Raw genomic sequence first — 108,919 nt, forward strand, 5'->3', positions numbered from 1 at the left:
ATTGAGGATGCGGCGGAGCACGTACATCTTCTTGAGCACCTGCGGATCGGTGATGAGCTCCTCCTTGCGGGTGCCGGAGCGCGAGATGTCGATCGCCGGGAAGGTGCGCTTGTCCGAGACCTTGCGGTCGAGGATCAGCTCCGAGTTACCGGTGCCCTTGAACTCTTCGAAGATGACTTCGTCCATGCGGCTGCCGGTATCGACCAGTGCGGTCGCGATGATGGTCAGCGAGCCGCCCTCCTCGATGTTGCGGGCGGCACCGAAGAAGCGCTTCGGGCGCTGCAGCGCGTTGGCGTCGACACCGCCGGTCAGCACCTTGCCGGATGACGGCACCACGGTGTTGTAGGCGCGGCCGAGGCGGGTGATCGAATCGAGCAGGATCACGACGTCGCGGCCATGCTCGACCAGGCGCTTGGCCTTCTCGATCACCATCTCGGCGACCTGGACGTGACGCACCGCCGGCTCGTCGAAGGTCGAGGACACGACCTCGCCTTTCACCGAGCGCTGCATGTCCGTGACTTCTTCCGGACGCTCGTCGATCAAGAGCACGATCAGGTAGCATTCGGGATGATTGTGCGTGATCGAGTGCGCGATGTTCTGCATCAGCACGGTCTTACCCGTACGCGGCGGCGCAACGATCAGCGCACGCTGGCCCTTGCCGATCGGAGCCACGATGTCGATCACGCGTGCAGACAGGTCCTTCCGCGTCGGATCGTCGATCTCCATGCGGAAACGCTGGTTCGGAAACAGCGGCGTGAGGTTGTCGAAATTGACCTTGTGCTTGGCCTTTTCCGGGTCCTCGAAATTGAGTGTGTTGACCTTCAGCAGCGCAAAGTAGCGCTCGCCCTCTTTCGGGCTGCGGATGTGGCCTTCGATGGTGTCACCGGTGCGCAGGCCGAAACGGCGGATCTGCGAGGGCGAAACGTAGATATCGTCCGGGCCCGGCAGATAATTGGCATCGGGCGAGCGGAGGAAGCCGAAACCATCGGAGAGCACCTCGACGACGCCTTCGCCGACGATGTCGGTCTCGGCCAGCGACAGCTGCTTGAGGATGGCGAACAGCAGCTCCTGCTTGCGCATGGTGCTGGCATTCTCGACCCCGTTCTCTTCCGCGAACGAGACGAGCTCGGCCGGGGTCTTCGACTTGAGGTCCTGGAGTTTAATTTCCCGCATTGGGGTGGTCCTGTAGGGTAACCTTGGAGGGGTGCGAGGAGGCTCTGAAATGCGGACGTGAGAAGATAAGGTCCGCAGGTCTGGCAAGGAGAGTGCCGGTGAGGCTTCAAACCTGATGCGGTGTCCGGCCTCTGGAAAGCTCAGACACAACCACATCCGCCTGCGTTGGGTGGGATATCGATACTATAGAAAATCGCTTCCTTCTCCGCAAGCCGAAGCGCTGAGCGATTCCGCGCGTGGCCTGCCTAGAACGGCTTCACGATCACCATGATGACGATGAGAATCATCAAAACGGTCGGCACCTCATTGATAATCCGATAGAATTTCTGACTTCGCGGACGCCGGTCGGCGGCGAAATCCTTGAGCCAGCGCGAAAAAAAGCCGTGGACCGCGGACAGCACCAGGACCAATGCCAGTTTTACGTGCAGCCAGCCGAACGTGAACCAGTGGCCGGACCAGGCGAGAAACAGCCCGGCGAGCCAGGTGACGATCATGGCGGGGTTAATGATCGCCTTAAACAGCCGCCGCTCCATGACCTTGAACGTCTCCGACTGCTTCGAGCCGATCTCGGCCTCGCAATGATAGACGAACAGCCGCGGCAGATAGAGCATGCCGGCCATCCAGGACATGACGGCGATCACATGCAGCGCCTTGATCCAGAGATAGACGTCTTCGAACATTTTCGAGGGTCCGGATTGATGCCCAGCGAAAGGAGCTGGGGATAGTAAGAACCCGTTAAGGTCTTGCCCTGCACACATATCCGTCCGTAGCGCCTTCCTCAAATCTAGAATCTTAGATTCTTAAAGGTTTGAGTCTGAGTGACCGTGGATTGGACTCACGAAAATCCGTCCGCGACTTCACGCGCGCTTGTTCACATCCATCAACATATCCTGAGCTGGTTCGGCCGGTTCCGATAAGTCGTCCGGACTCAAAGACTTGCTTGCGCCTGTCGGCAGCTTATCAAGGGGGTTATATCCGCAATCCCGCTTCCCGCTTGGAGAGGCGGCGGACTTGTTCTGACGGGCAGCGGTGTGAAGAAAATTGGCACTTGTCCCATCGCTGGTGTCGCACATCCCTTTCCGAGCGGTTAAGCTCCACAGAAATCCACAAACCGCCCCGCCCTCATCCAAAGAGTTTTTGTGCCGACCTCGAACAATTATTTCCATCTACACCTGGTGTCCGACTCCACCGGCGAGACGCTGATCACCGTCGCGCGCGCGGTCGCCGCGCAATATGCGAACGTGACGCCGGTCGAGCATGTCTATCCGCTGGTGCGGAGCCAGAAGCAGCTCGACCGCGTGCTCGACGAGATCGAGGAAGCGCCGGGGATCGTGCTGTTCACGCTGCTCGAGAAGGATCTGGTCGCCAGGCTCGAGGACAAGTGCAAGCAGATCAATGTTCCGAGCCTGTCGATCATCGGGCCGGTGATGCAGTTGTTCGAAGCCTATCTCGGCGCTGCGACCACGGGTCGCGTCGGCGCCCAGCACGTGCTCAATGCGGAATATTTCAAGCGCATCGACGCACTGAACTACACGATGATCCATGACGACGGTCAGCATGTCGAAGGTCTCGACGACGCCGACGTGGTTCTGGTCGGCGTGTCCCGCACCTCGAAGACGCCGACATCGATCTATCTCGCCAATCGCGGCATCCGCACCGCCAACGTGCCGCTGGTGCCCGGCATTCCCGTGCCGGCGCAGCTCGAGACGCTGACGCGTCCGCTGGTGGTGAGCCTGCATGCGACGCCGGAACGGCTGATCCAGATTCGCCAGAACCGCCTGCTCTCCATGGGCGCCGAATCCGGCAGCGACACCTATACCGACAAGCAGTCGGTCACCGAGGAGGTCGCGTTCGCGCGCAAGCTCAGCGCCAAGCACGATTGGCCGCTGCTCGACGTCACGCGGCGATCGATCGAGGAAACCGCCGCGGCGATCATGAAGCTCTACAGCGATCGCCAGCGCAACCGGCCCTCGGAATAGTTGTCGCGATGGCACTGTGGCGCGGCACATCTTCGTTGATCCTGGCCTCGCAAAGCAGCGCGCGCAAAATGCTGCTGGCCAATGCGGGGCTCGCATTCGAGGCCGTCACGGCCGACATCGACGAGCGCGGCATCCAGGCGAGCTCCAATCTCGGCGATCCGCGCGAGATCGCTCTGATGCTGGCCCGCGAAAAGGCCAAGGCGGTCTCCACTGGTCGTCCCGGGAATTATGTGATCGGCGCCGACCAGACGCTGGCGCTCGGCAGCCGTCTCTTCAACAAGCCGACCGGCCGCGCACAGGCGCTGGCGCAACTGCGCGATCTCGCCGGCAACAGCCACGAGCTGAATTCCGCCTTAGCCGTGGCGCGGGACGGCAAGATCGTTTTCGAGGATGTCTCGGTGGCGCGCATGACCATGCGGCCAATGACTGAGGCGGAGCTTTCGGCTTATCTCGACGCCGCCGGCGATGCCGTGACCAGAAGCGTCGGGGCCTATCAGCTCGAGGGTCTCGGCATTCATCTGTTCGAGCGCATCGAGGGCGACCATTTCACCATTCTCGGCCTGCCGCTGCTGCCGCTGCTTGCGTTCCTGCGGAATGAACAGCTAATTGCGGTGTAGATGCGAGAGAAGGCTGGGCGCTGATGCGGATCCTGGGACTGACCGGCTCGATCGGGATGGGCAAATCCACCACCGCAAGGCTGTTCGCGGAGGCTGGCGTGCCCGTCTATGACGCCGACGCCGCCGTGCATCAGCTCTACGAGGGTGAAGCCGCGCCGGCGATCGAGGCCGCCTTCCCCGGCACCACCGTGAACGGCAAGGTCAACCGGTCAAAGCTGTCGGCGCGCGTGGTGCACGATCCCGCGGCGATCAAGCAGCTCGAACAGATCGTCCATCCGATGCTCGGTGCTTCCCGGCAGAAATTCTTTGCCGACGCCGAGGCCGCCAACGCGCCGGTCGTGGTGCTGGACATCCCGCTGCTGTTCGAGACCGGCGGCGAGAAGCGGGTCGATGCGGTCGTTGTCGTCTCGACCTCGCCGGAACTGCAGCGCGAACGGGTGCTGGCGCGCGGCACGATGGACGAGGCCAAGGTCGACGCCATCATCGCCAAGCAGACGCCGGATGCCGAGAAGCGCAAGCGGGCCGATTTCGTGGTGGATACCTCACACGGACTCGAGCCGGTGCGCGCCCAAATCAAGCACATCCTGGCCGAGGTCGTTAAGATGCCGCAGCGGCGAGCCTGATTCGCCGACTTTCACGGCTTCTTGCACGGCATCCCGAAATATGCGCGAAATCGTTCTCGACACCGAAACCACCGGCCTCGATCCGCTCCGCGGTGATCGCCTGGTCGAAATCGGCTGCGTCGAGATATTCAACCGCATGCCGACCGGACAGACGTATCACGTCTATATCAATCCTGAGCGGGACATGCCGGCGGAAGCCTTCGCCGTGCACGGGTTGTCGGCCGAATTCCTGTCGACCAAGCCGCTGTTCCACGAGGTCGTCGATGCGTTTCTGGAGTTCATCGGCGATGCGCCGCTTGTGATCCACAACGCCTCGTTCGACATCAGCTTCATCAATGCCGAGCTCGACAGGATCAAGCGCGCGGCGATCCCGCGCGAGCGGCTGGTCGATACGTTGCTGCTGGCGCGCCGCAAGCATCCGGGCGTGTCGAACCGTCTCGACGATCTCTGCTCGCGCTATTCGATCGACAATTCACACCGCACCAAGCACGGTGCGCTGCTCGACGCAGAACTGCTTGCGGAAGTCTATGTCGATCTGGTCGGGGCACGGCAGTCGCAGCTGCTGCTGGCGTCGGATGCCGAAGAAATTCGCGTCAGCACCGCCGGCGATGTGCCGCGGCGGCAGCGCCTGGTGCCGCTCGCGCCGCGGGTTTCGGATGCCGAGCGGGAGGCCCACCGGGCCTTCATCGCAACGATGGGCGAAAAGGCGATCTGGAACGAATATCTCGCCGCTCCAGTCGCCCCTCCGGCTGGTTAACCCTTCGCTTAGGCCTGGCCGGTCTGGCCACCCTGGGCGGCCATCTGCCGCTCCATGTTCTGGCGATAGAGACCGACGAAATCCACCGGGTCCAGCATCAGGGGCGGGAACCCGCCGTCGCGCACGGCGGTTGCGATGATCTCACGGGCGAACGGGAACAGGAGCCGCGGGCATTCGATCATGACCAGCGGATGCAGGTTTTCCTTCGGCACGTTGACGATCCGGAACACGCCGGCATAGGCGAGCTCGAACGAGAACATCACCTTGCCCGCGGTCTCGGCCTTGCCTTCGACCGTCAGCGTCACCTCGAACTCCTGCTCGCTGAGGTTATTGGCGCCGACATTGATCTGGATGTTGATCTGGGGTGGCTGGCCCTGCTGCTGGAGCGAGCTCGGCGCGTTCGGATTTTCGAATGACAGGTCCTTGGTATATTGCGCCAGAACGTTGAGCTGGGGAGCCTGAGCCGCCTCGGGAGGGGTGCCGTTACCGTTGGTCATAGAAGTGTCTCCTTAACCCGATTGGGGCTGAATTTCGCGGCGGTTGGCTAACATAGGGCCGCCTCGTTCCACAAGGACGAACGGTCCCGGATGGAGAATCCAGACCGTGCCCGGAACTATGGCGTCCAGGGCGGGCTTTCGGCGAAGTCGCGCCTTAAACGATTGAAGATACGCGATTTCCGCCCAGGATCGGGTTTCCCCTTAAGCATAAAACGCGCTACACTCGCCGCTGTGCCAAAAGGCGCCATTGGCCGGGCAAGATTTCGTGCCTACATCCCACGGACCAGACGCAGGGACCTAAAATGGTGATGTAGACTTGCCGTTCCCGTATGGAACGGTCTACTGGCCGGATTGATTTTCTCCGGCGACGATCCGAAGCGAAGACCCAGAGCAAAGACCAGAAAGCGAATACGACGTGGATATCTACACCATCATCTTCCTGGCGCTGGCGGTCTTCATCTTTCTGAGGCTGCGCAGCGTGCTGGGACAGCGCACGGGCAACGAACGGCCGCCGTTCGATCACACCGCCGCCCGCAATGCGCTGGGGGGTGCCCAGGACAAGAACGTCGTGACCATGCCGGGCAAGGTGATCGACCAGGCTCCGCTGGCGCCGACGGCCGAGCCGGTCGTGCCCAGCGACCGGTGGAAGGGCCTGACTGAACCTGGCACCGCACTCGCCCGGGGTCTCGATGCCATCGCCGAAAAGGACCCCACCTTCGATCCGCGCCACTTCATCTCGGGCGCCCGCGGTGCCTATGAGATGATCGTGCTGGCCTTTGCCAATGGTGATCGCCGCGCGCTGCGCGACCTCTTGTCGTCGGAGGTCTATGAAAGCTTCGACGCCGCGATCAAGGAGCGCGAGAAGAACGAGCAGAAGACCGAGACGCGCTTCGTCTCGATCGACAAGGCTGAGCTCGTTGGTGCCGAGTTGCGCGACCGCACCGCGCAGCTCACCGTGCGCTTCGTGTCGCAGATGATCTCGGCAACCCGCGACAAGGCCGGCAACATCGTCGACGGCAGCGCCGACACGGTTGCCGACATCACCGATATCTGGACTTTCGCCCGCGACACCACCTCTCGCGATCCAAACTGGAAGCTGGTTGGCACCGGAAGCGCGAATTAAACTCTTCCTCAAGAACAGCGCGACGGCGTTCTGCGCGGGTGTCGTCGTGCTGTCGACGTTTTCGCTCGGCGCCGAGGCGGCGCGGCGCCACTATCGCAGCCACCATCACCATCCCCCGCAATTGGCAGCCGCTCCGCCGCGGGCCTTGCCCTATCCGCAGCTGCCGCTGCCGTTCGAGATCTCAGGCGCGCAATATCTGCCGCTGGCCTGGGCCGACGTGAAAGGCTGGGGCGACGACGATCATCTCGCCGCCTACAAGACGTTTCGCGCCAGCTGCAAGTCGATCAATGCCCAGAACGGCGCGCCCGAGCCGAAAGCGCTGGGGGCTTCGCTTGGCGAGCCTTGTCGCGTCGCCAAATCGCTCGAGCTCAGCGACGACGCCAAAGCAAAAACCTTCTTCGAGGATAATTTTGCGCCGTTGCGCATCTCCCGCTTGGGGGAGCCCGATGGTTTCGTCACCGGCTATTACGAGCCGGTGCTGGAGGGATCGCGGACGCAGACCGACGTCTTCAATGTCCCGGTCTATCGGCGGCCTTCGAACCTGTTCGTGCGCGGCTACAAGCAGGATTCCGTCAGCCTGCCCAACAAGGGCCCCGTCTACCGCAAGATCGGCCGCCGCAAGCTGGTGCCCTATTACGACCGCGGCGAGATCGAGGATGGCAAGATCGCCGGGCGCGGACTCGAGATCGCCTGGCTGAAGGATCCGACCGATCTGTTGTTCGCGCAGATCCAGGGCTCGGCGCGGATCAAGTTCGAGGACGGCACGACGCTCCGGCTCAATTACGACGCCTATAACGGCTATCCCTACACGGCGGTGGGACGCATCCTGATCGAGCGCGGCATCATTCCGAAAGAGGAGATGTCGATGCAGAAGATCAGGGAGTGGATGGCGCAGAATCCTGATGGCGCCAAGGAGCTGCGCCGCCAGAACCGCGCCTACATCTTCTTCCGCGAGGTCAACCTCTCCGACAAGGACGAGGCGGTGGGCGCGCAAGGCATTCCGCTGACCGCGGGACGCTCGATCGCGGTCGACAAGTCGCTGCATGTCTACGGCACGCCGTTCTTCATCGAGGGCGAGCTGCCGATCGACTCGGAACGCTCGAAGACGCCGTTTCACCGCCTGATGATCGCGCAGGACACCGGCTCGGCCATCATCGGACCTGCCCGCGCGGATCTCTATTTCGGTGCCGGGCAGGAGGCCGGCCGCGTCTCGGGACGGCTGCGTCATCCCATGCACTTTGTCATGCTGGTGCCGAAGAGCCTCGATCCCTCCCTACGCGCCGCAAGACTGCCGGTACCGGATCCGCGTCCCTCGGAGAAGATCGCAAAACTGTTTCCGCAAACTAATCCGGCCAAGACGGGCACGCCTGCTGCCGCCGTTGCGCAAGGCAGGAACGAAACGGTTGCCGTCGCCGGCCCTGTCCCGCTACCGGTGCCGCGCCCCGCGATCGAGCCTGTCCCCGAGCCGCGGCGGCCCGTGAAGAATCGTTCCCATCGGCAGCAATGAAGCGATCGTCCCGTCCGCCCGTGCTGGAGTCCCGTCCCTCGCCGCGCCGCCGTGCCCTGAGCGAGGAAGAGCGCGCGCTGTGGGATACGGTCGCAAAGCAGGTCAAGCCGCTCAGAAAGCATCGCCTGGCCAAGGCGCATGCTGCGCCGCCCGCCGGGTCTTCGCCCGTGGCCCAGCCGATCCGGCCTTCATCACCGGCAAGGCCGGTTGCCGCTCCACCCGCGCCGCGCGCCGCGAAACCGCAGGTCCCGCCCTTGGCGCCGCTCGGCAAGCGCGAGCGCACCAAACTGTCGCGCGGGCGCAGCGAGATCGAGGCGCGTCTCGACCTGCACGGCATGACCCAGACGCGCGCCCATCACGCGCTGACCGGCTTCCTGCACCGCGCCCATCACGACGGCCTGACCTTCGTGCTGGTCATCACCGGCAAGGGCCGCAGCGGCGGCGAAAGCGGCGTGCTCCGCCGCCAGGTGCCGGAATGGCTGAGCCTGCCGGAATTCCGCGCCTTCGTCGTCGGCTTCGAGACCGCCCATATCGGCCATGGCGGCGAGGGCGCGCTGTATGTGCGGATCAGGCGGGCGAGAGGTTAGCGGCTCTACACCTCTCCCGCTTGCGGGAGAGGTCGGCGCGAAGCGACGGGTGAGGGTTCTCTCCTCTCGGGGGTCTCTCCCGCGGACACACCCTCTCCCGCAAGCGGAAGGGAGCGCACCGCCTAAAACGGCCGGACGATTCCGACGCGCGGGATCAGGGTGATGACCAGGCCGAAGATGTTGGTGTTCCGGTCCTCCGCCGGAATCAGCGGAGCTTCCTGCTTTGCCGGCAGCATCTTCACCGCATGCAGGATCAGGACCATGCAGACCGCCCAGTTCGAGATCCAGCGCGAATAGTCGAACACCATCGCGAACATCACGAGATAGGCGAGGCTGATGCCCGTTAGTGCCGCGACCACGAGCCGCCTGTGCAGATCGCTGGCGAGCGCGCCGATCAGGCTGGCGAAGAAGCGCCACAGCGGCGTGTGCAGCCAGATCAGCAGCGCGAACACGGGCACGCCGAGAATGTTGTGCGGCAGCCGGCCCCAGGTGTCCGCAATCTCCTTCGCCAGCGGCTGGTACCAGATGTAGGCGAACTGCAAGAGGTCGGTGCGGGAGGGATCGGCCATCCGGGTCTTCAGGAATTCGATGAACTCCGCTTCCGGGATCGGCATCGTTCCCAAAAATTGCGCGGCGAAGAACAGCGCGGAGACGAGGGCGAGGGCGATCCCGCCGAATGCGACATTGCCGCGATCGCAGCCGCAAGCGAGGTAGTGCCTGATCACCACGATGGTGACGATGGTCGGGACGTACATCAAGAGATGAATGTGGTGGATCAGCACCAGCACGATCGAGAACAGGGCCGCCGTTGCGACGAACAGCAGCGAGCCGGCCGGCATCAGCAGCAGGACGATCGCGAGCGCGCAGCCATAGATGTCGAAATGGCCGAGCGTGTGCATGAAGTTCTTCAGGAAGAACGGCGAGCCCGCGGTGAAGACGAACAGCGGCAGCGTCTTCGCGGTGAAGCCGAACGTCCTCCGAAACAGTTGTGCATAGAGCCCTGAGGTCACCAGCCACGTCACCCCGCCGAGCGCGAACACCAGCCAGACCGGCACCCTGTCGGTGAACAGCGCGACGATCGCCCCGATCAGCGCGCGCTTGATGAAGCCGAAATGATAGTCGACGAGGAGATGGATGTAGGGAACGTAAGGCGGCAGCTGGATCTTGTGGACGAACACGCCGGCGATGATTGCGGCGTTGATCGCGAGCAGCAGGCGCCAGGGGTTTTGCAGGATGACGGTCACGCCGCATCAATAGCGTGACCGTCCAAAATTACAAAATGAACCGGCTGAGATCCGCGTTCTTGGCGAGGTCGCCGACGTGCTTCTGCACGTAATCGGCATCGACCCTGATGGTCTCGCCGTTGCGGTCGGGGGCGGTGAAGGAGATCTCGTCCAGCACCCGCTCCATCACGGTCTGCAGCCGCCGCGCGCCGATGTTCTCGACGGTGGAGTTCACGGCCACCGCGACGTCCGCGAGCGCATCGATGGCGCTGTCGGTGATGTCGAGCGTCACGCCCTCGGTCTGCAGCAGCGCGACATATTGCTTGATCAGGGAGGCCTCGGGCTCGGTCAGGATGCGCCGCATGTCGTCGCGGGTCAGCGCCTGCAGCTCGACGCGGATCGGCAGGCGGCCCTGCAATTCCGGCAGCAGGTCGGACGGCTTGGCGACATGGAAGGCGCCGGAAGCAATGAACAGGATGTGGTCGGTCTTGACCGCGCCATGCTTGGTCGAGACCGTGGTGCCCTCGATCAGCGGCAGGAGATCGCGCTGCACGCCCTCGCGCGAGACGTCGCCGCCGACGCGGCCGTCGCGGGCGCAGATCTTGTCGATCTCGTCGAGGAACACGATGCCGTTGTTCTCGACCGCGCTGATCGCCTCCAGTGTGAGCTGCTCGGCGTCCAGCAGCTTGTCGGATTCCTCGTTGACCAGGATCTCGTGCGAGCCTTCCACCGTCAGCCGCCGCGTCTTGCTGCGGCCGCCGAGCTTGCCGAAGATGTCGCCGATCGAGATCGCGCCCATCTGCGCGCCCGGCATGCCCGGGATCTCGAACATCGGCATGCCGCCGCCGGACGATTGCGTCTCGATCTCGATTTCCTTGTCGTTGAGCTCGCCTGCCCGCAGCTTCTTGCGGAAGGATTCCCGCGTCGCCGAGCTGGAATTGGCGCCGACCAGCGCATCGAGCACGCGCTCCTCGGCGGCGAGCTGGGCCCGCGCCTGCACGTCCTTGCGCTTCTTCTCGCGGACCTGGGCGATCGCGACCTCGACGAGATCGCGCACGATCTGCTCGACGTCGCGGCCGACATAGCCGACCTCGGTGAACTTCGTGGCTTCCACCTTGAGGAACGGCGCATTCGCGAGCTTGGCCAAGCGGCGCGCGATTTCCGTCTTGCCGACGCCGGTGGGGCCGATCATCAGAATGTTCTTCGGCAGCACCTCCTCGCGCAAGGAGCCTTCGAGCTGCTGCCGCCGCCACCGGTTGCGCAGCGCGATCGAGACGGCGCGCTTGGCGTCGCCCTGGCCGACGATGAAACGGTCGAGTTCGGAAACGATTTCGCGGGGGGAGAAGTCTGTCATGGCACCTTAGCTAGGGTCAGATGCGGGCCGGGACAAGCCGCTTTTTTCGGCCGTCAGATGATCGGCGGGCCCGATTGCCATTGTTTCACGGCCTCGATCGGATGGATCAGCATCAGGATATTGAGCGTCAGATTGTCGCGAATGTGGAGCGCCAGCATGATCTCGAAGGCAAGGCCGAGCAGGATGGTCGCAGATACCGGCAGCACGCGCGCGGCGAGGAACCCGAGCATCATGGCCAGATTGTCGGACACCGAATTGACGATGCTGTCGCCGTAATAGTCCAGCGAGATCGTGCCGGCGCGGTAGCGCTCGATGATCAAGGGCGAGTTCTCGACGATCTCCCAGGCGCCCTCGATCAGCATGGCGATGATCAGCCGGGCCGGCCAGGACAAAGTCAGTGACGGCAGACGCGCGAACAGCAGCCAGGTCAGCCCGTAGAACAGGAAGCCGTGCAGCACGTGCGAGAAACTGTACCAGTCGGCGATGTGCTGGGAATTCTCCGAGCTGTTCACGACGCCATGCCAGAGCTTGACGTAGCCGCAGGTGCAGATCGGCACCCGCCCCATCGCGAACAAGATCGAGGCCTGCAGCGCCAGCAGCAGCAGCGCGAGGCCGGCCCAGGCGAGCGGCGGAAATGCGACCTTGCTCTCCTGCGCGTGCGCCAGCGTCATGACTCGCGCACCATCAGCAGCGCCGGCCCGTCCGGCGTCTCGACCATGCGGTTGCGAACGAAGCCGGCCTTCTCGTATGCGCGTATCGCGCGCGCGTTGCGCGGAGAGGGATCGGTCACCATCCGCGGCAGACCCTGCCGAAAACCTTCATCGACAAATTGTCGGACGAACGCCGAGCCATGGCCGCGCGCGATCATGTCGCCCTCGCCGATGAACTGGTCGATGCCACGCGTCCCCTCCGGTTGCGGCCCGAAGCCCGTGTTCCAGGCGGTCAGGCGATAGCACTGAAGATAGCCGAAGGGCTTGTCGCCGGCCAAGACGATGAATTGGTCCATCGCCGGCTCATCGAGATCGCCGCTCACCAGCACGAACTGCTCGTCCGGATCGCCCCACCATTCCCGCACATCGGCTTCGCCCAGCCAGCGCCGGATCAGCGGCAGGTCGGCTGCGGTCATCGGGCGGAAGGTGTAGGGGGCGGAAGGTGTAGGTGGGCGCCATAGCCTAAGGCGTGACGAGTTGGAGTCGAATTGACCTTGGCCGACAGCAGCGCTCTCTCCGTTCCCTCCCCCTTGTGGGGGAAGGGAACGCACCACCGTCGATGCGCCAGTTGAGGCTATTCCCATCAAGCCCTAGCCGCTCGCCAGGCTCTCGATGGTCAGATTGCGGTTGGTGTAGACGCAGATGTCGGCGGCGATGTCGAGGGAGCGGCGGACGATGGTCTCGGCATCCTTGTCGGTGTCGAGCAGGGCCCGGGCCGCGGCCAGGGCGTAGTTGCCGCCGGAGCCGATCGCCATCACGCCGGCCTCGGGCTCGAGCACGTCGCCGGTGCCTGTCAGAACCAGGGAGACGTCCTTGTCGGCCACGATCATCATGGCCTCCAGCCGCCTGAGGTAACGGTCGGTGCGCCAGTCCTTGGCAAGCTCCACCGCCGCCCGGGTCAGCTGCCCCGGATATTGCTCGAGCTTGCTCTCCAGCCGCTCGAACAGCGTGAAGGCGTCGGCGGTGGCGCCGGCGAAGCCGCCGATCACGTCGCCCTTGCCGAGCTTGCGGACCTTCTTGGCGTTGGACTTGATCACGGTCTGGCCGATCGAGACCTGGCCGTCGCCGCCGACCACCACCTTGCCGCCCTTGCGGACCGTCAAAATCGTGGTGCCGTGCCAGCCCGGCGAGCTGTTCTGGGAGTCCTGCATGAATACCTCACTGTCCGGCTTGATTTAAGCGGTCGGAGACGGGGGCACAACGGGCCGTTCCGGGCCGAATTTTCGCTCACCATAGGCAGAAGTAGAGGCCCGCCCGGCCGTTCCCGCAGTAGCGAAGGTGTCATTTGGCTGTTAATAGACTGGCGTTTTCGGCCCCCGAGCATGATCCGGAAAAATGGGCACCGGATTCCGGGGAGGATCATGCTCAATAGAAGCGAAAGCCAGCTTTCAATGCGCACCGCGACGATCAAGCGCAAGACCAAGGAAACCGACATCGAGGTGTCCGTGAACCTCGATGGCACCGGCGTGGCCAATATCGCGACCGGCATCGGCTTTTTCGACCATATGCTCGATCTCCTCGCCCGCCATTCCCGCATCGACCTCACGGTGAAGGCGGCGGGCGACCTGCACATTGATTATCACCATACCACCGAAGACACCGGCATCGCGCTCGGCCAGGCGGTCAAGCAGGCGCTCGGCAACATGGCGGGCATCACCCGCTATGCCGGCGTTCACATGCCCATGGACGAGACGCTGTCGCGCGTGGTCATCGACATCTCGGGCCGACCGTTCCTGGTGTTCAAGGCCGACTTCCCCCGCGACAAGATCGGCGAGTTCGACACCGAACTGGTGCGCGAGTGGTTCCAGGCCTTCGCCATCAACGCCGGCGTGACTCTCCACGTCGAGACCCTATATGGCGATAACAGCCACCATATCGCCGAGTCCTGCTTCAAGGGTCTGGCGCGGGCGCTGCGCACCGCCGTTGCGATCGATCCGAAGGCTGTGGGCGAAATCCCGTCCACCAAGGGCTCGCTCGGCGGCTGACATCTCCGTTTTGCGGCGAACGCCGCCGGCGGCATCACTGAACATAGAGAGCGGGGCATCACCATGCCTGTCTACACAGTACATGCTCCCTTCCCTGGCGGAGCCGATCTGCGCGCGACCGACAAGTTCGTCTTCGTGCGCGACGGCTTCCATTTCTGGGCGATGATCTTCGGCCCGTTCTGGCTGCTGTGGAATCGGCTGTGGCTGGCGCTGATCGGCTGGGTGATCTTCATCGCGGCCTTCCATGCCGGGCTCTCCAGCCTGGGTCTCGGCCGCAGCTCGATCTTCTTCGCCGATATCGTCCTCGCGCTGCTGATGGGCCTCGAGGCCTCCAGCCTGCGGCGCTGGACGCTGTCCCGCGGCAAGTGGCGGCAGCTCGACATCGTCATCGCCGACGACCATGACACCGCCGAGCGTCGCTTCTTCGAGCGCTGGAGCCAGAAGCAGCACGGCATCGTCAACGATCAATGGGCCGTCGACCGCGGCGGCCCGCCGCCGACCCGCAACACGCCGGGCCAGCAGTTTTCGAACCCGCCGCCGATTCCGGCCGGCGGCATCATTGGATTGTTTCCAGAACCGGGAGGGTCAAGATGAGCGTCGCCATCATCGATTACGGTTCCGGGAATCTGCATTCCGCCGCCAAGGCTTTCGAGCGCGCGGCGCGCAGCCTCGAAAATCCGCAAAAGGTTTTCGTCACCAGCGATCCCGATCAGGCCTACGAGGCTGACCGTCTGGTGCTGCCCGGCGTCGGCGCCTTCGCCGACTGCCGCCGCGGGCTCGATGCCGTCAACGGCATGGTCGAGGCGATCACCGAGGCGGTGCGCGTCAAGGCGCGGCCGTTCTTCGGCATCTGCGTCGGCATGCAGCTGATGGCGAGCCGCGGCAAGGAGCACGTCATCACCGAAGGCCTGAACTGGATCGGGGGCGACGTCGAGAAGATCACGCCGCGCGACGAAAGCCTGAAGATCCCGCACATGGGCTGGAACACGCTCGAGGTGCTGAGGGACCATCCGGTGCTGAACAAGCTGCCGCTCGGCCCCGAGGGCCAGCACGCCTATTTCGTGCACTCCTATCACCTCAATCCCGCCAGCGAGGCGGACGTCCTCGCGCGCGCCGATTACGGCGGGCCTGTCACCGCGATCGTCGCGAAGGACACCGCAATCGGCACGCAGTTTCACCCCGAGAAGAGCCAGCGCTTTGGTTTGGCCCTGATCTCGAACTTCTTGCGATGGAAACCGTGATGGATTCGACGGCTTTCACCTCTTCATTGCGAGCGCAGCGAAGCAATCCAGCGTCTTTCCGCGGCGGCAGTCTGGATTGCTTCGCTGCGCTCGCAATGACGGAGTGCTCAGCTGACAAGTCCGTCCCCATGACGGGGACGACAGCAGGTACGACATGATTCTCTTTCCGGCAATCGACCTCAAGAACGGCCAGTGCGTGCGCCTCGAGCAAGGCGACATGGCGCGCGCGACCGTTTTCAACCTCAATCCCGCCGCCCAGGCGCAGAGCTTTGCCGAGCAGGGCTTTGAGTATCTCCACGTCGTCGATCTCGACGGCGCCTTTGCCGGCAAGCCGGTGAATGCCGAGGCCGTCGAGGCGATGCTGAAGACGATCGGGATCCCGGTGCAGCTCGGCGGCGGCATTCGCGATCTGAAGACCGTCGAAGCCTGGCTCGACAAGGGCATCACCCGCGTCATCATCGGCACCGCCGCGGTGCGCGATCCTGAACTGGTGAAGTCGGCGGCCAGGAAATTCCCCGGCCGCGTCGCCGTGGGCCTCGATGCCCGCGACGGCAAGGTCGCGGTCGAAGGCTGGGCCGAGACTTCGCAGGTGACTGTGCTGGAGATCGCAAAACGCTTCGAAGATGCCGGCGTTGCCGCCATCATCTTCACCGACATCGCGCGCGACGGCCTGCTCAAGGGCCTGAACCTGGAGGCGACCATCGCGCTCGCCGATGCCATCTCGATCCCCGTGATCGCCTCCGGCGGTCTTGCCTCGATCGAGGACGTCGAGGCGATGCTGACGCCGCGGGCGAAGAAGCTCGCCGGCGCGATCGCCGGCCGTGCGCTCTACGACGGCCGGCTCGATCCCGCCGCCGCCCTCACCCTGATCCGCAACGCGCGCGCTGGGAGCTGACACATGTTCAAGGTGCGCGTGATCCCCTGCCTCGACGTCAAGGACGGCCGCGTCGTCAAGGGCGTCAACTTCGTCGATCTGCGCGATGCCGGCGATCCCGTCGAAGCCGCGATCGCCTATGACGCCGCCGGCGCCGACGAGCTCACCTTCCTCGACATCACCGCGACCCATGAAAACCGCGGCATCATGCTCGACGTGGTCCGACGCACGGCGGAGGCCTGCTTCATGCCTGTGACCGTCGGCGGCGGCGTGCGCGAGGTCAACGACATCAAGACGCTGCTGCGCGCCGGCGCGGACAAGGTCTCGATCAACAGCGCCGCGGTGTCGCGGCGCGAATTCGTCAAGGAAGCTGCCGAAAAATTCGGCGAGCAATGCGTGGTGGTGGCGATCGACGCCAAGCGCGTCAAGCGCCCGGGCGGCGACCGCTGGGAAATATTCACCCATGGCGGCCGCAACTCCACCGGCATCGACGCGATCGAATATGCCCAGGAGGTGGTCTCGCTCGGCGCCGGTGAAATCCTGCTCACCTCGATGGACCGCGACGGCACCCGGCAAGGCTTCGACATTCCGCTGACCCGGGCGATTGCCGACAGCGTTCCCGTTCCCGTGATCGCCTCGGGCGGCGTCGGCAATCTCGACCATCTGGTCGACGGTATCCGCGACGGGCACGCCACGGCCGTGCTGGCCGCCTCGATCTTCCACTTCGGGGAGTTCACCATCCGCGAAGCCAAGGAGCACATGGCGAGGCGCGGGCTGCCGATGCGCCTCGATGCCTGACGACTCCCGTTCGTAAAAATGCTACACAAGCCGGCGGGGAATGGCCCCGTGGGCCGGGTGTGCTGCCAAGTGTGTCTCTGAGTAGTCCGATGTCGCGTTTCACGATCCACGATCTGGCCGAGACCATCGACGCCCGCGCCGCGTCCGGCGGCGAGGCCTCCTATACCCGCAAGCTCCTGGACAAGGGCGCCGAGCATTGCGCCAAGAAGTTCGGCGAGGAAGCAGTCGAAACCGTAATCGCAGCAGTCGAAAACGATCGCGCGCATCTGATCGCCGAGAGTGCCGATCTGCTCTATCATTTCCTTGTGCTTTTGAAGGCCCGCGGCATAAAGCTGGAAGAGGTCGAAGCCGCGCTGGACAAGCGGACGAACATGTCAGGGTTGGAAGAGAAGGCGTCGCGCAAGAGCGGCAACTAGCCGAGGTGGAGAGGTCGCTTCATGGATATCCGCGCACCGGAGCAACTGTATAATCCGTACCGCGTTTATACGCGCGAGCAGTGGGCGCGCCTGCGCGACGATACGCCGATGACGCTGGAGCCGGGCGAATTCGACCGGCTGCGCTCGCTGCACGATCGCCTCGACCTGCAGGAGGTCGAGGACATTTATCTGCCGCTGTCGCGCCTCTTGTCGATCTACGTCGATGCGACGCAGCGGCTGTATTACGCGGAGCGCCAGTTCCTCAACATCCGCGACCGCAAGGTGCCCTACATCATCGGCGTTGCCGGCTCGGTCGCGGTCGGAAAGTCCACCACGGCCCGCGTGCTCCAGGCGCTGCTGGCGCGCTGGTCGCCGCGTCCGAAGGTCGACCTGATCACGACCGACGGTTTCCTGTATCCCAATGCCGTGCTCGACCGGCAGGGCATCATGCAGAAGAAGGGTTTCCCCGAAAGCTACGACCTGCCGCTGCTGCTCGGTTTTCTCTCCGACATCAAGTCCGGGCGCCGCGATGTCCGCGCGCCGGTCTATTCGCATCTGACCTACGACATCGTGCCTGGCCAGTGGGCCGAGGTCGACCAGCCCGACATCCTGATCGTCGAAGGCGTCAACGTGCTGCAGACCGGCAAGCTGCCGCGCGACGGCAAGGCGGTGCCCGTCGTCTCCGACTTCTTCGACTTCTCGGTCTATATCGACGCCGACGAGGCCGCGCTGCGGCGCTGGTACATCAAGCGCTTCCTGGCGCTGCGCGACACCGCGTTCACCAATCCAAAGTCCTACTTCAACCGCTATGCGCTGCTCTCGGACGAAGAGGCGACCGCGACCGCGACCGCCATCTGGGAGCGCACGAACCTCGCCAATCTCGAGGACAACATCCTGCCCACCCGCCCCCGCGCGACGCTGATCCTGAAGAAGGGTCCGGATCACGTGGTGGAGAGCGTAGCGCTGCGGAGGTTGTGAGCCGCAGTTCGGAGGGTCGGTAGCCCGGCGATTGCGCGAAGCGCCATCGCTCGGCGCAACCCATCTCTTCCGTGTCCGCAGAGATACCCAGTGGTGGGTTACGCCTTCGGCTAACCCCACCCTATGATATCTCTGCTTGAGTACGCCTCTTCCGACATCGTCACTGCGAGCGCAGCGAAGCAATCCAGACTGTCTCCGCGGAGAGACTCTGGATTGCTTCGCTGCGCTCGCAATGACGGGGAGAGAGCGGGGACTACATCGCCAGATGCCGTGACGCGGCCAGCCCCGCCAGTGCCTCGTCGAGTTTGTCCCGATCCAGCGGCTTGATCAAAAATCCGTTCATGCCGGCCTCGAAGCAGGCATAGCGATCCTCGACCAGCGTATTCGCGGTCAGCGCCAGGATCGGCGTATGCCGACCGTCGGTCGAGGCCTCGTGGCTGCGGATGCGTTTGGTCGCCTCGATGCCGTCGAGCTGAGGCATCTGGATGTCCATCAAGACGAGATCGTAGGGCGTTCCGGCCGAGCTTGCCGCCAGCCAGGATTCCAGCGCGGCCTCGCCATGGACGGCGATGACGACGCGGTGGCCGAGCTTCGTCAGCAGCGAGCGCATCAGCAGCGCGTTGATCTCATTGTCTTCGGCGACGAGGATCGACAGGCCTTGCGCCGGCGCTGCGCCGGGAGCTTCAGCCGGCGGTTCCGGCGCGAGGTCGGGCGAGGGGATCTCAGTCGTCAGCGTGAGGCGTGCGGCGAGCGAGGCGGCGCGAAGCGGCTTCACCAGGAAGCCGGTGAAGGCCAGCGAGAATTTCTCGTGCCGCGAGCTCGACGTCAGCAGCACCAGCCGTTGCAGCGCATGCGCGCGGGCGGTTTCGCCCAGCCGGTCGGCGACGGCAGGACCGATGGCGCGATCGATCAAGACCGCGTGCCAGGAGCGTTCCGGCAGCAGCGCCTCCGCGACACTGGCGTCCGTCACCAGGCAGGTCTGAGCGCCCCAGCGCTCCAGGCGCCGCGCGATCAGCGAGGCCTCGATGCCCTCGGCGATCAGGAGGATCGACTTGCCGGCGAGATCAGGGCTCGGGAACGTCGTCTGCCCTGTGGCTCCCTGCGACGGCGCGAGCGGCACTGCGACCTCGAAGGTCGCGCCCTTGCCCGGCTCGCTGGTCAGCGTGATGTGGCCACCCATGCGCTTGACGATGCGCTCGCTGATGGCGAGGCCTAGCCCGGTGCCGCCATAGGTGCGGGCGACGCGCTCGTCGGCCTGCTCGAATTCTCGGAAGATGCGCTGCTGCGCCTCGGGCGCGATGCCGATGCCGGTGTCGCGGACCAGGAAACAAATCTCGTTCGGCCAGGTGCCGGGCTCGACCATCAGCGCAACGCCGCCGTTCGCTGTGAACTTGATGGCGTTGCCGGCGAGGTTGAGCAGCACCTGGCGCAGCCGTGCGGCATCGCCGACGACTTCCAGCGGCAGGCGCTCGTCGACATAGGCGGCAATCTCGAGCTGCTTGGCCTGCGCACGCGGCGCCAGCAGCTCGGTGATCTCCTCGATCAGAGTGGAGAGCGCGAACGGACGCTGCTCGAGGTCGAGCTTGCCGGCCTCGATCTTGGAATAGTCGAGCAGCTCCTCGATCAGCGCCATCAGCGCTTCGCCGGAAGTCTTCACCGCTCTGGCATAAGTCGCCTGTTCCGGCGTCAGATGGGTGTCGAGCAGGAGCCCGCCCATGCCGATGATGCCGTTAAGGGGGGTGCGGATCTCGTGCGAGGCCATGGCCAGGAAGCGCGACTTGGCGCGGTTGGCAGCATCGGCCTGGTCGCGCGCCTCCGATAGCGCACGCTCGGTCTCGGTGCGATCGGTGACGTCGCGTCCGACGCTCTGCAGTTCGGCCGCCTGGCCGGCGTCGAGCCGCACATAGCCTTCGCGCCAGGCGATCCAGCGCGCGCCGTGCGGTGTGGCGATCTTCTGGTCGTGGATGCGCGTGCCGTTGCTTTCGCGGGCGCTGTCGCCCTGTTCCAGCACGTCGAAATCGAAGCGCGTGCCGACCAGCGCGCCGCGTGCCTGTCCAGCGAGCGCGCAATAGGCGTCGTTGGCGAAGGTGATGCGGCCCTGATGGTCGCGCAGCACGATCAGATCGCCCTGCTGCTCGAACAGGCTGCGGGCGCGCTCCTCGGCTTCCTTCAGCTCCCAATTACGGTCGATCAGCGCCTCGTTATGGACGGCGAGGGTACGCAGTCGCTTGCTGACGAAGCGCAAGCGCATGCTCAGCGTGGCAAGGCCGAGGCAGGCGAGGGCGAACAGGAAGCTTGCACCGATCGCAAAGGCGTTGGGATCGTAGCCGGAATTCTCGGAGCGACTGCCGGAGACGAAGCCATAGGCGCCGCCGAACGTGGCCGAGAAGATCATGAAGGAGCGAATCGCGAATGCGATTCGGGGATGCTGCCGCCTGAAGCGGCGCATGCGCACCTTGATCCGGAACGTCCGACTCATCGCCACCCCGACTCTTGTCCGAAACCCCACCGCCGCTGCCTGCGACGATGGCGCGCCGACCTTGCGAACAGCTTGAGGTCTTGCGGTCGCCTCCAAACAGGGTTGACGAGGTGTTAACGGCTCAGAGCGAGGCGGCCTGGAACGGGAACGGGCGATGACCGGCATGCGCACCGACGATCAGCGCTGCGGCCTCGCGCTGCGAGAACGTCCTGGAGCGTACATAGATGCGGTAATCGGCGGGGCCTTCAGTCGAGAGATAGATGACCGGGCCGCCATCGACCGGCTGCGCCGCGATGGTGACGAGGCGATTTGCCGGATTGGGCTGGCAGGAGTCGGTCTCGGAACCGAGGCCGTCGTCCACGACTGCAAAGTCCGCGGCGTCCGCGTCGTCGGTGATCTGGACCCTGACCGTGGCGCGCGCCGGATCGTCGGTGAAAGCGACGTGGACGCCGGCGGTCCAGAACAGTGATGTCAGCTCGACGGAGGTTTCCCCGAAGGCGATGCAGGGATGCGAGACCGATCCGATCTCGCCGCGGGAAAACACGGCAGCCGCCAACAGGGGAACAACCGAGGCCAGGATCTTGAAACGCAACATGACACTCTACTCGCCAGGCCCTTTGGAAAACGCGTCGGGCCTTATGGTTTTCAGAGCGTAAAGGAAACTCGTTACCGCCGGGTTGACGCGCGGAATGATCAGGCGAGCTGGCGTACATCCTCCGCGAGTGCGCGGTAGGACAGCGCCTCGGCGAGATGCAGCCGGCCGATCTTGTCGGCGTGATCGAGGTCGGCCAGCGTGCGCGCCACCCGCAGCACGCGGTGATAGCCGCGCGCCGACAGCCGCATGGTCTCGGCGGCGTCACGGAGCAGTTTTTGACCCTGCGCATCGGGCTTTGCGATCTCCTCCAGCACGGAGGCGGGCGCTTCGGCGTTGGTGCGGATGTTGGGCAGGCCCGCTTCAGTGTAGCGCGCGAGCTGGATGTCGCGCGCCGCGGCCACGCGCGCTGCGACCTCGGCCGAACCCTCCGCCGGCGGCGGCAGGATCAGGTCGGCGGCGGTCACGGCCGGCACCTCGATGCGCAGATCGATGCGGTCCATCAGGGGACCCGAGATGCGGGCCTGGTAGTCCGACGTGCAGCGATCGATGCGGCCGCGCTTGCAGGCGTAACCGGGCTCGAAGGCGTTGCCGCAGCGGCAGGGATTCATCGCCGCCACCAGCATGAAGCGCGCAGGGTAGGTGACGCGGTGATTGGCGCGGGAAACCGAGACCTCGCCGTTCTCCAGCGGCTGGCGCAGCGAATCCAGCACGCGCGGATCGAACTCCGGCAATTCGTCGAGGAACAGCACGCCCTGATGCGCGAGCGAGATCTCGCCGGGCTTTGCGCGCATGCCGCCGCCAGTGAGCGCAGCCATGCTGGCGGAGTGATGCGGCGAACGGAACGGCCGCCGCGATGTCAGCGCGCCGCCCTCGATCTCGCCGGCGACGGAGGCGATCATCGAGACTTCCAGAAGTTCACCCGGCGACAGCGGCGGCAGGATCGAGGGCAGACGCGCCGCCAGCATCGACTTGCCGGCGCCGGGCGCGCCGATCATCAGGAGGTGATGTCCGCCGGCGGCGGCGATCTCCAGCGCGCGCTTGGCGCTTTCCTGGCCCTTGATGTCGCGCAGGTCGAGCTTTGAGGTGGCGGCCTCGTGCACTTTCGGCGAGGGCCGCGACAGCACCTGCGTGCCCTTGAAATGGTTGGCGATCTGGATCAGCGATTGTGCGGCGATGATCTGGATGTCGGGGCTCGCCCACGCCGCCTCCGAGCCGCAGGCGGCCGGGCAGATCAAGCCCTCCTCGCGCTGATTGGCGCCGATTGCGGCGGGGAGCGCGCCGGCGACGGCTGCGATCGAGCCGTCGAGCCCGAGTTCGCCGAGCACGGTGAAGCCGGCCAGAGCATCCGGCGGGATCGCGCCGATCGCCGCCATCAGCCCGAGCGCGATCGGCAGGTCGTAGTGGCTGCCTTCCTTCGGGACGTCGGCGGGCGCCAGATTGACGATGATCCGCCGCGCCGGCAGCGCGAGCCCTGAGGCGATCAGCGCCGAGCGCACCCGCTCGCGCGCCTCCGACACCGCCTTGTCCGGCAGGCCGACGATGGAGAAGGCCGGCAGGCCCGGCGCGACTTGCACCTGCACGTCGACCGCGCGGGCCTCGATTCCCTCAAAGGCGACGGTAGAAACCCGTTGAACCATGCCGAACCAGCCTGCCCCTCTTGCACAATCAAAGGTAGCAGAGCAGGGCGCTCTCCGCAAGAACAATACAGGAACATTGCCCCGGCGGGGAAAGCCCTAACAAGCCGTGAACGCGATCCCGACACTACGCTTCGAATGCGAGCTTCTGCCCTCAGCACATCCCAACGAATGTCCGCTACTCCTAAGGCTGCGGGATGGGCCGTGGTCTAACGGGTGAACAGTTCAATGCTTGCAAATCGCCGGAGAAGCGAACGTCGGGTGTGCAGCCGGCTCGCCAAGATTCATTTTGGGGCGGGCTCACTGCCCAGGGACTGCACGATCACGGATATCTCGGACGGGGGTGTGAAGGTCGTGGCGGAATTTCTGGAAGTGCCGCCGCAATTCACCATCATCTTCGCGCCGGACTATTCCCGCCAATGCCGCCTGCGCTGGCGCATCGGCTGCGAATTCGGTGCCGAATTCGTCGACTAGAGCATGATCCGGAAAAGTCTGAGGCGGTTTTCCGGGAAGATCATGCTCGAACAATAGGGCAGGCGCGCGTCCTTAACGGGACTTTAGCGTTAATCGGTAAGCATCTCTGATCAGTTGCCGAGTGATCAGAGTATGCCCAAGCGTTCGTCCCTCGCCTTCCGCCCGGCGAGATTGCTGCTTCCCGCCCTCGTCGCGCTTGTCCTCGGCGGCTGTCAGACGACGAGCCTCGAGGACGTCACCGGCGCGCTCGGCGGCAAGACGGAGACAACGGCCGGCAAGGCCGACACCAGGACGGACATGGACGCGCTGCGCGAGCGCTATCGCGCCAAGCCCAGCGATCCCGCCATTGCGATCGAATACGGCAAGGCGCTGCGCGGCAGCGGCCAGCGCGCCCAGGCGGTCGCGGTGCTCGAGCAGGCCGTGCTCGCCCATCCCAGCAACAAGGCGCTGCTCGCCGGCTACGGCCGCGCGCTCGCCGACAACGGCAATTTCCAGCAGGCTTTCGATGTTCTGGGCCGCGCGCATTCGCCCGAGGATCCCGACTGGCGGATCCTGTCGGCGCAGGGCGCGGCGCTCGATCAGCTCGGCCGCAACGAGGAAGCGCAGCAATATTACGCGAGCGCCTTGAAGATCGTGCCTGACGAGCCGCAGGTTCTGTCCAATCTCGGCCTGTCCTACATGCTGCAGAACAATCTGCCGAAGGCCGAACAGGTGCTCGGCCGCGCCTATCAGCGCAATCAGAACGATGTGCGGATCCGTGCCAATCTCGCGCTGGTGCTGGGATTGCAAGGCCGCGAGGCCGAGGCTGAAATCCTCGTGAAGGCAGATTTGCCGCCGGACCAGGCCGCGGCCAAGGTCGCGGCGCTGCGGCAGCTGTTGGCGAAGAAGCTGCAGCAGCGGGCCGAGAAGTAGCCCGCCTCTCTTGAGACCTTATGGGATGAACCTCGCCTCGCGCCTCGACGGAGGTGCGCCCCCCTTGTGGGGGAGGGCTAGGGAGAGGGGTAGCCCAGGAAAAGGTGCCGGTTGTTGACGATGCATCGGGTGCGAGTGCGCGACGGAAGAGTCCCCGTGTGGCACCCCCCTCCCTGTCCCTTCCCAAAAGGGGGAGGGAACGGAGAGAACATCGTTGTGGCGCCTACGACGCCTTGCGATGCGGGGTGGATCCGCGACCCGAGCGGCCCTTCAGCTTCTTCAGGAGCGGGCCGAGCAGCGAACGCTTCGGCTTCTTCACCTCGCCACGTCCGGCGAGGCGGTTGGCCATGGTCTGGAACAGCTCGGTGGTGCGGTGGTTCTTGGAGACCTCCGCAATCATCTGGCCATTATTGGCCGCGGTCGAGAACAGCTTCGAATCGAACGGGATCACCGCGATCGGCTGGCTCTCCATGGTCTTGGCGAAGGCCTTGACCTCGATCTCGGCACGCTTGTGCATGCCGACCTGGTTGATGCAGTACAGCGGCGGCCGATCGTTCGGCCGCGCCGCCTTCAGCACGCTCAGCATGTTCTTGGTGTTGCGCAGGTTGGCGAGATCGGGTTCGGCCACGATCACGATATCGTCGGCGTTGACCAGCGCGCGCTTGGTCCAGGCGGACCATTGATGGGGAACGTCGAGCACGATGCAGGGCGTGGTCATGCGCAGCGTGTCGAACACCGCGTCAAACGCTTCGGCGCCGAAATCATAGACGCGGTCGAGGGTGGCGGGCGCAGCGAGCAGGCTGAGGTGATCGGTGCATTTCGCGAGCAGGCGCTCCATCAGCGCGGTGTCGGGCCGGTCCTGCGACAGCACCGCATTGGCGATGCCCTGCGTCGGGTCCTGGTTGTAATCAAGACCCGCGGTGCCGAAGGCAAGGTCGAGATCGATAACGACGGAATCGAGCGAAAGGTCGCGGGCGATGGTCCAGGCCACGTTGTGCGCCACGGTGGACGCGCCGACGCCGCCCTTGGCGCCGACCACCGCGATGACGCGGCCGGTGATGATGGCTTCGGAGGCCGAGAACAGGCTGCAGATCGAGCGGACCACGTCGAGCGTCTCGACCGGGCCGACCACATAGTCGTTGACCCCGCGCCGCACCAGCTCGCGATAGGGCGCGGTATCGCCGGGATTGCCGATCACGACCACGCGGGTGCCGGGATCGCAGACGCCGGCGAGATCGTCGAGGCCTTCGAGGATGTCGCGCGTGCCGTCGGATTCGATCACGATCACGTTCGGCGTCGGCATCGATTCATAGGCTTCGATTGCCGCGGCTAAGCCGCCTTCCCTGGCGGTGAGATGCGCCTTGGCGAGCCTTCGATCCTCGCCCGCGGCGGTCACCGCCTTGAGCGTCTGCTCGGTCTCGCAAAAAGCCTGCACGGAGATGCGAGGAACCGGTGCAATGTGTTCCTCGGGGTGCCGCGGACCGTCCGCTTCGTCGTCGTCGTTGAAGCCTGTCATTTGCCTGTGTCGCTGAGTTTGGCCTTCTCGGCGTCGGGATTGATGGTGGCGATCGGGGTGCCCTTGCGATAGCGGTCGAAGGCAATGTCGCGCCGCGCGGTGTAAGCCGGTGTTTCCGAACGCGGCTGCTCGAGGTCGGCGGGATTGTCGATCATCGCCGCGAGGTTGCGCTGGCTGGCGCAGCCCAGATTGAAGTACGGGTGGTTCTCGTTGTAGCCGGGGTCGAGAATGGACGGCCCGATGTCCTCCGGCCATAGCCCGCAGGGGCCGGCGACCGCGGCGATCCTGGAATAACTGAGACGGATGGTGGGCAGCAGGCCCGGATCCTCGGGCCGATAGGGACGCTTGACGATGGCGCGCGACGGCACGCCGCCGGTTGCCAGCACGGCACGGATTTCCTGATAGCTCGCCGCGGCCGCGCGCGAATTCGCGGTGTCCACCGGCACGTCGACGACGACGGAGCCGGTGCCCTCGCGCACCCAGTCCCGGGCGATGCCCGCGACGTCGGAGTGCTGCGCGTCCGAGAGGCCGCCGCGCGCCTTGCCGACGAAGATCACGATCGATTTCTTGCCTTCCTGCACCGCGATCGGGTGGCGCTGGCGATAGTCGGTCGGCACCGTCTCGGTGACGATCTCGCCTGTGGTGTTGCAGGCGCCGAGCATGACGGAGAGCCCCGTCAGCACCAGCGCGATGCTTACGCCGCGACGTCGATCCTCTGTCGTGTTCGTCATCGCTTGATCCCCTCTTGCCCCGCTCCCCAAGCCGTCCGGTCGTCTCAGTCGATGATGAAGCCGAAATCGCCGGGCGTGCCGTCCACCGGGTCGACGCGCCGCGCGATGCCATAGAGGCGGTTCATGCGGCCGAGCAGAGCCGTCTGCGCGTCCGAGGCCGGCGCGAAGCCGTCGTCCGGCCGCGACAATTCCTTCTGAGCGACCGCGCGCACCACATAGGGCGTCACGATCACCATCAGCTCGGTTTCGTTGTTGACGAAGTCCTGGCTGCGGAACAGTGCGCCGATGATCGGCACCTGGTCGACGCCGGGCAGGCCGTTGATGGCCTGCTTGGTCTGCTGCTGGATCAGGCCGGCCATCGCCATCGAGCCGCCCGAGGGAATTTCCAGCGTCGTCTCGGCGCGGCGGGTCTGGATCGACGGGATGGTGATCGAGCTGGTCTGGCCCGCGGACACCGCCTGCGTCACGGAGATGGCGTTCTGATTCGACAGCTCCGAGACCTCGGTCATCACGCGCAGGCTGATGCGTCCCTCGCTGAGCACGACCGGCGTGAAGTTCAGGGAGATGCCGAACTTCTTGTAGGTGATCTGGGTGGTACAGACATGGGTGACCGGATCGCAGGAATAGCCCGCAGGGATCGGGAATTCGCCGCCGGCAATGAAAGTGGCGGACTCGCCGGAGATCGCCGTCAGGCTGGGCTCAGCCAGGGTCCGCATCACGCCGGCGCTTTCCATCGCGCGCATCGTGGCGTTGACCGTGGCCACGCCTTTTGCGAGCCCGGTGACACCGAGCCCGTTGCTGCTGACGAGCGGGCCACCGGAGACCGAGAACGGGTTGGAGTTGTTGAAATTCACCACCGCGGTGCCGGCATTCAGGCTGGCGCTGAGATCGACGCCGAGCTGCTTGACGATGTCGCGGCGCACTTCGCCGACGACGACCTTGAGCATCACCTGATCGCGGCCGCGCACGACGATATTGTTGACGACCTTGTCCGAGCCGCCGACGAGCTTGGCGGCGACGTCGCCGGCCTGCTGGGCCTCGACCGGGCTCGACACCGAGCCGGTCAGCATCACGCTGTCGCCGACGCCTTCGATCTGCACGCCTGGCAGCGACTGGCGCAGCGCCGAACGCATGCCGTTGAGATCGCGTTTCACTGCGATGTCGTAGGCGGCGACCTGCTGGCCGTCGGCGGTGAAGAAAACGACGTTGGTCTGGCCGACCTGGCCGCCGATGATGTAAGCGCGCTGGGCCGAGCGGATCACCGCATTGGCGATCTTGGGATCGGCCACCAGCACGTCCTTGACCTCGCGCGGCAGGTCGATGACGACGGATTTGCCGACGCCAAGCGAGAGAAAACGCGTCTTCGCCGGCGCGATCGAGCCGACCGTCGAGACGCCGAGATCCGGCATCTGCATCGGTGCCTGGTCGCCGACCGGTGCATCTGCAGCAGCGCTGACCATCTCGGGGGCTGCGAGCAGCCCCAGCATCAGCATCGCCCCCGTCCAGAACGTGCTTGCGCGATTCCCCCGAATGCGCAGGCCCGTCCGATCATCCCCAAAGTTCATTCTATCCCCATCACTTCTGTGACGTCAGTTGCCGCACCTGCACCCCGTAACGGATCACGTTCACCCCGCCGGAACGCTTGGCCGCCTGATCCTCGACCGTGAGTTCGGTTGCGTTGACATCGACGATGCTGCGCAGCGCGAGCTGGAGCGTGCCGCCCTGGCGCGCGGCCGACAGCGTCGCGACCTGATCGGGCTTGAGCTCGAGCGTGACGGTCTTGCCGATGACGGCGGTCTGGCCATCTTTTTCCTTCGGCGCCTGGTCGATCGCGAGCACACGGATGTTGGACAGGATGACCTCAGACACGATGAGGTCGTTGCCGGCGCTCGCGCCGCTGGGGTCGGGATTCTTCAGGCGGCGCGTCAGCACGACATCGACGCGGTCGTTCGGCAGGATGAAGCCGCCGGCGGCGGTCTCGGCGGAAATCTCGGTGGAGACCGCCCGCATGCCCGAGGGCAGGATCGCGGCCATGAAGCCGGAGCCTTCGGCCCTCACCAGCTTCTGCTCGCGGATCGGCTCGCCCTGCATCAGCGGGACGCGTGCGATCGCGCCGGCGATCTGCATCTGGGCGTCGGGCCTGGCGTCGCGGCGGATGAAGGCGCTGCTCGCGGTCGCCGCCGGCCAGGTCTGCCATTGCAGGTCGTCGGGCTTTACGGCCTGACCGAGCTGGATGTCGTTCTTCGCGATCAGAACCTCGACCGTCGGCAGCTTCTCGGCGACGGGAGCGACGGGTGCGGGTGCATTCTGATACCCGCTCGCCAGATACGCAGCGACGCCGCCGGCGCCGAGCGCGATGACGAGAACGACAATGCGTGCGGTGTTCATACGCTTTTACTCTTACGCGGGTCACTCGAACCGCACCTGGCGGGTTCCCCTGCTTCGATGAGTAGGGAGTAAAAGTATAAGGGTTGTTGCGAGGCCGAATGCGCCGGCCGGTCACGATGCTGGTTTTCGGCAGATGGTGAACGTGGCGTTATTCAGTCGGCCAGCGGCCCCGTAGAATCACGCATCCCGGCGCGCCCGTTCCCGGGATGCGCGAGGCGTCATGGTGAACGGGCGGTTAGTGGCTCGCTTGAGCCGAATGCACACGGTCGTGAGATGGAAGCATTTGCGCCACATCATCAGTGTCGTCGCGGCGAAGGTCGGCCTTCGCCCCGACGACGATGAGGAGAATGGCGCGCCCCTACTTCTTCCGCTTCTGCTCGATCACGTCCCAGATCTTCGCCGCCACGTCGGGGCCGCCGAGCCGTGAGATGGCGCGGATACCGGTCGGCGAGGTCACGTTGATCTCGGTGAGGTTGCCGTTGATGACGTCGATGCCGACGAACAGGAGTCCGCGCTCGCGCAGCGCGGGTCCGACGGTGGCGCAGATCTCGCGCTCGCGCGCCGTGAGCTCGGTCTCCTGCGCGGCGCCCCCGCGCACCATGTTGGAGCGGAGGTCGTCGGCGGCCGGCAAGCGGTTCACCGCGCCGGCGAACTCGCCGTTGACGAGGATGATGCGCTTGTCGCCGTGCTTCACCTCGGGAATGAACTGCTGGATCACCCAGGGCTCCTTGAACGTCACCGAGAACATGTCGAACAGCGAGCCGAAATTCATGTCCTGCGGCATCACGCGGAAAACCGCCGCGCCGCCGTGCCCGTGCAGCGGCTTCATCACCACGGCGCCGTGCCTGTCGCGGAACGCGTTGATTTCGTCGAGGTCGCGCGAGATCAGCGTCGGCGGCATCAGCTGCGGAAAGTTCATCACGAACAGTTTTTCGGGCGCGTTGCGAACCGAGGCCGGGTCGTTGACCACCAGCGTCTTCGGATGGATGCGCTCCAGGAAGTGCGTCGAGGTGATGTAGGCGAGGTCGAACGGCGGATCCTGGCGCAGCAGCACCACGTCGAAGCCGCTCAGCGCCTCGCGCTTGGGCTCACCGAGGGTGAAATGGTCGCCGGGCTCGTCGCGCACGGTCAGGAGCTGCACCGGCGCGACGAGCTCTTCGCCGACCATCGAAAGCTTGTCGGGCGTGTAATAGGACAGGCCATGGCCGCGCTTCTGCGCCTCCAGGAGCAGCGCGAAGGTGGAATCGCCCTTGATGTTGATGCGGGCGATTGGGTCCATCTGGACGGCGACGTTCAGTTTCATGGTCTGCCTTTCAGGTCGAGGCGTCGAATGCCGCCAACACATGGCGCGGAAGTGAGCGCGGTGCAATCAGCATGGCGTCGAATCGCAATTCGAATTCGGCATGCTCGGGATGCGCCACGAGCCAGCCTTGGGCGGCGTCGATGATGCGTTGCTGCTGCCGCCGCGTCACGGCATAGGCTGCATCGTCCAGGCTGGCGCGCGCCTTGACCTCGACGAAGGCGATGAGGTTGCGGCGACGCGCGACGAGGTCGATCTCGCCGTGCGGCGTGCGGTAGCGTTTTGCCAGGATGCGGTAGCCCTTGGCCATGAGATAGGCGGCGGCGCGGCTTTCCGCGGAGATGCCGGTGCGGAACGCGGCGACGCGCTCGGGCGAGACGACCTTCGGTTCCGCAGGCATCTCACTCTTCGCCATCGCCGCCTCGCAGATCCTTTGCGAGCTCGAGCGCGCGGGCATAGACTTCGCGGCGCGGCCGGCCCGAGAGCGCGACTGCGTGCGCAACGGCGTCCTTGACGCTGTGCGCGGCGAGCTGCTCGCGCAGCAGATCATCGAGCGCATCGGACGTCAGCAGCTCGGCGCCGGCCGCGGGTGGAGCGATGACCAGCACGAATTCGCCGCGCGTCTCCAGCGTATCGGCCTCGCGCGCAAGCGCGTGCAGCGTCGCGCGCGAAATCTCCTCGTGCAGTTTTGTCAGCTCACGGCAGATCGCCGCCTCGCGCGTCCCCATGATCTCGGCGAGCTCGGCGAGCGTGTCCTGGACGCGGTTGCCGGATTCGAACATCACCAGCGTCGCATCGATGCGCGCGAGCTCGGTGAGGCGGCTGCGCCGCGCGGCGGATTTCGCCGGCAAGAAACCCTCGAAGAAGAAGCGGTCGGTCGGCAGGGCCGCGACCGACAGCGCGGCCAGCACCGAGGACGGGCCGGGCAGCGCATACACGGCATGACCGGCGGCGCAGACCTCGCGCACCAGCTTGAAGCCGGGATCGGAGATCAGCGGCGTGCCGGCATCCGATACCAGCGCGACCGAACCGCCCTGCGCCAGCGCCTCCAGGATCTTCGGCCGCGCGGCTTCGGCGTTGTGCTCGTGATATTGCCTGAGCGTTGCCGCGATGTCGTAGCGCTCGGTCAGGCGGCGGGTGATGCGGGTGTCCTCGCAGGCGATGACGTCGACGCCGGCGAGCGTCTGCAGCGCGCGCAAGGTGATATCGCCGAGATTGCCGATGGGGGTCGCGACCAGATGGAGGCCCGCCGCGGCCTTTGGGGCCGGGAGCCGATGGGCATCGATGGAGAAGCCGCGCGGGGGGGCGTCTGGGCGTTCAGGCGTATTTATCGGGGCCGGCTTTGCGCGCATAATGGAGCCAACTTAGGCACGATCCGAAGGGCTGGGAACTGCTCTTCGAAAAGATCGTGCCGAGGTGAGGGGCGATAAACGGACGGGAATGTGATTGACCCAAGGTCACGTTGCGAGGGAGTGAGGGCCCTCGTGCCATATTCGCGACGGAAACGCCGCCTTGATGCTACGCGACGAACGGCGAAGAGCTGGCCAGGACGGGAAGACGGCCGCGTTAAGCGGTCATTATCCTTTTGTTTTGGTTAACTATTTACCGACACTATGCCTGAATCCGCGGCTTGTGTCGCGGCAAGGAATGTTGTGAACCGGCTGGCGAGAGCCGGCCGGAAGAGAAGCTGTCATGCTGGGCCCGCGTCATCCAAAATCTCCCGTTCCGGACCCCCTGTCATTGGGTGCGACCCGGCGGAGCGCGCTCGGCCTGTTGCTGGGCGCGCCGCTGTTGTCGGCGTGCGCCGGCGTGCAGCAGAGCCTCAGCCAGTTCTCCAACCCGTTCTCCAGCTCCTCCGCGCCGCCGGCCCAGCCGGCAGGTCCGCCCCAGCAGGGGACGACCGCGGGCAGCGGTGGGGTCAAGGTCGCGGTGATCCTGCCGCTCTCGGCCGCGGGCAATGCCGGCCTTGCCGCGCAGTCCATGCGCAACGCCGCCGAGATGGCGCTGGCCGAGTTCCAGAACCCGAACATCCAGCTCCTGATCAAGGACGACGCTGGCAGCCCGCAGGGCGCGCAAGCCGGCGCGCAGCAGGCGGTGGAGGAAGGCGCCGAGATCATCCTGGGGCCGCTGTTCGCGCAATCTGTGCCGGCGGTGGCGCAGGTCGCGCGCACGCGCAACATCCCGGTGATCGCCTTCTCGACCGACTCCAGCATCGCCGGCCGCGGCGTCTACCTGCTCTCGTTCCTGCCGGAGTCCGACGTCAACCGCATCGTCGAATATTCGGCGAGCATCGGAAAGCGCTCCTTTGCCGTGCTGCTGCCCGATAACGCCTATGGCAATGTCGTCGAGGCCGCGGTGAAGGCGGCGGTGCCGCGGCGCGGCGGCCGCATCGTCGCGTTCGAGAAATACGGCGCCGATCGCGCCACGCCCGCGCGTGGCGTGGCGCAGCAGCTCGGCAGCGCCGATGCGTTGTTCATTGCGGACGACGGCGATGCCGTGGTTTCGGTAGCCGATGCGATGACCGCGGCGGGGGCGAACTTGCGCAACATCCAGCTGCTCGGCACCGGCCTGTGGGACAATCCGCGCGTCTATGCGAACTCGGCGCTGCAGGGCGGCCTCTATGCCGCGCCCGATCCGGCCGGTTTTCGCGCGTTCTCGGGCCGCTACCGCACGAAGTACGGCGCCGAGCCGATCCGCACCGCGACGCTCGCCTATGACGCGGTCGCACTCGTTGCCGCGCTGGCGCGCACGCAAGGTGGCCAGCGCTTCTCCTCCGATGTCCTCACCAATCCTTCCGGCTTCGCCGGCATCGACGGCCTGTTCCGCTTCCGCCCCGACGGCACCAACGAGCGCGGCCTTGCCGTGATGAAGGTGACGTCCGGCGGCGGCGTTGCGGTGGCGGGCTCGCCGAAGAGTTTTGGGGCGTAGTTCTCACCGCGGATGCCGCTGCGCTCCCTCGCCCCGCTTGCGGGGAGATGCGAAGATCTCGCTACGCTGCGAGATCCGCGACCACGGCATCCAGCACCGGGAATCCGCTGTTCGTCACGCGCAGCCGTCCCGTCGCATCGACCGTGATCGCGCCTTCCTCGCGCAGCAACGCGATGCGCCTGGGGTCGAGCGGTCGGCCTGACAGCGCCTTGTAGCGCTCGGGGTCGATGCCTTCGGCGAGGCGCAATCCCATCAGCAAGAATTCGTCGGCGCGCTCCTCGCTGTTGAGGAGATCGTCGGTGACGACGCCGTCGCCGTTGGTCTCGACCCGCAGCAGCCAGGCCTCGGGGCGCTTCTCCGTGGCGGTGGCATGGCGCACGCCGTCGATGTCGAGACGGCCGTGTGCGCCGGGACCGATGCCGGCATATTCCTCGCCGCGCCAGTAGACCAGATTGTGCCGGCACTCGGCGCCGCGCCGCGCGTGGTTGGAGATCTCGTAGGCGGGTAGCCCAAGCTTGTCGCAGGTCTCCTGCGTGACGTCGTAGAGCGCGCGTGCGACCGCTTCGTCCGGCGTCTTCAATTTGCCGGCCTGGTGCAGGCCGAAGAACGGCGTGCCTTCCTCGATCGTCAATTGATAGAGCGACAGATGCTCGGCCGCTTCATCGATGGCGTGCCTGAGCTCGTCGGCCCACATCTCCGGCGTCTGGTCGGGGCGGGCGTAGATCAGGTCGAACGAATAGCGGTCGAACGAGCGGCGCGCGATGGCGACGGCATCGAGCGCCTCGCGCGCGCTGTGCATGCGGCCGAGCGCCTTGAGCGAGGCATCGTCGAGTGCCTGCACGCCGAGCGAGACGCGGTTGACGCCGGCTGAACGATAGCCGGCAAAGCGCGTGGCTTCGACGCTGGTCGGGTTCGCTTCCAGCGTCACCTCGACGTCGCCGGCGACGGTCCAGTGCTTGCCGATCGCATCGAGCACCGCGCCGACTGTTGAAGGCTGCATCAGCGAGGGCGTGCCGCCGCCCAGAAAGATCGAGGTCACTTCACGTCCGGGCGCGCGCTCGGCCGTGGTTGCGATCTCGCGCGCGAAGGCCGACGCAAACCGCGCTTCGTCGATCGCGGCGTGGCGGACATGGCTGTTGAAGTCGCAATAGGGGCACTTCGACAGGCAGAACGGCCAGTGCACGTAGACGCCGAAGGCTTCCGATTCCTGTCTTGACGCGTTTTCCCGGCGCGAACCGGCATCCACTTCGCTCGACAACGCTCTAGCGCGGCTCAAGGCAGATCTCCGCCAGTTTCACGAAGGCGCGGGCGCGATGCGACAGGCCGAGGCCGAGCGGCGGCAGGCCGTGCTTCTCGATGCTTTCCATCTCGCCGAAGGTGCGGCTGTGGCCATCGGGCAGGAACATCGGATCGTAGCCGAAGCCGGCAGTGCCGCGCGGCGGCCACACCAGCGTGCCGTCGACCCGGGCCTCGACCTCCTCGAGATGATCGTCCGGCCACGCCACGCAGAGCGCGGAGACGAAATGCGCCGTTCGGCGGTCGGGCGTGGTCGCGCCGCGTTCCTGCAACAGCCGCTCGATCTGGGCCATCGCCGCGTTGAAATCCTTGGTCGGGCCGGCCCAGCGCGCGCTGTAGATGCCGGGCGCGCCGTCGAGCGCGTCGACGACGATACCGGAATCATCGGCGAACGCGGGAAGCTTCGTCGCCTTCGCCGCCGCGATCGCCTTGATCGCGGCGTTACTGCCGAAGTCGTTGCCGGTTTCCGCGGGCTCGTCCAGGCCGAGCTCACCGGCCGACACCGCCTCGATCCCGTACGGCGCAAGCAACTCCTCCATCTCGGCGAGCTTGCCGGGATTGTGGGTGGCGATGACGAGCTTTCCGGTGATTCGGCGGTGCATGGGCCTATTGACTACGCGACAGCCAGTTTCTGCAAGTCCACGAGACGCGCGACGCCCTTGCGCGCCAGCGCCATCAACGCCAGGAACTCGGTTTCCGTGAACGGCTCGCGTTCCGCGGTGCCCTGCACCTCGATGATGCGGCCGTCGCCGGTCATGACGAAATTGGCGTCGGTCTCGGCCTCGGAATCCTCGGCATAATCGAGGTCGAGCACCGGCGTGCCGTTGTAGATGCCGCAGGAGATCGCGGCGACGTTGTCGCGCAGCACGTTGGCCTTGATCATGTTGCGCGCCTTCATCCAGTTGATGCAATCGGCGAGTGCGACCCAGGCGCCGGTGATCGAGGCCGTGCGGGTGCCGCCGTCGGCCTGGAGCACGTCGCAATCGACCGTGATCTGGCGCTCGCCGAGCGCTTCGAGATCGACGATGGTGCGAAGCGAGCGGCCGATCAGGCGCTGGATCTCGACGGTGCGGCCGCTCTGCTTGCCGGCCGAGGCCTCGCGGCGGGTGCGCTCGGAGGTCGCGCGCGGCAGCATGCCGTATTCGGCGGTGACCCAGCCGCGGCCCTGGCCCTTCAGCCACGGCGGCAGGCGGTCTTCCAGCGTGGCGGTGACCAGCACATGGGTGTCGCCGAATTTCACCAGGCACGAGCCTTCCGCATATTTGACCACGCCGCGCTCCAGCGTCACGGGGCGCAATTCGTCGGGCGCACGGCGGCTTGGCCGCATGGGAAATCCTCCAAAACTTTCGGAAAAGGGCTGTTCGCGGTGCTTGTAGGTGGGGTCAGGGTGAGCGGCAAGGGGGAAGATCAGCGCTTAATCGCCCCCGGTTTTCCACCCCGCAAACGCCACGCTTGTCAGAACCGTCCCGGATGGACAAATTATGAGCATCTGAGAGGAGTTAACCGTCTGTGGCCCATCACGATCCGATCCATCTGATCGCGCCGCGCGCAGGCCTCGCCCAGCTCAACGAGCGTTCCCGCGACATCTTTCGTCAAATTGTCGAAAGCTATCTCGCAACCGGCGAGCCGGTCGGCTCGCGCAACATTTCCCGCCTGATCGCCACGCCGCTGTCGCCGGCCTCGGTCCGTAACGTCATGGCGGACCTGGAACAGCTCGGCCTGATCTATGCCCCGCACACCTCGGCGGGCCGGCTGCCGACGGAACTCGGGCTGCGCTTCTTCGTCGACGCCCTGATGCAGGTCGGCGATCTCACCGAGGCCGAACGGCAGTCGATCCAGAGCCAGCTTGCCACGGTCGGCCAGGCCCAGTCGGTCGAGGCGGCACTGGACCAGGCGCTGACGCGGCTGTCGGGCCTGACCCGTGCGGCAGCGGTGGTGCTGACCCCGAAATCCAATGCGCGGCTCAAGCACATCGAATTCGTCCGGCTGGAACCGGAAAAGGCGCTGGTGATCCTGGTCGGCGAGGACGGCCAGGTCGAAAACCGCGTGCTGACGCTGCCGCCCGGAGTTCCATCGTCCGCGATCACCGAAGCCGGCAATTTCCTCAATGCGCGGATTCGCGGGCGGACCCTGGCCGAGGCGCGGCTCGAGCTCGAAACCGCGCTCGGGCAAGCCCGCGCCGAGCTCGATCAATTGACGCAGAAAGTGATCTCGGCCGGCATCGCCAGCTGGTCCGGCGGCGAGAACGAGGACCGCCAGCTGATCGTCCGCGGCCACGCCAATCTGCTGGAAGATCTGCACGCGCTGGAGGATCTGGAGCGCGTGCGCCTGCTGTTCGACGATCTCGAGACCAAGCGCGGCGTCATCGACCTCTTGGGCCGGGCCGAGACCGCGGAGGGCGTGCGCATCTTCATCGGTTCCGAGAACAAGCTGTTTTCCTTGTCCGGCTCCTCCACGATCATCTCGCCCTATCGGGATGCCGCCGGCCACATCGTCGGTGTTTTGGGCGTGATCGGGCCGACGCGGCTGAATTACGCCCGCGTGATCCCGACCGTCGACTACGCCGCCCGCATCGTCAGCCGCCTCCTGGGGGGCTGACCGGCGTTTGCGCCGATCACGGGCGCTTGATTTTCGGACGCTTAGGCACGATATCCGGGCCAACAATCCCTGGAAACGAGTTCGAGATCAGAGCCGATGACCGAGCAAGACCGGCAACCCGAAGACACGACTGCAGCGACCGGCGAGCCCGTGGTGTCAAAACCCTACATCATGCCCGACGATCCCGAGCCCGGCTCGGTGGAGACATTGCAGAAGGAAGCAGCCGAGGCGCGCGATCGCATGCTGCGGACGCTGGCCGAGATGGAGAATTTGCGCAAGCGCACCACGAAGGAGGTCGCTGACGCCCGTCTTTATGGCATCACCGGCTTTGCCCGCGACGTGCTCGACATCGCCGACAATCTCCAGCGCGCGCTCGATGCCGTTCCGGCCGAAGCGCGTGCTGCGGCCGATCCCGGGCTGACCTCGCTGATCGAGGGCGTCGAGCTCACCGAGCGCTCGCTGCTCAACGCGCTGGAAAAGCACGGCGTGAAGAAGTTCGATCCCTTGGGCCAGAAATTCGACCCGAACTTCCAGCAGGCGATGTTCGAAGTGCCCGATGCGTCGGTGCCGTCGGGCACCGTCGTGCAGGTCGTGCAGGCCGGCTACACCATCGGCGAGCGCGTGCTGCGCCCGGCGCTGGTCGGTGTCGCCAAGGGCGGCGCGAAGCCTGCGCCCGCGGCGAACAACAACGAGTCGAGCGGCGCGACGAACTGAGTCTTAGAACCCTCCCTCGTGGTGAGGAGCCGCGCCCTTGCGCGGCGCCTCGAACCATGAAGGGCAAGATGTTACGGCGGGGCCCTTCATCCTTCGAGGCGCGCGCGAAGGAGCGCGCTCCTCAGCGCCGCCTACGCACTCACCGCGATATCCGCGGACTGAATCCGCTTCACGCCGGCCTTGGCCATGTCGGCCCAGGCCTTTGCCAGCGAGCCCTGGGTGTCGATGCCGCGGCAGGCGTCTTCCACCACATAGACCTCGAAGCCCGCCTTGCGTGCGTCCAGCGCGGTCCAGGCGACGCAGAAATCCGTCGCAAGGCCAGCGACGAACACGCGCTTGATCTTGCGGCCCTTCAGGTAGCCGGCGAGGCCCGTCGAGGTCTTGCCGTCGGCTTCGAGGAACGCTGAATAGCTGTCGACGTCCTTGTGAAACCCCTTGCGGATGATGAGCTCGGCATGCGGGATCGACAGGTCCTTCGACAGCGCGGCGCCATCGGTGCCCTGCACGCAATGATCCGGCCACAGCACCTGCTTGCCGTAGGGCAGGTCGATGGTCTCGAACGGCTTCTTGCCGGAATGCACCGACGCAAACGACACGTGGCCGGGCGTGTGCCAGTCCTGCGTCATCACCACGTTCGCAAACGCTTTGGCCATCTTGTTGATGACGGGCACCACCTGTTCGCCTTCCTTCACCGCAAGGCTGCCGCCGGGCAGGAAACAGTTTTGCACGTCGATCACGAGCAGCGCGGACGCATCGTCCGGCTTGATCGATGCCGCTGCAAACGGCGCGGTTGGCGCGAGGGTCGCCAGCGCCGTCGTTCCAAGCATTGCCAAGATTTGTCGCCGATCCAGCATCATTCGTCTCCCGCCGGGATGATCCAACCGGGGAAGTATACGAACAGAAGCCCGAAAATGCAGCCGGGTTTGGTGAGGCTTGGGCTACCCCTTCGGCTGGATCCCGTCGCGCACGGCGCGGAAGCGGGTGAAGGCGGCTTGCCACTGGTCGCGCGGGGCGCTGGCGATGATGCGCAGCGAGGCGCCGCCGCTCGAGAAGCGGATCCACTGCACCACGGTCACCGGCGTCTTGTCCTTGCCGCTGACGCCGTCAATCCGGGTCTCGAAGCCCTGCTGGCCGTTGATGCGGATCGGCTCCGACATGGTGACGCGGGATTCGCGCACGCCGGGGATCTGGAGCGCGGCCTCCTGGGCGAAGCGGGCGCGATCGTCGGCGGCTTGCGGGGTCGCGCCGATCAGGCCGAGGATCATGAACGGCTTCGACTCATAGCCTGCGCTCTCGTTGCCGTCGGCGAGGATGATGCTGGAGCCCGGCGCCAGCGTGCGGATGTCCTTGAAGTCGGCGAGATCGGTGATCTTGAACGGTATCAAGGCGATCTGCTCCTCGGTCGAGACCTGCTTGCGGGTGGTGGCGCTCGCGAACATCTGCCGAACCGCCTCGTCGGTGTAGATCTTGGTCGCATTCTCCGGGATCTGCACCGCGACATAGCCGGAGAAGCCGGCGCCCGGCACGATCATCGAATAGCGTTTCACCGGGGTCTCCCCGGCCTTGCCGCTCTCGGTGGTGAAATAGGCAAGGCCTGCGGGCGTCTCGATCTTGTCCTGCTTGACGCCGCCAGCGCCGGCCGGATTGGAATTGAAGGCGCTCACGACCTCGCCATAGGCCGCCGGCGGCAGCTCGGTGATCAGCACCTTGACGCTGCCGTCCTCGCTCTCGAAGCCCGGAAAGGTTTTTGCCGTGCCGAGGCCGACCAGCGGCACCATGCCGAGGCGCAGGCCCGGCGGGAAAACGGCGTCGGCAGCCATGGCCGGAAGCGCGGAGGCAACGAGGAGGGTGAGCGCGGCGAGGGGGCGGATCAGCTTCATTGGGCACTCTGATTGGTTCACATTGAGGCCGTTCGATGGTCGGCGCCGGGCGCTTTGTCGCGCGAAGCAGCCCTTGGCGCGGCGGTCGGCCGGCCGACTTTTAGCGGGTTTGGCCTTGCCGTAACAGGGTGTGGCGGGTTGCCGGGGCGGGGTGGCGATCCGCCGGACCTGTTAATATCTCCTCACCCGCAAGGGCGGTCGAGCCCGGATATGATGTCCTAAAACCCAATGTTTTCACGGCCGAAACGTTGCTCCGGTCCTTGCGGGCCCCTGCCCCCCTCCTATATGAGCCTCAATCATCGCAATATCGCGGATGTTTGATCTTAGGGGGTTTCGGTTCGGGTGCCTTCTGGGCCCAGCCAACCTGCCGCAAAAAGAAGGATATCAGGACCATGGGAAAGGTCATTGGGATCGACCTCGGCACCACGAACTCGTGCGTCGCCGTGATGGACGGCAAAAACGCCAAAGTCATCGAGAATTCCGAAGGCATGCGCACGACGCCTTCGATCGTCGCCGTGACGGACGACGGTGAGCGCCTCGTCGGCCAGCCTGCCAAGCGCCAGGCCGTTACCAATCCAGAGCGTACGTTCTTCGCAGTGAAGCGCCTCATCGGCCGCCGCTACGACGACCCGATGGTCGAGAAGGACAAGAAGCTCGTTCCTTACAAGATCGTGAAGGCTTCCAACGGCGACGCCTGGGTCGAGGCCGACGGCCAGACCTACTCGCCCTCGCAGGTCTCCGCTTTCATCCTGCAGAAGATGAAGGAGACCGCGGAAGCCCATCTCGGCCAGAAGGTCGAGCAGGCCGTCATCACCGTTCCCGCCTACTTCAACGACGCCCAGCGCCAGGCGACCAAGGACGCCGGCAAGATCGCGGGCCTTGAAGTGCTGCGCATCATCAACGAGCCGACCGCGGCCGCGCTCGCCTATGGCCTCGACAAGACCAAGGCCGGCACGATCGCCGTGTACGACCTCGGCGGTGGCACCTTCGATATCTCCATTCTCGAGATCGGCGACGGCGTGTTCGAGGTGAAGTCGACCAACGGCGACACCTTCCTCGGCGGCGAAGATTTCGACATGCGTCTGGTCGGCTATCTCGCCGACGAGTTCCAGAAGGAGCAGGGCATCAACCTGCGCAACGACAAGCTCGCGCTTCAGCGTCTGAAGGAAGCCGCTGAAAAGGCCAAGATCGAGCTGTCGTCGACGACGCAGACCGAGATCAACCTGCCCTTCATCACCGCGGACCAGACCGGCCCGAAGCATCTGACGATGAAGCTGACCCGCGCCAAGTTCGAGGCGCTGGTCGACGACCTCGTGCAGAAGACCATCGAACCCTGCCGCAAGGCGCTGAAGGACGCCGGCGTCACCGCCGGTGAGATCGGCGAGGTGGTTCTGGTCGGCGGCATGACCCGCATGCCGAAGGTCCAGGAAGTCGTGAAGCAACTGTTCGGCAAGGAGCCGCACAAGGGCGTCAACCCGGACGAAGTCGTGGCGATCGGCGCTGCGATCCAGGCCGGCGTGCTCCAGGGCGACGTCAAGGACGTGCTGCTGCTGGACGTGACCCCGCTGTCGCTGGGCATCGAGACGCTGGGCGGCGTGTTCACCCGCATCATCGACCGCAACACCACGATCCCGACCAAGAAGAGCCAGGTGTTCTCGACGGCTGAAGACAATCAGAATGCCGTCACCATCCGCGTCTTCCAGGGTGAGCGTGAAATGGCGGCCGACAACAAGATGCTCGGCCAGTTCGACCTGATGGGCATTCCGCCGGCTCCGCGCGGCATGCCGCAGATCGAGGTGACCTTCGACATTGACGCCAACGGCATCGTCAACGTCTCGGCCAAGGACAAGGCCACCGGCAAGGAGCAGCAGATCCGCATCCAGGCCTCGGGCGGCCTGTCGGAAGCCGACATCGAGAAGATGGTCAAGGACGCCGAGGCCAATGCCGAGGCGGACAAGAAGCGCCGCGAGGCCGTCACCGCCAAGAACGAGGCGGATGGTCTGGTGCATTCGACCGAGAAGGCATTGGCCGAGCACGGTTCGAAGGTTGCCGAGAGCGAGCGCCGCGCCATCGAGGATGCGGTCAGCGACCTCAAGGAAGCGCTGAAGGGCGACGACGCTGAGGCGATCAAGGCCAAGACCCAGACGCTGGCTCAGGCTTCGATGAAGCTCGGCGAGGCCATGTACAAGCAGCAGGCCGAGGCCGACGCCAAGAAGGACGCGGCCAAGGACGACGTCGTCGACGCGGAGTTCACCGAAGTCGACGACGACAAGAACAACAAGAAGTCCGCCTGAACCCCGAGAGGGTGACGATGCGGACGACTTGGACCCCACACGCGCTAACGGCCTCCTCCCTCACGGGGGAGGCCGTCGTGTCGGGCTCGTCGGGTGATGCGCCCGCTACGATCAATCAATTCCCAGCCGTTATTCTCAACGCTGCCAAGCAACCCTCTGCCGCGAGGTCGAAGGGTGCCTATATCGCTGCGTGGCAACGTTGCTTCGCCCCAACTTGAATCGCGATTGGATAGACCGAGCCCAGCATGTCCACGTCCACCAAGCGCTGCTATTACGAGACCCTCGAAGTCGACCGCGACGCCGACGAATCCAAGCTGAAATCGTCGTTCCGCAAGCTGGCGATGAAGTTTCACCCCGACCGCAACCCCGGGGACGACACCAGCGAGATCAAGTTCAAGGAAATCAACGAGGCCTACGAGGTCCTGAAGGACAAGGACAAGCGCGCGGCCTATGACCGCTTCGGCCATGCCGCCTTCGAGCAGGGCGGTCCCGGCGGCGGCGCCGGTTTCGGCGCCGGCTTCGCCTCCTCCTTCTCCGACATTTTCGAGGACCTGTTCGGCATGGCCGGACAGCGCGGCCGCGGCGGCCGCGAGCGCGGCGCCGATCTGCGCTACAACATGGAGATCACGCTCGAGGAAGCCTTCAGCGGCAAGACCGCGCAGATCGAGATCCCGGTCTCGGTCACCTGCGAGTCCTGCTCGGGCATCGGCGCCAAGGCCGGCACCAAGCCGAAGACCTGCTCGACCTGCGGCGGCGCCGGCCGCGTGCGGCAGTCGCAGGGCTTCTTCACGCTCGAGCGCACCTGCCCGGGCTGCCAGGGCCGCGGCCAGATGATCGAGGACGCCTGCCCGTCCTGCGCGGGACAGGGCCGCGTCACCCGCGAGCGCACGCTCTCGGTCAACATTCCCGCCGGCGTCGAGGACGGCACGCGGATCAGGCTCGCCGGCGAAGGCGAGGCCGGGGTTCGCGGTGGTCCGCCCGGCGACCTCTACATCTTCCTGTCGCTGGCCCAGCACCAGTTCTTCCAGCGCGACGGCGCCGACCTGCATTGCCGCGTGCCGATCTCGATGGTGACGGCCGCGCTTGGCGGTGAATTCGAGGTGCCGACCATCGACAAGGCCAAGGCGAAGGTGAAGGTGCCGGCCGGGACCCAGTCCAACCGTCGATTCCGCATTGCGTCAAAAGGCATGCCGGTGCTGCGCTCGCGCCAGACCGGCGACATGTACGTTCAGGTCGTGGTCGAGACTCCGCAGAACCTCACCAAGAAGCAGCAGGAGTTGCTGGCCGAGTTCGAAAAGCTCTCCTCTGGCAACACCCAGCCGGAATCCGAGGGTTTCTTCGCCAAGGTCAAGGACTTCTTCGGTAATCGGGCGAGTTGACCCGGCTTGACCGTACCGCCTGCGGCCTATACCTGTTTATGACCATTTTCTGACACGCCGCGGTCCCGCGGTCCCGTCCGGTCCAGACATGCCATTGCCATCGTCCGCGCGAGCGTTGAAGAAGCCCCGTCTCGACGACGAGGTGCGCTTTCTGAGATCGTGGATCGAAAAGCCCCTCCACATGGGCGCGGTGATGCCGTCGGGCAAGCTCCTGGCCCGGACCATGGCGCATTACGTCGACATCAATTCGGATGCTCCCGTGGTCGAGCTCGGACCCGGTACCGGCGCCATCACCTCGGCGCTGATCGAGCGCGGCGTCGAGCAGAAGCGTCTCGTCCTCGTCGAATACAATCCCGGCTTTTGCGCGCTGCTGCGCGACCGCTACCCGCAAGCCAAGGTCGTGCAGGGCGACGCCTACCGCCTCCGCGACACGCTCTGGAACGTGCTGAGCGCGCCCGCCAGCGCGGTTGTTTCGGGCCTGCCGCTCGTCACAAAACCGATGCTGACGCGGCTGCGGCTCATTCGCGATGCCTTCACGGCGCTCGCGCCCGGCGCGCCCTTCGTTCAGTTCACCTACGCGGTGGTGCCGCCGATCCCGAAATCGTTGCCGGGCGTGTCCACGGAGGCCTCGGAACGGATCTGGATGAACCTTCCGCCGGCACGCGTCTGGGTGTATCGCAAGGACTAATCTGTCGCTGCGAACGCGGCGCGCCCCTTTCCCGCTTGCGGGGGCAGGGTCGGGGTGGGGGTCTCTCCGCGGTCGAGATCGTCCCCCGTTGGGAGAAAGCCCCCTCCCGCCGCGCTTCGCGCGTCGACCTCCACCGCAAGCGGGAGAGGTGGATCGGAGTTTGCCGCCCGGATGTCCGCACCGAAAATCCTGGTCATTCCCGGCTCGCTGCGCACGGGCTCGCACAATGCGAAGCTGGCGGCGGTCATTGCGTATGAGTTCGTGCGGGCCGGCGTCGACGTCACCCGCATCTCGCTCGCCGATTTTCCGCTGCCGATCTATGACGGCGATCTCCAGGCCAAGTCCGGCGTGCCCAAGAACGCGATCAATCTGAAGCGCATGATCGGCGCGCATCACGGCGTGCTGATCGTCTCGCCCGAATACAATGCCTCGGTGCCGCCGCTGCTCAAGAACGCGATCGACTGGGTCAGCCGCGTCCACGATCTGCACGAGGTGCGCGGCGCGGTGTTCCGCAATCGCACCTTTGCGCTCGCCGGCGCTTCGCAGAGCCGGCTGGGCGCCGCCCGCGCGCTCCAGGCCTTGCGCCTGATCCTGACCTCCTGCCACGCCAATGTGATTGCCAGCCAGCTCGCGCTCGCCTTTGCCGACCAGGCCTATGACGATATGGACAGGCTGAAGAACGAGCGCGATATCACCGCGTTGAAGGAGCTGGTCGCGCAGTTGATCGACGTTTCCCAACGCATGATGTGAGGTGACATGACGCCCGCCGAGATCGCCCCGAAAGACCGCCTGATCGTTGCGCTCGATCTGCCGAGCGTTGATGCCGCGGAGGCGATGATCGCGAAGCTCGGCGACAGCGTCACCTTCTACAAGATCGGCTATCAGCTCGCCTATGCCGGCGGCCTGCCGCTGATCGGCAAGCTCGCCGACAGGGGCAAGAAGGTGTTTGCCGATCTCAAGATGCACGACATCGGCAACACCGTGACGCGCGGTGTCGAAAGCGTCGCCAAGCTGGGCGCGACCTTCGTCACCGTGCACGCCTATCCGCAGACCCTGAAGGGCGCCGTCGAAGGCCGCGGCAATGCCAGCCTGAAGATTCTCGCCGTCACGGTGCTGACGTCCTACAACGACGATGATCTGCACGCCGCCGGCTATCGGCTCAGCGTCTCCGAACTGGTCGAGGCGCGCGCGCAGCAGGCGCAGGTGCTCGGCGTCGATGGCCTCGTGTCCTCGCCGGAGGAAGTCGGAGCCTTGCGCAAGATCGTCGGTCATCAGATGAGCCTCGTCACCCCCGGCATTCGCCCGGCGGGTTCGGCCAGCGGCGACCAGAAGCGCATCATGACGCCCGGCCGCGCGATCACCGCGGGCGCCGATTATCTCGTCGTCGGGCGACCAGTGGTGGAAGCTGCTGATCCAAAGGCCGTCGCTGACGCCATCCACGCCGAGATCGCGCAGGCGCTCGGAGCATGATCCCGACCCGAACGGCCGCGCCAGCGCAAAGTGTGAAGCGGTTGTCCGATCAGACCATGCTCAAATAGAGACCACCAACAACGAGGGAGAGGATCAATGGCAAAAGGCTACTGGATCGGGCGCGTCGACGTGAACAATGAGGAGGGCTACAAGCCCTACGCCGTCGCCAACGGCCCGATCTTCAAGAAGTGGGGCGGCCGCTTCGTCGTTCGTGCCGGCAAGTTCACCACCGTCGAAGGCGCCAGCCGCACCCGCAACGTCGTGATCGAGTTCCCGGACTATCAGACCGCGATCGCCTGCTACAACTCGCCGGAATACCAGGCCAACATCAAGGTGCGTCAGCCGCACTCGATCGCCGACCTCATCATCATCGAGGGCTACGACGGCCCGCAGCCGCAGGACGGCTGAGGCGCGATCTCGTCTTACCCTCCCTTGGAGGGCCCCTCGAGGGGAGGGTGCGCGCATGTCACGCGCTGATGCCTCTCGGTTGCCGGAACTGCATCCCCCCGCTACAACGGCCCTTGAAGAGGATCACACCATGTCCGACATGCGCTTGATTGTTGCAGGAGCCGGCGGCCGGATGGGCCGCGCGCTGGTGCGGGCGATTGCCGAGAGCAAAGGTGCGGTGCTGGCGGGCGCGCTGGAGGCGCCGGCCTCCGATCTGCTCGGCAAGGACGCCGCCGTGCTCGCAGGCCTGCCGGCCAACGGCATCAAGCTCTCCGCCGATCTCTGGGCGATGTCGAAGGAGGCCGATGGGATCCTCGATTTCACCGTGCCGGCCGCGACCATCGCCAATGTCGCGATCGCCGCCGAGCGCGGCCTCGTCCATGTCATCGGCACCACCGGGCTGTCCGGCTCCGACAATGCCGTCATCAAGAGCGTCACCAACCGGGCGGTGGTGGTGCAATCGGGCAATATGAGCCTGGGCGTCAATTTGCTCGCCGCCGTGGTCAAGCGTGTCGCCAAGGCACTCGATGAGAGCTTCGACATCGAGATCGTCGAGACCCATCACCGCATGAAGGTCGATGCGCCCTCGGGCACGGCGCTGATGCTGGGTCAGGCCGCCGCCAGCGGCCGCGGCGTCACGCTCGATGAACATTCCGAGCGTGGTCGCGACGGCATCACCGGCGCGCGCCGGCCGGGCAATATCGGTTTCGCCTCCTTGCGCGGCGGCACCGTGGCCGGCGACCACAGCGTGACCTTCCTCGGTCCGTTCGAGCGCTTGACGCTGTCGCACCAGGCCGAGGACCGCATGCTGTTCGCGCACGGTGCGCTCAAGGCGGCGCTGTGGGCGCATGGCAAGGCGGCGGGGCATTACTCCATGGCCGACGTGCTCGGCCTGTCCGATTTCTGATCGAACCCAACGGAAAGCAGTCAATGAGCGAACGTCTCCTCGTGCTCGTGCGCCACGGCCAGAGCGAATGGAATCTGAAGAACCTGTTCACGGGCTGGAAGGATCCTGACCTCACCGAGCTCGGCGTGAAGGAAGCCAGGGAAGCCGGCCGCAAGCTGAAGGCTCAGGGCCTCGTGTTCGATGTCGCCTTCACCTCGGTCCTGACGCGCGCGCAGCACACGCTCGACCTCATCCTCGGCGAGCTCGGCCAGGAGGGCCTGCCGACCTCGAAGGACCTCGCGCTGAACGAGCGCGACTATGGCGATCTCTCCGGGCTCAACAAGGACGATGCGCGCAAGAAATGGGGCGAGGAGCAGGTGCATGTCTGGCGCCGCTCCTACGACGTGCCGCCGCCCGGCGGCGAGAGCCTGAAGGACACGCTGGCGCGCGCATTGCCGTACTACGTGCAGGAGATCCTGCCCGGCGTGCTCAACGGCAAGCGCACGCTGGTCGCCGCCCACGGCAACTCGCTGCGCGCGCTGATCATGGTGCTGGAAAAGCTGTCACCCGAGGGCATCCTGAAGCGCGAGCTCGCCACGGGCGTGCCGATCATCTACCGGCTGAACGCCGATTCGACGGTGGCCTCGAAGCTGGATCTGGCGGCCTGATCCCTTCGCCTCTCCCCGCGTGCGGGGAGAGGGAGGAGAGCTACTGCACCCCGACCCGCCCGGCTTCCCAGCCCAGCATTGCCTGCTTGCGGGTGATGCCCCAGTGATAGCCGGTGAGCGTGCCGCTCTTGCCGAGTGCGCGGTGGCAGGGCACGACGAACGAGACCGGGTTCTTGCCGACGGCTGCGCCGACGGCGCGCGAGGCCTTCGGGCTGTTGATGTTGCAGGCGATGTCGGAATAGGACACCGCGCGGCCCATCGGAATCTTCAGCAGCGTCTCCCACACCCGCACCTCGAAATCGGTGCCGATCAGGACCACGCGCAGCGGCTGGTCGGGCCGCCAGAGTTTCGGGTCGAAGATGCGCGCGGCGAGCGGCGCGGTGCCTTCGTGATCCTCGACATAGGTCGCCTTCGGCCAGCGCCGTGTCATGTCGGCGAGCGCGATCTTCTCTTCGCCATGATCGGCGAAGGCGAGGCCCGACAGGCCACGGTCGGTCGCGATCACGATGGCGGTGCCGAACGGCGAGGGATGGAAACCGTAGCGCAAGGTGAGCCCCGCGCCGCCATTCTTCCATTCGCCCGGCGACATCGCTTCATGGGTGACGAAGAGATCGTGCAGCCGGCCCGGCCCCGACAGACCGGAGTCGAGCGCGGCATCGAGGATGCTGGCGGAGTCGCGCAGCAGGCCCTTCGCATGGTCCAGGGTAAGCGCCTGCATGAAAGCCTTCGGCGTGATCGAGGCCCAGCGGCGGAACAGATGGTGCAGCTCGTCCGGCGTGACGCCGGCCGCATCCGCCATCGCCTCGATGGTCGGCTGCGCGCGCCAGTTCTCCGAGATGAACGCGATCGCCCGGCGCACGGAATCATAGTCGCGCAGCGCGGCGTTCTGGGGGCCCGGCTTGGCCAGGCGCTGGTCATGGATTGCGAGTGTCATCATGACCGGAAATGTAGGAGGGGGGCGGGTCTGAAACCACCCGATTTCCGACTGCGATCAGCTGATCGGATTGTAGGTCGGTCCACGCTTGGCGGCGTTGAGCGCCTCAACCAAGCCTTTGTAAAAACTTGCCTTTTCCTCAGGCCCGAGGAACTTCGCAATCTGGATCTGGTGGCCGCGCGAGATCAGATAGAGATGCTCGATGCCGAAATCCTCGTCGACCTCCATGTCGAGGCGGACCCAGAGCGGATTGAAGGTCCATTCGGCGACCTGGCCGCGATGGCTGATGCGCCGCACCCGCAGCTCGGAGGTCGTGACGGTGATCTCCTCGCGCGCCCGCCCCGTGCCGAAATTGACCTTGAAGGCCCACCAGACCACGAGCACGTCCAGGCCGAAGAAGCCGAGCACGGGCCAGGCGCCCTTCAACAGGAAGGCGAGGCCGGTGGCAAAGCTGCCGACGCTCAAGAACAGCATCACCGCGAGGAAGCCGGTGCGGTTCAGCGAGCGGTGCGGCGTCAGCAGCGCGGAGAAGATCTGAGGTTCTTTCTCCCGCTCAATTTCGTTGCCTGTGCTCATCGTCCCTCAGTATATCCCGATCATGGCCAAAATCATCCGCAAGCCGGTCCCGCGCAAAGCCGCCATGCCGAAGAAAAAGGCAAAGGCGGCGGTCGCCAAGCCCAAGCCCAAGCCCAAGCCCAAGGCCAAGGCCACGACGCCCGCGAAGAAATCGCTCAAGGCCATGAAACCCTGGACGCCGGCGGAGATCCACGAGGTCTTCAGCCGGTTTCGCAAGGCCAATCCGGAGCCGAAGGGCGAGCTCGAGCACGTCAATCCGTTCACGCTGCTGGTGGCCGTGGTGCTGTCGGCGCAGGCGACCGACGCCGGCGTCAACAAGGCGACCCGCGCCTTGTTCGAGGTCGCCGATACGCCGCAGAAGATGCTCGATCTCGGCGAGGAGCGCTTGCGCGACTACATCAAGACCATCGGCCTCTATCGCACCAAGGCCAAGAACGTCATGGCGCTGTCGGCGAAGGTGCTCAGCGAGTTCGGCGGCGAGGTGCCGCGCACCCGCGCGGAGATCGAGTCGTTGCCTGGTGCGGGGCGCAAGACCGCCAATGTCGTGCTCAACATGGCCTTCGGCGAGCACACCATCGCGGTCGACACCCATGTCTTCCGCGTCGGCAATCGCACGGCACTTGCGCCCGGCAAGACGCCGCTCGAAGTGGAGCTTGGCCTCGAAAAGGTGATCCCGGCCGAGTTCATGCTGCACGCTCATCACTGGCTGATCCTGCACGGCCGCTATACCTGCCTCGCACGCAAGCCGCGCTGCGAGGTGTGCCTGATCAACGATCTCTGCCGCTGGCCGGAGAAGACGGTGTGAGCACGCCGCGCGCCGGCCGTCGTCAGCGCATCTGACGCGCCGGCTCGATCAGCTCGGGGCGCGGGCCCGACAGGCGCTTGTGCATGTGGACCATGAAGGCCATGCCGAAGATCGGCGTAGCCAGATTGACGATCGGGATCGAGAGGAAGGCGGCGATGAACAGGCCGGCGGTGAAGATGGTCGCGGCGTTGCCGCGCCGCATCGCCTTGGCTTCCTCCGGCGTGCGGAAGCGCATCGCGGCGAGCTCGAAATATTCGCGACCCAAAAGCCAGGCGGCGGCGAGGAAGAAGATCAGGAAGCCGGCGCCGGCGAAGAACACCAGCGGCAGCGCGGCGAGATAAACCAGGATCGTCAGCAGCGCGGTCTTGATGCCCTCGAAGATCGCTTGGCTGAGTGGCAGCGCGACGCCCGGGCGCTCGGCGGGATAATGCTCGCGCTCGACGATCTCGGCGACGTCGTCGACGAACAGGCTCGCCACCAGCGAGGTGATCGCCGGCATCAGGAAGATGCCGCCGAACACGACGCCAAGCCCCGCCGCGATCGAGACGATCCAGGACAAGACTTCGAGCGAGGCGTGCCAGCCCGGCCCGAGCAGGCCCTCCAGCCAGACCTCGCCAGAGGTCGCAAACCAGCTCAAGAGCCGCTGCAGGCCGATCGCCAGCACGGTGATCAGCACGAGCGCAAGCCCGATCGATCGCCACAGGATCGAGCGCATCGGCGGCGAGATCATTTGCGACAGCGCCTTCACGGCGGCATCCAGCATGGGCGACCCTCTGAGGTAGATTATCCGCGACAGGTAGATACCGAATGCGGCTTCGGCAAGGGCGGGCGGTCTCTCCACCAACGAGACCCGTCTCACCGCTACGCGGTGAGCCACCATCTCCCCACAAGGGCCCACAAGGGGAGAGGGGTCGGCACCGCGTATGTGGCTCGTCCCTACTCGTGCCGGTGCCCCTGCTTGCGGGCCTTCACGTGCTTGCCCTCGCCGGTCGGGATCATCACCACGCGGCCGTAGCGCACGCCGCGTTCGGCGATGATGTGGTCGGCGAAATGCCGGACCTCGTCGGCTGCGCCGCGCAATGCCGTCATCTCCATGCAATTGTTGTCGTCGAGATGGACGTGCAGCGTCGCCAGCGCGAGGTCGTGATGGCCGTGGAATTCCTGCACCAGCCGTTTCGACAGATCGCGCGCGGCATGGTCGTAGACATAGATGAGACCGGCCACGCATTGGCCGGCCAGCGCCGTGTCCTCTGTGCTCAGTTGCAGCCCGGCGCGGGCGAGGTCGCGGATGATCTCGGAGCGGTTCTGGTAGCCGCGCGCCTCGGCCGCGGCGTCGATCTCCGCCAGGAAGTCCTCCTCGATCGTGATCGTTATCCGCTGCATCAGGTCCTCTCCGCGCATATCGCCGAATGGACCTGTTTTACACGGATTTTGCGACACTCACAGCCGCGTTGCCCGCAGCCGCAGCGCGTTCCCGACCACGCTCACCGAGGACAGCGCCATCGCCGCAGCCGCGATGATCGGGGAGAGCAGCACGCCGAAGGTCGGATAGAGGATGCCGGCCGCGATCGGGATGCCGGCGGCGTTGTAGATGAAGGCGAAGAACAGGTTCTGGCGGATGTTGCTCATCGTCGCCTGCGACAGTTTTCGCGCCCGCACGATGCCGACGAGGTCGCCCTTGAGCAGGGTGACGCCGGCGCTTTCCATTGCGACGTCCGTGCCGGTGCCCATGGCGATGCCGACCTCGGCGGCAGCCAGCGCCGGCGCGTCGTTGACGCCGTCGCCGGCCATGGCGACGCTGCGGCCGGCCTTCTGCAGCTTCGTCACCACCGCGCTCTTCTGGTCCGGCAGCACCTCGGCTTCGACCTCGGCGATGCCGAGCCGGCGCGCCACGGCCTCCGCCGTCGTGCGATTATCGCCGGTCAGCATGATCACCTTGATGCCTTCGGCGGCCAGCGCCTTCAGCGCCTCCGGCGTCGAGGCCTTGACCGGATCGGCGATCGCGAACAACCCGGCCAGCCGGCCGTCGACGGCCATGTTGATCACGGTCGCGCCGTCGCCGCGCAGCCGTTCGGCCTCGGCGTCGAGGGCCCCGGTGTCGATGCCGATCGACGACAGATATCTTGCGTTGCCGAGCACGACGGTCTTGCCGTCGACCTTGCCGGTCGCACCCTTGCCCGTCGGCGAATCGAACTGCTCGACCTGTCCGAGCGCGAGCTGCTTCTCCTTCGCCGCGCGCACGATGGCATCGCCCAGGGGATGCTCGCTGGCGCGCTCGACGGTGGCCGCAATGCGCAGGATGTCGTCTTCGGCAAAGCCGGACGCCGGCACAATCGTCACCACCTTGGGCTTGCCCTCGGTCAGCGTGCCTGTCTTGTCGACCACCAGCGTGTCGATCCTCTCCATCCGCTCCAGCGCCTCGGCGTTCTTGATCAGCACGCCGGCCTGCGCGCCGCGGCCGACGCCGACCATGATCGACATCGGGGTCGCAAGGCCCAGCGCGCAGGGGCAAGCAATGATCAGCACGCTGACGGCGGCGACGAGGCCGAAGGCGAGCCGCGGTTCCGGGCCGAACCAGGCCCAGGCGGCAAAGGCGGCGATGGCGACGACGATCACGGCGGGCACGAACCAGCCGGCGACCTGGTCGGCGAGGCGCTGGATCGGCGCGCGTGAGCGCTGCGCATCCGCGACCATCTGCACGATCTGCGACAGCAGCGTCTCGCGCCCGACCTTGTCGGCGCGCATGATGAAGCTGCCGGACTGGTTCAGCGTGCCGGCGATGACCTTTGCGCCGGTTTCCTTGGTGACCGGCATGGATTCGCCTGTCACGAGCGACTCATCGAGCGAGGAACGGCCCTCGATGATGACACCGTCGACCGGCACCTTCTCGCCGGGACGAACGCGCAAGCGTTCGCCGGCATGGAGCGTGTCGATCTCGACCTCATGCTCGCCGCCGTCGACGTCGACGCGGCGCGCGGTCTTCGGCGCGAGTTGCAGCAACGCCTTGATCGCGCCCGATGTGGCGTCGCGGGCGCGCAGCTCCAGTACCTGGCCGAGCAGCACCAGCACCGTGATGACGGCCGCTGCCTCGAAATAGACCGCGACCGCGCCTTCATGGCCGCGGAAGTTCGCCGGGAAAATCTGCGGCGCGACGGTGCCGAGGACGCTGTAGAAGTAGGCAACGCCGGTGCCCATCGCGATCAGGGTGAACATGTTGAGGTTGCGCGTGACCAGCGACTGCCAGCCGCGGACGAAGAACGGCCAGCCGGCCCACAGCACCACGGGGGTTGCGAACACGAGCTGGATCCAGTTCGAGAGCGTCTGGTCGATCCAGTTGTGCGGACCTGCGAGATGGCCGCCCATCTCCAGCACCACGGCCGGCAGCGCCAGCGCGGCGCCGATCCAGAACCGCCGCGTCATGTCGGCGAGCTCGGGATTGGGGCCGGTCTCGAGGCTCGCCACTTCCGGCTCCAGCGCCATGCCGCAGATCGGGCAGGTGCCGGGGCCGACCTGACGGATCTCGGGATGCATCGGGCAGGTATAGATCGTGCCTGCCGGCAGATCAGGCTCTGGTGCCTTCTCCTTGGCGAGGTATTTGGCGGGATCGGCGGCGAACTTGGTGCGGCAGCCGGCCGAGCAGAAATGGAAGGTCTCGCCGTGATGCTGGAAGCGATGTCTTGACGTCGCGGGATCGACCGTCATGCCGCAGACGGGATCTTTGACCTCAGTTGCGGCATCACCATGGTCATGGCCGTGATGATGGGCATGGCCGGAATGATCGCCAGCGCCGCCGCAGCATGAGGAGGCCGCCGCCGTCGCCGCGGCCTTCGTGGAACAGCCGCACCCGGAATGCGTTTCCGCGTCGTGATGATGCCCGTGTTCTCTGTTGTTCATTCCCATGCTCCGGCCTTCCCTCGGGGCTTGCAACCCATACCCCGTAGGGGTATATAGACGCCATGCGCAAGGACATCAAGGCATCGGTCGGAAAACGTCTCGGTCGGATCGAGGGCCAGGTTCGCGGCCTCTCGAAAATGGTCGAGGAAGACCGCTACTGCATCGACATCGTGACGCAGATCTCGGCGGTGCGCGCCGCGCTGCGCCGGGTCGAGGAGGAGGTCCTGAAGGACCACGTCGCCCATTGCGTCGAGCACGCGATTGCGAGCGGCGACAAGGCGGACCAGCGCGCGAAAATCGCGGAGCTGATGGCGGTGATCGGACGGGCGGAGCGGTAGCGCGCGCTCTCTCCACCGTCATTGCGAGCGCAGCGAAGCAATCCAGACTGTTACCGCAGGGGCAGTCTGGATTGCTTCGTCGCAAGAGCTCCTCGCAATGACGGTGGAGAGAGCGCGCGCCGTTTCCCTCAGCGTCGTCCTGGCTGCGCCAGGACGACCGTGGAGCTACGCCGCCATCTCCCGCGCCCGCGCGCGGTACGTCGCGAGCTCGCTCAGCAGCACGAAATGCTCGGAGAACGCGGCGGTGATCTCCGCAGGCTCTGTTTTCACTTCTTCAGCCGGAACTTCAGCCGGCGCTTCTTCGTCAATCGCTTCAGGAACGAGCGGCGGCGCACGGAGCGTTTCTGGAAACACACTGAAAGTGCCCGCCACCTCCTCGAGCGGCTTTTGCTTGTCCGCCCAGTGCAGGGCGGTGTAGTCGAATCCGTTGACGATGGTCGGCTTGACCACCTCGAAATAGGGCGAGATGTCGAAGTCGCGCGGCATGTACAGCGAGGAATCGCGGATATGCAGGATCTCGCGGCGAGCGGCGCGGCTGCCGGCCTTGGTGATCTTCGGCAGGATCGGGTAGCGCACGGCGTCGAAGGCCTGCGCGATCAGCGCCGAGCAGATGATCTTGGTCGGATCGCCCGAGCCGAGCGCGATCATGCGCCGCCGCCAGCGCTGCGGCACCGGCAGCGGGAACAGGAAGCGCATCAGGTCGAGGATGTTCTTGGTGTCGTAGCCGAAGCCGATGCGGTTGATCGCGTAGCGGCAGACCGTGGTGCGGTCCTCGTAGGACAGTCCGACCGGGCGGCAGACGCGGGTGTGATACGGAAAGTATTTCGACAGCGGTGCCGACGTCACGCCCTCGCCGATATTGGCCTCGATCAGCACATGCGGCTCGCCGTTGGGCTCCACGGCGCCCTCGACCGGACCGACATAGAGCGCGGCATGCGACCAGGTCGACTGCGTCAGATATTTGATGATGCCGGAGATGCGGTTGTTGCCCTCGACCAGCAGCACGTCGCCTGGCTCGATGATGCCGCGCAGATGCTCGGGGTCGCTGGGCGTGAACGGCTCGTAGCCCGGCACCTCCTTCGAGAGGTACGCGGCAATCAGCTTGCCGACTGAATCAAGGACCGTCCCCATGTCGAACTCCCCCACGGCCTTTTCCGGCCGTCTTTTTTCCTTCTCTATCATGGTCGAAACGTGTTGCCATTCGGTTCATCGGTCTGTGAGATCAAGCACGATTGATTCACCATGATGGTTGCCGTGCAACATCAGATGCGGCAAGGTTCGCTGGCTGTTCCCGTTCGCCGCAAGTCTCCGGAAACCATGACATGACAATCACGCGCCGCGGTTTCCTTTCGGCGTCGGCGGCCCTTGCCGCGATGCCGGTCCTGCGCGCAAACGCCGCGCCCCTGCCGCGGGAGGCCGACATCGTCGTGATCGGCGCAGGTGCGGCCGGAATTGCCGCAGCGCGGCGCATCATGGCCGCCAATCGCAAGGTCGTCGTGCTGGAGGCGGCTTCGCAGGTCGGCGGCCGATGCATCACGGATACAACGACCTTCGGCGTGCCGTTCGACCGCGGCGCGCGCTGGATGCACAATCCCGAGACCAACCCGATGATCCGGCTCGCGCGCAGCGCCGGGCTCGACGTGGTGCAGGCGCCGGCCGGCCAGAAGATGCGCATCGGCCGCCGCAACGCACGCGCGGGCGAGACCGAGGAATTCCTGGCGGCGCTCGTGCGCGCCAACCGCGCCATCGACGAGGCCGCGCGCGGCAAGCTCGACACCTCCTGCGCGTCGGTGCTGCCGAAGGACCTCGGCGACTGGGCCGGCGCGGCCGAGTTCATGCTGGGTGCGAGCTTTGCCGGCAAGGACTTGAAGGAGCTCTCCGCGATCGACAAGGCGCGCGCTCAGGACCGCAATGCCGCGATCGCCTGCCGCCAGGGTTTGGGCACCCTGATCACCAAGCTCGGCGAGCAGGCGCCGATCGCGTTGTCGACCCCGGCGAGCCGGATCGTCTGGAGCAACCGGGACGTCAGCGTCGAGACGCAATCCGGCAAGATCGCCGCGCGCGCCGCCGTCCTCACGGTCTCGACCAACGTGCTGACATCGGGCGCGATCAAGTTCGCGCCCGACATCCCCAGACGGACGCTGGACGCAGCATCAAAGCTCACCATGGGCAGCTACGACCACATCGTGCTGCAGCTGCCCGGCAATCCGCTCGGCCTGTCGCGCGACGACATCCTTATCGAGCAGAGCAATTCGACCCGCACGGCGCTGATGTACGCCAATATCGGCGGCTCCTCGCTGTGCGCGATCGATGTCGGCGGCTCGTTCGGGCGCGATCTCTCCGAGCAGGGCGAGAAGGCGATGGCCGCCTTCGCGAAGGAATGGATCACGAAGCTGTTCGGCAGCGAAGCGGCGGCCACCGTGCAGAAGACCAGCGCGACGCGCTGGAACGCCTCGCCTTACGTGATGGGCGCGATGTCGGCCTCCGCGCCCGGCGGCCAGCTCTCGCGAAAGATCCTGACCGAGCCGATCGGCAATGTGTTCCTCGCCGGCGAAGCCACCCACGAGACTTTGTGGGGCACCGTCGACGGTGCCTGGGAAAGCGGCGAACGCGCCGCGGATGCCGCGCTCCGCAAGATCGGCGCGATCAGGGACGAGCCGGCCGATGTGCCGACGCAGTCGACGAAGAAGCGGCGGGCACCGCGGCAGTAGGACCTCGACGCATCTCGCTCGATCTTACCGCAACACGCCGTCCAGCGCCGGTAGCCCAAAGATCACCGCCAGCGCAATCAGCGCATAGCAGATTCCGCGAAACACCTTTTCGCTGGCGCGGCCGAAAAGGGATGCACCGAAGGCGACGCCGAGGGCGTAGACCGGGCCGACGATCAGCGACAGCACCAGCGATTCGCGGCTGATCAGGCCCGTCGTCGCATAGCTGACCATCGAGAAGAAATCCGATGCGCCGAAGAACAGCAGGATGTTTGCGCGCGCGACGATCGGCGCGATCGGGCGGCCGAGCCAGTAGCCGACGATCGGCGGCCCGCCGGTCTGTGCCAGACCGCTGCAGAAGCCGGAGAGGCCGCCGATGCCGACCGAGAGCCAGGCGTGGTCCTTGCCGCGATAGCGCCAGCCCGACAGCAGCAGAAGCAGCAGCGCCGCGACGAAGCAGGAGATGATCCAGCGCGTGGTGACGGGTTCGAGCACGCTGAGGAAATAAGTGCCGACAGGCACGCCGATCAGCGCGCCCAGCACGATCACCGCGGTGGCTCTTCGGTCCGCCTTGCGCCACGCATCCGGCAGCAGCGGCGCAGCCGCGACGAAATCGATCACCAGCAGGAGTGCCGCGACCAGCCGCGGCGCCGCGATGCTGCTCGCCAGCGGCATGAAGATCAGCGCGGAGCCGAAGCCGGAGAAGCCGCGCGCGGTGCCGGAAATGAAAGCGACGGCGCAGAGCGCCGCCGCGATGGTGAGGCTGACGTCCTTCGGGAGGAAGTCGGTGATACTCATGCCCTGCTATTCCAGAGCCCTTACGCTCTCAGCGTGCCACCGGTCTTCTTGGTCACCTCCGCTACGATCTTCGCCGCGACGGCCTCGATCTCCTGATCGGTCAGGGTCTTCTCGCGCGGCTGAAGCGTGACCGCGACCGCGATCGACTTCTTGCCGTCCTCGATGCCCTTGCCCTCGTAGACGTCGAAGACGTTGACGCCGGTGATCAGCTTCTTGTCGACGCCCTGCGCGGCGCGCACGATGTCGCCGGCCTTCACGCTGCGATCGACGATGAAAGCGAAGTCGCGCGACACCGGCTGGAAGGCCGACAGCTCGATCAAGGGCTTGGCGCGGGTCGGCTTCTTCTTGGCCTCGGGAATCCGGTCGAGGATGACCTCGAACACGACAAGCGGCCCGTCGGCGCCGAGCGCCTCGAGCGCGCGCGGATGCACTTCGCCAAAATAGCCGAGCACGTTCTGCGGCCCGATCTGGATCGTGCCGGAGCGGCCCGGATGCAGCCAGCCGGGACCGCCGGAGACGATCTGCAGCGCCTGCATCGGCGCGCCGGCCGCAGCCAGCACCGCCAGTGCATCGGCTTTGGCGTCGAACACATTGGCCTCTGCCGAGCCGGTCCAGTGCCGTCCGAGACCTTCGGACGAAGCCAGGCCACGGCGCACGCCGCTTGCCGCCATGAACTGGTCCTGCGGGCGATCGCCCTTGAAGACCTGGCCGACTTCGAACAGCGCGACATCGCCGAAGCCGCGATCGGCATTGGCCTGCGCCGCCGCGATCAGGCCCGCGAGCAGGGTCGGGCGCATGTCGGAGAGATCGGACGCGATCGGGTTCGCCACTTCGAGCACCCGCTGGCCGCCGCCGAACAATTCGGCCGCAGGCTTGGCGATGAACGACCAGGTGACGGCCTCGACCATGCCGCGGCTCGCCAGCGCCCGTCGCGCGCGGCGGGTGCGCAGCTGTAGCGGCGTCAGCACGGGCTTGCGCGCGTCCTCGCCGCGCTCGAACGGCGTCATCGGCACCTTGTCGACGCCGAAGATGCGGACGATTTCCTCGACGATGTCGGCCTTGCCGTGCACGTCGGAGCGCCACGACGGCACTGCAACCTTCACGACCGGTCCGGGGCCCGCCATCATGAAGCCGAGATGGGTCAGGATGCGCTTCATCTCGACCTGCGGCACCTCGATGCCGGACAGGCGCTTGACCTCTGTGACGGGGAAATCGATCACGCGATCGTCCCCGAAGGCCTTGCCGACCACGACGTTCTCGGACGGTGCGCCGCCGCACATCTCCATCACCAGTTTCGTCGCGAGCTCGAGGCCGGGCACCATGAAGGCCGGATCGACGCCGCGCTCGAAGCGGTAGCGCGCATCGGAGTTGATGCCGAGCTTGCGGCCGGTCTGGGCGATGTTGATCTCGTTCCAAAGCGCCGATTCGATCAGCACGTCGGTGGTGTTCTCGTCGCAGCCCGAGGCTTCGCCGCCCATGATGCCGGCGAGCGATTCGACGCCGTGCTCGTCGGCGATGACGCAAATGGCGGGATCGAGATTGTAGGTGCGGCCGTCGAGCGCCAGCAGCGTCTCGCCCTCGCGCGCGCGGCGCACCACGAGATTGCCCTTCACCTTCTTGGCGTCGAACACGTGCAGCGGACGCGCGCGGTCGTAGGTCATGAAGTTGGTGATGTCGACCAGCGCGTTGATCGGGCGCAGCCCGATCGCGGTCAGCCGCTTCTGCAGCCATTCCGGTGACGGCCCGTTCCTGACGCCGCGCACGAGGCGGAGCGCGAAGCCGGGACACAGCGTGGCATCCTCGACCGTGACCTTCACGGGGCAGGGGAATTCGCCCTTGACCGGCTTGATCGTCGGGTCCTTGAACTTGCCCATGTCGGCGGCGGCGAGATCGCGCGCGATGCCGTGAACGCCGGTGCAGTCCTGCCGGTTCGGCGTCAAATTGATCTCGATCACGGGATCGCCGAGCGCGGCCCATTCGGCGTAAGCAGCGCCAACAGGCGCGTCCGCCGGCAATTCCATGATGCCGTCATGGTCGTTGGAGATCTGCAATTCGGCCGCCGAGCACAGCATGCCCCGGCTCTCGACGCCGCGGATGGTGCCGACGCCGAGCATGATGTCCTTGCCGGGAATGTAGGTGCCGGGCGGCGAGAACACGCTGACGAGGCCCGCACGCGCGTTCGGCGCGCCGCACACGACCTGCACGGGCGCGCCACCGTCGCCGGTGTCGACCATGCAGACGCGCAAGCGGTCCGCATTCGGATGCTGCTCGGCCGAGATCACCTTGGCGATTGTGAACGGCTTCAGCGCCTTCGCCTTGTCCTCGATGTTCTCGACCTCGAGCCCGATCATGGTGAGCTTGTCGGCGAGCTTATCGAGCGGCTCGTCGGTCTCGAGATGGTCCTTCAGCCAGGAGAGGGTGAATTTCATGGCTGTGTGCCTCGGCTCTTGTCGGTTGAATGGCTTTGGTCGGTGTCAGTGTTCTCTCCCTCGTGGGGGAGGGTCAGGGAGTGGGGTGAGCCGCGGGCTCCACCGGAAGCTGCCTGGCGGATTACCTCAACAACCCCCTCGAGGTTGGTCATCACCTGATCGTTGGTGAAGCGCAGAACCTGAAAGCCCTCGGCTGCGAAGAAAGCGTCGCGACGCTCTTCTTTCTTCTGGCGTTCCTCGAAATCGTGGGATTCTCCATCGAGCTCGATGATAAGCTTTGAGGAGAAGCACACGAAGTCGGCGATGTAGTTTCCGATGGGCGTTTGGCGACGGATGCCAACGCCATCCATGCGGTTAGCCTTCAGGTAGCGCCACAGCAGTGTTTCGGCACGCGTCATCGCTCGGCGAAGCTGTTTCGCCCGGCTGCGCTGACGCTCGCTCACAACTGCGTGCGGCATCCGCGGCTACCCCGCTCCCCGACCCTCCCCCACAAGGGGGGAGGGAACGGAGAGAGTGTTCGCGTGCGTGGGCACAAGCATCACGTGCTCAATCCCCCCGCGAGCGTCGGCACCTCGAGCGGCTTGAAGCCGTAATGGCTCAGCCAGCGGACGTCGCTGTCGAACAGCTGGCGTAGGTCGGCTATGCCGTATTTCAGCATGGCGATGCGGTCGATGCCCATGCCCCAGGCAAAGCCCTGGTACTCGTCGGGATCGATGCCGCAGGCGCGCAGCACGTTCGGATGCACCATGCCGCAGCCGAGAATCTCCAGCCAGTCCTCGCCCTCGCCGAAGCGGATCTCGCCCTTGTCGCGGCGACACTGGATGTCGACTTCCAGCGACGGCTCCGTGAACGGGAAGAACGACGGCCGGAAGCGCATGTTGATGTGATCGACTTCGAAGAACGCCTTGCAGAACTCGTGCAGGATCCATTTGAGGTGGCCGAGATGCGAGCTCTTGTCGATGACGAGGCCTTCGACCTGATGGAATTGCGGCGTGTGGGTCGCGTCAGAATCGATGCGATAGGTGCGGCCCGGGCAGATCACGCGGATCGGCGGCTTCTGGCTCAGCATGGTGCGCACCTGCACCGGCGAGGTGTGGGTCCGCAGCAGCATGCGCGAGCCGTCCTCCTTCGGATGGAAGAAGAACGTGTCGTGCATCTCGCGGGCCGGATGGCCTTCCGGGAAGTTCAGCTTGGTGAAGTTGTAGTCGTCGGTCTCGATGTCAGGACCTTCGGCCACCGAGAATCCCATGTCGGCGAAAATCGTGGTCAGCTCGTCCCAGACCTGGCTCAGCGGATGGATGCGGCCGGCATCAGTGGCCGTATCGCGCAGCGGCAGCGTCACGTCGATGGTTTCCGACGCGAGCCGCGCATCGAGCGCCGCCGCCTTCAGCACGTCGCGCCGGGCTGCGAGCGCCTGCGTGACCTTGTCCTTGGCGAGGTTGATCGCGGCGCCTTGCGTCTTGCGCTCGTCCGGCGACATCTTGCCGAGCGTGGCAAGCAGCGCCGAGATCGAGCCCTTCTTGCCGAGGGCCGCGACGCGCACCGCCTCCAGGGCGGCTTCATCGCCGGCGGCGGCGATCTGGTCGAGGATGGATGTTTCGAGCGTTGCGAGGTCGGACACAGTCAAATCCTTGGCTCTGAATTCGGCTGGGTTGTCGCCGCACGAAGGCCGTAACGTCAAGCAAAAAGCCGGTCATTTCGGGCACATGGCCGGCTGGGTTGAACCCCGCGCGGGGAGGCGGCACCAAGGGGAATACGAGGAGACCTTTGCGATGCTGTCGAGACCCTGCCTTGTCGTTCTTCCTGCCGTTCTGGCCGTCTTCCTTTCGGTCGCCGGCACCCCTGCGCGCGCCATGGTCTGCATGGAGACATCCATGACGCTGGACGAGGTCGTCGACACCATCACCAAGCAGAAGAGCTGCGAAAGCGCGATGAAGGTGTTTCAGGATTGCCAATTGACCGCGAGCGGCGATGTCCAGCTCGGCGCCGCCGTCGAAAAGAAGTGCGAGGCGGACTTCATGCCCGGCCTCAACACGGCCAAGCAGCAGGCCTACAAACGCGAGATGCGCGTCTGCGACCAGAAGTACCGGAACAAGTCCGGCACCATGTATCTCTCGTTCGCAGCTTTTTGCCGGGCGGAGGTCGCCCAGCGCTTCTCGCAGCGCGCGCTGAAGGCTGCGGGCCCGAAGGCCCGCTAGCGCGAGCCTCAAGCAGCCAGAGCGGCTTTGGCCTTCTCGGCGATCGCCTGGAACGCGGCGGGCTCGCGGATCGCGAGATCCGACAGCACCTTGCGGTCCACGGTGATGCCCGACTTGGCGAGACCGTCGATAAATCGGCTGTAGGTCAGGCCGAACGGACGGACGGCAGCGTTGAGACGCTGGATCCAGAGCGCGCGGAAGGTGCGCTTACGACGCTTGCGGTCGCGGAAGGCGTATTGCTGGGCCTTCTCCACGGCCGGCTTGGCGGCGCGGATGGTGTTCTTGCGGCGGCCGTAGAAACCCTTGGCGGCCTTGTAGACTTTCTTGTGCTTGGCGTGGGCGGTCACACCGCGTTTGACGCGAGACATGACAAAAAATCCTTCAGAGATGACTTCGGTTTCGGATCGCCGCGAAAGCTGCGGCGCGCGAGGCGGCAGTGATCGTGGACGCGATCAGGCGTTCGGCAAGAAGTACTTCTTGACGTTGTCGCCGTCGGTCTTGAACAGCACCCGGGTGCCGCGGAGCTGACGGATCTGCTTCTTCGTCCGCTTGATCATGCCGTGACGCTTGCCGCGCTGGGCGTGCATCACTTTGCCGGTGGCAGTCACCTTGAAGCGCTTTTTAGCGCCCGATTTGGTCTTCAGCTTGGGCATTTGGCTCTCCTAATGGCCATAGAGATCCGCCCGCGAAGGCGGCTGGCCGTCAAAAATGCTCGTTAGAGCGTTGATTGTGCTCAGGTTTTACGAACCAGCGCGAAACCCGCACGAAACACCGCCACGGCAGCCCTTAATCAGCCGGGCGATGAAGGCTGGGCTTATGACAGAGGACAGGCCAATTGGCAACGATGAACCGCCGAAACCGGCCCGCCGACTATTGGAAGTTGCTACCCTCATATCCAAGTCTTGTCGCTGAAGCAGGTCAAAAATGGCCCAGTCCCCTCAATTTCTGACTTCGCTGGCGGATTTCGCCCGTCCGCGCCATCTGGCGCTGTTCGCCGTCCTCGCCACGGCGGCGCTGCCGTCAACGGCCGAGGCTCGCGCCGGCGGCTATGACGGCATCTGGAACGTCACCTTCGCGACCACCCGCGGCACTTGCAGTTCGGGCTACAGCGTTCCCTTCACCGTGTCAGGCAGCCGCGTCTCGTCGGCCGGCGGCGGCCGGGTCTCGGGCCGGGTCAACCGCTCCGGCGCTGTCGCGGTCCAGGTCTCGGTCGGCGCCTCCCATGCGAGCGGCGGCGGCCGGCTCGCCGGCATGTACGGCGCCGGCTGGTGGAGGGGCATCATCTCCGGCGATTACTGCAGCGGAACCTGGCAGGCGACAAGGAGCTGACCGCCAAGCAGTAGGTGCGCTCCCTCCCCGCCTGCGGGGGAGGGTTGGGGAGAGGTGTCTCCTCTCGTGAGGACCCCCAAGAGGCGAGAGCCCTCACCCGGCGCTTCGCGCCACCATCTCCCGCAAGCGGGAGAGGGCGCAGCAGTGCTCGCGGCTTGCACCTTGACCAAAACAAAACGGCCCGCCGGAGATCCGGACGGGCCGTTGAACTCTTAGAAAGTCCCAATGCGCTGCGGTCAGCGCGGCGCCAGCACCATGACGACCTGACGACCTTCGAACCGCGCGTCCTGCTCGACCTTGGCGAGTTCGGCGACGTCGGTCTTGATCTTGTCCAGCAGCTTGGTGCCGATCTCCTGGTGCGCCATTTCGCGGCCGCGATAGCGCAGCGTGATCTTGACCTTGTCGCCCTCTTCGAAGAACCGCTGCATCGCGCGCATCTTCACGTCGTAATCGTGGTCGTCGATCATCGGGCGGAGCTTGATCTCCTTGATCTCGACGGTCTTCTGCCGCTTGCGGGCTTCCGCGGCTTTCTTCTGAGCGGAATACTTGTATTTCCCGTAGTCCATGATCTTGCAGACGGGAGGGCTGGTATTCGGCGAAATCTCGACCAGATCCATGCCAACTTCCTGGGCCATCCGTATGGCGACGACGGTCTCGACCGTGCCTCTGTTCTCACCGGTCTGATCGATCAGCTGGATCTGCGCGTTGCGAATATCATCATTGATGCGCGGCCCGTCTTTGCTGGCAGCGGGCGGAGCTTTATTAGGACGGCGAATGGGTGGTTCTCCAAAGTTGTGAAAGAAGCGGCTATTTTGAAGGAAGATGCGGTTGCCGGCAAGCAAGTCGCTCGTGCGACGAGTGAAAAACCCTCAAATGCGAGGCATTTTGGTCACGCCCAACGGCACGTTGCTCGACATAGACACCTTGCTTCTGTTCCGCAAGCGTCCCAAAGGGACAATGCCGATATCGGGCGTGCTTGCGAAACAGGCCCAGACGGTTCAAACCGCACAGCCAGAGTAAACGTTCCATGACCGACGCAATTCCCGATGCCGCGCTCGAGTTCATCAATGTGGGCCAGGGTCCGTCCGCGCGCAGGATCGCGGTGCGCCACCGCGCCGGAAAGGGTCCCGGCCTCCTCTGGCTCGGCGGCTTCAAGTCGGACATGCAGGGCGGCAAGGCCGTCGCGCTGGACGCCTGGGCCCATGAGCATGGCCGCGCGGTGGTCCGCTTCGACTATTCCGGCCACGGCGAATCCAGCGGTGATTTCGCCGACGGAACCATCGGAGGCTGGCTCGAGGACAGCGTCGCGGTGTTCGAGCGGTTCTGCGACGGCCCGCAGGTCCTGGTCGGGTCCTCCATGGGCGGCTGGATGGCGCTCCTGCTCGCGCGCGAGATCAGGAAACGTGCAGGCAAGGCCTCACTGGCAGGCCTCGTGCTGATCGCGCCGGCGCCCGACTTCACCGAGGAACTGATGTGGAAGACATTTCCGTCGGCGGTGAAGAAGGAGATCGAGACCAAGGGCTTCTGGCTGCGGCCGTCGGACTATGGCGACGGCTCGCCCTATCCGATCACGCGCAAGCTGATCGAGGAAGGACGCAACCATCTCGTGCTCGGCAGCGCCATCGATCTCGGCTGCCCCGTCCGTATCCTGCAGGGCGCGCAGGATCCCGACGTGCCGTGGCAGCACGCCTTTGCGCTGACGCATCGCCTGCCGGCCGACGACGTCGTGCTGACCATGATCCAGGACGGCGATCACCGCCTGTCGCGCCCGCAGGACATCGCACGCATCCTTGCCGCGGTCGCGGAGATCGGGTGAAACTGCTGCCCAATCATCGCCCGACTTGATCGGGCGATCCAGTATTCCAGAGGCGGCTGTGCTCGAACCGAGAAGCCGCTGCGTACTGGACGCCCCGGTCAAGCCGGGCGGAGCAATTGGGAGAAGCGCCAATGACCACCGCCGCCATGCTGCGCGCCTTCTGTGACGCCGTCGAGCAGCGCAACGGGAAAGCCTTCGCCGAACTGTTCACCGAGGATGGCGTCTATCACGACGTCTTCTATGGCGCGTTCGCAGGCCGAGAGAAGATCGCTGCAATGATCGACGACTGGTTCTATCGCACGGCGACCGATTTCCGCTGGGACATGCATGATCCCGTCACCGACGGCACCACGCTCTATGCGCGCTACACTTTCAGCTATCGTTCGACCCTGCCGGAAGCGAACGGAGCGCGGGCGATGTTCGAGGGCGTTGCGATCATGACGTTGCGTGACGGCAGGATCGCTCGGTATCACGAGGTCGCCAACACCGCGCCGGCGTTCGTCGATCTGAAGTTCGCGCCGGAGCGCATTGCCAGGATCGTCGCCAAGCAGGGCGCCGAGCTGAAGGCGCGGCCGGAGATGAAGCGGCATCTGGCCTGACGGCGGAACCTACGGCGGCGACACCTTCGGCATCGGCTTGCGCTGCGCCAGCGCTGCGACCGTCGCCGTGCCGATCGGGCCCTGTTCGTCATAGAGCCAGCACTCGCCGATCGCGACGCCATCCGTCGCCTGGTGATTGACCACGTCGAAGCCGATCCAGTTCGTCACCGGCAGGCGATGCAGATAGATCGTGACGTCGCTGTTGATGTAGCCGAGCCCCTTGTCGCCGGCATTGGCAAAGGGGCTGGCGAAGTCGGCGCCCACCGCGACATGCACGAACGGCGTCATCGCAGCGCCCGCGACGAGCTCGCGCACCTCACTCATCCAGAGCCGGCGCGGGCCGAGCGAGCCCATGTGCCCGACGATGGGGCGCGTCGTCCATTTGCCGTTCATGCCGAGCCTGGGATCGGTCGGCTTCGGAATGTCTGATGGCTTCGGCACGTCCCAGTTCGGCGGCGACCAGACATTGCCATCCGGGTTCTGCGTCTTGCGCAGCAGCTGGCACGAGGCGCGCGCCATGCCGACGCCGCCGGAAACGAACTCCGCTTCGACCAGGCGGATGCGCAGTCCATCGCGGACGAGCCGCGTCGTCACCTCGATCGGCTTGTCGATGGTCGGCAGCCGGAACATGTCGACGGTGAGCCGCGCCGGCACGAATTCAGGACCGGAATGGCGTTCCTCGATGGCGAAGCCGAGCAGGCCGACGATGACGCGTCCGTGCAGCGATTTCGGGTCCCACGGACCGTTGGCGACTTCCGTCGCATGGAATGTATCGCCCTCGCGGGTGAAGAAAGGCATGTTTGTCATGGCGCGCGACTTTTGAGGCAACGCGCGGGGAAATCAAGGGTGGTGAGAGTGCGTGCCAGCCACAACACAGGTGTCATCGCCCGACTTGATCGGGCGATCCAGTACTCCGGCAAGGCAGTGATTGAGTCGAGGCGTCGCGGCGTACTGGATGCCCGGGTCACACCGAGAATTAGGAAGCGTCTCGCCACTCCCGGCGCACGCTGTCGTCGCGCTCGTTGCTCGCCGCGGCAAACTTCATCGGCTCAAACTCTTCCCGCGAGACCAGCTGCGCCAGCGCCCACACTGCAGCGCCACGCACCAGCGCGCTCTCGTCACTCAGCAGTCGCCGCGCCTCTTCCGCCAGCGCCACCTCGCCGGAGTTGCCTATCGCAATCAGCACGTTGCGCAAGAACCGGTCGCGGCCGATGCGCTTCACCGGCGACTTCGTGAACAGCGCACGAAATGCGGCATCGTCGAGCCGTGCCAGCCCAGCGAGATCAGGTGCGCGCAATTCGTCACGCGCCGCGAGCTTGGCCTCGCGTCCCTCCTGCGCAAACTTGTTCCAGGGGCATGCCGCAAGGCAATCGTCGCAGCCATAGATGCGATTGCCGATGCTTTTGCGAAACTCGTGCGGGATCGGTCCCTTGTTCTCGATGGTGAGATACGAGATGCAGCGCCGAGCATCGAGCTTGTAGGGCGCGGGGAACGCCGCAGTCGGGCAGATGTCGAGACACGCCCGGCACGAGCCGCAATGGTCGATCTCGGCATCGTCGCGCGGCAGCTCCAGCGTGGTGTAGATCGCGCCGAGGAACAGCCAGGAGCCGAACTCGCGCGAGACCAGATTGGTGTGCTTGCCCTGCCAGCCCAGATGCGCGGCCTGCGCCAGCGGCTTCTCCATCACGGCCGCGGTGTCGACGAACACTTTCACGTCGCTTGGCGCAGTCGCGACCAGCCAGCGCGCCAGCGCCTTCAGCCGCTTCTTGATGAGATCGTGATAGTCGTCGCCCTGCGCGTAGACCGAGATTGCCGCGCGCGTGCGCTGGGTCAGGATCGCCAGCGGATCGGAGTCGGGGCCGTAATTGACGCCGAGCATGATCACGCTGCGCACGTCGGCCCACAGCCCGCGCGGATCGACCCGGCGCTCCGGCTGTGCCGCGAGCCAGTCCATGTCGCCGTGTCCGCCTGAGGCGATGAATTCGAGGAAGTGCTTTCCGGCAGCTTCGATCGTGCCCGGTGCCGTGACGCCGATGCAGTCGAAGCCGAGCGCGCGCGCCTCGCGCGTGAGTTGCGCCTTCAGTTCAGTCGGGTCGGAGTTCAGAAATCCAGGTCCACGTAGGTCCGCGACGCCGGCACGCCGGCCAGCCATTCGCTCAGCAGCGGACGGAACGAGGGGCGGGATTTCACCCGCGCGTACCACGCCTTTGCTGCGTCGTCCTCGCTCCATGGCACGTCGCCCAGATAGTCGATCGCCGAGAGATGCGCCGCGGCGGCGAGATCCGCGTAGGTGAGCCGGTCGCCGGCGAGGAAGTTACGCGTCTGCGCCAGCCAGCCGATATAGGCGAGATGATAGCGCACGTTGGCCTTGGCCGCGCGCATCACGTCGGCCGAGGGCGGCCCGCCGCCATTCTCCTCGCTCATGAAGCGCTTGTAGATGCGCTCTGTGACGAGAGGGTGCGAGACCTCCTCGAAGAACTTTTCGTTGAACCAGGCCATCAGCCGGCGCACCTCGACGCGCTCGAAGGTCGTCTCCGGCATCAGGCGCTTGGGTCCCATCCCCCCGCCATAGGCCTCGTCGACATATTCGGCGATGATGGCCGCGCCCGGGATCGGCGGCTGCTCGTCGTCCACCAGGACCGGCGTCGTTCCCGCCGCATTGAGCAGCAGAAATGCCTCGCGCCGTTCCCAGCTGCGCTCTTCAACCAGCTTGAGGTCGAGCCCGTATTCGCCCGCGATCAGGCGGATGAAGCGCGAATGCGGGCAGAACGGATGATGAAACAGCGTAAACATGAAACCTTTGACTATTTGATGGTGCTTAAGAATCCATCAACGTTTGTGCGGCGCCACACTAGTCCTTCAAACCCGCGAAGCAAGAGCGTGATGGCGCATTTTGCGATTGCAGCATTGGGGGGAATAGGCGAGAAGAGCCCCGCTTTTCCAGCCGAAATGGACCGTAAATATGTCGGATGCAATACGGGCAGTGATCCTCGGCATCATCGAGGGTGTGACCGAGTTCCTTCCCGTGTCCTCGACCGGCCACCTTCTGCTCGCCGAGCGTTTCTTCCATCTTGGTGAAGGCGCCTTCTGGGATTCATTTACCGTTCTGATCCAGCTGGGTGCGATCCTCGCGATTGTCGGGCTGTATTTCAGGAAGCTCTGGGATGTCGCGATCGGCATGTTCACGGGCGATGCTTATGCGCGCCGCTTCGTCATCGGCGTGCTGGTGGCGTTTCTGCCCGCTGTCGTCATCGGCCTCGTTGCCGGCAAATACATCAAGAGCGTGCTGTTCAACCCCTGGGTCGTCTGCTTCACGCTGATCGTCGGCGGCGCCATCCTGCTCTGGGTCGACAGGCTCGACCTCAAGCCGCGCGAGCACGATGCCACCAGGTTCCCGCTGCTGATGTATCTCTATATCGGCATCGCGCAGTGCGTGGCGATGATCCCGGGCGTGTCGCGCTCCGGCGCCAGCATCGTCGCGGCAATGCTGCTCGGCGCCGACAAGCGCGCGGCGGCGGAGTTCTCGTTCTTCCTCGCCATTCCCACCATGATCGGCGCGTTCGCCTACGACTTCTATAAGAACCGCTCCGAGATGACGATGGACCACATGGGCATCGTCGCGATCGGCTTCGTCGTGTCGTTCATCACGGCCGTCATCGTGGTGAAGACGTTTTTGACCTATGTCACCCGCCACGGTTTCGTGGTGTTCGCCTGGTGGCGCGTCATCGTCGGCACGCTCGGCCTGATCGCGCTGGCGCTGGGGCGGTAGCAATCCATGGTCGGGGCGCTGCCGACCGAAGCTCTCGGTTTCAGCTCTCCCCGCAAGGGGACCGCAAGGGGAGAGGTGGACGCCGGCAACAGCGGCAAACTCACCATGCGCCTTCAACGCAAAATAAGCTTTTGACCGGTAGGCAGTTTCGAGCGCAGGGCGGCCCCGCCCGGCACAGGAGCTGAACCATGACCCTCGTCTCCGGCTGGGGACGCTTCCCGGTCGTTGATACCGATCTGCTGCGTCCGCGGTCGTTCGAGGCGGTGGGCGAGGCCGTCGGTGATGTGACGGGCTCGGTGGCGCGGGGCAACGGCCGCGCCTATGGCGATGCCGCGATCGGAACTGCCAGGACCGTGGCGATGACCGGCTTCGACCGGATCAGGTGGTTCGATACCGCAAGCGGGCGCATTCGCCTCGAGGCCGGCGTGCTGCTGTCCGACCTGATCGACACTTTTGGCCCGCGCGGCTTCCTGCCTTTCGTTGTTCCCGGCACGCGCTTCGTCTCGATCGGCGGCGCCATTGCGTCCGACGTGCACGGCAAGAACCATCATTGCGAAGGCGGCTTCGGCCGCTATGTCGACAGCATCCTGCTGCTCACCGGTGAGGGCGAAACCATCGAGGTCTCGCGCGAGCAGAACTCCGATGCCTTCTTCGCGACCGTCGGAGGCATGGGCCTCACCGGCGTGATCCTTGAAGCAACGATGCGGCTGCGGCGGGTCGAAACGGGATGGATCCGCGAGCGGGTGATCGCCGCATCCGATCTCGAGGCGGCGATGCGCGCGCTCGATGCAGGCGATGCCGCGACCTATTCGGTGGCGTGGATCGATTGCGTGGCGCGCGGGCGCGACCTCGGCCGTTCACTGATCAATCTCGGCGAGCACGCCGGCAAGGATGAGCTTGCCGAAGGTGCCGAGGCATTTCCGGTCGGCAAAGGTCTCGGCCTCGGCGTGCCGATCGATTTGCCGTCGATGACGCTGAACCGCTACAGCATCCGCGCCTTCAACGAGCTCTACTACCGCATGGGCGCGCGGCGCGCCGGCGGCAGCCATGTGGTCTCGCTCTATCCCTATTTCTTCCCGCTCGACAGCGTTGCCGACTGGAATCGCATCTATGGCAGGCGCGGTTTCCTGCAACACCAATGCGTGATCCCGGAGGCCGGCGCCCGCGACGTGCTCGGCGACATCCTCGATCGCGTCGCGCGGCGCGGCGATGCCTCCTTCCTCGCCGTGCTCAAGAGGCTCGGCCATGGCGACGGCCTCCTGTCGTTTCCGCTGCCCGGCTACACGCTGGCGCTGGATTTTCCGGTGAAGGGCGACATTCTGAGCTTCCTCGACGAGATCGACCGTCTGGTCGTCGCGGCCGGCGGCCGGCTTTATCTCGCCAAGGACGCGCGCCAGTCGCGCACCACGTTCGAGGCTGGTTATCCTGCTCTGCCGCGCTTCAACGCGATCCGCAAATCGCTCGATCCCAAAGGCAACATCCGCTCGAAGCTTTCACAACGCCTGTTCGATGAGGTCTAGGCCATGACGTCACGCAAGTCCGTTCTGGTGCTGGGTGGCTCCTCCGACATCGGCCGCGCCGCGGCGCGCGCCTTTGCCAGGGCAGGCTACGACGTCGGTCTCGCGGGCCGTGACGTCACCGCGCTGGAGCCTGACGCCGCCGATCTGCGCGCGCGCTACAGTGTCGATGTCGGTGTCCACAGGTTCGACGTGCTCGACACGGCCTCCTTCGAGGGCTTTGTCGGCAGTCTCCCGGCGCTGCCTGATGTCGTCATCTCGATCGTCGGACTGCTCGGCACGCAGGAGAGCGCGCAGAGCGATCTCGCGCAGGCCACCACGATCATGCGCTCCAATTACGAGGGGCCGTCGCTGATCCTCGGCCTGTTCGCGGAAAAGTTCCTGGGCCGCGGCAGCGGTACGCTCGTCGGCGTGTCGTCGGTCGCCGGCGATCGCGGCCGCGCCTCCAACTATGTCTATGGCTCGGCCAAGGCCGGCTTCTCGGCGTTTCTCTCGGGCCTGCGCGCCCGTGCCAGCCGCGGCGGCGTGCACGTCGTCACGGTGAAGCCCGGCTTCGTCCGCACCAGGATGACCGAAGGCATGAAGCTGATCGGCCCGCTCACCGTCGAGGCGCCGGTCGTGGGCGATGCGATTCTCCCTGCCGTCCAGAACAAGACCGACGTCGTCTATGTCAGCGGCAAATGGCGCCTCGTGATGCTGATCATCAAGACGCTGCCCGAAGCGGTGTTCAAGAAGCTGAAGTTTTGAGGTGTCGCCGCGCTGACGGTACGCCCCCTCGCCCCGTTCTTACGGGAGAGGGTTGGGGTGAGGGGCCTCTCTCTACACGTGCGGCCTTCGTGAGACCTGTACCCCTTTACCCGATCGCTTCGCGATCGAACCTCTCCCGCAAGCGGGAGCGGTGAACCCAACTCACACGCTCATGCGCTGGAACTGACCGGCCGCGCGGAAGCGCCAGAGATATTGCGGGGCGATCGCCTCCAGTGAATCGGCTGATATGCCGAGACCTTCCAGCGTGAGCCCGGCCGCCTTCGCCGCATCGGACACGATATTGTCGCGCTCGAGCAGCGTGACCTGGTCCGGCGTCAGCTTGAACGCGCCCGGCGCGAATTGCAGGAAGGTGGCCTGGAAGCGGGCGAGGCCGAACGACAGTGGCACCAGCATGCGCTTGCGGTCGGTGATCGCCAGGATCGCCTCGATGATCTCGCGCATGGTCAGCACTTCCGGCCCGCCGAGCTCGTAGGTCGCGCCGGCCCTGGCCTTGCCGTCCACGGCATCCGCGATCGCGGTGGCGACGTCGCCGACATAGACCGGCTGCATCTTCGTGTCGCCCCCGATCAGCGGCAGCACCGGCGACATCCGGGCCAGGGCGGCAAAGCGGTTGGTGAACTGGTCCTCCGGGCCGAACATCACGGAAGGGCGGAAGATCGTGGCCGAGGGCACCGCAGCCAGCACCGCCGCCTCGCCGGCCGCCTTGGCCCTGGCGTAGTGCGAGGGCGATTCGGCGTCGGCGCCGATCGCCGAGACATGCACCAGTTGCGCGCCGGCGGCCGCGGCCGCCCTGGCGACGGTCTCGGCGCCCTTGGCCTGGACGGCGTCGAAGGTCTGCGCGCCGCTTTCGGCCAGGATGCCGACCAGATTGATCACGACGCCCGAATCACGCAGCGCCGCCTCGACCGAGGCCGGATAGCGCAGATTGGCCTGCACGACATGGACCTGCCCGACCTTGCCGGACGGCTGCAGGTATCCGGCCAGTTCCGGCCGCCGCACCGCAACACGGACCCGGTAATCCCGCCGGCACAGCGCGCGGACGACATTCCGGCCCAAAAACCCCGATCCGCCGAAAACCGTGACGAGAGTTTCCAGATTCGATGCCATGAGATCTATTCCTGGGGTCCATTCCTGCGGGAAGATTGCGTAATATCAGGCTTGTATCGGGCCGGTTTGCGATGCGCAATCGGCATCACAACGCATGAATTGACAACGGCGTCACCGAACCGTAGTAACCGCCTCCGTGCCCCAACGGCATGCCCAGGTGGTGGAATTGGTAGACGCGCTGGCTTCAGGTGCCAGTGGCTTAACGGCCGTGAAGGTTCGAGTCCTTTCCTGGGCACCATTGCGGGATTTGGTCCCAAAATAGACCCACCTTCGATCGATAGAGATGGCTGGGCGGCGATCCGCGTATCGCCGCGCTTTCGGTCCTCGATGGGCCTTCCCCTTACACCACCTGCTTGCCCGCCCGCTCCGCCACCGCCTTCTGCACGAAATACATCGCGACCAGCGTGACGATCGTTGTCATGACCACGACGTAGCCGATCCGGTCGAAATGGATCAGCGCGCCATCCGGCGCCTGCGCGATGATGGCGCCGGCGAGCACCGAGCCGAGACCGCCGGAGAGCTGCTGCAGCGAGGCGCTGACCGCGCTGAACGAGCCGCGCTGGCTCGCGTCGGGGATCGCCGACATCAGCGCCTGCGACGGGATCATGCGCGAGAAGATGCCGACGAACATCAGCACGTTCACGGTGATCGCGGTCGCCAGCGAGACGTGGCCGAGATGGGTGTAGATCAGCACCATGACCACGGTCATCGCGCAGCCGAACACGAAGGTCGGATATTTGCCGAAGGCATCGCTGGCGCGGCCGACCAGCGGCCCGGTGACGATGCTGAACAGGCCGGAGACGAGATAGATCGTCGGCAGATGCAGCATGTCGATGCCGAGATTGTGCACGGTGTAGGCGCTGGAGAACGGCATCAGCATGTAGCCGCCGGTCGCAAGCAGCGTCGTGACGGCGAAGGCCAGCGTATAGCGCGGCTCTGCGATCGTCGCGATCAGATGCTGGAATGGATTCCTGTCCTGCTTGAGCCGCAGATGCGCGTCGACCGGCTCCATGACGAAGGCGATGATGGCGATCGTGACGATCGAGAGCGCGACGATCGCGACGAAGCAGACCTGCCAGCTCCAGTGATTGGCGAGAAACAGCCCGGCGGGAATCCCGAGCACCTGGCTCGCGGCGAACGCGGTCTGCACGAAGCCCATCACGCGGCCACGCAAATGCAGCGCGAACAAATCGGTGATGATGGCCAGCACGACCGAGCCGATCACGCCGCCGAACAATCCGGTCACGATGCGGCCGATCAGCAGCACATGGTAGTTTTGCGCCATTGCGCAGAGCAGGGTGCCGAGCGTGAAGCCGACATAGAAGAACAGCAAGAGGCGCTTGCGATCGAAGCGATCGGCAAAGCCGGCGGCGAGGATGCCCGAAAGTCCCGCGCTGAACGCATAGGCCGACACCGCGACGCCGAACTGCGCGGCCGTGATGCTGAGTGCGGGCATCAGGATGGCGCCGAGCGGCGACATGATGATGAAGTCGAGAATGATCGTGAATTGGGTGAACGCCAGCAGCGCGATGAGGAGCGCCTGGTAGCGCGAAAAGCCGCGCTGGCGCTCCCTTTGATCGTCAATCGGCGCGGCGAGCGTTTGGTCAGGCATCACATTTCATTCACAGTGAGCGGGCGGGAAGCTCGCAACAGATAGGTATGCCAGGACGATTTTCACGGGGCGCCCAGCGACCGCCCCCGAGAAGCTGCGTTCCCTCCCCCACAAGGCGGGAGGGATGGAGAGAGCCCGTCTGCCGCCTGGTTAAGCCGCCTTTAGCGAATGCTCGCATAAGGTTCCGGCCATCCATTGTCCTGCTCCCCGGTCCTCCCTAGTCCTTGGGGCCGGTCATGTCGCGGCAGTTGAGAGCGTTTTCGGATGGAGCAGCCTGCCTGGAGTTACGATCCTGGCGTATCAGAGCCGTCGGCAACCCCGGCGGCGCGGACGCTCGTCATCGATCTCGAGGGCGCCCTGCTGCGCTCCGAGCTGCTGATGGAGGCGCTGTTCTCCAGTCCCGGGCGCATGCTGGCCCGCTTCGGCGCGGGCGGACGGCCCGGCATGGCGGCGCTCACGGCGATCTTGGCGGGCGCCAGGATCGACTACGCTCATCTGCCCTATGATCCCGACGTGCTGAACCGGGCGCTCGCGGCGCGGGCGCGGGGTGAGAAGATCTATCTCGTTGCCGCACGCTTCGCCGGGCACGCTGCCGGCATTGCCGCGCATCTCGGCTTCGATGGCGTCGTCACGCCGACCGATCTCGCCGCGGGCAATCTGCCGTTCGATCGCGCCGCGATCGAGCGCATCGACGCACGCAACGGGAACCGTGCGAGCCTTAAAACCTGGGCGAAAGCGCTGCGCATCTACCAATACGCCAAGAACACGCTGGTGTTCGTGCCTGTTGTCACCGCGCACCAGATGAATCTTTCGACGCTCGGCTACGCGTTGCTCGCGTTCCTGGCGTTCTCGGCCTGCGCCTCCGGCGCCTATCTGATGAACGATCTGCTCGATCTCGCGGCCGACCGGCAGCATCCGACCAAGCGTCATCGCTCGCTCGCGGCCGGCGATTTGCCGATCTCGTCCGCGCTGTGGGCGATCCCCCTGCTGTGGTCGCTTGCGGTCACAGCTTCCCTCTTCATCTCGCCGCTGTTCCTGGGCGTGCTCGGCGCCTATCTCGCCACCACGATCGCCTATTCGCTCGCGCTCAAGCGCAAGATGCTGGTCGACGTCGTCACGCTCGCCGGCCTCTACAGCTTGCGCATCGTGGCCGGCGCCGTCGGTGCCGGCGTCGTGCTGTCGGAATGGCTGTTGATCTTCTCGTTGTTCGTGTTCACCTCGCTGGCGCTGATCAAGCGCTTCAGCGAGCTCAGCATGCGCGAGGGCGCCGGGCTCGCCGATCCCTCCAACCGCGATTATCGGATCACCGATCTGCACGTCATCGCCGCGATGGCGGCGGCGAGCGCCATGAACGCGGTGACCGTGTTCTCGCTCTATGTGTCCTCGTCCGCGGTGACGCCGCTCTACAGCCGTCCCTGGATGCTGTGGCTGATGACCCCGCTGCTGCTGTACTGGTTCGGCCGGGCCCTGATGATGGCGCATCGCCGCGCGATGCCGGATGATCCGATTTTGTATGCCTTCCGCGACGGCCCCAGCCGCACCGCGGTCGCGGCGATGATCTGCATCATGCTGGTCGCGATCTGAACGGACGCTTGCGCGGCCTGCCCCGAGTGGATACATCGCGGGCAATCCGAAATGAGCCTATTGTTCCAGAAGACCGATTCGACCCGAGGTTTTGAAACGCCATGACCGTACGCCTGCATCGCGGCGACCTGCCGGACCTGTCCCGTTACACCGGAGCGGTGGCGATCGACACCGAGACCATGGGGCTCGATCCGCACCGTGACAGGCTCTGCGTGGTGCAGCTCTCACCCGGCGACGGCAGCGCCGACGTGGTGCAGATCCCCAGGGGTCACACCGACGCGCCGAACCTGAAGGCCCTGCTGGCCAATCCGGACATCACGAAGATCTTCCACTTCGCCCGCTTCGACGTCGCGGTGCTGTACCAGACCTTCGGCGTCATGACCGGGCCGATTTATTGCACCAAGATTGCCTCCCGCCTGACCCGCACCTATACCGATCGCCACGGCCTCAAGGACCTCGTGCGTGAGGTGCTCAATGTCGACCTCTCCAAGCAGCAGCAGTCCAGCGACTGGGGTTCCGACAGCCTGACCGAGCCGCAGCTCGCCTACGCCGCCTCCGACGTGCTGCACCTGCATGCCTTGCGCGAGCGGCTCGACGCCATGCTGGTCCGCGAGGGCCGCACCCAGCTGGCAAAGGCCTGTTTCGACTTCCTGCCGACCCGCGCTCTGCTCGACCTCCAGGGCTGGGACGAAGAGGACATCTTTGCGCATTCCTGAGGGGTGCTTTAACCTCTCCCGCTTGCGGGAGAGGTCGCGCCGAAGGCGCGGGTAAGGGTTTTCTCCTCCAGGGGAGTGTCCCATTGCGGTGACACCCTCTGCCCAGCCCTCTCCCGCTAGCGGGAGCGGGAGAGACGGCCGCCCCGTTTCGGACACTTTCCTGCGGCCTCTCGCGGGCTGCACATTCGGTCGCCGCCGGGTACAATGGCGCGGCCTTCAACCGGACAAGGCGAGCAACGCTCTGGAGCAGCGGTGAATTCGGCCCAGAATCCCACCTACGACGCCGCGCTTGCGGCGAAGTTTGCCAGCGCGGCGCGGCACAGCCGCATGGTGCGGATTCTGCGCGTCGCGGTGCCGGCGACGGTGATCGCGTCCATCGCCGCGATCGTCGCCGTCTCGACCTTTCTCAATCCCTACATAATCCCCATCAAGCTCGATTCCGGAAGCCTCGTGGTGACAGGCACCAGGATCACGATGGAATCGCCGCATATGTCCGGCTTCACGCCGGACCGGCGGCCCTACGAGCTCTGGGCCAGGACCGCGACGCAGGACATCACCGATCCCGATCATGTCGATCTCGCCGATCTGCGCGCGAAGGTGCTGATGGAGGATCAGTCGACCCTGTTCCTCGATGCCCGCACCGGCCGCTTCGACAACAAGCAGCAGCAGCTCGACCTGCACAAGGACATCTTCCTGCGCACCTCGACCGGCTATGAGGCACGGCTGAACTCGGCCTTCGTCGACATGGGCAAGGGCACGGTCGCCTCCGACGAGCGCGTCGACGTCAAGCTGACCAACGGCACGCTGACCGCGGATCGCCTGCGAATCACGGAGGGCGGCGACGTCATCCGCTTCGAAGGCAATGTGGTGATGCATCTGGACAAGCTCGACGACGGTGCCGCCGCGCAGCCTGCGCCGGCCGAGCCCGCGCCGCCGCCGGCCAAGTCAAAGCACAAGTCTGCCAATTCGAAGTGATTTTCATGATCAGGATTTTTCCGCGCAACGAGGACAAGCGTCGCGCCATCATCGCTGCGGCCGCGCTGGCCTTGGGCGCCGCGCTGCTCGCTGGTGGCGCGGCCATCGCGCAGAGCACGATGCAGGGCGTGCCGAATGCGATGCAGGGCTTCTCGCAAAACCGCGATCAGCCGATCCAGATCGAGGCCGCTTCGCTCGAGATGCGTGACAAGAAGAAGGAGGCGACCTTCGCCGGCAACGTGAAGGTCGTGCAGGGCGACACCACCATGACCTCGAAGACGCTGGTGGTGTTCTACGAATCGGGTGGCGACAAGCCGGCCACGCCGCCGCCTGCGGCGAAGGGCGCCAAGAACAGCAGCACCGGTGCGCCGATGCAATCGGCGACGCCGGGCCCCGGCGGCAGCTCGTCAATCAAGCGGCTGGAGGCACGCGGTAATGTGGTGGTCACCCAGAAGGATCAGGTGGTGACCGGCGAGACCGCCGTGTTCGACACCAGGACCAACCTCATCACCATGCTCGGGGGCACCGGCGGCCAGGTGGTGCTGACGCAGTGCAAGAACGTGCTGCGCGGCGACCGCCTGATGGTCGACATGACGACGGGCGTCTCGCGGGTGGAGTCGGATAGCGGCCGGGTACAGGCGCTGCTGCCCCAGGGGGGCAGCAATGATTGTGGCCCGGGTGCCCAGGGCGGGCAGGGGGGCAAGCCCGCCGCGGGGTCGCCTTCGCAACTCCCCGGCGCAAGTAAACCAAAGTAAATTCAGCGGCTTGTTCCGGATGCCCCCGTTCCGAGGTTGAAGCTTGCCCGGCGAGACTGTATCTAGCGCGAAGGGCCTTCGAAACGGGGTCCGCCGCTTACCGGGCGTGTTTCATTGGGCATGGGACATCCCTTCACTCATGCTGCGTCGGCGAATCGATAAAGCCGGGGCGGCAGATCGCGCGAATGCCGCGAATAGTTAGAAGGCGGGGATGGTCGATCTCTTCAGCATGTTCCGTCGGCGCCCCGCCAAGCGCGGCCGGCCAGGATTCGCCCGGCAGGACATCACCGCCCTCGGTGACAGCGTCGGCGGGCTGGTGCCGAGCCCGGTGCGGGACGTGCCGATCGCCCGCGACCAGCCGATGCACGCGCCCGACCAGTTCCAAGGAGACTATCAAGACGACTATCAGGTCGATTATCAGCCCGAGCCGCCGCGGGCGCAGCCGGTCCACCCGGTCAGGGTGGCCGCCAAGCCGAACGGCGGCGGGCCGGAGTTCCTGAAGCGGCCGGGCTTCCTGGCTGTGCATAGCGTGGAAAAGAGTTTTGGCAGCCGCCAGGTGGTGCGCGGCGTCAGCATCTATGTGCGCCGCGGCGAGGCGGTCGGCCTGCTCGGCCCGAACGGGGCCGGCAAGACCACCGTGTTCTACATGATCACCGGCCTGATCAAGGCCGATCGCGGCGCGATCGAGCTCGACGGCCACGACGTCACGAAGCTGCCGATGTATCAGCGCGCGCGGCTCGGCATCGGCTATCTGCCGCAGGAAGCCTCGATCTTCCGCGGCCTCACCGTCGAGCAGAACATCCGCGCCGTGCTCGAAGTGGTCGAGCCCTCGCGCAAGGAGCGCGAGCAGCAGCTCGACTCGCTGCTCGACGAATTCAACATCACGCGCCTGCGGAAATCACCGTCGATCGCGCTGTCAGGCGGCGAGCGCCGCCGCGTCGAGATCGCGCGCGCGCTGGCGACGCGTCCGAACTACATGCTGCTCGACGAGCCCTTCGCCGGGATCGATCCGATCGCGGTCGGCGACATCCAGGATCTCGTCCGCCATCTCACCAATCGCGGGATCGGCGTGCTCATCACCGACCACAACGTGCGCGAGACGCTCGGCCTCACCGATCGTGCCTATATCGTCTATGCCGGGGAAATCCTGACCGAGGGTAGCCCGGATGAGATCGTCGCCGATCCGGACGTGCGCCGCCTTTACCTTGGCGAGGAATTCCGCCTCTAGCCCTTTTTTCCAATTCGTCAAGACGTGTACATCAGGCTGAGACTAGGATAAGCAAAAATCGGACCAACTTGTGGGATCGGTTCTTGCTTCATGGCGCTTACGCAGAGATTAGAGTTCCGGCAATCGCAGTCGCTGGTCATGACGCCGCAGCTGATGCAGGCGATCAAGCTGCTGCAATTGTCCAATCTCGATCTCACGACCTTCGTGGAAGAGGAACTCGAGCGTAACCCCCTGCTGGAACGGGCCAGTGACGAGGCTCCCACCGAGGCCCCGGCCGAGACCGGCCAGTTCAGCGACGGCGACGACTTCGGCGGCAGCAGCGGCGACGAGCCGGGCGGTGGTTCGGGCGAGGCCTTCGAGCCGGGCCAGGAAGAATGGATGAGCAAGGATCTCGGCACCCGCGCCGAGATCGAGCAGACCCTGGACACGGGCCTGGACAACGTCTTCTCCGAGGAGCCGGCCGAGGCTGCGGCGCGCAACGCCCAGGACGCGGCACCGACCACCTATACCGAATGGGGCGGCGGCGCCTCGGGTGACGAAGACTACAATCTCGAAGCCTTTGTCGCGGCCGAGACAACGCTCGCGGACCATCTCGCCGAGCAGCTTTCGGTCGCCTTCACCACACCCGCGCAGCGCATGATCGGCCAGTACCTGATCGACCTCGTCGACGAGGCCGGCTATCTGCCGCCCGATCTAGGTCAGGCCGCCGAACGTCTTGGCGCGTCGCAGCAGGAGGTGGACGACGTCCTCGCCGTGCTGCAAAAATTCGACCCGCCTGGGGTCTGTGCGCGGTCATTGAGCGAGTGCCTGGCGATCCAGCTCCGCGAGCTCGACCGCTACGATCCGGCGATGCAGGCCCTGGTCGAGCACCTCGACCTTCTCGCCAAGCGCGACATCGCGAGCTTGCGCAAGCTCTGCGGCGTCGACGACGAGGACATCGCCGACATGATCGGCGAGATCCGCCGCCTCAATCCCAAGCCCGGCATGAAGTTCGGCTCGGCCCGACTCCAGACCATGGTGCCCGACGTCTATGTCCGCCCGGGTCCGGACGGCGGCTGGCATGTCGAACTCAACAGCGACACCTTGCCGCGCGTGCTGGTCAACCAGACCTACTATTCCGAGCTGTCGAAGAAGATCGGAAAGGACGGCGACAAGTCCTACTTCACCGATGCACTGCAGAACGCCACCTGGCTCGTGCGCGCGCTCGACCAGCGCGCCCGCACCATCCTGAAAGTTGCAACCGAGATCGTGCGCCAGCAGGACGGCTTCTTCACCCACGGCGTAGCGCATTTGCGGCCGCTGAACCTGAAGGCCGTCGCCGACGCCATCCAGATGCATGAATCCACGGTGTCGCGCGTCACCGCCAACAAGTACATGGCGACAAATCGCGGCACATTCGAATTGAAATATTTCTTCACGGCCTCGATCGCCTCGGCCGACGGTGGCGAGGCGCATTCGGCCGAAGCCGTGCGCCACCACATCAAGCAGCTGATCGATTCGGAGGAGCCCTCCGCGATCCTGTCGGACGACACCATCGTGGAACGGTTGCGGGCCTCGGGCATTGATATTGCCCGCCGCACGGTCGCGAAGTACCGCGAAGCCATGCGCATTCCTTCCTCGGTGCAACGCCGCCGCGACAAGCAGAGCACTCTTGGTAACGTCCTCTCCTCCGCACTGTCCGATCGCTCCCGCAACACCGAGCCGGCCTGATTGCGCTCGCGCCAAATCGCGCTACTCTCAATCCCCCATCGAGACCGGTCCAAGCATGCGCATGATCCGGAAAAGGGCCCAGCGGGTTTCCGAGCGGACCATGCGCAGGGAACAACCCCAGCCGCGATGACGCGTCATCGCAGCTCGGCGTAACCAAGCGAGGCATCACATGACCCTTCGAATTTCGGGAAAGAGTGTCAGCGTCGGCGAGGCCCTGCGCGGCCGCGTTACCGACCGGACCGAAGAGGTCCTGCGCAAATATTTCGACGGCAATTATTCCGGCCACATCACGCTCTCCAAGGATGGCTTCGGCTTCCGCACCGACTGCGCGTTGCATCTGGATTCGGGCATCACGCTGGAGGCCGATTCGAACGCGCCCGACGCCTATGCCAGCGCCGACCAGGCGCTCCTGATGATCGAGAAGCGCCTCAAGCGCTACAAGAGCCGGCTCAAGGATCGCTCGGCCCGCAAGGCCCATGTCGCCAGTGCCGCGCTGGCCGCGCTCGACGCCACGAGCTACGTGCTGGAGGCGCCGGGCGAAGGTGAGGACGAGGACGAGATCACCGGCTACAGCCCCGTGATCATCGCCGAGGCCACCACCTCGCTGAAGCAGCTGTCGGTCAGCGAAGCCGTCATGGAACTCGACCTCAGCGGGGCACCCTGCCTGGTATTCCAGCACGGCTCGAGCGGCCGGGTGAACATCATTTACCGCCGCGCCGACGGCAATGTGGGCTGGATCGACCCGCCCGGGGCCAAGGCCGACGGGAAGGCCGACGGCAAGGTGGAGGGTTAGACCGACAATCGGACCCCGTATCATCCGCAGCCCTTAACAATGACCGGGGCAAAGCCGCACGCAGCAGTTGGCACCGGGATTGCGTTGGAGTAGAAGCGCCCCACATCAGGATCGGGGCTAAGTCCCCCTCCTGCTTCACGTTATTGACGCCGGCTCAGCTTGGTCTATCAAGCTGGCTAATTCGGAACCTGACGGTCTAATTCACCTCGGAAACCTTCCATGCCGATTACCGATCTGGTCGCACCCGAGGCGATTCTCCCGGCATTGAAGGTCAACAACAAGAAGCAGGCCCTGCAGGAGCTTGCGGCCAAGGCCGCCGAGCTCACCGGGCAGAACGAACGCTCGGTGTTCGAGGTGCTGCTGCAGCGTGAGAAGCTCGGCACCACCGCGGTCGGCTATGGCGTCGCCATCCCCCACGGCAAGCTGCCCAAGCTGGAGAAGATCTTCGGCCTGTTCGCGCGCCTCGATCGCCCGATCGATTTCGAGTCCATGGACGGCCAGCCGGTCGATCTGGTCTTCCTGCTGCTCGCCCCCGAAGGCGCGGGCGCCGATCACCTCAAGGCGCTCGCCCGCATCGCCCGCCTGCTCCGCGACCAGGACATCGCCAAGAAGCTCCGCGCCTCGCGCGATGCCCAGGCGATCTATTCAGTGCTGGCACTGCCGCCGGCGACGGCGGCCTAGATTCGATAGGGTTGGTTTTGATCGCAAGCTGTTCGGGAGGCGCGCGCCTTCCGCCGCGAGTTCCGATCTGATCCGAAGTCCTGCTCCACGACTTGGCGGCGAGCTTCGCAAGAGGATACTCCCTTGCTGACATTCCTCGTATTCGCCGGGACGATCGGGTGGTTGGCAGCGAACCGAAGCGCTGCGTCGCATTCGGGACCCGAGAGTTGGGCGCGCCGTGACCTCACACTCCGTCATTGCGAGCGCAGCGAAGCAATCCAGTCTCCCTTCCCGGAAAGTTTCTGGATTGCTTCGCTGCGCTCGCAATGACGGCGCGGACGCTTCGCGGGCGCTGCCCCGCGCGTCAGCAGACCGTCGGCAGCAGGCGCCGGACTTCGTCGAGCAGTTCGGGAATCGCCCTCTTGTCACCCGCGAGGTGTCTGAGCAGCGCGCTCTGGAACAGGCCGTCGAACAGCGCATAGAGCGCCGCCGGTGACGACGCCGGCCGCTTGCCGCCCAGTTCGGCATAGCGCGAGCCGATGCGCCAGATCATCGCCTCCAGGCTCTTGTCGATCTCGAGCACGTCCTTGCGGAACGCCGCCTCGAACATCGCCTGCGAGCGCAAATCGTACCAAAGCCGGTGCATGCGTGCTTCGTTCTGCAGCGTTGCTGCGAGCTTGGCGAGGAAGCCCTCCGTCAATTCGTCGCGGCTCGTTGCCGTTGCGACGACCTCGTCATATCGCGTCACGCACTTCGCCTTGTAGTGGCGCACGCAGCAGCAGATCAGGTCGAGCTTGTCGCTGAAATAATAGTGGAACACGCCGTGCGTGAACGCCGAGTTCTGCGCGATCTCCCGCAGGCTGGTGCGGGCGAAGCCGAGCTCTCCGAGGGTTTCGAGCGCGGCCTCCGCAAGCTCGATGCGCCGTGCGTTGAACTTCTCGTCGCGCAGCACCTCGGCCGCATCTGCCACACGCCGGGCCGCCCCTGTCACCTGCCGCGCCATCTCGTCCTTTCCTCAGTCCCGTATTGCAAGCACCTATACCGCGTCGACCGCGGAATAGCTCCGCCTCCTCACAACCACTTCCCTAGACAACTGTCAAATTCGATCTTGACAAATGTCAAGTTTCTGGCGGAGGCTCGCGTCAATAATTTTGACAGTCGTCAAGACGTCCGACCATGGAGGAACGCTTCGCTGGGCGCCCGAAAGGCCTGCGCTCATCGACCTGGTGCGCGCCTAGTGGCGCAGCACGAATCAATCACCAGCAACGGAGGAGTGCGTCATGAGTGGGAAGAGCCTTGCAGGCAGGAAAGCCCTCGTCACCGGGGGTGCCCGGGGAATCGGCGCGGGCATCGCACAGGCGTTGGCGCGTGCCGGCGCCTCGATCATGATCGCCGACATTCTGGAGGACGCCGGCCTCGCCAGTGCAGCGGGAATCGCGAAGGAAGATGTCGCGACGGGCTTCGTCCAGCTCGACGTCACCGACGACGCGCAATGGGAGCGGGCGGTGGCCAAGACCGTCGCCACCCTCGGCGGCTACGACATCCTCATCAACAATGCCGGCATCGAGATCACCTCGCTGGTCAGCGAGATCAGAGCCGAGGACGCGCGGCGGATGTGCGACGTCAACATCGTCGGCACCGTGCTCGGCATGAAGCACGCCTTCCGCGCGATGCGGCCGGGCGGAGCGGCGGGCAAGGGCGGCGCGGTCGTCAACATCGCCTCCGTCGCGGCGACGATCGCCTTCCCGAGCATCGCGGTCTATTCCGGCACAAAATCCGCGGTCGATCGCATGACCAGGGTCGCTGCGATGGAGGCCGGCAAGCTCGGTTATGGCGTGCGCGTCAACTGCATCTATCCGGGCCTGATCCCGACCGACATGGGTATGCAGCTGGCCAACGACATCGTGAAGATCGGTCTCGCGCCCGACGTCAACGCCGCCGTCGGCTCGGTGGTGGAGCAAACGCCTCTCGGCAAGCTCGCCGAGGTCGGCGACATCGCCGACGCCGCGGTGTTCCTGTGCTCGAACGAGGCGCGCTTCATCACCGGCATCGGACTGCCGGTCGATGGCGGCATGGGCATGTAAGCTGCAAACCTGACAACGAACATTTCGGAGGAACGCAATGAGCGCGAAGAAGCCCGTTATCGTCTATGGCGCGTCCGGCTACACCGGCCGGCTGGTCTGCGAGTATTTACGTGAGTACAACATCCCCTTCATCGCCGCCGGCCGCAGTGCCGAGAAACTCAATGCCGCGATGAAGGCGAACGTGGCCGGCATCGAGACCGCCGACTACGAGGTGGTGGAAGTGCCACACACCGTGAGCGCACTGTCGGAGTTGTTCAACGGCGCCTCGGTGGTGCTCAACACCGTGGGCCCCTTCGCCAGGTTCGGCGGCGAGGTGGTGCAGGCGTGTTGGGCTTCCCGATGCCACTACACCGACACGACAGGCGAGCAGGACTGGCTGATCACGCTCGAGCAGGAGTGGGGCACGAAGTTCGCCAATGCCGGCCTGCTGCTCGCGCCCGGCATCGCACAGATGTACACCACCGGCGAGATCGCCGCGCAGCTGTGCCTGGAGACGCCCGGTCTCGATACGCTCGATATCGCCGTGTTCTGGGGCGGCAGCCCGACCATCGCCTCGACGCAGACCATCCTGGTCAATGCCGCGATGGCCAAGGCCTACTATCTGGAGCAGAACAAATATGTCGAGCATCTGCCCGATGCCGGCCTCTACAACCTCGCCATCCCCGGCCAGCATGAGTTGGCGCTGGCGCTGCCCTGGGGCGGCACCTCGCATCCGGTGTGGTTCAAGCGCGATCCGCGCGTGGCCAACGTCAAGGTGCTGGGCGGCGTGTTCAATCGCGCCCTGATGTTGGGCGTGCCGCAGATCGTCGCTGCCGCGCTGGAGGCGACCAAGGACATGAACCCCGACGACCGCTACGCCGCGCTGGCCCAGACCGCCGCCGGTGTCATGAACACCATGCCGCCGCGCGAGAACCCGCGTGTCAACAAGTCGCTGGATTCGGTGCATGCTTCCGGCCCGTTGGGGCGCGCGCACTGCGTCATCAACGGCAACAGCAATTACAAGCAGACCGGCTTGCTGCAGGCCTATGCCGCGGCGCACCTGCTGCAGCAGCCGCCGAAGCGCGTGGGCTTCGCCTCCGGCTGCCAAGCCTTCGGCCATCGCGAGCTGCTCGGGCAATTGCGCAGCTTCGGGCTGGTCAGCAAGCCTGTTCTGACCGTACACGATTAACTAAATCGCGGGTGGCGCGGCTTGTCGCGTCACCCGCTGCCACTTCGGGGGCGACCATGCGCTTAATCGATTACCTGGACAAAGGTGCCTCGCTCGGCCCCGATGCGCCGTGCCTCACCATGGATGGACGCGACCTCAGCTATCGCGAGGTGCAGCAGCTCAGCTATCGCGTCGCGCGCGGGCTCGACCGATCGGGCATCGCGCCCGGCGAGAAGGTCGCGATCCTCTCCGGCAACGATCCGGTCGCCTTTGCCTGCGTGTTCGGCCTTTCCCGCGCGGGGTTGGTTTGGTGCCCGATCAATCCGCGCAACGAGGCGGCCGAAAACCGGATCATCCTCGACCAATTCGACTGCAGCCTGCTGCTGTTTCATTCGAGCTTTGCGCCGATGGTCGAGGCGGTGCGTGCAGAGCTGCCGAAGCTGCGCGCCCTCGTCTGCCTCGATGCCGAGTTACCCTTCGCACCCTCGTTCGACAGCTGGCTCGCCGGCCTCGCCGACGACCCCTATCAACGGGAGACGGTCGACGATCTCGCGATGATTCCCGGCACCGGCGGCACCACCGGCAAGCCGAAGGGGGTCATGCTGTCGGGCCGCAACATCGAGGCCATGACGGCACTGACGCTGATGGGCTATCCGTTCGAGGGCCGCCCGGTCTATCTCGCGCTCGCACCGTTGACCCACGCGGCCGGCGTGCTGTGTTTCCCGATCATGGCGCTCGGTGGCCGCATCGTGATCATGCATCACCCCGACATCGCCGAATTCCTCGACCTGATCGCGCGCTACCATGTAACGCACACCTTCCTGCCGCCGACCGTGATCTACATGCTGCTCGATCATCCCAAGCTCGACTCCGCCACCCTCGAATCGCTGCAATGCTTCTGGTACGGCGCGGCGCCGATCTCGGCCACACGGCTTGCGGAGGCGCTCCGGCGTATCGGGCCGATGGCGCAGTTGTTCGGTCAGACCGAAGCGCCGATGATGATCTCGATGATGGCCCCAGAGGAGCATTACAATGCCGACGGCACGATCGCGATGGAGCGCCTTGCTTCGGCCGGGCGGATCAGTCCGCTGGTGCAGGCCGGCATCATGGATGGTGACGGCAATCTGCTGCCGACAGGCGCACGCGGCGAGATCGTGGTCCGCGGCTCGCTGGTGATGGAGGGCTATTACAAAAATCCCGAGGCCACGGCGGAGGCCTCCGCGCATGGCTGGCACCACACCGGCGACATCGGCTACATCGACGGCGACGGCTACCTCTATATCGTCGATCGCGCCAAGGACATGATCATCACCGGCGGGTTCAACGTCTACTCGATCGAGGTCGAGAACGCGCTGCGGGCGCACGAGGCGGTGCAGGATTGCGCCGTGATCGGGCTGCCCGATCCGAAGTGGGGCGAACGGATCGTGGCCGTGGTGCAGCCCCGCGCCGGCCAGCGCGTCGATGCGACGGCGCTGGCGGCTTTCGTCAAGCAGAGGATCGGCAGCGTCAAGACACCGAAGCAGATCGAAGTCTGGGGCGATCTGCCCCGCTCCAAGGTCGGCAAAGTGCTGAAGCCGGATATCCGTGCGCGGCTGGCGGGTCGCTCGGGTGGTTAAGTTGTCTGCGCAAGACCAAGCACTGACGGTTCTCACGTGAAAACGGGCATGCCTTCCTGCGAAGGCATGCCCGCTTAAAACTTACCGATGCGGCGTGCGACGCGCGCTCAGTGCACGCTGACGGCTTGCAGCTCGTTGCTCCAGGCGTTGGCGATCGCGGCTTCGCGGCTGTCGGTCAGCATGATCGGCGTGCCGTCGGCGGCGTGGAGCGCGAAGAGCTTGAGGCCCGGCGCAATCTTGGGCGCCTCGGGGAACAGGTCCGGTACGTCCTCGGAACGGATCTGCTTCACATAGGCGATATGGCCTTCGCCCAGGGTTGCCAGCGTCTCCGGAGAGACGTTCTTGGCTTCGTATTCGAACGCAACGTGACCTTCACTCATGGTCTCGACTCCTCTGACGAACTAAGCGGTCGAGTCCGCTACTCGTTCCATTATTCGTGCTCATTGATAGCGATTGTCTTAACGATCCTCTCCGGTTCAGGCCGGGCGAGGTCGATCGACAACAACCCGTTCTTCAGATCCGCACCCAGCACCAGCATCCCCTCCGCCAGCACGAAGGTGCGCTGGAAGTGGCGCGCGGCGATGCCGCGATGGATGTATTGCCGGGTCTTGTCGTCCTGCTGCCGCCCGCGGATCACGAGCTGGTTTTCCTCAATGGTTACATCGAGTTGGTCGCGGGTGAAGCCGGCGACCGCCAGCGTGATGCGTAAGCGCTCGGGTTGGCCGTCCGCGCGGTCACACCTCTCGATATTGTAGGGAGGGTAGCCGTCGGCGCCCTTGACGACGCGGTCGAGCACGCGCTCGATCTCGTCGAAGCCCAGCAGGAACGGACTGGATAACGTGGGAACACGAGACATAGTTTACAAAGTCCTCTCGAAGCGACTTTGGTGTTTCGGGGCCCCATCAAGGCACCCCTTGGTCAGCAATATGGGCATATCCGCTTGTGGGTTCAAGGACGTAGCCGGGGGGCTGTGGATGGGCCGCTTCGCCGCCCACGGCTCTGCCATCGCACAAAATGCTTACAATTCGTCGTGACCCGAGAAGCGCCGGCAGGGCGAATCCGCGGGGCGATTTATCCCAATGAAAACAGACCCCCTGCTACTGTGCATGGGGTTGTTTTCGCGCTTCTTGATGGAGCAGGCGCCGGAACCCGTCAGGCCTCGATCCGAGTCCGCCCGTCGCCGCTGAACAAATGCAGCTTCGCCCGTACCGCCGCGACGCGGATCTTCTGGCCGATGGCGGGCGCGTCGGTTCCGGGGATGCGAACGATGACCTCGCCGGGCGGCAGCTCGCCAGGGGTGGCGGCGACGCGCTGGTCTTCCTGCTCGCGGGAGCCGTAGACGAAGGTCTCGGCGCCGACGCGCTCGATGGCCTCCACGGTCAGCGGCAATGCGACACCGCCGGCAGGCGTCTGGTCGGTGACGACGAAATCCTCGGGGCGGATGCCGACGATGCCGGCCTCGTCAGCGGCGCCGTCCAGCTGCGACTTGATCTCGTCGGGGCGCGTCGACATCAGATTCATCGGCGGCGCGCCGATGAAGGAGGCCACGAAAGTGGTCGCCGGCTTCTCGTAGATTGCCAGGGGATTGCCGACCTGCTCGACCTGGCCGCCGTTCATCACAACCAGAATGTCGGCGAGGGTCATCGCCTCGAGCTGGTCGTGAGTGACGTAGATCGACGTCGTGTTCAGGCGGCGCTGCAATTTGCGGATCTCGACCCGCATCGCGATGCGCAGCTTGGCGTCGAGATTCGACAGCGGCTCGTCGAACAAAAACACCTTCGGCTGGCGCACGATGGCGCGGCCCATGGCGACGCGCTGGCGCTGGCCGCCGGAGAGCTGGCGCGGCTTGCGCTCCAGCATGGCGGAGAGCTCGAGCACGCGCGCGGCTTCCTCGACGCGGGTCTTGATCTCGGCTTCGGCCATGCCGCGGTTGCGCAGGCCGTAGGCCATGTTGTTGTAGACGCTCATATGCGGATAGAGCGCGTAGTTCTGGAACACCATCGCGATGTCGCGGTCGGCCGGCTCGATCTGGTTGACGACGCGGCCGCCGATGTCGATCTCGCCGCCGGTGACGGTCTCGAGGCCAGCGACCATGCGCAGCAGCGTGGACTTGCCGCAGCCGCTTGGTCCGACCAGCACGCAGAACTGCCCGTCGGCGACATCGACGTCGACGCCTTTGATGGCCTCGAAGCCGCCGGTGTAGGTCTTGCGGACGTTGCGCAGGGTGACGTTGGCCATGAAAACTCGCTTGTTACTTTTCCGTCTCGACCAGGCCGCGCACGAACAGCTTCTGCATGGCGAGGACGACGAACACCGGCGGCAGCATGGCCAGCACGGCGGTCGCCATCACGATCGGCCATTCGGTCAGCGCGTCGGTGGTGGTGATCATCTTGCGGATGCCGACCTGGATGGTCTGCATGTCGTCGCGGGTGGTGATGAGCAGCGGCCAGAGATATTGATTCCAGCCGAGGATGAACAGGATCACGAATAGCGCCGCCATGTTGGTGCGCGACAGCGGCAGCAGCGTATCCCAGAAGAAGCGCAAGGGGCCGGCGCCGTCGATGCGCGAGGCCTCGAGCAGCTCGTCAGGCACGGTCATGAAGAACTGGCGGAACAGCAGCGTCGCCGTGGCCGAGGCGATCAGCGGCAGCGCCAGGCCCGCATAGCTGTCGAGCATGTGCAGGTCGGCGACGATCTTGTAGGTCGGGTAGATGCGGACCTCGACCGGCAGCATCAACGTGATGAAGATGATCCAGAAGATCGACATCCGGAAAGGAAAGCGGAAATACACGATCGCGTAGGCCGAGATGATCGAGATCGCGATCTTGCCGATCGCGATCGCCAGCGCCATCACCAGCGAGTTCAGCATCATGTTGCCGACGGGCTCGCGGGTCGCGCCGCTCGTGCCGACGAAGATGGTCTGGTAGTAGACCTCGAAGAAGTGGCCGCCCGGCAGCAGCGACATCTGGCCGTTCGCGATCAGGGCGTTGTCCTGGGTCGAGGCGACGATCGCGATGTAGACCGGGAATGCGACGATCGCGATTCCGATCCAGAGGATGAAATGGGCGACGTAGCGCCTGATGCCCTCGTCCTCGACCATCAGTACGTCACCTTGCGTTCGACGAAGCGGAACTGGATGCCGGTGAGCACGATGACCATGATCATCAGGATCACCGATTGCGCCGCGGAGCTACCGAGATTGCCGCCGAGCAGGCCGTCCGAATAGACCTTGTAGACCAGCGTCACCGTCGAGGTGCCGGGACCGCCGCGGGTCATGGTGTCGATGATGCCGAACGTGTCGAAGAAGGCGTAGACGATGTTGACGACCAGCAGGAAGAAGATGGTCGGCGACAGCAGCGGGAAGGTCACGGTCCAGAACCTGCGCATCGGCCGCGCGCCGTCGATCGCGGCGGCCTCGAACACGCTTTTCGGGATCGCCTGCAGGCCGGCGAGGAAGAACAGGAGTTATACGAGATCTGCTTCCACGCGGCGGCGAGGATGATGAGACCCGCGGCCTGATTGCCGTCCAGCAGCGGATTCCAGTCGACACCGGCGGCGCGCAGGTAGCGCGAGATCACGCCGAGCGAGGGATGCAGCATGAAGATCCAGAGCACGCCGACCACGGGCGGTGCTACCGCATAGGGCCAGATCAGCAGCGTGCGGTAGAGCATCGAGCCGCGCAGCGGCTTGTCGGCCATCACGGCGAGCAGCAGTGCAAACGACAGCGACGAGATCGCGATGGCGAACGAGAAGAAGAAGGTGCGGACGACCGCCTCGAAATAAGCGGGCTCCCTCAACAGCTCGATGTAATTGTCGAACCAGACGAAGCTGGTCGAGAGGCCGAAGGCGTCCTGGAGCAGGAACGATTGAACCGCCGCCTGCAGGGCCGGCCAATAGAAGAAAATCAGGACGATCGCGAGCTGCGGCGCAACCAGCGCGTAGGGTAATAGCTTCGATTGGAAAATGGCTTGCTTTTGCATGATGCCCCGGAAGCGGCAGGCCGGGTGTTCGGCCTGCCGCCAGTCGCCTTACTTCGCGGCGGTCTTTTCGAACTGCCGCAGCATCGTGTTGCCGCGTTCGACCGCGGCGTCCAGCGCCTGCTTGGCAGTCTTCTTGCCGGCGAGTGCCTGCTCGATCTCCTCCGACCAGACGTCGCGGAGCTGCACCATGTTGCCGAGGCGCAAGCCCCGCGAATTGTCGGTCGGCTCCTTGTTGGTCAATTCGAGCAGCGGCGTTTCGAGATAAGGCTGATCCTTGTAGAAGCCTTCGGCCTTGGCCTTGTCGTAGGCGGCCTTCGTGATCGGCAGATAACCGGAGGCCTTGTGGATCCAGACCTGGCGGTCGGTGTCCGACAGGAACGTCAGGAACTTTGCCACGCCCTTGTATTCATCGGCCGGCTTGCCGCCCATGATCCAGAGCGAAGCGCCGCCGATGATCGAGTTCTGCGGCGCGCCCTGCACGTCGGGATAGTAGGGCATCGGGACGGCGGTGAAGGCGAACTTGGCCTGCGCCTTGATGTTTGCGAACAACGACGAGGAGCTCAAATAGATCGGACACTCGCCGGAAGTGAAGCGACCCTCGCCGGTGTTGGTGCGGCCGGCATAATCGTAGGTCTTGTCCTTCTGGAGCTCGACCAGGTTTTCGAGATGCTTGACCTGGAGTGGACCGTTGAACTGAAGCACGGTGTCGAAGCCGTCGAGGCCGTTGGCCTTGCTGGCGAGCGGCACGTTGTGCCAGGCCGAGAGCTGCTCGAGATTGACCCACGTGACCCACGAGCCGGAGAAGCCGCAGGTGGTGTAGCCGGCGGCCTTGAGCTTCTTCGCGTCGTCGAAGACTTCCGGCCAGGTCTTCGGCGGCTCGGCGATGCCGGCCTTCTTGAGCGCATCGAGATTGATCCACGTGACGGTGGACGATGAGTTGAAGGGGAACGAGAGCATCTCGCCCTTCGAGGTCGAGTAGTAGCCGGTGATCGCGGGCAGGTAGGCCTTCGGATCGAACTTCTCGCCGGTCTCGGCCATCAGCTTGTAGACCGGCTTCACGGCGCCGGTCGCGGCCATCATGGTTGCGGTGCCGACTTCGAACACCTGCATGATGTGCGGGGCGTTGCCGGCGCGGAACGCGGCGATGCCGGCGTTCATCGTGTCGGGGTAGCTGCCCTTGTAGGTCGGGACCACCTTGTAGTCGGTCTGCGACGCGTTGAAGTCGTTGGCGAGCTTGACGATAACGTCGTTGTTGGCGCCGGTCATCGCATGCCACCACTGGATTTCGGTCACGGCCAGGGCCGGCGAGGCGCCGAGACCAACCGTGAGTGCAACAGCAGCAGCCGCGCCAAAATGTCGAAGAGCCATCAAGAAAACCTCCCTTGCCCGTCACTCAAGAAGCGCTTGCGCTAGCAGCGCCATATGACGTTCACATGACTGTGTAAGCGGCCGAAACGAAAGCGGCAAGCGCGGGAAAAGGGAAGCCGTCAAATAGGCGAATGCGGCGCTGCCAGCCGCAGCCGTTCGCGCCGCACATGCGTGCGCGCGCCGCAGTGCGGCATTGGATGATGCGAGGCAAACGATCGGCTCCGGACTTCCTTAACCTCTCCCGCTTGCGGGAGAGGTCGCGCCGAAGGCGCGGGCGAGGCTTTCTCCTCTAGGGATTGTCCCGCTGCGGCGACCCCCTCTCCCCGACCCTCTCGCGCACCTGCGCTGTCGCTCGATCTGTGTCTTGGCTCAGCGCTTGCGCTCGGGGCCGCAGACGGTGCCCTTTGCGACCATCGCGTCGATCTCGGATTTGGAGTAGCCGAACTCGCCCAGCACCTCGGCTGCGTGCTGGCTGAACTTCGGCGGCACGCGGCGCAGGCTCGGCTTGCTGCGATCGAGGCGGATCGGGGAGGCCACGCCCTTGTACCAGTCCTTCTCGATAATATCGCCACGGTAGATCGTGTGCGGGTTCGTCAACGCCTGGTCGATCTTCTGCACGGGACCTGCGGGCAGGCCCGCCGCGAGCAGGCGATTGCACAGCGGCTCGGCCTCGTGCCGGCTGAACACCGCGGCGAGCTCGGCGCGAAGCGCCTCGCGATTGGCGATGCGGTCCTTGTTGCGGGCAAAGCGCGGATCGGTGCCGAGCTCGGGCTTGCCGATCTCCTTGGCGAGCTTGCGGAAGGTGCCGTCATTGCCGACCCCGATGAAGATGTTGTCGGTCTTGGTCGGGAAGATCGCGTAGGGCACGAGGTTCGGATGCTCGTTGCCGGTGAGCGAGGGCGGCTTGCCATGCATGAAATAGTTGGCGGTGTGCGGATGCATGATGGCAAGGCCGGTCTCGTATAGCGTCGTCTCCAGAAACTGGCCCTTGCCCGAACGCTGCCGCTCGGAAAGTGCCATCAGGATGCCGATCGCCGCATAGAGGCCGGTGGTGATGTCGACCAAGGGCACGCCGATCCGCATCGGCCCGCTCTCCGGCGAGCCGGTCGCCGCGATCATGCCGGTCATGGCCTGGATGATGGCATCATAGCCGGGATTGCCGCCGCGCGGCCCGTCGGCGCCGAAGCCGCAGATCCGGCAATGCACGAGGCGCGGGAATTTCTCGCTGAGCACATCGTTGCCGATGCCCCATTTCTCCAGCGTGCCCGGCTTGAAATTCTCGATCAGGACGTCGGCCGTCTCCAGCATCTTCAGCAGCACGACGCGGCCGCCTTCGGAAGCGAGGTCGAGGCCGATCGAGCGCTTGTTGCGGTTGATGCCGACGAAATAGGCCGCGTCCTCCTCGTGGAAGGGAGGGCCCCATTCGCGCACCTCGTCACCTGCCGGCGGCTCGACCTTGATGACGTCGGCGCCGTGGTCGGCGAGGATCTGGGTGCAGTAGGGACCGCCGAGCACGCGCGTGAGATCGATGACGCGCAGTCCACTCATTGCGCCCGTTGCTGCTTCGGTCATGCCTTCGCTTCCCCTGTGTCGATCATTGGATCACAGGCCTAGCGAGGTTTGTTTGCGCCAGCAATGGGCCCGCGCGTGGGGCCGTATGCGCCCCCGCGCGGCCATCCCGCGAGGTGGCAAATCAAGCGGAAGCGGCCGGCCCAAGGGGGGTCCCGGGCCAGCCAACTCCGCCGATCCGATCAGACGACCGTCAGGCGAACGTCGACATTGCCGCGCGTGGCATTGGAGTACGGGCACACCTGGTGCGCCTTGGCGACCAGCGCTTCGGCCTCCGCGCGGGCAAGGCCCGGCAGCGAGACGGCGAGTTCGATATCGAGGCCGAAGCCGCCCTCGGAGCGCGGGCCGATGTGCCGACGGTCGAGGTGACGGATGCATCAGCGGGAACCTTGGGGCCGCCCTGCGAGGATACGAACTTCATCGCGCCGATGAAGCAGGCGGCATAGCCGGCCGCGAACAGCTGCTCGGGATTGTTGCCGGCGCCGCCACCGCCACCGAGCTCCTTCGGGGTGGCGAGCTTGACGTCGAGCGCGCCGTCGAGGGTCGCAGCATGGCTTGTAGAGCACGTTCACGGACATTTTCGTCTCCTTGGGTGTTTCAGGGTCGGGGCGCGATCTTTATCGCGGCAATTAGATTGCGCGCAGTCTAAATCGGCATGCCTCACATTTAATTGTTCGCAATTGAATGTCTCGCCGGCCGGCCCCAGAATGGGAGAAACGCGTGAGATTCTCCATGGCCCGGAAACTATCGACCCTCGACCCGCAGCGGCTCGACAACCAGATCTGCTTCGCAGTCTATTCCGCCGCGCACGCCTTCAACCGCGTCTACAAGCCGCTGCTCGACCGGCTCGGCCTGACCTATCCGCAATATCTGGTGATGCTGGTGCTGTGGGAGCGCGACGACGTGCCGATCAAGGAGATCGGCGAAAAGCTGTTCCTGGATTCGGGCACATTGACCCCGCTGCTCAAGCGGCTCGAGGCCGCCCATCTCGTCAAGCGCACCCGCTCGCGCAAGGACGAACGCCAGGTCCTGATCGCATTGACGACGCAGGGCCATGCGCTGAAGGAGAAAGCGCGCACCGTGCCGCAGTCGATCCTGGCGGCGTCGGACTGCTCGGTGTCGGAACTGGTCGCGATGAAGGACGAGATCGTCGCGTTGCGGGATCGGCTGAATGCGGTGATCGGGGAGTAGGGGTCGGTCACGCGCGATCAAAAATGCTTCTTCGCGAATGCTCGCCCCGAACCAGATTTCAGATATCGCTCGAATGTAACAGCGCCTGCGGCGTCATCGAAAGCAAAATAGGTCCGAATTCGTCAAGGCCCATATTTCGACGTGTGAGGTACTTCGCCAGCACTATGCTTCGCCAGGCGGGCCGCCGTCGCCCTTCGGTCCATGGCGGGCAGCCTTCGCTCACTTCGCTACAAGGGACTTCCCTGGGCTTGCCCAGCCGTAGCTCGCGAAGCGAGCGAAGGCTGGTGGAGCCAGGCGGGATCGAACCGCCGACCTCTTGCATGCCATGCAAGCGCTCTCCCAGCTGAGCTATGGCCCCTTAGTCCTTAAATGGGACGATCCCGGAGGATCCCCCACAAACCGGCGAGCCTGGTGACTCGCGCGGTGCACCCTTTTTCACAGATCAGGACTGATCTCAAGTCTCTTCGTCACCTCCGACATCACCAATGATGTCGGTCACGTCCTCATCGCCCTCTTCTTCGTCGGCAATGAAGGTCGAATCATCGTCATCATCGTCGTCGAGGGTCTCGTCGACCTCGATATCGTCCTCCGATTCGGGCACGACGGCCTTGACCTTGCCGGTGTTCTCCTCGGCATCGGCCTCCTCGAGGGAGACCAACTCTTCGGCCTCCGCCGGCTCCGGCGCGGTGTCCTGGGCCATGCTGCGGGCTTCGGCGCCGCGGGGCGCACGCGCGGGAGCGATCGGGGCGATCGGCACCACCTCGCCGGTATAGGGCGAGATCACCGGATTCTTGTTGAGGTCATAGAATTTCTTGCCCGTGGTCGGGCAAATACGTTTGGTTCCGAGTTCGGACTTGGCCACGGCAGGAATCCTGGGAATGTCTGAAAAGCGGTGCTTCACTTGGCTAGTTGGCGGCCTGCTGTCAATAGCGCATTACGGGAGAAAGACATGCCCGTGACGGGGCGCGGACCATGTGGTACCTGCGCGCCAGCCCATAGGGCCTATCCAAGGACACAATCGTGACCCATTCCGATCAACCGAGACCGCTGCAGTCTCGCGCCAGCGGCCCCCTGACCGGGAAAGTACGGGTGCCCGGGGACAAGTCGATCTCGCACCGCGCCCTCATCCTGGGCGCGCTCGCGGTCGGCGAGACCCGGATTTCGGGCCTGCTGGAAGGCGAGGACGTCCTCAACACCGCCAAGTCGATGCAGGCGCTGGGCGCCAGGGTCGAGCGGACCGGTGATTTTGCGTGGAAGGTCAACGGCGTGGGCGTCGGAGGCTTCGCCCAGCCCAACGCGGCGCTGGATTTCGGCAACTCCGGCACCGGCTGCCGGCTGGTCATGGGCGCCGTCGCCGGTTGCTCCATTTCGGCGGTGTTCGACGGCGACGCCTCGCTGCGCAGCCGGCCCATGCGCCGGATCCTCGATCCGCTGGAAAAGATGGGTGCGAAGGTCATCTCCGGCGGCGAGGGCGGGCGTCTGCCGCTGACCCTCCAGGGCGCGCGCGATCCGCTGCCGATCACCTACAAGACCCCGGTTGCCTCGGCCCAGATCAAGTCGGCCGTGCTGCTGGCGGGCCTCGCCGCGCCGGGCACGACCACTGTCATCGAGACCGAGGCCAGCCGCGACCACACCGAGTTGATGCTGAAGCATTTTGGCGCGGACATCACCTCGGCGCAGGAAGGCCAGCACGGCCGCCGCATTGCGCTGGTCGGCCAGCCCGAGCTGCACGGCGCCGATGTCGTCGTGCCCGCCGATCCCTCTTCGGCGGCGTTCCCGATCGTCGCTGCGCTGATCGTCGAAGGCTCCGACATCGTGCTGCCCGACGTCATGACCAATCCGCTGCGCACTGGCCTGTTCAGCACGCTGCGCGAAATGGGCGGCTTCATCGAGGAGAGTGAAGTGCGCGGCGATGCCGGCGAGCCGATGGCGCGCTTGCGCGTGCGCGCATCAAAGCTGCGCGGCGTCGTGGTGCCACCGGAGCGCGCGCCCTCGATGATCGACGAATATCTGGTGCTGGCGGTGGCGGCGTCCTTCGCCGAAGGCACCACCATCATGCGCGGCCTGCAGGAGCTGCGCGTCAAGGAATCCGATCGCCTGGAGGCCACCGCCGCCATGCTGCGCGTCAACGGTGTCAAGGTCGAGGTCTCCGGCGACGACCTGATCGTCGAGGGTCGCGGCCATGTCCCCGGCGGCGGCACGGTCGCAACCCACATGGATCATCGCATCGCGATGTCGGCGCTGGTGATGGGCTGCGCCTCCGACCAGCCGGTGACCGTCGACGACACCGCCTTCATCGCCACCAGTTTCCCGGATTTCATTCCGATGATGCGTTCGCTTGGGGCCGAGTTTTCATGATTATCGCCATCGACGGGCCTGCGGCCTCGGGTAAGGGCACGCTGGGCAAGCGTCTCGCCCACCATTACGGCTATCGTCATCTCGATACCGGCGTGATCTACCGCGCGGTGGCCTATGCCGTGATGCAGTCCGGTCATGATCTCCGGGACGAGGCGGCCGCGGTGCAGGCTGCCTTGGAGCTCGACCCCGAAAAGTTCGGCAATCCCGCGCTGAAGACCCAGGAGGCGGGCGAGGGCGCCTCGATCGTCTCGGCGATCCCCAGGGTTCGGGAGGTCCTGGTCAATTTCCAGCGGCAATTCGCCGCCGATCCGCCCGGCGCGGTGCTCGACGGCCGGGATATTGGAACCGTGATCTGTCCTCATGCCGACGTGAAGATTTTCGTCGTGGCCGACCCCAAGGTCCGCGCGCGCCGCCGCACCATGGAGGCGAGGGCCAGGGGCGAGGACGCCGACGAGGCCGCGGTGCTCGCCGACATCATCCGCCGCGACGAACGCGACAAAAACCGGCCGATTGCGCCTTTAAAACCGGCCCCGGATGCTTACTTGCTAGATAACTCCCAACTGGATATAGAAGGCGGCGTCCGGGCCGCCATCGACATTATCGAGGCTGTCCGAGCGGGCCGGTCGCGGGGTTAAGCCGCTGCCGTCACTGGAGGAAGCGCCCGCTCCCGCTCTTTGAGGTCGATACTTCCGGTCCCTGTTTGGGGGCCGGCGCGATCCAGGCTCCGGACATAAGATTTTCACGTATCTAACGCGCGGGCCTCAGCCGGCCCGCCTCCGCTGTTCCGCCTTCAGGCCGGAGCAGCGAGCGGTCGCTCGAAGGTTTTGCGGACCTTCCGACACTGCGTGTGCGATGCGCCCTTGAACCCAACGGCCGGCAAGACTTCCGCAACTGGAGAACAAATGGCTTCGACTTCTGCTGATACCTATAGCCCGTCGCGTGACGATTTCGCCGCGATGCTCGACGAGTCCTTCGCAGGTGGCAACCTGCAGGAAAGCTCCGTCATCAAGGGCAAGGTGGTTGCAATTGAAAAGGACATGGCCGTCATCGACGTCGGCCTGAAGACCGAGGGCCGCGTTGCCCTTCGCGAATTTTCCGGCCCCGGCCGTGACTCCGATCTCAAGGTCGGCGACGAGGTGGAAGTGTTCCTCGATCGCATCGAGAACGCCCTCGGCGAAGCCGTGCTGTCGCGTGACAAGGCGCGCCGCGAAGAGAGCTGGGGCAAGCTCGAGAAGGCGTTCCAGAACAACGAAAAGGTCAACGGCGTCATCTTCAACCAGGTCAAGGGCGGCTTCACCGTCGACCTCGACGGTGCCGTGGCCTTCCTGCCGCGCTCGCAGGTCGACATCCGTCCGATCCGCGACGTTGCGCCGCTGATGAACAACTCGCAGCCGTTCCAGATCCTCAAGATGGACCGCCGCCGCGGCAACATCGTGGTGTCCCGCCGCACGGTTCTGGAAGAGACCCGCGCCGAGCAGCGTCAGGAGCTGGTGCAGAACCTCGAAGAGGGTCAGGTCATCGACGGCGTGGTCAAGAACATCACCGACTACGGTGCGTTCGTTGACCTCGGCGGCATCGACGGCCTGCTGCACGTCACCGACATCGCGTGGCGCCGCGTCAACCACCCGACCGAGGTGCTCTCGATCGGCCAGACCGTGAAGGTCAAGATCATCAAGATCAACCACGAGACGCACCGCATCTCGCTGGGCATGAAGCAGCTGCTGGACGATCCGTGGCAGGGCATCGAAGCCAAGTACCCGCTGGGTGCCCGCTTCACCGGCCGCGTCACCAACATCACCGACTACGGTGCGTTCGTCGAGCTCGAGCCGGGCATCGAAGGCCTGATCCACATCTCCGAGATGTCGTGGACCAAGAAGAACATGCACCCCGGCAAGATCGTGTCGACCTCGCAGGAAGTCGACGTGCAGGTGCTGGAAGTCGACTCCGTCAAGCGCCGCATCTCGCTCGGCCTCAAGCAGACCATGCGCAACCCCTGGGAGGTCTTCGTCGAAGGTCACCCGACCGGTTCGGTGGTCGAGGGCGAGGTCAAGAACAAGACCGAGTTCGGTCTGTTCCTGGGCCTCGAGGGCGACGTCGACGGCATGGTCCACCTCTCCGACCTCGACTGGAAGCTTCCGGGCGAGCAGGTGATCGACAACTACAAGAAGGGCGACATGGTGAAGGCCGTGGTGCTCGACGTGGACGTCGAGAAGGAGCGCATCTCGCTCGGCATCAAGCAGCTCGAAGGCGACCCCTTCGCCGAGCCGGGCGATGTCAAGAAGGGCGCGGTCGTGACCTGCGAAGTGCTCGAAGTGAAGGAGAGCGGTATCGAGGTGAAGATCGCCGGTACCGACTTCACCACCTTCATCAAGCGCTCGGAGCTCGCCCGTGACCGCAACGACCAGCGCGCCGAACGCTTCGCCGTCGGCGAGAAGGTCGATGCCCGCGTGATCCAGTTCGACAAGAAGGCCCGCAAGGTCCAGGTGTCGATCAAGGCGCTCGAAGTCGCCGAAGAGAAGGAAGCCATCGCGCAGTACGGCTCCTCGGATTCGGGTGCGACGCTGGGCGACATCCTCGGCACCGCGCTCAAGAACCGCGACAACAAGTAAGCGAAACTTCCGTTTCGCTGGCAATCGAAGCCCCGGCGCAAGCCGGGGCTTTTTTGCTCGGCGTCGGCGCGGCGAAGGTGACCCGTACCGCGGAATCTATCGGTTGTGATCGGCGCCAGCACCGAACGACTCGCTCCCCCTGTTAGGGTCCCGGCCTTCGCCGGGACGAGACGTGAGTGTGTGGCAGCGCCCAGGCCTACACCGCAGGCGCCAGCCTTCATTTCTTCAAATTGCGCCGCAATTGATGTATCCAGACAAGCCAATGCTTACGTTGTGACGGCACAACGCCTCTGGCCTTTCATTTGGAGATATTCCGATGTCGCTCGATTCGGACATCATCGTCGATCGCCGCAGGATCCGCCGCAAGCTGACGTTCTGGCGTGTCATGGCGGCGCTGATCGCGATCGCGGCAATTGCGGGCTTTGCGCTGATCGCGACACCCGGTGCGCGCGGCACGTTCGCGTCCGCCGGTTCGATCGCGCGGGTTCAGATCGAGGGCCTGATCCGCAGCGATTCCGATCGCACGCAGGCGCTGGAGCGGCTGGAGAATTCGCAGGCCGCCGCCGTCATCGTTCACATCAACTCGCCGGGCGGTACCACCGCCGGCTCCGAGCAGCTCTATGACTCGCTCGTGCGGCTGAAGGCGAAGAAGCCGCTCGTCGTCGTGGTCGAAGGCCTCGCCGCCTCCGGCGGATACATCACGGCGATCGCGAGTGATCACATCATCGCTCAGCAGAGCTCGCTGGTCGGCTCGATCGGCGTGCTGTTCCAGTATCCCAACGTCACCGAGCTCTTGAAGACCATCGGCGTCAAGGTCGAGGAGGTAAAATCCTCGCCCCTGAAGGCGGCACCGAACGGATTCGAGCCGACAAGTCCCGAAGCGCGCGCCGCGCTCGATGCGCTGGTGAAGGACTCCTACGCCTGGTTCAAGGGACTGGTGAAGGAACGGCGTGGCATGGATGACGCACAGCTCGAGAAAGTGGCTGACGGCCGGGTCTTCACCGGACGCCAGGCGATCGATCTCAAGCTGATCGACCAGATCGGCGACGAGAAGGCTGCGGTGACCTGGCTGGTCGAGCAGAAGGGCGTCAAGAAGGGCCTCAGCGTTCGCGATTACAAGCTCCAGCCGCGCTTTGGCGATCTGCCGTTCCTCAAGACCGCGGCTGCCGTGATGCTGGAAGCGCTTGGTTTAGGCTCGATCGCGCATCAAATCGGGCAAACCGGCGTCGCGCAGGCCGTCGACCGGCTCGGAATGGATGGAATGCTGGCGTTGTGGCAGCCGGCCGCATCAAACTGACTGGGGCGGGCGAGTTCCCGAAGTTTTTCTCGCAGTGCGAGTGTCGGGACAGCCCACTTTTTTGGCATTTGTCACGCATTTTCCCGGCGCTCAACCTTGATTTAGCGTCTTGACAGATCACAGTATTTTCACGGAAATGGTCATCCGCACGCTTCCGGGTCCTATCTCTCGATGATCAAATCGGAACTTGTTCAGCGTATCGCCGAGCACAACCCGCATCTGTACCAGCGGGATGTCGAGAACATTGTGAATGCGATTCTCGAAGAGATCGTAGCGGCCCTCGCACGCGGTGACCGCGTCGAGCTGCGCGGTTTCGGTGCCTTCTCGGTCAAGCATCGTCCGGCGCGCGCCGGCCGTAATCCACGCACCGGCGCCCATGTGCCCGTCGACCAGAAGAGCGTTCCGTTCTTCAAGACGGGCAAGGAAATGCGCGAGCGGCTGAACCGCGACCATCCGGATCCAGGCGCGGCGGACTAAAGGCCGGCGCCAGGTTCTTAGCGGCCGCACAAGACGCGGCCGGCGGCTTGATTCAAGGCGAGCGAGGCGAGATGCGAAAGTTCCTGACCGCGCTGATCGTGATTCCGCTGGCCCTGATCCTGGTGGCCTTCGCGGTCGCCAACCGGCATTTCGTCACGGTCTCCTTCGATCCCTTCATCTCCGACGACCCCTCATTCGCGGCCACGATGCCGCTGTTCCTGCTCCTGATCCTGGTGGCGGCGCTGGGCGTCATCGCGGGCGGCTGTGCGGTCTGGTTCGGGCAGCGGCGCTGGCGACGCGCCGCGCGCCGGCACGAGGCCGACGCCAAGGCTGCGCGGGGCGAATTGGCCGATCTGCGGGCCCAGGTGACCGCGGCAAGACCCGAGGCGCAGCGGCTTCCCGCTCCCTCCGGAGTAGGCCTTTACGGGCCCATCGGGCGAGACAAGCAGCGCGCGACGTTGTAGAAGCGGCCCCGACCGAAAGCCCCGTTTTCCGGCCGCACCCTGCGGCCGCTACCCGCTGCGAGACCATGTCCCTGCTCGTCAAAATCTGCGGCCTGTCCACGCGCGAGACGCTTCAAACGGCGCTCGACGCCGGCGCCGACATGGTGGGGTTCGTGTTCTTTCCGCCGTCACCGCGGCATCTCTCGTTGGAGGCCGGGCGCGATCTCGGCCGGCAGATCAAGCAGCGCGCACTCAAAGTGGCGCTCACGGTCGATGCCGACGACGCCACGCTCGACAACATCATGGACGCGCTGTCGCCGGACATTTTCCAGCTTCACGGCAAGGAGAGCGTCGCCCGGCTGCGCGACATCAAGCAGAAATACGGCCGCCCGGTGATGAAGGCCGTCCCGGTCGCAACCGCGGCCGATCTTGCCGTGCTGCCCGGCTATGCCGCGGTCGCCGACCGCATCCTGTTCGATGCCCGTGCGCCCAAGGATGCGACCCGTCCCGGCGGCCTGGGCGCGCCCTTCGACTGGCACCTGCTGGAAAATCTCGATCTGAAACTGCCCTACATGGTCTCGGGCGGGCTCGACGTCGATAACGTCGCGGAAGCCCTCCGCGTCACCGGCGCCGGCGGTGTCGACGTCTCCTCCGGTGTCGAGAGCGCCCCGGGCATCAAGGACCCCGAGATGATCAAGGCCTTCATTCGCGCCGCGCGCGCCACCCAGGATGCAAGTCAAGAGTTGAGTGTTCGATGAACATCGCCAAGCCCAATTCCTATCGCAGCGGCCCCGATGAGCGCGGCCATTTCGGCATCTTCGGCGGCCGCTTCGTCGCCGAAACCCTGATGCCGCTGATCCTCGATCTGGAGCAGGCCTACACCGCGGCCAAGGCCGACCCGGCCTTCCAGGCGGAGATGAACGGCTATCTCAAGAACTATGTCGGCCGGCCTTCGCCGCTCTATTTCGCGGAACGTCTGACCGAGCATCTCGGCGGCGCAAAGATTTACCTGAAGCGCGAAGAGCTCAACCACACCGGCTCGCACAAGGTGAACAACGTGCTCGGCCAGATCATGCTGGCGCGGCGCATGGGCAAGAAGCGCATCATCGCCGAGACCGGCGCGGGCCAGCATGGCGTCGCCACCGCGACGCTGTGCGCGCGTTTCGGCCTCGAATGCGTGGTCTATATGGGCGCGGTCGACGTCGAGCGGCAGCAGCCCAACGTCATCCGCATGGAGATGCTTGGCGCAAAGGTGTTTCCGGTGCAGTCGGGCACGCGCACGCTGAAGGATGCGATGAACGAGGCGCTGCGCGACTGGGTCACCAACGTGCACAACACCTTCTATTGCATCGGCACGGTGGCGGGCCCGCATCCCTATCCGACGTTGGTGCGCGACTTCCAGTCGATCATCGGCAACGAGACCAAGACGCAGATGCAGGAGATCGAGGGCCGCCTGCCGGATTCGCTGGTCGCCTGCATCGGCGGCGGCTCGAACGCGATGGGCCTGTTCCATCCGTTCCTCGATGACTCCACTGTCGAGATCTTCGGCGTCGAAGCCGCGGGTCATGGCCTTACGCAGCTGCATGCGGCGTCGATCGCAGGCGGCCGTCCCGGTGTGCTGCATGGCAACCGCACCTATCTCTTGATGGATGCCGACGGCCAGATCCAGGACGCGCATTCGATCTCCGCCGGCCTCGACTATCCCGGCATCGGACCCGAGCATTCCTGGCTGCACGAGGTCGGCCGTGTGAACTATCTCTCCGCAACCGACGACGAGGCGCTCGCCGCGTTCCAGCTGCTGTCGAAGCTCGAAGGCATCATCCCCGCGCTCGAACCCGCACACGCCATCGCCAAGGTAATGGAGCTCGCACCGAAGCGGCCGAAGGACCACCTGATGGTCGTCAATCTCTCCGGGCGCGGCGACAAGGACGTCCCGCAGGTCGGCGACATCCTGAGGGGCAAGAGCAAGTGAGGCGGGTGTCGCACTCTCTTCACCTCCCCCCATCGGGGGGAGGTCGGCGGCGAAGCAGGGCGGTGAGGGGGCTCTCCGCTCACTCGAACCTTAACGATGTCCGGATGAGCTCGAGGACACCTTCAAGATTTTCGTACACATCCGTGTTCGATACCCGAAGGACAAGGAAGCCGCTGGCTTCGAGCGCTTTGGTCCTGGGTTCATCGCGTTCGATTTCAGTCGGGCTGGAATGCGTGACGCCATCAACTTCGATGAGCCTCCCGTCGAGCGTCACGAAATCGACGACATACCGGTCGACCGGATGCTGGCGACGAAACTTCCAGTGGGCAAGCTGCCGGTTGCGCAGTGCTTGCCAAAGCTTCGCTTCGGCGCTCGTCTGCCACTCGCGGAGCCTTCGCGCTCTGGACTCGAACCTCTCCACCCCCCTCACCCGGCTGCTTCGCAGCCGACCTCTCCCCGAAGAGGAGAGGTATAGCACAGCGGCCGCGGAAACATGACCACGCGTATCGACACCCGTTTCGCCGAGCTGAAGAAGCAGGGCCGCTCCGCCTTTGTCACCTATGTGATGGCCGGCGATCCCGATCTCGCGACCTCGCTCAATATCGTCAAGGCGCTGCCCAAGGCAGGCGCCGACGTCATCGAACTCGGTATTCCCTTCACCGATCCGATGGCGGATGGCCCCTCGATTCAGGCCGCAGGTCTGCGCGCGCTGAAGGTCGGCATGACCTTGAAGAAGACGCTGGAGCTGGTCCGCGACTTCCGCAAGGACGACGACGTCACGCCGCTGGTGCTGATGGGGTATTACAATCCGATCTACATCTACGGCGTCGACAAGTTCCTGGCTGATGCCAAGACGGCCGGCGTTGACGGCCTGATCATCGTCGATTTGCCGCCGGAGGAAGACGACGAGCTCTGCATTCCCGCGCTGAAGGCGGGCCTGAACTTCATTCGCCTCGCGACCCCGACCACCGACGACAAGCGTCTGCCCGCGGTGCTCGCGAACACATCAGGCTTCGTCTATTACGTCTCCATCGCCGGCATCACCGGTGCAGCGGCGGCGGACGCCAATGCCGTTGGCGAAGCCGTCGCGCGCATCAAGCGGCATACCAGGCTGCCGATCTGCGTTGGATTTGGCATCCGCACGCCGGAGGCGGCCCGCGCCATTGCCGAGAAGGCCGATGGTTCGGTGGTCGGCACGGCGCTGGTCGATGCGCTCAAGAACAGCCTCGATGCCGAGGGCCGGGCGACGGCCAAAACCGTTACCGCCGTGGCCGAGCTGACCGTGGCTCTGGCCCAGGGCGTCAAGGGCGCGAAACAAGCGGCCGAATAGGCCATAATTCCGCTTCGGGGGCGGGCGACACGTCGGCTTGCCGGGGCTGGGTCCGGCGGCCATATATCGTTTCAGGCGATCCTCGAGCGAGGTCGCACATCGGAGCAAACCATGAACTGGCTTACCAATGTGGTCCGGCCGAAGATCCGCAACATGCTGCGGCGGGAGACGCCGGAGAATCTTTGGATCAAGTGCCCGGATTCCGGACAGCTCGTGTTCTACAAGGACGTCGAGGCCAACCAGTTCGTCATTCCCGGCTCGAACTACCACATGCGCATGGGCGCAGTGGCGCGTCTGAAGTCGATCTTCGACAACGAGACCTGGTTCGATGTCGCGCTGCCCGACGTCACGCCCGATCCGCTCAAGTTCCGTGATGAGAAGAAATATGTCGACCGCATCAAGGATGCCCGGGCGCGCACCAATCTGAACGACGCGATCAAGATCGGCTACGGCAAGCTCGAAGGCGCGGCCGTCGTCGTCGCCGTGCAGGATTTCGACTTCATGGGTGGCTCGCTCGGCATGGCCGCGGGCGAAGCCATCGTGCGCGGGCTGGAGCTCGCGGTCGAGAAGAAGTCGCCCTTCATCGTGTTCGCAGCTAGCGGCGGCGCGCGCATGCAGGAAGGCATCCTGTCGCTGATGCAGATGCCGCGCACCACCGTCGCCGTGCAGATGCTGCGCGAGGCAAAGCTGCCCTACATCGTCGTGCTGACCAACCCGACCACCGGCGGCGTCACCGCGTCCTACGCGATGCTGGGCGACGTGCAGATCGCCGAGCCCGGCGCGCTGATCGGCTTTGCCGGCGCGCGCGTGATCGAGCAGACCATCCGCGAGAAGCTGCCGGAGGGGTTCCAGCGCGCCGAGTACCTGAAGGAACACGGCATGGTCGACATGGTCGTGCATCGCCACGATCTGCGTCCGACCCTGGCGCGGCTCTGCCGCCTGCTGACCAAGGCGCCGGCCCAGGATGGCGCTGCGAAGCCGGCACAGCCGGTGACGAGCCCGGCACAGATCGTATCGGCCGCCGAGACGGCGCCGGCCGCGCCGCACGCGTGAACGCCTCCTCTGACAGTGCAACGACACCGCTCGGCCAAGTGATCGGGCGGCTGTCGGCCCTGCATCAGAAGCGCATCGATCTCGGGCTCGAGCGGATGCACCGCCTGCTCGAGCGGCTTGGCCACCCCGAACGCAAGCTGCCGCCGGTGATCCACGTCGCCGGCACCAACGGCAAGGGCTCGACCGTCGCCTATCTGCGCGCGACGCTGGAGGCGGCAGGCCTGCGCGTCCACGCCTACACCTCGCCGTATCTGGTCCGCATCAACGAATGCTTCAGGCTCGGCCGTGTCGGTGGTGGCGTGCTGGTCGGCGACGACGAGTTGCGCGCCGCGCTGGAGGAGGTCGAGCGCGTCAATGCCGGCGAGCCCGCGACCGTGTTCGAGCTGAAGACCGCTGCGGCGTTTCATCTGTTCGCGCAAAATCCGGCCGATGCCGTGCTGCTGGAAGTCGGCCTCGGCGGCCGGCTCGATTCGACCAATGTGGTCGATACGCCGGCGGCCTGCGTGATCACGCCCGTCAGCATGGACCATATGGATTTTCTTGGGCCGACCCTGACGTCGATTGCCGGCGAGAAGGCGGCGATCATCAAGCGCGGCGTGCCCATGATTTGCGCCGAGCAGTTGCCAGAGGCAATGGCCGTGATCGAGGCAGAGGCCAAGCGCATGCGTGCGCCGCTGTTTGCCGCGAACGAGAGCTGGCACGTCAATGTCGAGCACGGACGGCTGGTCTATTCCGACGACCGCGGCCTGATGGATCTCGCCGCGCCGCGCCTGTTCGGCCGCCACCAGTTCGATAATGCCGGCCTTGCGATCGCGACGCTCCGTGCGATTCCGACCTTCAGTATCAACCAAGCGGCATTCGAAGCCGGCATCGTCGGTGCCGAATGGCCGGCGCGGATGCAGCGCCTCACCTCGGGCGAGTTGCTCTCCTGGGGGCCGCAGGGCTCGGAGATCTGGCTCGATGGCGGCCACAATGCCGAAGGCGGCCGCGTCGCGGCGGCCGCGCTCGGCGACCTCGAAGAGCGGGTGTCGCGGCCGCTGGTGGTGATCGCCGGCATGATGGCCAACAAGGATGCGCAAGCGTTCCTC

110 protein-coding genes, 2 tRNA genes and 3 pseudogenes (2 of these 115 only partly in view) are annotated in these 108,919 nt (G+C 65.3%); 61 read left to right on the forward strand and 54 right to left on the reverse strand.

Annotation, left to right across the window (positions count from 1 at the left end; genetic code table 11):
- Both rho and hemJ read right to left on the reverse strand, forming a co-directional pair.
- On the reverse strand, positions 1-1,173 hold the 5' portion of the coding sequence (gene rho / locus ACNJYB_RS01305) for a transcription termination factor Rho (protein WP_011083462.1). Its footprint begins 93 nt before the window's first position; 1,173 of the gene's 1,266 nt are visible here — the first part of the coding sequence; it begins with the start codon at positions 1,171-1,173; its stop codon lies off the left edge, out of view.
- A gap of 245 nt (positions 1,174-1,418) precedes the next feature.
- Positions 1,419-1,853 (reverse strand): protoporphyrinogen oxidase HemJ, encoded by a 435-nt coding sequence (gene hemJ, locus ACNJYB_RS01310; RefSeq protein ID WP_439372351.1) that lies wholly within the window; start codon positions 1,851-1,853, stop codon positions 1,419-1,421.
- Between the two features lie 459 nt (positions 1,854-2,312).
- On the opposite strand from hemJ, the gene ACNJYB_RS01315 reads away from it, so the two are divergent.
- From ACNJYB_RS01315 to dnaQ, 4 genes are read left to right on the forward strand one after another with little or no spacing between them, the layout of a single operon-like run.
- Entirely contained in the window at positions 2,313-3,152 is an 840-nt protein-coding gene (locus tag ACNJYB_RS01315) for a pyruvate, water dikinase regulatory protein (protein ID WP_130364019.1), read from the forward strand.
- Between the two features lie 8 nt (positions 3,153-3,160).
- Complete coding sequence (locus tag ACNJYB_RS01320) at positions 3,161-3,769, forward strand: Maf family nucleotide pyrophosphatase (RefSeq protein WP_439372352.1); 609 nt, start codon at positions 3,161-3,163, stop codon at positions 3,767-3,769.
- A 23-nt stretch (positions 3,770-3,792) separates the two neighbouring features.
- Positions 3,793-4,392, forward strand: a complete 600-nt coding sequence (gene coaE / locus ACNJYB_RS01325) for a dephospho-CoA kinase (RefSeq protein WP_439372353.1) — start codon at positions 3,793-3,795, stop codon at positions 4,390-4,392.
- Positions 4,393-4,432: 40 nt separating this feature from the next.
- Positions 4,433-5,149: a DNA polymerase III subunit epsilon gene (gene dnaQ, locus ACNJYB_RS01330; RefSeq protein WP_439372354.1), complete on the forward strand. Its 717-nt coding sequence runs from the start codon at positions 4,433-4,435 to the stop codon at positions 5,147-5,149.
- Between the two features lie 8 nt (positions 5,150-5,157).
- Here the strand turns inward: dnaQ and secB are convergent, their stop codons facing one another.
- Entirely contained in the window at positions 5,158-5,646 is a 489-nt protein-coding gene (gene secB, locus ACNJYB_RS01335; RefSeq protein WP_018646030.1) for a protein-export chaperone SecB, read from the reverse strand.
- A 415-nt stretch (positions 5,647-6,061) separates the two neighbouring features.
- Between secB and ACNJYB_RS01340 the strand changes: the two genes are divergently transcribed.
- The 3 genes from ACNJYB_RS01340 to ACNJYB_RS01350 are packed head-to-tail and all read left to right on the forward strand — an operon-like array spanning position 6,062 to position 8,863.
- A complete protein-coding gene (locus ACNJYB_RS01340; protein ID WP_439372355.1) occupies positions 6,062-6,769 on the forward strand; it encodes a Tim44/TimA family putative adaptor protein in 708 nt (235 codons plus the stop codon).
- Positions 6,747-8,276, forward strand: a complete 1,530-nt coding sequence (mltA, locus tag ACNJYB_RS01345) for a murein transglycosylase A (protein ID WP_439372356.1) — start codon at positions 6,747-6,749, stop codon at positions 8,274-8,276. The genes ACNJYB_RS01340 and mltA overlap by 23 nt, the downstream gene beginning before the upstream one ends.
- The gene (locus ACNJYB_RS01350) at positions 8,273-8,863 is read left to right on the forward strand and encodes a Smr/MutS family protein (RefSeq protein WP_439372357.1); all 591 of its coding nucleotides are present in this window, start codon (positions 8,273-8,275) and stop codon (positions 8,861-8,863) included. The genes mltA and ACNJYB_RS01350 overlap by 4 nt, the downstream gene beginning before the upstream one ends.
- A gap of 122 nt (positions 8,864-8,985) precedes the next feature.
- On the opposite strand, the gene ACNJYB_RS01355 is transcribed toward ACNJYB_RS01350, so the two are convergent.
- From ACNJYB_RS01355 to hslV, 5 genes are all read right to left on the reverse strand, one after another.
- Complete coding sequence (locus tag ACNJYB_RS01355; RefSeq protein ID WP_439372358.1) at positions 8,986-10,107, reverse strand: hypothetical protein; 1,122 nt, start codon at positions 10,105-10,107, stop codon at positions 8,986-8,988.
- A 28-nt stretch (positions 10,108-10,135) separates the two neighbouring features.
- Complete coding sequence (gene hslU / locus ACNJYB_RS01360; RefSeq protein ID WP_439372359.1) at positions 10,136-11,440, reverse strand: ATP-dependent protease ATPase subunit HslU; 1,305 nt, start codon at positions 11,438-11,440, stop codon at positions 10,136-10,138.
- Positions 11,441-11,493: 53 nt separating this feature from the next.
- Positions 11,494-12,111 carry a DUF2585 domain-containing protein gene (locus ACNJYB_RS01365; RefSeq protein WP_439372360.1) on the reverse strand — a complete coding sequence of 206 codons (618 nt, stop codon included), beginning with the start codon at positions 12,109-12,111 and terminating at the stop codon, positions 11,494-11,496.
- Positions 12,108-12,566, reverse strand: a complete 459-nt coding sequence (locus tag ACNJYB_RS01370) for a GNAT family N-acetyltransferase (protein ID WP_439372361.1) — start codon at positions 12,564-12,566, stop codon at positions 12,108-12,110. The genes ACNJYB_RS01365 and ACNJYB_RS01370 overlap by 4 nt, the downstream gene beginning before the upstream one ends.
- Before the next feature lie 174 nt (positions 12,567-12,740).
- A complete protein-coding gene (hslV, locus tag ACNJYB_RS01375; protein ID WP_018646043.1) occupies positions 12,741-13,301 on the reverse strand; it encodes an ATP-dependent protease subunit HslV in 561 nt (186 codons plus the stop codon).
- 240 nt (positions 13,302-13,541) lie between these two features.
- Here hslV and hisB point away from each other — a divergent pair, with 240 nt between their 5' ends.
- The 7 genes from hisB to coaA all read left to right on the forward strand — a co-directional run bounded on the left by hisB (position 13,542) and on the right by coaA (position 18,442).
- Positions 13,542-14,135, forward strand: coding sequence for an imidazoleglycerol-phosphate dehydratase HisB (hisB, locus tag ACNJYB_RS01380; RefSeq protein ID WP_439375773.1), 594 nt, complete (start codon positions 13,542-13,544; stop codon positions 14,133-14,135).
- A 63-nt stretch (positions 14,136-14,198) separates the two neighbouring features.
- Positions 14,199-14,729, forward strand: coding sequence for a DUF2628 domain-containing protein (locus tag ACNJYB_RS01385; RefSeq protein WP_439372362.1), 531 nt, complete (start codon positions 14,199-14,201; stop codon positions 14,727-14,729).
- Positions 14,726-15,376 carry an imidazole glycerol phosphate synthase subunit HisH gene (gene hisH / locus ACNJYB_RS01390; RefSeq protein WP_439372363.1) on the forward strand — a complete coding sequence of 217 codons (651 nt, stop codon included), beginning with the start codon at positions 14,726-14,728 and terminating at the stop codon, positions 15,374-15,376. The genes ACNJYB_RS01385 and hisH overlap by 4 nt, the downstream gene beginning before the upstream one ends.
- A gap of 154 nt (positions 15,377-15,530) precedes the next feature.
- Positions 15,531-16,271 carry a 1-(5-phosphoribosyl)-5-[(5-phosphoribosylamino)methylideneamino]imidazole-4-carboxamide isomerase gene (gene hisA / locus ACNJYB_RS01395; protein ID WP_439372364.1) on the forward strand — a complete coding sequence of 247 codons (741 nt, stop codon included), beginning with the start codon at positions 15,531-15,533 and terminating at the stop codon, positions 16,269-16,271.
- Positions 16,272-16,274: 3 nt separating this feature from the next.
- Entirely contained in the window at positions 16,275-17,048 is a 774-nt protein-coding gene (gene hisF, locus ACNJYB_RS01400) for an imidazole glycerol phosphate synthase subunit HisF (RefSeq protein ID WP_018646048.1), read from the forward strand.
- Positions 17,049-17,137: 89 nt separating this feature from the next.
- A complete protein-coding gene (locus ACNJYB_RS01405; protein WP_212348423.1) occupies positions 17,138-17,464 on the forward strand; it encodes a phosphoribosyl-ATP diphosphatase in 327 nt (108 codons plus the stop codon).
- 21 nt (positions 17,465-17,485) lie between these two features.
- Positions 17,486-18,442 (forward strand): type I pantothenate kinase, encoded by a 957-nt coding sequence (gene coaA, locus ACNJYB_RS01410; protein WP_439372365.1) that lies wholly within the window; start codon positions 17,486-17,488, stop codon positions 18,440-18,442.
- A 253-nt stretch (positions 18,443-18,695) separates the two neighbouring features.
- On the opposite strand, the gene ACNJYB_RS01415 is transcribed toward coaA, so the two are convergent.
- The 3 genes from ACNJYB_RS01415 to ACNJYB_RS01425 all read right to left on the reverse strand — a co-directional run bounded on the left by ACNJYB_RS01415 (position 18,696) and on the right by ACNJYB_RS01425 (position 23,153).
- Positions 18,696-20,921: an ATP-binding protein gene (locus tag ACNJYB_RS01415; RefSeq protein ID WP_439372366.1), complete on the reverse strand. Its 2,226-nt coding sequence runs from the start codon at positions 20,919-20,921 to the stop codon at positions 18,696-18,698.
- 121 nt (positions 20,922-21,042) lie between these two features.
- On the reverse strand, positions 21,043-21,516 hold the full coding sequence (locus ACNJYB_RS01420) for a hypothetical protein (protein WP_439372367.1): 474 nt from the start codon (positions 21,514-21,516) through the stop codon (positions 21,043-21,045).
- Positions 21,517-21,614: 98 nt separating this feature from the next.
- A complete protein-coding gene (locus ACNJYB_RS01425; RefSeq protein ID WP_439372368.1) occupies positions 21,615-23,153 on the reverse strand; it encodes a YifB family Mg chelatase-like AAA ATPase in 1,539 nt (512 codons plus the stop codon).
- Between the two features lie 225 nt (positions 23,154-23,378).
- Here ACNJYB_RS01425 and ACNJYB_RS01430 point away from each other — a divergent pair, with 225 nt between their 5' ends.
- Positions 23,379-23,624, forward strand: a complete 246-nt coding sequence (locus ACNJYB_RS01430; RefSeq protein WP_018644993.1) for a PilZ domain-containing protein — start codon at positions 23,379-23,381, stop codon at positions 23,622-23,624.
- A gap of 132 nt (positions 23,625-23,756) precedes the next feature.
- Positions 23,757-24,536: a tetratricopeptide repeat protein gene (locus ACNJYB_RS01435; protein WP_439372369.1), complete on the forward strand. Its 780-nt coding sequence runs from the start codon at positions 23,757-23,759 to the stop codon at positions 24,534-24,536.
- Positions 24,537-24,759: 223 nt separating this feature from the next.
- Here ACNJYB_RS01435 and ACNJYB_RS01440 read toward each other — a convergent pair whose 3' ends face one another.
- The 7 genes from ACNJYB_RS01440 to rsmI form a co-directional block, all read right to left on the reverse strand.
- The gene (locus tag ACNJYB_RS01440; RefSeq protein ID WP_439372370.1) at positions 24,760-26,052 is read right to left on the reverse strand and encodes an AAA family ATPase; all 1,293 of its coding nucleotides are present in this window, start codon (positions 26,050-26,052) and stop codon (positions 24,760-24,762) included.
- Positions 26,049-26,783 carry a CpaD family pilus assembly protein gene (locus tag ACNJYB_RS01445; RefSeq protein WP_439372371.1) on the reverse strand — a complete coding sequence of 245 codons (735 nt, stop codon included), beginning with the start codon at positions 26,781-26,783 and terminating at the stop codon, positions 26,049-26,051. Before ACNJYB_RS01445 ends, ACNJYB_RS01440 begins: the two co-directional genes overlap by 4 nt.
- A 44-nt stretch (positions 26,784-26,827) precedes the next feature.
- Complete coding sequence (locus ACNJYB_RS01450; protein ID WP_439372372.1) at positions 26,828-28,348, reverse strand: type II and III secretion system protein family protein; 1,521 nt, start codon at positions 28,346-28,348, stop codon at positions 26,828-26,830.
- Between the two features lie 10 nt (positions 28,349-28,358).
- Positions 28,359-29,171: a Flp pilus assembly protein CpaB gene (gene cpaB / locus ACNJYB_RS01455; RefSeq protein ID WP_439372373.1), complete on the reverse strand. Its 813-nt coding sequence runs from the start codon at positions 29,169-29,171 to the stop codon at positions 28,359-28,361.
- Positions 29,172-29,529: 358 nt separating this feature from the next.
- Positions 29,530-30,474 (reverse strand): glutathione synthase, encoded by a 945-nt coding sequence (gshB, locus tag ACNJYB_RS01460; RefSeq protein ID WP_439372374.1) that lies wholly within the window; start codon positions 30,472-30,474, stop codon positions 29,530-29,532.
- A gap of 10 nt (positions 30,475-30,484) precedes the next feature.
- A complete protein-coding gene (locus tag ACNJYB_RS01465; RefSeq protein WP_439372375.1) occupies positions 30,485-30,886 on the reverse strand; it encodes a YraN family protein in 402 nt (133 codons plus the stop codon).
- Complete coding sequence (gene rsmI, locus ACNJYB_RS01470) at positions 30,873-31,823, reverse strand: 16S rRNA (cytidine(1402)-2'-O)-methyltransferase (RefSeq protein ID WP_439372376.1); 951 nt, start codon at positions 31,821-31,823, stop codon at positions 30,873-30,875. The genes ACNJYB_RS01465 and rsmI overlap by 14 nt, the downstream gene beginning before the upstream one ends.
- Positions 31,824-32,163: 340 nt before the next feature.
- Here rsmI and ACNJYB_RS01475 point away from each other — a divergent pair, with 340 nt between their 5' ends.
- On the forward strand, positions 32,164-33,399 hold the full coding sequence (locus ACNJYB_RS01475) for a penicillin-binding protein activator (RefSeq protein WP_439372377.1): 1,236 nt from the start codon (positions 32,164-32,166) through the stop codon (positions 33,397-33,399).
- 61 nt (positions 33,400-33,460) lie between these two features.
- On the opposite strand, the gene hemW is transcribed toward ACNJYB_RS01475, so the two are convergent.
- The 3 genes from hemW to rph are packed head-to-tail and all read right to left on the reverse strand — an operon-like array spanning position 33,461 to position 36,022.
- Entirely contained in the window at positions 33,461-34,645 is a 1,185-nt protein-coding gene (gene hemW / locus ACNJYB_RS01480) for a radical SAM family heme chaperone HemW (RefSeq protein ID WP_439375774.1), read from the reverse strand.
- Positions 34,646-34,661: 16 nt separating this feature from the next.
- Complete coding sequence (gene rdgB, locus ACNJYB_RS01485) at positions 34,662-35,297, reverse strand: RdgB/HAM1 family non-canonical purine NTP pyrophosphatase (RefSeq protein ID WP_439372378.1); 636 nt, start codon at positions 35,295-35,297, stop codon at positions 34,662-34,664.
- 11 nt (positions 35,298-35,308) lie between these two features.
- Positions 35,309-36,022, reverse strand: coding sequence for a ribonuclease PH (gene rph / locus ACNJYB_RS01490; RefSeq protein WP_439372379.1), 714 nt, complete (start codon positions 36,020-36,022; stop codon positions 35,309-35,311).
- Positions 36,023-36,204: 182 nt separating this feature from the next.
- Between rph and hrcA the strand changes: the two genes are divergently transcribed.
- Together hrcA and grpE are read left to right on the forward strand one after the other, a co-directional pair.
- A complete protein-coding gene (gene hrcA / locus ACNJYB_RS01495; protein WP_439372380.1) occupies positions 36,205-37,293 on the forward strand; it encodes a heat-inducible transcriptional repressor HrcA in 1,089 nt (362 codons plus the stop codon).
- Positions 37,294-37,389: 96 nt separating this feature from the next.
- Positions 37,390-38,007, forward strand: coding sequence for a nucleotide exchange factor GrpE (gene grpE, locus ACNJYB_RS01500; protein ID WP_439372381.1), 618 nt, complete (start codon positions 37,390-37,392; stop codon positions 38,005-38,007).
- Between the two features lie 131 nt (positions 38,008-38,138).
- Here grpE and pncA read toward each other — a convergent pair whose 3' ends face one another.
- Both pncA and ACNJYB_RS01510 read right to left on the reverse strand, forming a co-directional pair.
- Positions 38,139-38,861 carry a bifunctional nicotinamidase/pyrazinamidase gene (gene pncA, locus ACNJYB_RS01505; protein WP_439375775.1) on the reverse strand — a complete coding sequence of 241 codons (723 nt, stop codon included), beginning with the start codon at positions 38,859-38,861 and terminating at the stop codon, positions 38,139-38,141.
- An 84-nt stretch (positions 38,862-38,945) separates the two neighbouring features.
- Entirely contained in the window at positions 38,946-39,887 is a 942-nt protein-coding gene (locus ACNJYB_RS01510) for a hypothetical protein (RefSeq protein WP_439372382.1), read from the reverse strand.
- A 392-nt stretch (positions 39,888-40,279) separates the two neighbouring features.
- On the opposite strand from ACNJYB_RS01510, the gene dnaK reads away from it, so the two are divergent.
- The 8 genes from dnaK (at position 40,280) to ACNJYB_RS01550 (ending at position 47,719) form a co-directional block, all read left to right on the forward strand.
- A complete protein-coding gene (dnaK, locus tag ACNJYB_RS01515; RefSeq protein WP_197954174.1) occupies positions 40,280-42,181 on the forward strand; it encodes a molecular chaperone DnaK in 1,902 nt (633 codons plus the stop codon).
- A 245-nt stretch (positions 42,182-42,426) separates the two neighbouring features.
- Complete coding sequence (dnaJ, locus tag ACNJYB_RS01520; protein ID WP_439372383.1) at positions 42,427-43,560, forward strand: molecular chaperone DnaJ; 1,134 nt, start codon at positions 42,427-42,429, stop codon at positions 43,558-43,560.
- A gap of 88 nt (positions 43,561-43,648) precedes the next feature.
- On the forward strand, positions 43,649-44,248 hold the full coding sequence (locus tag ACNJYB_RS01525) for a class I SAM-dependent methyltransferase (protein ID WP_439372384.1): 600 nt from the start codon (positions 43,649-43,651) through the stop codon (positions 44,246-44,248).
- 171 nt (positions 44,249-44,419) lie between these two features.
- Entirely contained in the window at positions 44,420-44,998 is a 579-nt protein-coding gene (locus ACNJYB_RS01530; RefSeq protein ID WP_439372385.1) for an NADPH-dependent FMN reductase, read from the forward strand.
- 6 nt (positions 44,999-45,004) lie between these two features.
- Complete coding sequence (pyrF, locus tag ACNJYB_RS01535; RefSeq protein ID WP_439372386.1) at positions 45,005-45,718, forward strand: orotidine-5'-phosphate decarboxylase; 714 nt, start codon at positions 45,005-45,007, stop codon at positions 45,716-45,718.
- Positions 45,719-45,814: 96 nt separating this feature from the next.
- Positions 45,815-46,126: a DUF1330 domain-containing protein gene (locus ACNJYB_RS01540; RefSeq protein WP_439372387.1), complete on the forward strand. Its 312-nt coding sequence runs from the start codon at positions 45,815-45,817 to the stop codon at positions 46,124-46,126.
- Positions 46,127-46,256: 130 nt separating this feature from the next.
- Positions 46,257-47,072, forward strand: a complete 816-nt coding sequence (gene dapB, locus ACNJYB_RS01545) for a 4-hydroxy-tetrahydrodipicolinate reductase (RefSeq protein ID WP_439372388.1) — start codon at positions 46,257-46,259, stop codon at positions 47,070-47,072.
- Positions 47,073-47,095: 23 nt separating this feature from the next.
- Positions 47,096-47,719 carry a 2,3-bisphosphoglycerate-dependent phosphoglycerate mutase gene (locus ACNJYB_RS01550; RefSeq protein ID WP_439372389.1) on the forward strand — a complete coding sequence of 208 codons (624 nt, stop codon included), beginning with the start codon at positions 47,096-47,098 and terminating at the stop codon, positions 47,717-47,719.
- Between the two features lie 40 nt (positions 47,720-47,759).
- On the opposite strand, the gene ACNJYB_RS01555 is transcribed toward ACNJYB_RS01550, so the two are convergent.
- Positions 47,760-48,656, reverse strand: a complete 897-nt coding sequence (locus tag ACNJYB_RS01555; RefSeq protein WP_439372390.1) for a methylated-DNA--[protein]-cysteine S-methyltransferase — start codon at positions 48,654-48,656, stop codon at positions 47,760-47,762.
- A gap of 54 nt (positions 48,657-48,710) precedes the next feature.
- Complete coding sequence (locus ACNJYB_RS01560; protein ID WP_439372391.1) at positions 48,711-49,229, reverse strand: DUF2244 domain-containing protein; 519 nt, start codon at positions 49,227-49,229, stop codon at positions 48,711-48,713.
- Positions 49,230-49,251: 22 nt separating this feature from the next.
- Between ACNJYB_RS01560 and nth the strand changes: the two genes are divergently transcribed.
- The gene (gene nth, locus ACNJYB_RS01565) at positions 49,252-50,034 is read left to right on the forward strand and encodes an endonuclease III (protein ID WP_439372392.1); all 783 of its coding nucleotides are present in this window, start codon (positions 49,252-49,254) and stop codon (positions 50,032-50,034) included.
- Positions 50,035-50,056: 22 nt separating this feature from the next.
- Here the strand turns inward: nth and ACNJYB_RS01570 are convergent, their stop codons facing one another.
- From ACNJYB_RS01570 to ACNJYB_RS01580, 3 genes are all read right to left on the reverse strand, one after another.
- A complete protein-coding gene (locus tag ACNJYB_RS01570) occupies positions 50,057-50,797 on the reverse strand; it encodes a sulfate transporter family protein (RefSeq protein ID WP_439372393.1) in 741 nt (246 codons plus the stop codon).
- A gap of 173 nt (positions 50,798-50,970) precedes the next feature.
- Positions 50,971-51,417, reverse strand: coding sequence for a nickel-responsive transcriptional regulator NikR (gene nikR, locus ACNJYB_RS01575; protein WP_439372394.1), 447 nt, complete (start codon positions 51,415-51,417; stop codon positions 50,971-50,973).
- A 57-nt stretch (positions 51,418-51,474) separates the two neighbouring features.
- Complete coding sequence (locus ACNJYB_RS01580; protein WP_439372395.1) at positions 51,475-53,928, reverse strand: heavy metal translocating P-type ATPase; 2,454 nt, start codon at positions 53,926-53,928, stop codon at positions 51,475-51,477.
- Positions 53,929-53,990: 62 nt separating this feature from the next.
- Between ACNJYB_RS01580 and ACNJYB_RS01585 the strand changes: the two genes are divergently transcribed.
- Positions 53,991-54,266, forward strand: a complete 276-nt coding sequence (locus ACNJYB_RS01585) for a metal-sensitive transcriptional regulator (protein ID WP_063198826.1) — start codon at positions 53,991-53,993, stop codon at positions 54,264-54,266.
- A 165-nt stretch (positions 54,267-54,431) separates the two neighbouring features.
- Here ACNJYB_RS01585 and ACNJYB_RS01590 read toward each other — a convergent pair whose 3' ends face one another.
- Complete coding sequence (locus tag ACNJYB_RS01590) at positions 54,432-55,397, reverse strand: YiiX/YebB-like N1pC/P60 family cysteine hydrolase (protein ID WP_439372396.1); 966 nt, start codon at positions 55,395-55,397, stop codon at positions 54,432-54,434.
- A 191-nt stretch (positions 55,398-55,588) separates the two neighbouring features.
- Here ACNJYB_RS01590 and ACNJYB_RS01595 point away from each other — a divergent pair, with 191 nt between their 5' ends.
- A complete protein-coding gene (locus tag ACNJYB_RS01595; RefSeq protein WP_439372397.1) occupies positions 55,589-56,977 on the forward strand; it encodes a flavin monoamine oxidase family protein in 1,389 nt (462 codons plus the stop codon).
- A gap of 24 nt (positions 56,978-57,001) precedes the next feature.
- On the opposite strand, the gene ACNJYB_RS01600 is transcribed toward ACNJYB_RS01595, so the two are convergent.
- The 4 genes from ACNJYB_RS01600 to pheS form a co-directional block, all read right to left on the reverse strand.
- Positions 57,002-57,772, reverse strand: coding sequence for a sulfite exporter TauE/SafE family protein (locus ACNJYB_RS01600; RefSeq protein WP_439372398.1), 771 nt, complete (start codon positions 57,770-57,772; stop codon positions 57,002-57,004).
- Positions 57,773-57,792: 20 nt separating this feature from the next.
- Entirely contained in the window at positions 57,793-60,201 is a 2,409-nt protein-coding gene (gene pheT / locus ACNJYB_RS01605) for a phenylalanine--tRNA ligase subunit beta (protein ID WP_439372399.1), read from the reverse strand.
- Complete coding sequence (locus tag ACNJYB_RS01610) at positions 60,198-60,659, reverse strand: endonuclease domain-containing protein (RefSeq protein WP_439372400.1); 462 nt, start codon at positions 60,657-60,659, stop codon at positions 60,198-60,200. Before ACNJYB_RS01610 ends, pheT begins: the two co-directional genes overlap by 4 nt.
- Positions 60,660-60,739: 80 nt before the next feature.
- Complete coding sequence (pheS, locus tag ACNJYB_RS01615) at positions 60,740-61,822, reverse strand: phenylalanine--tRNA ligase subunit alpha (protein WP_439372401.1); 1,083 nt, start codon at positions 61,820-61,822, stop codon at positions 60,740-60,742.
- A gap of 151 nt (positions 61,823-61,973) precedes the next feature.
- On the opposite strand from pheS, the gene ACNJYB_RS01620 reads away from it, so the two are divergent.
- Positions 61,974-62,399, forward strand: coding sequence for a hypothetical protein (locus ACNJYB_RS01620; RefSeq protein WP_439372402.1), 426 nt, complete (start codon positions 61,974-61,976; stop codon positions 62,397-62,399).
- Positions 62,400-62,407: 8 nt separating this feature from the next.
- On the opposite strand, the gene rplT is transcribed toward ACNJYB_RS01620, so the two are convergent.
- A complete protein-coding gene (gene rplT, locus ACNJYB_RS01625) occupies positions 62,408-62,767 on the reverse strand; it encodes a 50S ribosomal protein L20 (protein ID WP_027550107.1) in 360 nt (119 codons plus the stop codon).
- A gap of 84 nt (positions 62,768-62,851) precedes the next feature.
- Positions 62,852-63,052 (reverse strand): 50S ribosomal protein L35, encoded by a 201-nt coding sequence (gene rpmI / locus ACNJYB_RS01630; RefSeq protein ID WP_008539890.1) that lies wholly within the window; start codon positions 63,050-63,052, stop codon positions 62,852-62,854.
- A 271-nt stretch (positions 63,053-63,323) separates the two neighbouring features.
- On the opposite strand from rpmI, the gene ACNJYB_RS01635 reads away from it, so the two are divergent.
- Entirely contained in the window at positions 63,324-63,728 is a 405-nt protein-coding gene (locus ACNJYB_RS01635) for a hypothetical protein (protein ID WP_439372403.1), read from the forward strand.
- Between the two features lie 236 nt (positions 63,729-63,964).
- On the opposite strand, the gene infC is transcribed toward ACNJYB_RS01635, so the two are convergent.
- Complete coding sequence (gene infC, locus ACNJYB_RS01640) at positions 63,965-64,504, reverse strand: translation initiation factor IF-3 (protein ID WP_439375776.1); 540 nt, start codon at positions 64,502-64,504, stop codon at positions 63,965-63,967.
- A 251-nt stretch (positions 64,505-64,755) separates the two neighbouring features.
- Between infC and ACNJYB_RS01645 the strand changes: the two genes are divergently transcribed.
- Both ACNJYB_RS01645 and ACNJYB_RS01650 read left to right on the forward strand, forming a co-directional pair.
- Positions 64,756-65,544 (forward strand): alpha/beta hydrolase, encoded by a 789-nt coding sequence (locus tag ACNJYB_RS01645; protein ID WP_439372404.1) that lies wholly within the window; start codon positions 64,756-64,758, stop codon positions 65,542-65,544.
- 131 nt (positions 65,545-65,675) lie between these two features.
- Entirely contained in the window at positions 65,676-66,143 is a 468-nt protein-coding gene (locus ACNJYB_RS01650) for a nuclear transport factor 2 family protein (RefSeq protein ID WP_439372405.1), read from the forward strand.
- A 9-nt stretch (positions 66,144-66,152) separates the two neighbouring features.
- Here ACNJYB_RS01650 and ACNJYB_RS01655 read toward each other — a convergent pair whose 3' ends face one another.
- The 3 genes from ACNJYB_RS01655 to ACNJYB_RS01665 all read right to left on the reverse strand — a co-directional run bounded on the left by ACNJYB_RS01655 (position 66,153) and on the right by ACNJYB_RS01665 (position 68,936).
- Positions 66,153-66,950 carry an acyl-CoA thioesterase domain-containing protein gene (locus ACNJYB_RS01655; protein WP_439372406.1) on the reverse strand — a complete coding sequence of 266 codons (798 nt, stop codon included), beginning with the start codon at positions 66,948-66,950 and terminating at the stop codon, positions 66,153-66,155.
- 169 nt (positions 66,951-67,119) lie between these two features.
- Positions 67,120-68,295 (reverse strand): tRNA epoxyqueuosine(34) reductase QueG, encoded by a 1,176-nt coding sequence (gene queG / locus ACNJYB_RS01660; RefSeq protein WP_439372407.1) that lies wholly within the window; start codon positions 68,293-68,295, stop codon positions 67,120-67,122.
- Entirely contained in the window at positions 68,244-68,936 is a 693-nt protein-coding gene (locus ACNJYB_RS01665; protein WP_439372408.1) for a glutathione S-transferase family protein, read from the reverse strand. The genes queG and ACNJYB_RS01665 overlap by 52 nt, the downstream gene beginning before the upstream one ends.
- A 169-nt stretch (positions 68,937-69,105) precedes the next feature.
- Between ACNJYB_RS01665 and ACNJYB_RS01670 the strand changes: the two genes are divergently transcribed.
- The 3 genes from ACNJYB_RS01670 to ACNJYB_RS01680 all read left to right on the forward strand — a co-directional run bounded on the left by ACNJYB_RS01670 (position 69,106) and on the right by ACNJYB_RS01680 (position 72,176).
- A complete protein-coding gene (locus tag ACNJYB_RS01670) occupies positions 69,106-69,912 on the forward strand; it encodes an undecaprenyl-diphosphate phosphatase (protein WP_439372409.1) in 807 nt (268 codons plus the stop codon).
- 188 nt (positions 69,913-70,100) lie between these two features.
- Entirely contained in the window at positions 70,101-71,432 is a 1,332-nt protein-coding gene (locus tag ACNJYB_RS01675; RefSeq protein ID WP_439372410.1) for an FAD-binding oxidoreductase, read from the forward strand.
- 3 nt (positions 71,433-71,435) lie between these two features.
- A complete protein-coding gene (locus tag ACNJYB_RS01680; RefSeq protein WP_439372411.1) occupies positions 71,436-72,176 on the forward strand; it encodes an SDR family oxidoreductase in 741 nt (246 codons plus the stop codon).
- A 162-nt stretch (positions 72,177-72,338) separates the two neighbouring features.
- Here ACNJYB_RS01680 and ACNJYB_RS01685 read toward each other — a convergent pair whose 3' ends face one another.
- On the reverse strand, positions 72,339-73,304 hold the full coding sequence (locus ACNJYB_RS01685) for a complex I NDUFA9 subunit family protein (RefSeq protein WP_439372412.1): 966 nt from the start codon (positions 73,302-73,304) through the stop codon (positions 72,339-72,341).
- 151 nt (positions 73,305-73,455) lie between these two features.
- Between ACNJYB_RS01685 and ACNJYB_RS01690 the strand changes: the two genes are divergently transcribed.
- A tRNA-Leu gene (locus tag ACNJYB_RS01690) sits at positions 73,456-73,542 on the forward strand.
- A 102-nt stretch (positions 73,543-73,644) separates the two neighbouring features.
- Here ACNJYB_RS01690 and ACNJYB_RS01695 read toward each other — a convergent pair.
- The gene (locus ACNJYB_RS01695) at positions 73,645-74,916 is read right to left on the reverse strand and encodes an MFS transporter (protein WP_439372413.1); all 1,272 of its coding nucleotides are present in this window, start codon (positions 74,914-74,916) and stop codon (positions 73,645-73,647) included.
- A 264-nt stretch (positions 74,917-75,180) separates the two neighbouring features.
- On the opposite strand from ACNJYB_RS01695, the gene ACNJYB_RS01700 reads away from it, so the two are divergent.
- The 8 genes from ACNJYB_RS01700 to ptsN all read left to right on the forward strand — a co-directional run bounded on the left by ACNJYB_RS01700 (position 75,181) and on the right by ptsN (position 83,358).
- Complete coding sequence (locus ACNJYB_RS01700) at positions 75,181-76,500, forward strand: UbiA family prenyltransferase (RefSeq protein ID WP_439372414.1); 1,320 nt, start codon at positions 75,181-75,183, stop codon at positions 76,498-76,500.
- 101 nt (positions 76,501-76,601) lie between these two features.
- A complete protein-coding gene (locus ACNJYB_RS01705; RefSeq protein WP_439372415.1) occupies positions 76,602-77,216 on the forward strand; it encodes a ribonuclease D in 615 nt (204 codons plus the stop codon).
- 252 nt (positions 77,217-77,468) lie between these two features.
- Positions 77,469-78,191, forward strand: coding sequence for an LPS export ABC transporter periplasmic protein LptC (lptC, locus tag ACNJYB_RS01710; RefSeq protein ID WP_439372416.1), 723 nt, complete (start codon positions 77,469-77,471; stop codon positions 78,189-78,191).
- Positions 78,192-78,196: 5 nt separating this feature from the next.
- A complete protein-coding gene (locus ACNJYB_RS01715) occupies positions 78,197-78,946 on the forward strand; it encodes an LptA/OstA family protein (RefSeq protein ID WP_439372417.1) in 750 nt (249 codons plus the stop codon).
- 211 nt (positions 78,947-79,157) lie between these two features.
- Positions 79,158-80,174, forward strand: coding sequence for an LPS export ABC transporter ATP-binding protein (gene lptB, locus ACNJYB_RS01720; RefSeq protein ID WP_439372418.1), 1,017 nt, complete (start codon positions 79,158-79,160; stop codon positions 80,172-80,174).
- A gap of 90 nt (positions 80,175-80,264) precedes the next feature.
- On the forward strand, positions 80,265-81,884 hold the full coding sequence (rpoN, locus tag ACNJYB_RS01725; protein ID WP_439372419.1) for an RNA polymerase factor sigma-54: 1,620 nt from the start codon (positions 80,265-80,267) through the stop codon (positions 81,882-81,884).
- A 169-nt stretch (positions 81,885-82,053) separates the two neighbouring features.
- Complete coding sequence (hpf, locus tag ACNJYB_RS01730) at positions 82,054-82,677, forward strand: ribosome hibernation-promoting factor, HPF/YfiA family (RefSeq protein ID WP_439372420.1); 624 nt, start codon at positions 82,054-82,056, stop codon at positions 82,675-82,677.
- Between the two features lie 219 nt (positions 82,678-82,896).
- Entirely contained in the window at positions 82,897-83,358 is a 462-nt protein-coding gene (ptsN, locus tag ACNJYB_RS01735) for a PTS IIA-like nitrogen regulatory protein PtsN (protein ID WP_439372421.1), read from the forward strand.
- A 343-nt stretch (positions 83,359-83,701) separates the two neighbouring features.
- Here the strand turns inward: ptsN and ACNJYB_RS01740 are convergent, their stop codons facing one another.
- A complete protein-coding gene (locus ACNJYB_RS01740; protein WP_439372422.1) occupies positions 83,702-84,340 on the reverse strand; it encodes a TetR/AcrR family transcriptional regulator in 639 nt (212 codons plus the stop codon).
- Between the two features lie 277 nt (positions 84,341-84,617).
- On the opposite strand from ACNJYB_RS01740, the gene ACNJYB_RS01745 reads away from it, so the two are divergent.
- The 3 genes from ACNJYB_RS01745 to ACNJYB_RS01755 are packed head-to-tail and all read left to right on the forward strand — an operon-like array spanning position 84,618 to position 88,184.
- The gene (locus ACNJYB_RS01745; protein ID WP_439372423.1) at positions 84,618-85,421 is read left to right on the forward strand and encodes an SDR family NAD(P)-dependent oxidoreductase; all 804 of its coding nucleotides are present in this window, start codon (positions 84,618-84,620) and stop codon (positions 85,419-85,421) included.
- 37 nt (positions 85,422-85,458) lie between these two features.
- Positions 85,459-86,589, forward strand: coding sequence for a DUF5938 domain-containing protein (locus ACNJYB_RS01750; protein ID WP_439372424.1), 1,131 nt, complete (start codon positions 85,459-85,461; stop codon positions 86,587-86,589).
- Between the two features lie 56 nt (positions 86,590-86,645).
- Positions 86,646-88,184, forward strand: a complete 1,539-nt coding sequence (locus ACNJYB_RS01755; RefSeq protein ID WP_439372425.1) for an AMP-binding protein — start codon at positions 86,646-86,648, stop codon at positions 88,182-88,184.
- Between the two features lie 107 nt (positions 88,185-88,291).
- Here the strand turns inward: ACNJYB_RS01755 and ACNJYB_RS01760 are convergent, their stop codons facing one another.
- From ACNJYB_RS01760 to ACNJYB_RS01795, 8 genes and pseudogenes are all read right to left on the reverse strand, one after another.
- Positions 88,292-88,564: a DUF1150 family protein gene (locus tag ACNJYB_RS01760; RefSeq protein ID WP_035704148.1), complete on the reverse strand. Its 273-nt coding sequence runs from the start codon at positions 88,562-88,564 to the stop codon at positions 88,292-88,294.
- A gap of 50 nt (positions 88,565-88,614) precedes the next feature.
- On the reverse strand, positions 88,615-89,040 hold the full coding sequence (locus ACNJYB_RS01765) for an Hsp20 family protein (RefSeq protein WP_407115843.1): 426 nt from the start codon (positions 89,038-89,040) through the stop codon (positions 88,615-88,617).
- 296 nt (positions 89,041-89,336) lie between these two features.
- Positions 89,337-90,422, reverse strand: a complete 1,086-nt coding sequence (locus ACNJYB_RS01770) for a sn-glycerol-3-phosphate import ATP-binding protein UgpC (protein WP_439372426.1) — start codon at positions 90,420-90,422, stop codon at positions 89,337-89,339.
- A 13-nt stretch (positions 90,423-90,435) separates the two neighbouring features.
- Positions 90,436-91,284: a sn-glycerol-3-phosphate ABC transporter permease UgpE gene (gene ugpE / locus ACNJYB_RS01775; RefSeq protein ID WP_439372427.1), complete on the reverse strand. Its 849-nt coding sequence runs from the start codon at positions 91,282-91,284 to the stop codon at positions 90,436-90,438.
- A pseudogene (gene ugpA, locus ACNJYB_RS01780) lies at positions 91,284-92,164 on the reverse strand (sn-glycerol-3-phosphate ABC transporter permease UgpA). Before ugpA ends, ugpE begins: the two are co-directional and overlap by 1 nt.
- A gap of 48 nt (positions 92,165-92,212) precedes the next feature.
- On the reverse strand, positions 92,213-93,532 hold the full coding sequence (gene ugpB / locus ACNJYB_RS01785; RefSeq protein WP_439372428.1) for a sn-glycerol-3-phosphate ABC transporter substrate-binding protein UgpB: 1,320 nt from the start codon (positions 93,530-93,532) through the stop codon (positions 92,213-92,215).
- Between the two features lie 369 nt (positions 93,533-93,901).
- Entirely contained in the window at positions 93,902-95,104 is a 1,203-nt protein-coding gene (locus ACNJYB_RS01790) for a CaiB/BaiF CoA transferase family protein (RefSeq protein ID WP_439372429.1), read from the reverse strand.
- Between the two features lie 179 nt (positions 95,105-95,283).
- Positions 95,284-95,651: pseudogene (locus tag ACNJYB_RS01795) on the reverse strand (organic hydroperoxide resistance protein); the annotation flags it as partial.
- A gap of 182 nt (positions 95,652-95,833) precedes the next feature.
- Between ACNJYB_RS01795 and ACNJYB_RS01800 the strand changes: the two are divergent.
- Positions 95,834-96,292 carry a MarR family winged helix-turn-helix transcriptional regulator gene (locus ACNJYB_RS01800; protein WP_439372430.1) on the forward strand — a complete coding sequence of 153 codons (459 nt, stop codon included), beginning with the start codon at positions 95,834-95,836 and terminating at the stop codon, positions 96,290-96,292.
- A 17-nt stretch (positions 96,293-96,309) separates the two neighbouring features.
- Here the strand turns inward: ACNJYB_RS01800 and ACNJYB_RS01805 are convergent.
- From ACNJYB_RS01805 to ACNJYB_RS01815, 3 genes and pseudogenes are all read right to left on the reverse strand, one after another.
- Positions 96,310-96,474: pseudogene (locus ACNJYB_RS01805) on the reverse strand (GIY-YIG nuclease family protein); the annotation flags it as partial.
- A 100-nt stretch (positions 96,475-96,574) separates the two neighbouring features.
- Positions 96,575-96,650: transfer RNA gene (locus tag ACNJYB_RS01810), tRNA-Ala, on the reverse strand.
- 96 nt (positions 96,651-96,746) lie between these two features.
- On the reverse strand, positions 96,747-97,154 hold the full coding sequence (locus ACNJYB_RS01815) for a TIGR02300 family protein (RefSeq protein WP_439372431.1): 408 nt from the start codon (positions 97,152-97,154) through the stop codon (positions 96,747-96,749).
- Positions 97,155-97,312: 158 nt separating this feature from the next.
- Between ACNJYB_RS01815 and aroA the strand changes: the two genes are divergently transcribed.
- From aroA to trpB, 8 genes are all read left to right on the forward strand, one after another.
- A complete protein-coding gene (aroA, locus tag ACNJYB_RS01820; protein WP_439372432.1) occupies positions 97,313-98,650 on the forward strand; it encodes a 3-phosphoshikimate 1-carboxyvinyltransferase in 1,338 nt (445 codons plus the stop codon).
- Positions 98,647-99,285: a (d)CMP kinase gene (gene cmk, locus ACNJYB_RS01825; RefSeq protein ID WP_439372433.1), complete on the forward strand. Its 639-nt coding sequence runs from the start codon at positions 98,647-98,649 to the stop codon at positions 99,283-99,285. Before aroA ends, cmk begins: the two co-directional genes overlap by 4 nt.
- Before the next feature lie 267 nt (positions 99,286-99,552).
- Positions 99,553-101,259, forward strand: coding sequence for a 30S ribosomal protein S1 (rpsA, locus tag ACNJYB_RS01830; protein ID WP_439372434.1), 1,707 nt, complete (start codon positions 99,553-99,555; stop codon positions 101,257-101,259).
- A gap of 316 nt (positions 101,260-101,575) precedes the next feature.
- Positions 101,576-102,556, forward strand: coding sequence for a signal peptide peptidase SppA (gene sppA / locus ACNJYB_RS01835; RefSeq protein ID WP_439372435.1), 981 nt, complete (start codon positions 101,576-101,578; stop codon positions 102,554-102,556).
- Between the two features lie 171 nt (positions 102,557-102,727).
- Positions 102,728-103,033, forward strand: coding sequence for an integration host factor subunit beta (locus ACNJYB_RS01840; protein WP_008539997.1), 306 nt, complete (start codon positions 102,728-102,730; stop codon positions 103,031-103,033).
- A gap of 71 nt (positions 103,034-103,104) precedes the next feature.
- Positions 103,105-103,497, forward strand: a complete 393-nt coding sequence (locus ACNJYB_RS01845; RefSeq protein WP_439372436.1) for a lipopolysaccharide assembly protein LapA domain-containing protein — start codon at positions 103,105-103,107, stop codon at positions 103,495-103,497.
- 65 nt (positions 103,498-103,562) lie between these two features.
- Positions 103,563-104,234: a phosphoribosylanthranilate isomerase gene (locus ACNJYB_RS01850; RefSeq protein WP_439372437.1), complete on the forward strand. Its 672-nt coding sequence runs from the start codon at positions 103,563-103,565 to the stop codon at positions 104,232-104,234.
- The gene (gene trpB, locus ACNJYB_RS01855) at positions 104,231-105,448 is read left to right on the forward strand and encodes a tryptophan synthase subunit beta (protein ID WP_439372438.1); all 1,218 of its coding nucleotides are present in this window, start codon (positions 104,231-104,233) and stop codon (positions 105,446-105,448) included. The genes ACNJYB_RS01850 and trpB overlap by 4 nt, the downstream gene beginning before the upstream one ends.
- A gap of 79 nt (positions 105,449-105,527) precedes the next feature.
- Here the strand turns inward: trpB and ACNJYB_RS01860 are convergent, their stop codons facing one another.
- On the reverse strand, positions 105,528-105,869 hold the full coding sequence (locus ACNJYB_RS01860; protein ID WP_439372439.1) for an endonuclease domain-containing protein: 342 nt from the start codon (positions 105,867-105,869) through the stop codon (positions 105,528-105,530).
- 72 nt (positions 105,870-105,941) lie between these two features.
- On the opposite strand from ACNJYB_RS01860, the gene trpA reads away from it, so the two are divergent.
- The 3 genes from trpA to ACNJYB_RS01875 all read left to right on the forward strand — a co-directional run.
- Entirely contained in the window at positions 105,942-106,778 is an 837-nt protein-coding gene (gene trpA / locus ACNJYB_RS01865; protein ID WP_439372440.1) for a tryptophan synthase subunit alpha, read from the forward strand.
- Positions 106,779-106,889: 111 nt separating this feature from the next.
- Positions 106,890-107,831 carry an acetyl-CoA carboxylase, carboxyltransferase subunit beta gene (gene accD, locus ACNJYB_RS01870; RefSeq protein WP_439372441.1) on the forward strand — a complete coding sequence of 314 codons (942 nt, stop codon included), beginning with the start codon at positions 106,890-106,892 and terminating at the stop codon, positions 107,829-107,831.
- Positions 107,828-108,919 carry the 5' portion of a bifunctional folylpolyglutamate synthase/dihydrofolate synthase gene (locus ACNJYB_RS01875; protein ID WP_439372442.1) on the forward strand. 252 nt of this gene lie beyond the right edge of the window, so 1,092 of the gene's 1,344 nt are visible here — the first part of the coding sequence; its start codon is at positions 107,828-107,830; the stop codon falls past the right edge of the window. Before accD ends, ACNJYB_RS01875 begins: the two co-directional genes overlap by 4 nt.

Origin of the sequence: Bradyrhizobium sp. SMVTL-02, assembly GCF_051853005.1 — a bacterium.
In the GTDB taxonomy this organism is placed as follows: domain Bacteria; phylum Pseudomonadota; class Alphaproteobacteria; order Rhizobiales; family Xanthobacteraceae; genus Bradyrhizobium.

What these genes read in the sequence shown, in the direction of transcription:
- hemJ (WP_439372351.1), bottom strand. Translation starts at nt 1,853, where the DNA reads ATGTTCGAAGACGTCTATCTCTGGATCAAGGCGCTGCATGTGATCGCC.
- ACNJYB_RS01320 (WP_439372352.1), top strand. Translation starts at nt 3,161, where the DNA reads ATGGCACTGTGGCGCGGCACATCTTCGTTGATCCTGGCCTCGCAAAGC.
- coaE (WP_439372353.1), top strand. Translation starts at nt 3,793, where the DNA reads ATGCGGATCCTGGGACTGACCGGCTCGATCGGGATGGGCAAATCCACC.
- dnaQ (WP_439372354.1), top strand. Translation starts at nt 4,433, where the DNA reads ATGCGCGAAATCGTTCTCGACACCGAAACCACCGGCCTCGATCCGCTC.
- secB (WP_018646030.1), bottom strand. Translation starts at nt 5,646, where the DNA reads ATGACCAACGGTAACGGCACCCCTCCCGAGGCGGCTCAGGCTCCCCAG.
- ACNJYB_RS01350 (WP_439372357.1), top strand. Translation starts at nt 8,273, where the DNA reads ATGAAGCGATCGTCCCGTCCGCCCGTGCTGGAGTCCCGTCCCTCGCCG.
- hslU (WP_439372359.1), bottom strand. Translation starts at nt 11,440, where the DNA reads ATGACAGACTTCTCCCCCCGCGAAATCGTTTCCGAACTCGACCGTTTC.
- ACNJYB_RS01365 (WP_439372360.1), bottom strand. Translation starts at nt 12,111, where the DNA reads ATGACGCTGGCGCACGCGCAGGAGAGCAAGGTCGCATTTCCGCCGCTC.
- ACNJYB_RS01370 (WP_439372361.1), bottom strand. Translation starts at nt 12,566, where the DNA reads ATGACCGCAGCCGACCTGCCGCTGATCCGGCGCTGGCTGGGCGAAGCC.
- hslV (WP_018646043.1), bottom strand. Translation starts at nt 13,301, where the DNA reads ATGCAGGACTCCCAGAACAGCTCGCCGGGCTGGCACGGCACCACGATT.
- hisB (WP_439375773.1), top strand. Translation starts at nt 13,542, where the DNA reads ATGCGCACCGCGACGATCAAGCGCAAGACCAAGGAAACCGACATCGAG.
- ACNJYB_RS01385 (WP_439372362.1), top strand. Translation starts at nt 14,199, where the DNA reads ATGCCTGTCTACACAGTACATGCTCCCTTCCCTGGCGGAGCCGATCTG.
- hisH (WP_439372363.1), top strand. Translation starts at nt 14,726, where the DNA reads ATGAGCGTCGCCATCATCGATTACGGTTCCGGGAATCTGCATTCCGCC.
- hisA (WP_439372364.1), top strand. Translation starts at nt 15,531, where the DNA reads ATGATTCTCTTTCCGGCAATCGACCTCAAGAACGGCCAGTGCGTGCGC.
- hisF (WP_018646048.1), top strand. Translation starts at nt 16,275, where the DNA reads ATGTTCAAGGTGCGCGTGATCCCCTGCCTCGACGTCAAGGACGGCCGC.
- ACNJYB_RS01405 (WP_212348423.1), top strand. Translation starts at nt 17,138, where the DNA reads ATGTCGCGTTTCACGATCCACGATCTGGCCGAGACCATCGACGCCCGC.
- coaA (WP_439372365.1), top strand. Translation starts at nt 17,486, where the DNA reads ATGGATATCCGCGCACCGGAGCAACTGTATAATCCGTACCGCGTTTAT.
- ACNJYB_RS01415 (WP_439372366.1), bottom strand. Translation starts at nt 20,921, where the DNA reads ATGAGTCGGACGTTCCGGATCAAGGTGCGCATGCGCCGCTTCAGGCGG.
- ACNJYB_RS01420 (WP_439372367.1), bottom strand. Translation starts at nt 21,516, where the DNA reads ATGTTGCGTTTCAAGATCCTGGCCTCGGTTGTTCCCCTGTTGGCGGCT.
- ACNJYB_RS01425 (WP_439372368.1), bottom strand. Translation starts at nt 23,153, where the DNA reads ATGGTTCAACGGGTTTCTACCGTCGCCTTTGAGGGAATCGAGGCCCGC.
- ACNJYB_RS01430 (WP_018644993.1), top strand. Translation starts at nt 23,379, where the DNA reads ATGCTTGCAAATCGCCGGAGAAGCGAACGTCGGGTGTGCAGCCGGCTC.
- ACNJYB_RS01435 (WP_439372369.1), top strand. Translation starts at nt 23,757, where the DNA reads ATGCCCAAGCGTTCGTCCCTCGCCTTCCGCCCGGCGAGATTGCTGCTT.
- ACNJYB_RS01440 (WP_439372370.1), bottom strand. Translation starts at nt 26,052, where the DNA reads ATGACAGGCTTCAACGACGACGACGAAGCGGACGGTCCGCGGCACCCC.
- ACNJYB_RS01445 (WP_439372371.1), bottom strand. Translation starts at nt 26,783, where the DNA reads ATGACGAACACGACAGAGGATCGACGTCGCGGCGTAAGCATCGCGCTG.
- ACNJYB_RS01450 (WP_439372372.1), bottom strand. Translation starts at nt 28,348, where the DNA reads ATGAACTTTGGGGATGATCGGACGGGCCTGCGCATTCGGGGGAATCGC.
- cpaB (WP_439372373.1), bottom strand. Translation starts at nt 29,171, where the DNA reads ATGAACACCGCACGCATTGTCGTTCTCGTCATCGCGCTCGGCGCCGGC.
- gshB (WP_439372374.1), bottom strand. Translation starts at nt 30,474, where the DNA reads ATGAAACTGAACGTCGCCGTCCAGATGGACCCAATCGCCCGCATCAAC.
- ACNJYB_RS01465 (WP_439372375.1), bottom strand. Translation starts at nt 30,886, where the DNA reads ATGGCGAAGAGTGAGATGCCTGCGGAACCGAAGGTCGTCTCGCCCGAG.
- rsmI (WP_439372376.1), bottom strand. Translation starts at nt 31,823, where the DNA reads ATGCGCGCAAAGCCGGCCCCGATAAATACGCCTGAACGCCCAGACGCC.
- ACNJYB_RS01475 (WP_439372377.1), top strand. Translation starts at nt 32,164, where the DNA reads ATGCTGGGCCCGCGTCATCCAAAATCTCCCGTTCCGGACCCCCTGTCA.
- rdgB (WP_439372378.1), bottom strand. Translation starts at nt 35,297, where the DNA reads ATGCACCGCCGAATCACCGGAAAGCTCGTCATCGCCACCCACAATCCC.
- rph (WP_439372379.1), bottom strand. Translation starts at nt 36,022, where the DNA reads ATGCGGCCAAGCCGCCGTGCGCCCGACGAATTGCGCCCCGTGACGCTG.
- grpE (WP_439372381.1), top strand. Translation starts at nt 37,390, where the DNA reads ATGACCGAGCAAGACCGGCAACCCGAAGACACGACTGCAGCGACCGGC.
- pncA (WP_439375775.1), bottom strand. Translation starts at nt 38,861, where the DNA reads ATGCTGGATCGGCGACAAATCTTGGCAATGCTTGGAACGACGGCGCTG.
- ACNJYB_RS01510 (WP_439372382.1), bottom strand. Translation starts at nt 39,887, where the DNA reads ATGAAGCTGATCCGCCCCCTCGCCGCGCTCACCCTCCTCGTTGCCTCC.
- dnaK (WP_197954174.1), top strand. Translation starts at nt 40,280, where the DNA reads ATGGGAAAGGTCATTGGGATCGACCTCGGCACCACGAACTCGTGCGTC.
- dnaJ (WP_439372383.1), top strand. Translation starts at nt 42,427, where the DNA reads ATGTCCACGTCCACCAAGCGCTGCTATTACGAGACCCTCGAAGTCGAC.
- ACNJYB_RS01525 (WP_439372384.1), top strand. Translation starts at nt 43,649, where the DNA reads ATGCCATTGCCATCGTCCGCGCGAGCGTTGAAGAAGCCCCGTCTCGAC.
- ACNJYB_RS01530 (WP_439372385.1), top strand. Translation starts at nt 44,420, where the DNA reads ATGTCCGCACCGAAAATCCTGGTCATTCCCGGCTCGCTGCGCACGGGC.
- pyrF (WP_439372386.1), top strand. Translation starts at nt 45,005, where the DNA reads ATGACGCCCGCCGAGATCGCCCCGAAAGACCGCCTGATCGTTGCGCTC.
- ACNJYB_RS01540 (WP_439372387.1), top strand. Translation starts at nt 45,815, where the DNA reads ATGGCAAAAGGCTACTGGATCGGGCGCGTCGACGTGAACAATGAGGAG.
- dapB (WP_439372388.1), top strand. Translation starts at nt 46,257, where the DNA reads ATGTCCGACATGCGCTTGATTGTTGCAGGAGCCGGCGGCCGGATGGGC.
- ACNJYB_RS01550 (WP_439372389.1), top strand. Translation starts at nt 47,096, where the DNA reads ATGAGCGAACGTCTCCTCGTGCTCGTGCGCCACGGCCAGAGCGAATGG.
- ACNJYB_RS01555 (WP_439372390.1), bottom strand. Translation starts at nt 48,656, where the DNA reads ATGATGACACTCGCAATCCATGACCAGCGCCTGGCCAAGCCGGGCCCC.
- ACNJYB_RS01560 (WP_439372391.1), bottom strand. Translation starts at nt 49,229, where the DNA reads ATGAGCACAGGCAACGAAATTGAGCGGGAGAAAGAACCTCAGATCTTC.
- nth (WP_439372392.1), top strand. Translation starts at nt 49,252, where the DNA reads ATGGCCAAAATCATCCGCAAGCCGGTCCCGCGCAAAGCCGCCATGCCG.
- ACNJYB_RS01570 (WP_439372393.1), bottom strand. Translation starts at nt 50,797, where the DNA reads ATGCTGGATGCCGCCGTGAAGGCGCTGTCGCAAATGATCTCGCCGCCG.
- nikR (WP_439372394.1), bottom strand. Translation starts at nt 51,417, where the DNA reads ATGCAGCGGATAACGATCACGATCGAGGAGGACTTCCTGGCGGAGATC.
- ACNJYB_RS01580 (WP_439372395.1), bottom strand. Translation starts at nt 53,928, where the DNA reads ATGAACAACAGAGAACACGGGCATCATCACGACGCGGAAACGCATTCC.
- ACNJYB_RS01585 (WP_063198826.1), top strand. Translation starts at nt 53,991, where the DNA reads ATGCGCAAGGACATCAAGGCATCGGTCGGAAAACGTCTCGGTCGGATC.
- ACNJYB_RS01590 (WP_439372396.1), bottom strand. Translation starts at nt 55,397, where the DNA reads ATGGGGACGGTCCTTGATTCAGTCGGCAAGCTGATTGCCGCGTACCTC.
- ACNJYB_RS01595 (WP_439372397.1), top strand. Translation starts at nt 55,589, where the DNA reads ATGACAATCACGCGCCGCGGTTTCCTTTCGGCGTCGGCGGCCCTTGCC.
- ACNJYB_RS01600 (WP_439372398.1), bottom strand. Translation starts at nt 57,772, where the DNA reads ATGAGTATCACCGACTTCCTCCCGAAGGACGTCAGCCTCACCATCGCG.
- pheT (WP_439372399.1), bottom strand. Translation starts at nt 60,201, where the DNA reads ATGAAATTCACCCTCTCCTGGCTGAAGGACCATCTCGAGACCGACGAG.
- ACNJYB_RS01610 (WP_439372400.1), bottom strand. Translation starts at nt 60,659, where the DNA reads ATGCCGCACGCAGTTGTGAGCGAGCGTCAGCGCAGCCGGGCGAAACAG.
- ACNJYB_RS01620 (WP_439372402.1), top strand. Translation starts at nt 61,974, where the DNA reads ATGCTGTCGAGACCCTGCCTTGTCGTTCTTCCTGCCGTTCTGGCCGTC.
- rplT (WP_027550107.1), bottom strand. Translation starts at nt 62,767, where the DNA reads ATGTCTCGCGTCAAACGCGGTGTGACCGCCCACGCCAAGCACAAGAAA.
- rpmI (WP_008539890.1), bottom strand. Translation starts at nt 63,052, where the DNA reads ATGCCCAAGCTGAAGACCAAATCGGGCGCTAAAAAGCGCTTCAAGGTG.
- ACNJYB_RS01635 (WP_439372403.1), top strand. Translation starts at nt 63,324, where the DNA reads ATGGCCCAGTCCCCTCAATTTCTGACTTCGCTGGCGGATTTCGCCCGT.
- ACNJYB_RS01645 (WP_439372404.1), top strand. Translation starts at nt 64,756, where the DNA reads ATGACCGACGCAATTCCCGATGCCGCGCTCGAGTTCATCAATGTGGGC.
- ACNJYB_RS01650 (WP_439372405.1), top strand. Translation starts at nt 65,676, where the DNA reads ATGACCACCGCCGCCATGCTGCGCGCCTTCTGTGACGCCGTCGAGCAG.
- ACNJYB_RS01655 (WP_439372406.1), bottom strand. Translation starts at nt 66,950, where the DNA reads ATGACAAACATGCCTTTCTTCACCCGCGAGGGCGATACATTCCATGCG.
- queG (WP_439372407.1), bottom strand. Translation starts at nt 68,295, where the DNA reads ATGGCTGGCCGGCGTGCCGGCGTCGCGGACCTACGTGGACCTGGATTT.
- ACNJYB_RS01665 (WP_439372408.1), bottom strand. Translation starts at nt 68,936, where the DNA reads ATGTTTACGCTGTTTCATCATCCGTTCTGCCCGCATTCGCGCTTCATC.
- ACNJYB_RS01670 (WP_439372409.1), top strand. Translation starts at nt 69,106, where the DNA reads ATGTCGGATGCAATACGGGCAGTGATCCTCGGCATCATCGAGGGTGTG.
- ACNJYB_RS01675 (WP_439372410.1), top strand. Translation starts at nt 70,101, where the DNA reads ATGACCCTCGTCTCCGGCTGGGGACGCTTCCCGGTCGTTGATACCGAT.
- ACNJYB_RS01680 (WP_439372411.1), top strand. Translation starts at nt 71,436, where the DNA reads ATGACGTCACGCAAGTCCGTTCTGGTGCTGGGTGGCTCCTCCGACATC.
- ACNJYB_RS01685 (WP_439372412.1), bottom strand. Translation starts at nt 73,304, where the DNA reads ATGGCATCGAATCTGGAAACTCTCGTCACGGTTTTCGGCGGATCGGGG.
- ACNJYB_RS01695 (WP_439372413.1), bottom strand. Translation starts at nt 74,916, where the DNA reads ATGCCTGACCAAACGCTCGCCGCGCCGATTGACGATCAAAGGGAGCGC.
- ACNJYB_RS01700 (WP_439372414.1), top strand. Translation starts at nt 75,181, where the DNA reads ATGGAGCAGCCTGCCTGGAGTTACGATCCTGGCGTATCAGAGCCGTCG.
- ACNJYB_RS01705 (WP_439372415.1), top strand. Translation starts at nt 76,602, where the DNA reads ATGACCGTACGCCTGCATCGCGGCGACCTGCCGGACCTGTCCCGTTAC.
- ACNJYB_RS01715 (WP_439372417.1), top strand. Translation starts at nt 78,197, where the DNA reads ATGATCAGGATTTTTCCGCGCAACGAGGACAAGCGTCGCGCCATCATC.
- lptB (WP_439372418.1), top strand. Translation starts at nt 79,158, where the DNA reads ATGGTCGATCTCTTCAGCATGTTCCGTCGGCGCCCCGCCAAGCGCGGC.
- rpoN (WP_439372419.1), top strand. Translation starts at nt 80,265, where the DNA reads ATGGCGCTTACGCAGAGATTAGAGTTCCGGCAATCGCAGTCGCTGGTC.
- hpf (WP_439372420.1), top strand. Translation starts at nt 82,054, where the DNA reads ATGACCCTTCGAATTTCGGGAAAGAGTGTCAGCGTCGGCGAGGCCCTG.
- ptsN (WP_439372421.1), top strand. Translation starts at nt 82,897, where the DNA reads ATGCCGATTACCGATCTGGTCGCACCCGAGGCGATTCTCCCGGCATTG.
- ACNJYB_RS01740 (WP_439372422.1), bottom strand. Translation starts at nt 84,340, where the DNA reads ATGGCGCGGCAGGTGACAGGGGCGGCCCGGCGTGTGGCAGATGCGGCC.
- ACNJYB_RS01745 (WP_439372423.1), top strand. Translation starts at nt 84,618, where the DNA reads ATGAGTGGGAAGAGCCTTGCAGGCAGGAAAGCCCTCGTCACCGGGGGT.
- ACNJYB_RS01750 (WP_439372424.1), top strand. Translation starts at nt 85,459, where the DNA reads ATGAGCGCGAAGAAGCCCGTTATCGTCTATGGCGCGTCCGGCTACACC.
- ACNJYB_RS01755 (WP_439372425.1), top strand. Translation starts at nt 86,646, where the DNA reads ATGCGCTTAATCGATTACCTGGACAAAGGTGCCTCGCTCGGCCCCGAT.
- ACNJYB_RS01760 (WP_035704148.1), bottom strand. Translation starts at nt 88,564, where the DNA reads ATGAGTGAAGGTCACGTTGCGTTCGAATACGAAGCCAAGAACGTCTCT.
- ACNJYB_RS01765 (WP_407115843.1), bottom strand. Translation starts at nt 89,040, where the DNA reads ATGTCTCGTGTTCCCACGTTATCCAGTCCGTTCCTGCTGGGCTTCGAC.
- ACNJYB_RS01770 (WP_439372426.1), bottom strand. Translation starts at nt 90,422, where the DNA reads ATGGCCAACGTCACCCTGCGCAACGTCCGCAAGACCTACACCGGCGGC.
- ugpE (WP_439372427.1), bottom strand. Translation starts at nt 91,284, where the DNA reads ATGGTCGAGGACGAGGGCATCAGGCGCTACGTCGCCCATTTCATCCTC.
- ugpB (WP_439372428.1), bottom strand. Translation starts at nt 93,532, where the DNA reads ATGGCTCTTCGACATTTTGGCGCGGCTGCTGCTGTTGCACTCACGGTT.
- ACNJYB_RS01790 (WP_439372429.1), bottom strand. Translation starts at nt 95,104, where the DNA reads ATGACCGAAGCAGCAACGGGCGCAATGAGTGGACTGCGCGTCATCGAT.
- ACNJYB_RS01800 (WP_439372430.1), top strand. Translation starts at nt 95,834, where the DNA reads ATGGCCCGGAAACTATCGACCCTCGACCCGCAGCGGCTCGACAACCAG.
- cmk (WP_439372433.1), top strand. Translation starts at nt 98,647, where the DNA reads ATGATTATCGCCATCGACGGGCCTGCGGCCTCGGGTAAGGGCACGCTG.
- rpsA (WP_439372434.1), top strand. Translation starts at nt 99,553, where the DNA reads ATGGCTTCGACTTCTGCTGATACCTATAGCCCGTCGCGTGACGATTTC.
- sppA (WP_439372435.1), top strand. Translation starts at nt 101,576, where the DNA reads ATGTCGCTCGATTCGGACATCATCGTCGATCGCCGCAGGATCCGCCGC.
- ACNJYB_RS01840 (WP_008539997.1), top strand. Translation starts at nt 102,728, where the DNA reads ATGATCAAATCGGAACTTGTTCAGCGTATCGCCGAGCACAACCCGCAT.
- ACNJYB_RS01845 (WP_439372436.1), top strand. Translation starts at nt 103,105, where the DNA reads ATGCGAAAGTTCCTGACCGCGCTGATCGTGATTCCGCTGGCCCTGATC.
- ACNJYB_RS01850 (WP_439372437.1), top strand. Translation starts at nt 103,563, where the DNA reads ATGTCCCTGCTCGTCAAAATCTGCGGCCTGTCCACGCGCGAGACGCTT.
- trpB (WP_439372438.1), top strand. Translation starts at nt 104,231, where the DNA reads ATGAACATCGCCAAGCCCAATTCCTATCGCAGCGGCCCCGATGAGCGC.
- trpA (WP_439372440.1), top strand. Translation starts at nt 105,942, where the DNA reads ATGACCACGCGTATCGACACCCGTTTCGCCGAGCTGAAGAAGCAGGGC.
- accD (WP_439372441.1), top strand. Translation starts at nt 106,890, where the DNA reads ATGAACTGGCTTACCAATGTGGTCCGGCCGAAGATCCGCAACATGCTG.